Here is an 83,405-nt window from a genome sequence, read left to right as displayed (position 1 = left end):
TCGGCAGTAGGGGTTCAAGGATTTCCCACTCTTCGTCTGTTAGGCTGCTAGAGTACGGCATGACTGCTGGATACGGCTTTTGCGGTAACTGTACTTCAAGATAGTAAAAGATGTCAAATGGATTCTATACGGTTTATCCCTGCAAATCGGCTGGCTTGAGCAAGGGTTAACTTTTCTTTTTGAAAGAGCATCACTGCAATTTCCTGCTTCATTTCGCCTTCAGTCATCCGAGTTGCGGTTAATATTTCATTAGGAATGACGACGTTCATAATTACAATCCTTTCTATCACTACTATTCTAAGCAGCTTGGGCATCGCCAAGTGATAATCAGGTAAATAAACCGAACCGTATCCTTTTTATAAAAATTGTTTATGTCATAATGTAACGCTTTGTTATGGTTTGGGAACCCTAAAAATAATACTTGAGTACTGAATACGGTCTATATGGCAATAAAGGATGTTCTTGCAGATTTCGAGGGAGATGATTTCGTCACTTTCAGAATTATTCGTGCTGCTCGCAGTTTTAATGGTCAAGGTACTTCACTTTATTACTATATTGATGGTAAAGATTCTGATGGGCTTGTTGCTGGTCTAAAACTAGACTTTTTTAAAGAAGTTCGCTTTACTAACTTTAAGAAACATCATCCAACAGAGAAATATAAACCTTATTTTGATAAATTCATTTCTGGATGGTCTTGTAGCCATGATGATGTGTTGCAATGTTTTACATCATCGAATTCAATAACAAAAGTGCAATTAGACAAGATGGCTAAACATTGGGAAATTCCTGTAGAGCGATTTATCAATACCTTGTTGCTTGCATATATGTTGTTGTGGGATGCTGAAGATGATGGCTGGCTTGATGGATCTGATTGGGACGGTGGAGATTTCAGGGGTTCCTTGCCTCCACCAAAGCTATGAAGTATGAATAAAATTAGAATTGACTTGCTGGATGTAGTAGCGCTGACAGTTGATCTATCTGAATATAACCTGTAGCGTGGTCAAGTTGGGACAGTAGTAGAATTATTAGCTGGTGGTGCTGCGTTTGAGGTTGAATTTAGCGATCGCAACGGCTGCACTTACGAATCTGTCGGTTTACGCCCAGAGCAAATTATGGTATTAGATTTTGAGCCAGCATCCCCAGATTCAGTTTCGGAAATGGTGACAGCATGAGTGGTTGTGCCAAAAGCAATGCTTGCATATACAGATATAGAGTAAAGAGCGATCGCCTGTTGTAGTGTAAAGAGCGATGTCTAAGTTAAGTTACTTCTACACATATTACACGCATACCTAAAAGTGCGATCGCATAAAGATTGCTGTCCAAACAGCTACAATATTTATCTCTGATCAGGCTCGGCAAGTGATTAGAGAGTATTCGAGGGTTTGGCAACTAGCTCCTTCTATAAGTTCATAAATCCAAAGGAGTGTTTTCACTTAGTGTTTTCACTTAATGATTAGTTGTGACCCAGAGGTTACTTGTTACCGCGTACTCAAGAGGTATAAACAGCTAGTGCTCTTTCAGGATACCCGGCGCTGCATCTAACCTAAGTTAGAACCCTTGCTAAAAATAAGTCTAAACTAATGGTAATGATAAAATTTTTCAATAAATTTTATATTTTTGTGAATTGCCCTGCTGGCTATACTACGTCTAATGGTTATTTTTAGGACTTTTACAGCTTATTTAGCAAGCTTAGTAGTTACCTTGACTAATTGGTAAGGTTAAGAGAGACTAACTAAAGACTGATGTGCCTGCTTATATAATTAATAAGTTTTGTAAAGATTCTGAGATATATATGTTGAGAGATGGAACATTATTTAACAAATGGCAAGTTTGTATCTAAGTAAAAATGTTCCGATGGCTATATTTGTAGCCTTCTGCTAAAGCAGTAAAATTTAAGCGTACTTATCGTGGTTGGCCAAGAGCATGGAGACATTAGAGTTCATAATCTATCCAGACGGTCGGGTACAAGAGAAAGTCACTGGCATTGTGGGTGCTTCTTGCGCTGAGGTTACAGCAGCAATAGAGGCACAGCTGGGGCAAGTACTTAATCATGAGCCAACCTCAGAATATTTCGCCGCGAAGGTGCAGCAATCTAATGTGGCGAATACACACACCACTTACAGCGATTGGTAAGTTTTCACAGTAGTTTAGTGTAATTAATTCACAACCACCATGTCACACTTTAGCCAAATTAAGACTCAAATCCGTAACCTTGATTCTTTAAAAGATGCTCTGACTGAATTGGGCATAGACTGGAAACCCGGCCCACGCGAAGTACGCGGTTATCGCGGTCAAACCCATCCTGCGGAAGTTAGTATTGAGCAGGAAAATGGCTACGACATCGGCTTTAGATGGAATGGCAAGGAATATGAACTGGTAGCTGATTTGCAATATTGGCAGCAAAACCTGTCTGTAGATGGATTTTTACGTCAGGTAACACAGCGTTATGCTTATCAAACAGTTGTGAAAGAAACCGCTCGTGTTGGCTTTCAAGTGTCTGAACAACAAAAAAATGAAGATGGTTCAATTCGCCTAGTAGTACAGCGCTGGAGTGCGTAATGGCTGATTTTCTGCCGTCGCCGGAAGAACAAGAAGACAATCGTTCCGGTTTGGAACCAGAATTAGGGGGTTTTTTACGGGATGCCCCAGAACGTTCTGGTTTAGAACCGGAATTGGGCGGTATTCTGCGCCAAAATGGTGTTTATGTTGATGAAATCACCTGTATTGGTTGCAAGCACTGCGCTCATGTTGCACGTAACACCTTTTACATTGAACCAGATTACGGGCGATCGCGCGTGGTTCGGCAAGATGGGGACGCGGAAGAAATTATCCAAGAAGCAATTGACACTTGTCCAGTTGATTGCATTCATTGGGTTGATTACACTCAACTGAAAAAGTTAGAAGATGAGCGCAAATATCAGGTAATTCCTGTAGTGGGTTATCCGGTAGAACAGGCAGTTGCTGCTAGTGAACGTCGGCGTAAAAAGCAAAAGTTAAAGACCAAAAAATCCCGTTATTAAGATAAAAACGTTAAATTAATATAATAAAGGACTGGATATACCAGTCCTTTTGTTTTTGGTAATATAGTTAATTTCTAACAGCTTTTTGGTAAAGCGTTTTAATCTTAATCTAAAATTGGTATGACTGCCTTCATTTTAAATTTAGAGGATCGTGTTGTGAAAGCAATTTTTCTACTTTTGCCTCGTCTAATCTAGCAGTTAATCTTCTAGTTTCGTGCAAGTCTCTAGTAGTTTTTGCCAAAGTAAAAGTTGAGCCAACAGAAAAAGCTAAACCCATACCCATAAAGCCTTTTACCCAAGTATTCACAGGCAAATTTACAATACCAAAGGTGGTCATAGAAATAGAAATCACAAAAGCTGCCCAAGTTTGAATAACCCAAGCGGGACTGTCTTTTTGAGTACCAATTGTTTGCATATTTCCTACCTTTTATATGAGTTATTTATACCAATTCATAATTAATAGGCGTAAGATTTAATCTGGGTTGCCAGACTTGTAACAGTAGTTTTATTTTGGAGAATTGGTATTAACAGTAATTGTATTGATTGGTAGGTTTACTGGTATCAATAGTAAGACCAGTTTGGTAACTGGACTCCAAAAGGCAACCTCAAGAGCAATTGGATTAAATAGAAACTGGCACAAGATTTGTACCAGTTTTACAAGTGGCATTAAACGGATTAGTTTACTTATTCATCTGGAAACGTCTGTACCTTGCCATCAGGACTGAGAACAACTCGAATTCTGACATTTTGTCCGCGTGTATTGGCGGAAACAAAAGGTTGACCAACTTCAGGCATCCCAGCGGTATCAACGAATTCTCTTGCTGCCTTATTAAGGGGAAAAATTCGTTCAACTGTGCCGTCAACACTGACTATCAAACTGTACTCTAATGTTTGTCCTAGTCCAGTGGGTGGTTGCCAACGTTTTTTTAGGTATTCTCTAGCTTCTGCTATTTGGGGTGTATCAAATAAAGTGCCAGTAGCCACTTCTGTGGATGTAGGGGTTTTGCGTCCATCCCCTAATTGATCGATGAATGGATTATTATCCGCAGTTCTAGAGGAGGGAAGTTGTGAAGCAGGTTTATCTCCAGGAGAAGGTGGCTGTAGAGAATTAATTCTTTCCTCTAGCTGTTGTGAGTTTAGTGGGGAAGGTTGGGTAGGGATATTGCTAGCACTATTATTGGGTATAGTGCCAATAGATGGAGGGACTGGTGAGATATTAGTTGGTAAGCTGCTTGTGTTAGCAGATAGTCTGGGTGGCAAATTCCGCAGTTGAGGGAGAGTACCAGCTTGGGGACTTGCCCCTGTAGGGTTCTGTCCCAGATTTGGTAGTATGGCTATTTCCTGTCCTGGGGTTTTGCTGGATGGTGCGTTAGCGTTCGCGGAGCGTCTCGTAGAGAAGCTCGCCGTTCGCGTAGCGTCTTGCAGAGAAGGCATCGCTCGATTAGTGGGAAGGGTTGAAGTCGTACCCTGCGGTATTGTCAGTGCATTATTTGGAAATAGAGGTGGCGGTGTAGAGAAACTGGAACTAGGGGCTGTTAGAGGTGCTTGGGGCAAACTGGATGTAGAAAGTGGAGGGGTAGAACCTAGTAAATTATCTGATGGAGTGGTAAGTCCAGGTTCAGGCGTGGGAAAGTTTAGTGAGGGTGAAGGTTCTAAAGCAGTCTTTAGGGCTGCTGGATCTGCTGTTTTAGCTGTCTGCTGTTGCTTTTCCCTAATATTGTTAGCATATTGCCAAGTAACTGGTAAAAAACCTACACCTAATACTAATACTGCGGCAATAGGGGTCCAAGCAGGGAACCTCAAAGTCGAACTCCTGCTATTGAGAGCTGGGAGTGCCATGACATCAGTTGAGTATTCATCTAAAGCACTTGCCAAATCAAATAGTTGCAGCAGACTGAGTTGAATTACGGGGCCAGATGAGTGGTTAGCAAGAGAACCGAGAAATAAATTATGAGTTAAATAGCTGCTTGGTTCTAGGTGGATATTTGCCCCAGAAATCTGGGTATTAAAGGAATTTAATGTTTTTGTTGAGGACTTTAATTCCGGCTCATCCAGTGCTGTGCTTGACTGCTGGGTACCGGAGAAGCTGACCCAAAAGCTTTCTGGAGGCTGTTGAAGGAATTCTTGTACGTAGTTTGTAACTGCATCACATAAGGCTTCTAGTTGGTCGCGATCGCCTCGAATTGGGACTCTGTGTTCTTCTGGTAGTCGGGGATCATCAAAACGTAGCTCAAAGCTCAGGTGCTTGAGGACAGTTTTCCCCATCCAACGGGACAGAGGTGAGCTTTGGGCGAATACTTCTAGCGTGCAAGTAGGCGGTGTGTAGCAACGAATGACAGAATTTGATAGAGGCATGGCAGGAACTGCGAAGAAGACTATTTGGGATTTTGCAAAAAGTTGAGCCAGTTGCTTGCAAAGAAAAGTTGAAACGGCGGATTCCTCCACTCATAGCTTTGTCAGGTTCCTTCCTTTATGCAAGGAGGAAGCAGTACTGATAGCGCATCGCCCAACAGCTAACGACTATCAAAAAGGAATCCTTACCTAGCAAACTTTCCAAAGCGAATTTTGGTTGAGGAATTTCAAATCTAAAATTTTGTAGAACGATCTATAAGTGCTAGCCAGAGACGGCGATGCCCACCAGGAGCACTGTAAAAAAGTAAATCTACAAGCAGTTTTAGTGCCAGGTTGGTAAGTAAATCCGTTGAGATTTTCTCGTCCTCTTCCATCCGCTCTTGGTAGGTGTTGCAAAAAGCATCAATATAGTCTCCAAGTAAAGCAGCCTGGTGAGGTTCCCGGTTATTTTCTGCCATTTGTTCCAACAGACCGACAGCGCGGCGAATCAATTCCTGGTGCTGTTTGGCTAGGTAGCAGATGATCAGAACAAGCGATCGCGCTTCTTCGACATCTAGCTTTTTTCGCCCTCCTTGACCTTTGCGTAGGGGATTTGATTGGCGCAGTCGCCATAAAGCTACGCGGTCTGGCACTCTTGACTCTAAATTCAGATCAGTTGCCGCTGAAAGCATAGCCTCTGAACCAATCCCAGTTAAAGTTTCTAGCGCCAACAGCACCAAGTCTAATTGGGTTTTGATATTGTCCCATTGAACTGTGTTTGGGGCTGGAAGCTTGATTAAATCCTCCCACTGGGAATTTGGAGTGGCTGAGTTGGCGGCCGAGTGCATAACTTTTAGCATAGGTGATCAAGCTGATAGGGGATGTTGCTGTTACCCATTTTGAAACCAGACTCTCTAGCATCTAGCTTGGTTTCCCATAGCTATGAGCCTGAGGCTTCAGCTAGATTTTTTCTATGTGGTAAACAGCAGGGATCTTTGTCCTACTCTAGATGAAAATTTATTTTCAACAAAGTAGAAAATTATCAATTCTAGTTAAGGTTTACTCGACTTTCGCTGCTAGCTCCGTACAAGAGTATAAATAAACAATCTTAAGAATGCTAACCGCTAATTATCGCTAAGTAATTATGTAGAATACCTCCTAATTTATTTGCGGTTTTAAATTTTGAAATTTCTTGATGTTTATTACTTGGTCTTCATGTATACATAATTACTATACAAATTTTTTGCCTGTTGCTAAAGGTTCTTCTTGCTGCTGGACATCATCTCACCTCAGTTTTGCTTGTGTGCAGCCTGTTATTTCAGGACAAGTTGGGCGACATCAGGACGATTGATGCCTCCATGAAACTGATGACAAACTTAAAAATTTAATAAAGTCAGCATTTGAAGATATTGGATAATTGATTTTTATCCAACTTAGTTGGTATTATAGCTCTAACCACAAACCACGCACATGAAAGAAATAACACAACAGGTTTATTATTTAAGTCTACTAAGGGCTTTGTTCCCGTCGGTGCAAGACAAATTTTATGACACTGTGTGTACCTCGCTTCACTTTTTTTCCTTTGCTACACCGAATTATTGAGCCGATACAAAACATCAATATCTTTTGCAGCTTTTATCAAGAAATTTAAGGTGACTAAAGGCTATATTTTTCATGTTCCATAAGTGATAAAATTATTTTTTTTATTTCTACCTTTAGGATAATTTAATCTCTACAAAACAGTTTTAAAAATAAAACCATAGGTATTAAGCATATGTCTTTTTTGTAGATATATGTTTGATACCTGATTAAGTAAGTGAGGTCAACAATTATGTCAAACCAAGTCGTTAAATCTGATTTGCTTGAAGAGCTATCCAAAGATGAACAGCAGGTTGTAGCTGGTGGCTGGGTTCGAGGTGGCTGGGGTCACCGTGGCTGGGGTCACGGTGGCTGGGGTCACCGTGGCTGGGGTCGCCGTGGCTGGGGCGGCTGGCGCTAAGTCGGCAAAACTCATAGATTACGCAGGCTCTTAGTTTAAACTGGAAAATTTGTGGGGAAAGGAGAAAACTTACATAACTCACTCAAGATAAATCAAATTTTGGAGGAACTAAATTAACATAACAGAGATATTAAAGCTAAATGCTATATATAGCATTTAGCTTTCTACTCCTTTCTGACTAAATAAATTGGTAGCATACATGTTTTCAGTTATTTATTAATTACTGAAATTATTTAATCAATTTATTTTTTTGCTCCGATTTATAGGGCTAATTCGTGATTATAAATCCCCGCAACCCAATTCGACCTTAAACCAAAACGTCGGTGACGATTTCGATATCTATAATCCAAAATTTTAAAGGTTTTTAGACGACGATTCACGTGTTCAACAGTGATTCTTAATCGATTGAGTTAATAAAGAAACTCGCAAACAGTAAATCTTGGTTGGTATTCTCTCTAAAGATTCTCAAGATTACCATTTGCAAGTGAACTTTATTTGATGTGAGCAACGGTAACACCACTGCCGCCATCTCCTTGTTCTGCTGGTTCGTAGTTGTTCACTCTGGGATGATGTTGCAGAAAGGCGTGAACTCCTTGTCGCAGCTTACCAGTGCCGTATCCGTGAATAATCCAGACTGGGCCTGTAGCTTCCGAGATGGCTTTATCTAAAATATATTCGGCATCAGCCACCCGTTTACCGCGCAAATCAATGGTGTTTTGCGAGGTGCGAATTTCTGGAACACTTTGCGGTGGTGGTGTTACTGGTGCTGGGGCTGATTTAGGTTTGACGATTGGTTCTGCTTTTTGACCATCTAAAGATTCTACGTCTTGCAACTTCACAGTCATCTTCATTAGCCCAAACCGAACACTTAACTCGCCATCTTCATCAGGGGCGGTGATCACATCCGCTATCTGTCCGAGTTTGGGAATGCGGACGCGATCGCCTATTTTGGGCATAAACCCAGCTTTTGGTTTTGCTGGCGTTGCTGGCTGATATTGCTGGCCAATTTGATTCAAGGCATTAGTTGCTTGCTGCGCCTCTTGGGCTGTAGGCGTACCTTGCTGCAAACGGCGAATCACTTGGGCAATTTCACTTTTCGCCTGAGCGATCGCTTGTTTTACTGCTACTTCCTGTGAAGCCCGCAAACTACTTTCTCTCTCCTCCAAACTTGCGGCTTTTGCTGATACTTCTTTGTATAAACGTTCCGCTTGCTGCAACAAACTTTGGGCTTCGGCCGCTTTGGTTTCCTGGCGGCGGCGTTGCGCTTCTAAGCCAGCAATCACCTGGTTAACTTCATCTGTGGCCTCTCCCACTTGAATTTTCGCTTCTTCTACCACTTCTGGTTTTAATCCCAAGCGTAGGGCAATAGTCAGAGCGTTAGAACGTCCCGGGATGCCCCACAGGAGACGGTAGGTAGGCGAGAGAGTACTTTCGTCAAATTCTACAGAGGCATTTTCAAACCGCTCATTTTCGTATTTCAGGGCTTTTAATTCCCCAAAGTGAGTGGTGGCGATCGTTAGCTGGGCGTGGTTGGCTAGATATTGCAACAAGGCGATCGCTAAAGCACTACCCTCAACTGGATCGGTTCCTGCACCGACTTCATCGAGTAAGACTAGGGATTGGGGATTAGGAATTTCTTTTTCTCCAGTCCCCAGTCCCAAGTTCCCAGTACCCAATGCTTCTAAAATCCGACTAATCCTGCGGATGTGACCAGAAAATGTGGATAAACTTTGCTGCAAAGATTGTTCATCGCCAATATCTGCCAACACCTTATCAAACCAAGGTATTTCCACTGGTTCGCGGGCGGGGACAAACAAACCCACTTTGGCCATCAATGCTGCTAACCCCAAAGTTTTTAAGGTTACAGTTTTACCGCCAGTATTTGGCCCGGTAATGGTCACTACCCGAATCAACGGGTTTATCAGTAAATCTACAGGAACTACTGGTTGCCCTTGTTCATGCTGTTGCTGCCACACTAACAGAGGATGTCGTAAGTTCCGCAAGGTAATGATTTCACTGTCTTCCCGCTTGATAAATCGCGGGGGATTCGCTCCTAACCAGTAACTATAGCGCGATCTAGCGGTTGCCAGATCCAAAGTAGTAGCGATCGCTAACAATCTTTCCAAATCTGGTTTGACTGCGGCTACAAGTTCTGTCAAAGCACGGCGAACCGCTTCTTCTTCGGCTTGCTCTCTTCTGATGATCTGCCGCAGTTGGTTGCCTAGAGGTACTACCGAATTAGGTTCCACGTACAAGGTGGCACCACTGGTAGATGTATCGTGAACAATGCCGGGGATGGCATCTTTTTGGGGTGCTTTTACGGGGATGACAAAGCGATCGCCCCGTTGCGTAATTAGCTGTTCCTGAACTGCTCCAGATTTTGCCTGTAAGATATTTTGCAGCTTTTGGGTAATTTGGCTGCGTACTCGCCGCAAGTCTGTGCGAATTTCTCCCAGTTTTTGACTCGCGCGGTCAGTTACCTGGGCCCGTTCATCAATACAGCGGTGAATTTCCTGTTCTAGTTCTGGATAAGTCCGCAAATCGGCAACCAAATCAGTCAATATCGGCAAATCTTCCTGATTGTCAATGACACGGCGCAAATTTCTGGCACCAGCAAGGGTGGTAGCGATCGCTAACAGTTCATCCCCTGCCAAAATTCCACTGCGTTCTGCCCGTTCTAAGGAATCACCAATATCTTGAATTCCCTCAAATGACAGTCCCGTGGTGAGGCGAGTTTCCAGTTGGTAGACTTCTTTGGTTTGCTCTAACAACTGTTCGCTTTGGGTCTGAGAATCGGGTATTTTCAGATGACGCGCAGCTGTCGCCCCCAGCTTAGTTGCCGCAAAGGTGGCAAGGTGCTGGCAGAGGCGAGGCCATTCTAATAGTTCTAAGGTTTCAGATTGGATCAAGGTTTCAACATCTAATCTGAAATTATGGTAACAATTCTAGCTCCTAGATGGATAAATTTTAAAGGAGAAAATTTTGCTTTAGTCAATAGTGAAGAGGTATATTTTCCCTTTACTTACCTTCACTGATGAGCAATTGATGTATTTTATACTACCTAAAATATTATTCTAGTCTAAAGTTAAACATTTTTTTTGACTTCATATAATTATGCGATGTGACTGTATTTAAAAAAATAGACATTTTTCGGTAATCAAAGAAAATCGACTATTCCTCCGATCCCTTCATTGAGTGGGCGGCTATTCCTCCCATTTCCAAAGTTATTAATCATTGGTACTAATGACTTCGATTTTCCACAGCTTTTGATGAAATGCTGTGGGATGAGTTAAATCGTCTTTTATTTACTTAAGCTTTGGTTAATATTTATTTAACAATTATATTTTATTTTAAATAAAATTTATATTTGTTTTTCAAGCAAATACTCATAAGATAAAAATGTATCTTTTTGTATTGACAGTTGTAGTATTAATAAAAGAAATTCAAATGGATTAGATGCTATAAAACTACCAGCACATATCATTTACAAAATATTATGCTGTTTAGCCCAGCCAACTTGCCCTATTGGATTTTTCTGGGGATTGGAGTCTTGTTGTTCTTTTTTATGATAATTTCCGGCGGGGGAGGGCAAGATGTTGATGCAGATGTTGATGTAGATGCAGACTTAGATGCAGATAGCAGTAACGAATTGAGCTTTGGGCAATTCCTGGGATGGGTAGGTTTTGGTAAAGCACCACTCATATTGTTACTAGCAACAGATTTAAGCCTGTGGGGCGTTTTGGGGTGGATGTTAAATGTTTTTATTAGTGGAACTTCAAATAGTAATATTACTGCTTTTGTTGGAAGTGTTATATTATTTGGTTCGCTGATGATCAGTTTATTAATGGGAGGATTGATAGCACGACCAATTGGCAAGATTTTTGCCGAGTTTGGCGAGGATGCGAGTAGCGATCGCTTGATAGGTTGCGTTGGTATTGTTACCTCTGCTTACATTCCTACCGATAATCAAGGCAGAATTGGACAAGTAGATGTGCTAGATATCAAACGAAATTTTTTAACAATTAGTGCTGTGATACCAGACTGGGCAACTATTGCACCACAACGTGGGGAAAAAGTTTTAATCATTGAACATAAAGCACAAATTTACGTAGTTATTGCCAAAGATAGTCCTGATCAAGAACAATGGTTAACTAACTCATCTCAGAGAAATTAAATTTAGTGAGAGGAAAAATATGCTTTTTTGGTTAACTTTCATCCAGTACTTACCTAGCGTCACAATAGCTGAAGCTCCACAAATTAATTTTCAAACACAAAAAAAGCAAACAACATTAATTTCCCAAACACTTCCAGTCAAAATCCAGCCGACTGTTGCCCAAATTAACGGGGGATTAGTATTTCCTGGAATTATTGCCGCTTTGGTTTTATTACTACTATTTAGCCTGTTTGCTTATACGCGGGTTTATGTAGTTACACCCAACAACGAAGCTTTCGTCAGGACTGGTGGTCTTTTTATTAAAAAGAAATCAGTGATTCTTTATGGTGGTTGTATTGTTCTACCGGGATTTCATCAGCTAACTCGTGTACCTCTGCGAGAAATTTCTATTGATGTGGAACGCACAGGTAAGCTTGCAGTTCGGACTAAAGATTACTTACGAGCAGATATTAGAGTCACTTTTTATGTATGTATTAATGCCTCCGAAGATGATGTTTTAACAGCAGCCGCTAGACTATCTCAAAATGGCATTAAAATTACTCCTGAAGATATTAAAAATGCTTTAGAGAAACGAGCAGATGATGCAATTAGGGCGGCAGCTAAAACTAAGGATTTAGCGGAAATAGATTCTGATAAATTGGGGTTTGCTCAGGAGGTGTTGAACTTAGTTGGCACCGATTTGAAAAAAGTCGGATTAACTCTAAACAACATCGCCATCTCAGAAATATTAGAAAGTGTTACCTACGATCCAGATAACTTCTTTGATGCTCAAGGTGTGCGTTTACGAACAGAAATTATTCAGCGCTCAATTCAACAAAAACGGGAAGTTGAGTTAGCAGCACAAGTGACAATTGAGCAAAAAGAACTGGATGCCCAAAAGCGATCGCTACAAATTGCCCAAGAACAAGAAAGTGCTAAATTAGAGCAAAAATTGCAAGTAGAAGCATTAAAAGCCCAGAAAGAACGCGAAATTCAAGAATCCAAAGATAGAGAAGCTGCAACAGTACGGCGTACCAAAATTTTGCAGGAAAAATCAATTGAAGAAGAAGAAATTCGCAAAAAATTATCGGTGCAGCAAAGCCAAATTGAAGCTGATATTTCCCTAGAAGAACGCAATAAACAGCTAAATGTAGCGCAAACATTGCAAAAACAAGAATCTGAGCTTGCAGAGATTTTACGTCAACAAAGTGTAGAATCTGGAAAGCTACAAGCACAAGTGCAGATAGCTGAGTCAGAAAGATTGGCAAAGCTTGCTCAAGAAGATGTAGCGATCGCTATTGCTAACAAAAAACGCGAAAGCTTTGTTGCACAAGCACAACAAGCCAAAGCCGAGGAATCAGTTAAGACAGCAGGTGAAGTTGAAAAAGCCGAACGCAACAAACGCCTATCGGTGATTGCTGCGGAACGAGAAGCTGAAGAACGGAGTATTGGCGATCGCAACGTTGTGGAAATCGATGCTTTCCGCCGTCGTCGTCAAGCAGAAATCGCCCAACAAGCAGCAGAATTAGAAGCTGAAGCAATTCGCACTCTAGCAGCAGCTAACCGCGATAAAGTTTTAGCAGAAGCAGAAGGTATTCAAGCAAAAATTTCTGCCGAAAATTCCATTAGTAACGCCAACCTCACTGCCAAAATTATTACCTCAATCTGGCCAGAATTAGCCGATAAACTACCAGAAATTGTCACCGCTTTAGCACCACAACCGGGAGTTTTAGGAGATACTCGTATTTACTCATTCCCTGGTGCAAACGGCAGTAGTAGCAGTCAAGATATTAACAAATTACTACTATCCACCAGTGGACTTTCCTTAATCAATACTTTACTTGACGAAGGCAAATTAGGCGAATTAATTGGCCAAATCAGCCAGTTAGTGCGTGGCAATAACCAAGTAATAACTGACACAACAAGCCATATTTCCTTAGAAACTATCACAACACCAACTCTGATGGAAAACGCCACAAAAACTGATTAAGCAGCAACTATTTCTTGCGCCAGAACGTAAGGTTGAACAATGAGAGTATTAAATCGCTTAGTGCGATCGCTATTCCATTCTCCCACCTGTGCTGTCGTGGGTTTGGCAATCAATTGCTTATCAATCCACTGTTCCACCGATGGTATGTTATCACTGGCGATCGCTACTCCAACATCCACCAAGTTTAGCTCAAGTGCCACCAAAATTACTGCATCTCTTTGTACATGAGGAATTAGCCACTCCCACTCTGCCTCATCCAAAATTTCTGTTAATTCTGCTCTTAAATCCGACATCATTCCCCAATGTTTATTTGTAGATGGCTATTTTCCCATTATTAACTAAAAGGTACTTCATGACAAATAACCAATTACTAAACTTCTGATTTCATTTCATCAATTTCAAATAAAGATACAATTACTCCAGCTATAGGAATAGATATAAAAACACCTAATAATCCTGCTACTCTAGCGCCTATTAGCAAAGCAAAAAATACCACTACAGGATTAAGATTCAGCGCACCTTGCATAATTCGAGGCGCAATCAAGTTGTCTTGTATCTGTTGGAGAACAATACAAGCTATCAATACTTTCAATGCTAACCAAACGCCTTGAGACAACACAAATAGAGTAATTGTGCTTACTCCTAATGTTGCTCCTATGCCAGGAATGATATCAAGAATTCCAACTATTATTGACAATATTAAAGCAAAAGGTACTTTTAATATTAAGAAAACTAAAAAAGTAGAACTTGTGAGAAATGCACTTAATAATAACTGACCTCTAAAAAAACCTAAAAAAGAGCGTCTGATTATATTTGTAAATCTGTTACGTCGGTGTTTTGGGACTATTTTTAAAATAAAATTCCACAATTTTTCTCCATCTAGTAGCATGAAAAAAGCCACCACTGCAATCAATATAAAAGTTACGAAATTTGTCATAAACCCTTGTAAAATAGCTAAACTAGTCACAAGGCTTGATACAGCTTGATTCCGCAATTGCTCTTCAATGAAACTTAAATCTATCTGTAAATTACGGCTTTGCAAAAATCCTTCTAGCCGCTCTAATAAAGGTACTAAAGAATTTAAAAATGCCGTGATACTATCAATTAATTGTTGTCCTTGAGATAAAACCGTTAAGCCCACGGTAATTATCAGACCGCCTATAATCACAATACTGAGCAAGAAAATGACACCAACCGCTACACCGTGGGGCAAAAAACGCCGCAGTCCCTGTACAGGATAGCTGAGTAAAAAAGCCAAAATTGCAGCAAATGTAAAAATAACAATGACCGCTTCAAAGTAAGCTAAAAGCTGTACAATTGCCCAGCCAGAAGCAACCAAAAGCAAAAAGCGGACTAACGCCAGATTATTTAATCGCTCCCAAAAATTCTTGGCTTCAAAGCCGCTCATATGCTGTTTAGGGTTAAATTGATGGTAAATTTGCCTAGCAGTTGCATTTAAGCATAAAGTTAGACTTCATTGCTAGAGCACATTGACCTTAAACATACAGAGGCTAAGGTGCGATCGCTACCTCCCTAAAGCATATATTTCTTGCTTGTCTAACTCATCTTCCTAAATCATGCATCTCGTTAATTACCGTGGCACACTTTTGTGTCAACGCTTCCAATTCGTCTTTATTGGTGGAACTGGGAGCATCAATCAAGTTACCAATTCTCACAGTGATGGGAACTGCGCGAGGTAGGGAAGAGCCTTTTTGTAAAATCTCTTCAGTACCCCAGACACTCACGGGTAATATTGGGGCTTTTGCTTTCGCCGCTAGCAGCAGTGCGCCTCTCTTGGGGTCTGTAATTCGACCATCTGGGGTGCGAGTACCTTGCAAGAAAACACCGACAGCCCAACCATTATTGAGATATTCTAGGGCGGAACGGATGGCATTGCGATCGGCATTTCCTCGACTCACCGGGTAAGCACCGTACAATTTAATCGCTTGCGCCAAAATTGGGATCTTAAATAACTCTTCCTTAGCCATGTACGCCACTGGACGACGTACACAGTTGGAGACAATTGGCGGGTCAAAATAACTAGCGTGATTACTTACTACTAACAATGGCCCTGATTGGGGGACATTTTCCGTACCATAAATCTGGCCCCGAAAGTAAGTGTGAAGCATGGGGCTAACGACCGACCATTTAAAGGCGTGGTAAAGTGCCAGACTGATAAACGGTTCGCGGTTTCTGTCCACAGAAGATAATTCAAATCAGACTGAATTTAGCATACGCGATCGCAAGGCCCAGAGCAAACTCCAAAAAGCTGTAGAAACCCAAGGTACTGATTTCGACAATTTTAAGTCAGCTTTTTTGCTACATTCCTTAGCTTTGAAAATATCCTTTTAGGGGCTTCCAATTAAAAAATATCCAGTATTAGGCGAAACTCCGTAACGTATCATATCTACGAATATTGGATAATTTATTGTTTGATATTCTTTTAAATTATGAATTGCTTCACCCATCTGGGAATACTAAATCTGTAAATCGTCAGGATTTAGCAATATGGTTAACACTCTAGTTACTATTCCCGGATATCAAGTTAACGAACAACTTTATAATGGTTCGAGAACCATAGTTTATCGCGGTTATCGAGAAACTGACTCTTTACCTGTGGTAATTAAACTTTTGAAAAATCCTTATCCAAGTTTTAGTGAACTGGTGCAGTTTCGCAATCAATACACCATTGCCAAAAATCTCAATTCTCCTCTAATCATCCAAACTTATAGCCTAGAACCGTATCAAAATAGCTATGCATTGGTGATGGAAGACTTTGGTGGAATTTCTCTTAAAGAATGGGGAACAGGGGAAAACCTACGAAATCTCACGGAGTTTTTACAGATAGCGATCGCACTGTGCAATACCTTAGATACCTTGTATTGCGATCGGATTATTCATAAAGATATTAAACCCGCCAATATTCTAATTAATCCAGAAACCAAACAAGTTAAATTAATTGACTTTAGTATTGCATCCATATTACCGCGGGAAACTCAAACACTGATGAATCCTAATGTATTGGAAGGGACGCTTAGTTATATTTCTCCTGAACAGACAGGAAGAATGAATCGAGGAATTGACTACCGAACTGACTTCTATTCTTTAGGTGTGACTTTTTACGAATTATTGACGGGAGAATTACCGTTCCAATCCAATGATCCGATGGAGTTAGTACATTGCCATTTAGCAAAACTTCCAGCAAATATGAATAAACCTCGATCGCCTTTGGCTCCCTCCCCATGCCAAGGAGAGGGTTGGGGTGAGGTTTCTTTTCCTATTCCCCAAGTTCTCTGTAACATCGTGATGAAATTGATGGCGAAAAATGCTGAAGACCGCTATCAGACTGCATTGGGACTGAAATTTGATTTAGAAAATTGTTTATCTCAAATCCAAGAAACTGGTGAAATTAAAAGTTTCCCAATTGCCCAACGGGATGTGTGCGATCGCTTTATTATCCCTGATAAACTTTATGGACGGGAAACAGAAGTAGAAACCCTACTCCAAGCATTTGAAAGAGTTAGCCTTGGTGCAACAGAAATGATGCTGGTAGCTGGTTTTTCTGGTATTGGTAAAACTGCGGTTGTTAATGAAATTCATAAACCGATTGTTAGACAACGCGGTTATTTTATCAAAGGGAAATTTGACCAATTTCAACGGAAGATTCCCTTAAGTGCATTGGTGCAAGCATTTCGGGATTTCATGAAGCAACTATTAACAGAAAGTGATGGACAAATCCAGCAATGGAAAAGCAAAATATTAGAGGCTGTGGGTGAAAATGGACAAGTAATTATTGAAGTCATCCCAGAATTAGAAAGAATTATTGGTCAACAACCATCGCCTCCAGAATTATCAGAAAATGCAGCACAAATTAGATTTAATTTAATATTCCAAAAGTTTACCCAAGTTTTTACCACTGCCGAACATCCATTAGTGATGTTTTTAGATGATTTACAATGGGCGGATTCAGCATCGCTGAAGTTAATGCAGTTATTAATGGCTGATACAGGACATCTATTATTAATTGGTGCATATCGTGATAATGAAGTCAAAAAAGCACATCCGTTAATGTTGACCTTGGATAAAATTGAAAAAACACAAGCAACTATTAATACAATTACATTGGCACCACTAAGTCAAAGACAAGTGAATCAGTTAATTGCTGACACACTTAAGTGTTCTGAAGATTTAGCGTTGCCTCTTTCCCTACTTGTATCTCAAAAAACTCAAGGTAATCCATTTTTTGCTACACAGTTTATCAAAGCATTACATCAAGATAGGCTGATTAAATTTAACTTTGAATCAGGCTTTTGGGAATGTGACATTGCACAAGTGACGACTCTAGCGGTTACAGATGATGTTGTTGCCTTTATGGCATTTCAACTACAAAGATTGCCACAATCAACTCAAAATATCTTACAGTTAGCTGCTTGTATTGGCAATCAATTTGATTTAGCAACCTTGGCAATTGTTTCGGAATCATCGGAAATTGAAACAGCTGCTGATTTGTGGAAAGCTTTGGAAGAAGGGTTACTTTTAACTACTGGTGATGTTTATAAATTCTTTCAACACAGTGGACAGGATTCTGAATCAAAGCCTTTAAATTCCAATTTCCAAGTCCCAATATATAAATTTTTACACGATCGTGTTCAACAAGCTGCTTATTGTTTAATTCCAGAAGCTCAGAAGCAGACTACTCACTTAAAACTGGGTCAGATCCTATTAAATAATATTTCTAAAAGCGAAAAAGAAGAGAAAATATTTCAAATTGTTAGTCAATTGAACCTGGGGTTAGGATTAATTACTCAACAGATAGAACGAGATCAACTAGCTCAGTTAAATCTGTTAGCTGGACGGAAAGCTATAGCTGCCACTGCCTACATTGCTGCGATTGAGTATCTAACGCTAGGAATGGAACTGCTAACAGCAGATAGCTGGCAAAGTCATTATGATCTCACCCTAGCGCTGTATGAAGATGCAGCAAAAGCAGAATACTTAAATACTAGCTTTGAAGAGGCTATCAAACTGACAGACCTGATCTTACAGCAAACTACGCAGATGTTGGACAGAGTTAAAGCTTATGAACTGAAAGTTCAAATTTATATTGCCCAAGATCAACAAGTTAAAGCCATTGAAACAGGGTTAAAAGCACTAGAGCAGTTAAAAATTTCGTTGAGATCGCCTGATGTAGAACCAGAGAATCGTTTAGCTCAACTACCAACTTTAACAAAGTTAGCTCATATTCCAGAAATGACCAATCTAGAATCTTTGGCTGCACTACGGTTGCTGATTAGTATTACACCTCCTGTTCATCATGTCAAACCGGATATGTTTCCGTCAATAGCACTAACAATGCTGCATCTTTGTCTTGAACAGGGACATTCATCTTTGGCTGCTTTTGCCTATGGAAGTTATGGTGTATTTCTTTGTGCTGTAATCGGAGATGTCGATACCGCTTATTACTCAAGTCAAATAGCTTTAAAGCTACTAGAACAATACCAGAGTAAAGAAATCAGTTCAAAAATTTATATGATTTTTGGTGTTTTTATCTGTGCTTACAAAGAGCATGGTCGAAATACACTCACAGCTTTACGAGAAAGTATCCAGTGTGGGCTAGAAGTTGGAGATATTGAACACGCTAGCTATTCAATCATGGCTGAGTGTACGCATTTATTCTTAATTGGAGAAACTCTAGATGCTGTTGAAGAAAGGCAAACAAAATATATTAATTTACTTTTAAAACTCAAACAAAAACATTGTCTTGATTATGCCCAGGTTTGGAGGCAAGTCACCTTAAATTTACTCGGTCGATCCTCTCACCAATATTATCTGATTGGTGTTGATTTTGATGAGGAAGAAATGCTGCCGCATCTTCACAACACCCACAATCATCAATCACTATTTGCTATCTATCTTGCCAAAACAGCTATTCTTTATACCTTTGACCAGTATGAAGAAGCTGCAAGCAATGCAGAAAAAGCCACCGGGTATATGAATGGAGCCTTTGGTCTACTCTTAGTTGTGGCACATAACTTTTACTACTCTTTGTGCTTACTTGCAAAGTATTCTAGCTGCGATCGCGAACAGAATCAGCAAGAATGTTGGTTAAATCAGGTAATTACCAACCAAAAACTCATGCACTATTGGGCTGGCTATGCTCCTGTTAATTTTCAGCACAAGTACGACTTAGTTGAGGCAGAAACAGCGCGGGTAATGGGAGATAAGCTCAAGGCGATGGAATATTATGATCGCGCCATCTCCCTTGCCAAAGCCAACGCCTACATCCAAGAAGAAGCACTTAGCAACGAATTAGCAGCCAAATTCTACCTCGACTGGGGTAAAGAAAAAGTCGCTCAACCATATATGCAAGAAGCATACTACTGCTACGCTCGTTGGGGCGCAAAAGCCAAAACTAATGACTTAGAAAAACGCTATCCCCAACTGCTTCAACCCATCCTGGAACAACAACGAATTAACCTTAACCCTCTAGAAACTATTAGCTTTCGTGGTACTTCCTCATCTACTCGTAGTTCTAGCACTGACAGCACTTGTATTTCTGATGGTCTGGATTTTACCTCTGTCCTTAAAGCCGCTCAAGCTATATCCAGTTCTCTAGAATTAGATCAACTCATTGCTAGCCTCACCCGCATTATCCTAGAAAACTCTGGCGCGAAAAAATCTGCACTAATTCTTCCCCAAGGAGATACTTGGCAAGTTAGGGCAATTACCTTTATTAATCATGGATCAAATTCCCAGATTGCGATACAAACCATTCTTGACACACAACCACTAGATACTTGTCAAGATATTCCCATAACAATTATCAATTACGTCAAAAATACCCAACAAACAGTTGTGATCGATAACTTGCAAACAGATATTCTTGGTGTAATTGGGGAATATATGCACCGAATAAAACCTCAGAGTGTATTGTGTACCCCGATTATTAATCAAGGGCATTTGCTAGGGATTCTTTACCTAGAAAATCAACTAACTCAAGGGGTATTTACTAGCGATCGCCTCAGCGTTATTAACTTACTTTCTTCCCAAGCAGCAATATCCTTAGAAAATGCCCAATTGTACACTAATTTACAGGATACCGAAGCCCGTTTTCACCGCCTTGCGGAAAATGTTCCGGGAATGATTTATCAATTCCAACTTTTACCAGATGGTATCACCAGGTTAAGCTATGTTAGCACTGGTTGTTATGAAATTTACGAAGTCCCATCAGAGCAGGCAGTGGCTGATGCTAACAGTTTGATATCTCTGACTCACCCAGAGGATATGGTGCGTTATCAAGAGACTATTACCATTTCTGCTCAAACCTTGGAGCCTTGGCTATATCAAGGACGAATTATCACCCTTTCTGGTCAGTTAAAATGGATTCAAGCTGCATCCCGTCCAATTAAACAAGCTGATGGCTCAATTATTTGGGATGGCTTGTTGTTAGATGTCACAGAACGCAAACAAGCCGAAGCCGCCGTCATTCAAAAATCCCAAGAATTGAAAAAAGCTTTAGAAGAATTACAACAAGCACAATTACAAATGGTTCAGAGTGAGAAAATGTCTGCATTGGGTAATTTAGTTGCTGGGGTAGCCCATGAAATGAATAATCCTTTGGGCTTCATTGCTGCTAGTCTCAAACAAACTAAACCTACCATTGCGGATATTGTTGAACACTTAAAACTATATCAAGCAAGTCTTCCCAATCCCGATGATCAAATCAAAGAACATGCTGAAGAAATTGACTTGGATTATAGCTTAGAAGACTTACCCAAGATTATTGATTCAATGACTATGGCGTGCGATCGCCTTCACAACATTAGTACCAGTCTCCGAACTTTCTCCCGTGCTGATAAAGATTACAAAGTGCCATTTAATATCCATGAAGGTATCGACAGTACGATTTTAATTCTCAAACATCGCCTTAAAGCAAACGAAGAACGTCCAACAATTGAAGTGATAACTGATTATGGTAATTTGCCGCAGTTTGAATGTTTCCCTGGGCAACTAAATCAGGTATTTATGAATATTATGGCAAATGCCATTGAGGCGCTAGATGAATCAAATACAGGACGGAGTTTTGAGGAAATTAAGGACAATCCCAACCGAATTATCATTAAAACCTCAGTAGCAAATCAAGGCGTGAAAATTTCTATTGCTGATAATGGTAATGGGATAAATGAAGAAGTAAAACAAAAGATTTTTGACCACTTATTTACTACAAAAGGTGTGGGTAAGGGTACAGGATTAGGATTAGCGATCGCTCGTCAAATTGTCACAGAAAAACATGGAGGAGTGATTGAGGTAAATTCTTCACCAGGCGAAGGTACTGAATTTGTGATCCAGCTACCGCTGTAGCACATACATCCGTCTGCACATTGACACGAATTTTCAGGAAATCTTCAGCCTAAATACTTATCTCTGCTACTCCATGCTTACCCAATTTAGACAAACCCTTCAGCAACAATGGCCTTTTAGGTATATCCGTTTCGTTAAGAATCGCCCTACCTCACTTACCCACAAAACACTTAACCGCTGCTAGTAACCAACTTGCCAACGGTGACTTTGCGATCGATCTCGACACCACACGACAGGATGAACTCGGAGGACTTGCTAGTTCTTTCAACAGCATGGCAAGTCAGTTAAAAACTTCTTTCATCGAACTAGAACAGGTTAACAATGCCTTAGAGCTAAGGGTTGAGAAGCAGACAATAACGTTACAGAAGACACTTGAAGAACTGCGCCGTACCCAATCCCAGATGATCCAGAGTGAAAAAATGTCAGCCTTGGGGCAACTGGTAGCAGGCGTGGCACATGAAACCAATAATCCTGTCAACTTTATTCACGGCAACCTCACCCATATACAGAATTACGCCCAAGATTTGTTGGAATTTATTCAACTGTATCAGTATCACTATCCCAATCCAGTCGCTGAAATTCAAACTGAGGCTAAAGAAGTTGATCTGGAATTTATTCTAGATGATCTGCCCAAGATGCTGTCAAACTAAACAGGTAAATCAGCAGCACTCTGGATGTTTTTTAAAATTAAGTCAGGGCTACTGCGTTTAATCAAGCCAGTTAGGACTTTACCAGGCCCAATTTCCATTACTTGTTGGATACCGTTAGCTGGTAATTGCAGAGAGATTTCTCGCCATCTTACAGAACCAGTCATTTGTTTATTTAGGCGCTGCTTTAAAATCTCGGCATCAATAGATGGAATTGGTTCTACATTAGACAAGACCGGCACAGTAGCTGGCTGAAATTCCACAGATTCTAAAATGTCTTGGAATTCCGTAGCCGCGGGTGCTATTAAATGTGAGTGAAATGCTCCAGAAACTTTTAGGGGAATAGCACGTTTTGCTTTAACTTGAGTCATCACTGCTTGTACAGCCTCAATCGTGCCTGAAATTACCACCTGACCCGAACTATTGTCATTTGCTAGCACCACATCAGGCGTTTGGGCAATGACTTTTTCCAACTGTTCGCGGTCAAAGTTCATCAAAGCCGCCATCATCCCACCAACGGCACTATCCATGAGTTCTGCACGACGCTTTACTAGATATAAACCAGCCGACCACTCAAAGACACCCGCTACATAAAGGGCAGAATATTCTCCCAAACTGTGGCCAGCAACTAAATCTGGCTGGTGTCCACGTTCTCGGAGAAGGTCAGCAAGAATGCTTTCTACCACATAAAGAATTGGCTGAGTGTATAGCGTCTGTGATAACTTTTCTTCTTCGTTTTGACAGATTTCTGTTACAGACCAGCCCAAAATTTCCTCAGCTTGGGCAAATTTGTTTTTAGCGGAGGCTATATCTAATAAATCAATTCCCATTCCCAGTGCTTGAGAACCTTGTCCGGGAAACACCCATGCAGTTTTAGTCATTAGTCATTAGTCATTGGTCATTGGACATTGATCATTGGTCATTAGTTATTGGTCATTAACAAAGGACAAATGACTAATGACAAAGGACAAAGGACAAAATATTCACCTTCCCCATTGAAAAATTGCCGCACCCCAGGTAAGACCGGCACCAAAGCCGGATGCAGCAACAATATCATTAGGTTTAATTTTACCTTGCCGCACTGCTTCATCCAAAGCTAAGGGAATGGAAGCAGCAGAGGTATTGCCGTACTGAGCGAGATTACTTATAACCTTATGTTCTGGGACATTCAAGCGTTGGGCGACGGCATCGATAATCCGCTGATTGGCTTGATGCAACAGCAGCCAATCTATTTGGTCAACACTAAGGTTGGCTTGAAACAAGGCTTTATCAATGATTTCTGGCACTTTCTGGACAGCAAAGCGGTAGACTTCTTTGCCGTTCATAGTAATAGGTTGGTAAGTGCCTTTGGTGATATTTACACCAGTGAGTAGTTCTTGAGAAGCGCCTGCATAGGCAAGGTTGAGGTGATGGTTTTGAGTGCCATCACTTTTCAGTGCAAATCCTAATAAGCGATCGCTTTTAGAAGCCTGCAATACTACTGCCCCTGCACCATCACCGAACAATACACAAGTGCGCCTATCTTGCCAATCTACCCAACGGGAGAGGATATCTGCCCCTATCAACAGTACATTTTTATAGACACCTGTTCTAATGTATTGGGCTGCCGTAACTAGACCAAATACGAAGCCAGAACAGGCTGCTGTCAAGTCAAAAGCTACTGCGTTGGTGGCTCCTAATTGAGCCTGTACTTGACAAGCACTACCAAACAAATCATCAGGGGTGGAAGTCGCTAGCAGAATCAGGTCTAGGTCTTCTGGTTTAATTCCCGAAGCTGCGATCGCCTGACTGCTGGCGGCAGTAGCGAGTACACTCAAGGACTCAGATGGCAATGCTAATCGCCGTTGACGAATTCCAGTTCTTGTAGTTATCCACTCGTCTGATGTTTCAACTAGTTCAGTTAATGTCTGATTATGTAAGGAAGTTGCTGGTACTGCCGAGCCACTTCCGGTAATTGCTATGCCTAAGTTTTCCACTCCTAATCTCCCTAGCTATCAGCTTTTTGTCTTTTGTCCCTTGCCTTTGTCTTTTGTCTTTCGTCCTTGCAAATGACAAATGACAAATGACTCATGACTTATGACTGAATCGCTAACCGCTTTCGCGCTCTAGGATATATTGGGACTGAATTCGTTGTAGCACCTGGTTGTCAACGGCTTCTTTGGCCATACGAATTGCATTAAAAATTGAAGGAGCTTGTGAGCTACCGTGACCGATAAAACAGACTCCTGCCACGCCTAATAGCAAAGCGCCGCCATGTTCTGCGTGATCCATCCGCTGCTTAATCCGCTTCAGGTTTGGTTTTAAGAGTGCTGAACCGATTTGACCGTGCAATCCTTGGGGTAATTCTTCCCGCAGAATTTGCAGAATCACTTCTCCGACTGCTTCGGCAAATTTTAATAAGACATTTCCTACAAAGCCGTCACAGACAATCACATCAAAGCGACCGGAAAGCACATCACGCCCTTCGGCATTGCCAATAAAATTAATTTGGGAATTTTCGCGCAGCAATTGGTGGGCGCGGACGGCTGCATCATTGCCCTTAGAGTCTTCTTCACCAATATTCAACAAACCCACTTTAGGTTCGGTTGTACCCAAGACATATTGACTGTAAGCCGATCCCATGACGGCAAACTGCTCTAAAAACTTCGGACGGCAATCTACATTCGCGCCGACATCAAGTACCAACACTGGCTTACCAGCAATAATTGTCGGAAAAACAGTCCCAATGGCTGGGCGGTCAATTCCCGGCAATCGTCCTAAGCGGAGCAAAGCTGATGCCATAGCTGCCCCGGAGTGACCAGCAGAAAATACGGCATCTGCCTTTTGCTGCTTGACTAAATCCATCGCCACATTGATAGAAGCCTTGCGTTTGCGTCTAACTGCATTTAAAGGCTCCTCATCCATAGCGATCGCTTCCTCAGCAGGAACGATCTCCATCTGCCCTAAATTCGTTTTTGGCGGCAAGGCAGCTTCTATTTGTTGGGGATCACCAACCAGTAATACATCTACACCCAATTCTTCCCTTGCTCGCAATGCGCCAGCAACGATTTCACCGGGTGCATGATCCCCTCCCATTGCGTCAATTGCGATCCGTACGCGAGTCGATCCCATTGCTCAGAGCTTTTAGAAACCTTATAAATTTTACCAGATGGCTTTGCCGAAAAAGCTTAACTTTCTGACTGCCAAATTACTTCTGTTACTATTGCAACAATTTTTGCTGGCAAGCTCAAGATAGCATGAATTGGGAATGGGGAATGGGGAATGGGGAATTGGGAATTGGGGAGAATAACATTACCTCTTTCCCCCTGCTCCCTGCCCCCTGCTCCCTGCCTCTTCTCCCTACTCCGCAATGCCCAGTACCCAGCTAACTAGCGTCCGAACGCCGTAGCCAGTTGCCCCAGAGCCGTTGTAGCCATTTTCTTTATCTGTCCACACTGGGCCAGCAATATCTAGGTGCGCCCAAGGTGTTTCTTTGACGAATTGCTTAAGGAAAAGGGCTGCGGTAATGGAACCACCTGGGCGCGGGCCAGTATTTTTCATGTCGGCAATGCCAGACTTTAGCCCTTCAAAATATTTTTCTTCCATTGGCATCCGCCAAATCTTTTCTCCTGAGATGTGGGCGGCTTTCTCTAACTGGGAAGCTACAGCATCGTCGGGAGTGTACAAACCAGCTATATCTTCACCTAAGGCAATCACGTTAGCACCGGTTAGGGTGGCTAAATCCACGATCGCATCTAATCCTAATTTGTCGGCATACACCAAGGCATCTGCTAGGGTCAAACGTCCTTCAGCGTCGGTGTTGTTCACTTCGATTGTTTTGCCGTTTGATGCTGTAAGTATGTCTCCAGGGTGCATAGCACGACCGCTAATCATGTTTTCAGCCACCGCCGAGATAAAGTGAACCTCAACATCTGGCTTAATTTGAGCAATTGCTTTTGCCGCCCCTAAGGTAGCAGCTGCACCGCCCATATCAATTTTCATGGTTTCGATGCCGCTACCAGCACCTTTAATGTTGAGTCCGCCGGAATCGAAGGTTACACCTTTGCCAATAATTGCTAGTTTCTTTTTGGGTTTACCTTCTGGCTTGTAAGTCAGGTGAATGAATTTAGGTGGCAACTCGGAAGCTTGGGCTACTCCCAAAAAAGCACCCATACCCAGCTTTTCACAGTCTTCTTTTTCCAGAATTTCTACTTGTAAACCGTAGTCTTTAGCGATCGCTTGAGCAGTTTCTGCCAAAGTAATTGGTGTTACCGCGTTGGCTGGCGCTGCCACTAACTGCCGTGCCAAATTTACCCCGGAAACGATTTGATTGGCGCGGGTGATGGCTGCTTCTTGTCCACTAAATCCTAGTAAATCTACGGTTTCTATTTGTGAACCTTTATCTTCTGGTTCTGATTTAAAGCGATTATCTTGGTAAAGCGCCAATTCTACGCCTTCTGCGATCGCTTGGGCGCTTGCGGCTGGATCGTTATTCCACAATGGGAAACTAAATCCCAGAATTTTGCTTTTTTGCTTTTTTGCTACTCTGGCTACAGCAGCAGCAGCGCGTCGCAAAGTGTCGAGTTTTAGTGCATCTGGCTTGCCTAAACCTACCAGAATCAATTTACGCACTGGACTACCAGGATTCACACGAGTGAAGATGGTACTGTTGGCTTTACCTTTAAATTCTTCTTCAGCAATTAGTTCTTTTAAGACCCCGGAAAACTTTTGATCTAAAGTTGCCAATTCTCCAGTTAACTCTACTGCATCTTCAAATAATCCAATTGCCAAACTATCGCCTGCCCACTCTAGCAAAGGCTTATCACTAGGTTGAATTGTCATGTTGGGATTTTGTGTAAATATTCCTTCTTGTACCAGTATTGCTCAAAATTCTTGTTTCAGGCTGAGGGGAGTGGGGGGTGAGGGAGATGAGGAAGATAGAGGAGATAAGGGAGCAGGGGCCAGTAGCTATAATTTAGCGAATTGGTATAAATGGAACTCCATTAATGAGTCTTTGATCCTCATTAATCCACCTCAGAACTTCATTAATGAGTCTTTGAGCATCGTTAACGAGGCTTATCACTTCACTCTTTTACAGAAATTAAAGCAGAAAGCCTATTGGCTAAAAGCCGTGGGAGCGTCAACTACTGCTTCCTACCCCATGACTAATGACTCAATTGCATTTGTATCAATGTCAAATTTGCTGGCGATCGCTGTCATTATATGTTGCTCAACTGGTGTAGTCTTACCGTCAAGCTGGGCAATTTTGTAACATTGAGCCAGCAAGGGTATGGCAAAATCACGATTCAGCTGATTGAGTAATATATCTAAAGACTTAAGTGATTTGATATTTTGGGCAATGGCATCCAATGAGTTATTACTAAGATTTACAGCTTGTAATTCTGGCAAAATTTCTTGCAAAGTCTTCTCTGGATGACTAGCGAGGATCATGTGAACTAAAATTTGATCCATGACTGCTTCTTGAGCGATCGCAGTTTCTAGATACTTTTCACTTTCAGCTTTCAATGTTGCTATTGTCTGTGGCGATGTAAGCGAAGTTGATTCATCTAGCTTGGCTTCGTAAAATCGACAAGCAGCATACCCCAATGAATAAATCATCGTCGCATTTGAACTAGCTGCGATCGCTGCACCTGCAAATGGCACATTTCGCAGCAAGCCTAATCCCGCAGCTTTCAAAAGACGCCCTCCACCCAAAGCCAGACCAAAAATTGCCAAAATTTCGCCTTTCCGGGCAGGATCTTTTAAATCTAGCCCATAGTCAAATGCAATTTGATAAAGCATTTCTGACTGCAATTTTGTTGTCGCTGTTAAATCAATTGCCAACAACGCCACTGCTACTCCTGGCAAAATACTAGTAGCTAGTCCAACTGTGCCTGCTTGAGTCGCTTTTTCCAACATGATTCGGTGAGCAATCTGGCTGGGTGATTCATTTGGATACTGTTGCTTGAGCTTGTTTACCGCAGCTTCTGCTTTTTCCAAATCAACAGCGTCAGTATTACCAATCAGCCAATTTAGATTTAATACTCCAGATAGTTTTCTAATCAGCCAATTTTCGCTGAGGCGATTCACAACCTGACCGCTGGTTTGAGTTGTTTGCTCAATTAGCTTGTGTGTTTGTTTTGCCGTCGCTTCTCCCACCCCTACTGCTGTGTCTAAAACTGCTTTACCAGTCTGAGCAACATTTGTAAGAAAAGACTCTAATATAGACGGTTCATTTTCTACTGATGATTGAGCCTGGATATTTACTTCTGAAGTTTCTCTGGGTGAATTAACAGATTTATTCACCTCTATTTTTTGGGGTTTGTCTGCCATTGCTTGACACCATCTTGTAAAGCCTCTCTATTTAAACTTGTAGCGAAAAATGAGCGGCTTTACATCCCTCTATAAACGTAAATATCAGTTTAAGATTAACTATTTTATTATCCAAACTACTGTCTTAATCGATCATAATAGGAACATATTGCTCAAGGGTGAGTGTTCCCAAATACGCCAAAACTCGATTTATATCTAATCTTTGCGTTTAATCTAGCAAGACAATGAAAGACAGAGGCAAACCACCAGCATCGGCTGAAAAGCGTTGTTATAAACTGAGATTATTGAACACCAAGAATCATTCTGGGTAGTTAAAGGTGCAATAATTAGCATTGGGTACTTTTCCCCAAGGTATACCGACCACTACAGCACGTCGAGTTCCTTGCTGTTCTGTTCTCTAGGAATACTAGTAGACTATCCTCTCACCTCTAGCCCCGTACTCATATCAGCATTACTTTCTAAAAAGTCATTATCTTTAAGAATTTCATAGAGATTAATGTCTTCCTCTAGCAAACAAGCATGTCCGCAATTCGGCAACACTACAATTTTGGTATTTGGTAAGATATTAGCTATCCGCTTCACTTCAGTTACAGAAGGCAAAAGGCGATCGCTACCACCGGCAATCAACAAAGCTGGTTGAGTTAAGCGACCTAATTTCTCGTCATCTACATCAAATTCTCGTAGTAAAGACAACCGCCAAAGAACGGTTTCTGACGGGACAGAACGCATAGTTTTCAGCAGTTCATGGCGATCGCTCCGAGAAATTCGTGGCAAAGATGCTAGAAACGGCAACAACCCCAGTGCGCCAACATCATACAACTCGGATGGCACCAAGTAAGTTAGTTGGGATGCCCAATTCAACCAAGGGCGAAGACGAAAGGCAGAAGCAGGGTTAATTAAAATAATTCGCTTAAATAAATGCGGTGCTTGGATTGCTACTTTCATTGCCAAGCAACCACCAAACGACTCACCACACAGATAAACTGCCCTCTGAGAACTTTTTTCTAATTCGGCGTGGATTAAGTCCAATACACTCTTAGCTAGCACATCCCAAGTATTAAGGTCTTGGCGTGGGATCGCCAAACAACGGACATCAAAGCCAGTTTCTAATCCAGCGGTTTGCGATCGCAATAGTTGACCAGTTCCATCCATTCCTGGCAAATATACCAACAGGGGATACTCTGGCTGTACTCGTTTAGGAGTCAGGAAACAAGGGTTTAGCTCAACTTCTGAGATAGTCATTGGTCATTAGTCATTAGTCATTAGTCAATGGTATAAAACTTTTGGACTGCTGATTGTTGCTTTTACTAGCTTCAGTAATTTTGAGCAAAAACAAAAAAGGTCTCAGAGCAAGCTACTGAAAGCTTTGGAGACAATCCAAAATTCAAAATCGAATGGCTTTAATAGCAACCTTGACGGAGTAAGGTGCTAATTTCACCATGACAGTGTTCTGTCAGTTCAGCCACAACAGTTCTGGCTTGCTTGCCGTGATATTTTTGTTGATGTTGGGGCGTAATCCAATAAGGGCGACCGATTAACACCGCAACCCGACGATAAATTACCAGAGGATGCCAGCCAGCTTGCTTAAATAAAGGTTCTGAAGGGTCAAATAAACTCAAAAACCTTAAGGGGAAACCAGAAGTGTTTACCTCGTCTAAGGAGGCGATCGCGATCGGCAAAATAGCTAGATCCTGCACATTCGCTCGCAATGCCAAATGGGCAAATCCTCGCTGAAACTCACCTACTTGGTTTGGCTGAGTAAATTTCACCATTGGTTCAGTCCCTTCTGGAAATACTCCCACCATCTGCTTGGACTGCAATAGCAACTGTGACTGCGAAAAAAAGCTTTGCTGGCGGTTTTGAGTTTCTTCCAAAGGAAAACACCCCAATTGACCGGTGACAATCTCCCGCATTACTGGCACTTGTCCCATATAGTGATGGCAAGCAAAGCGAATCGGATTCGATAACGCCGCCATTAAAATAAATGCATCCATAAAGCTGCGGTGATTGCTGACTACCAACACGCTGGCATCCTGGGGAATGCGATCCTCATAATAACGAAACATTTGGGTTGAAAGCGCCGCCAGGAAAGCGCGAGAAATCTCCAGGGGGCTATTTCGACTCATACCTAATCAATATATTTTTCCGGTAAATATGATGGTTTATCTTAATTTAATTTTTACATTTCTTTACTACTGCCATGACCGTCTTAAGATAGAAATGTCTAAATCTACAAAAGTAGCTAGATTTTCTGCTTTCTCGGTTTTGTATTTTTGATCACAATAATATCTAATAGAAAGTATTCAAAAAAATTATGATTAGTTGATTTTCATCTTTTAAGCAAAAATGAGTTGAATTGATGCATATTACAAAACAATTCTTGGTCTAAGAAGTTTGCTAATATTAAGGTATTATTGGAAAAAATAGGAATATTATTGTATAATTGCGTGGTTTTGCCAATCAAAGTAAGTGTAAAACGTTTTAATAAGTTAATTTTTATTTTGTATGAATCTAGTGAATAAAACAGAAAAGACATTTGCACTAACGACACCCCTATATTATGTAAACGATGTCCCCCATATAGGCAGTGCTTATACGACGATCGCAGCAGATGTAGTAGCGCGATTTCAGAGGCTGCTGGGGCATCAGGTATTACTAATTACAGGTACAGATGAACATGGGCAAAAAATTCAGCGATCGGCAGAAAGTTTAGGCAAAGCACCACAAGAGTTTTGCGATGAAATTGTCCCTAGTTTCGTTAATTTATGGCAGTTACTAGACATTCAATACGATCGCTTTAGTCGAACTACTGCACCTCGTCATGAAGCGATCGTCAAAGAATTCTTTGAGCGAGTCTGGAAATCTGGTGATATCTACCAGGGACAACAAAAAGGCTGGTACTGCGTATCCTGCGAAGAATTCAAAGAAGAACGGGATCTGCTAGAAGGACATCGTTGCCCGATTCATACTAACAAAGAAGTTGAGTGGCGAGACGAACAAAACTATTTTTTCCGCTTATCCAAATATCAAAATCAGCTGACAGAATTCTATCAATCTAGACCGGATTTTATTCAACCAGAAAGTCGGCGTAATGAAGTCCTCAGCTTTGTCAATCAAGGGCTGCAAGACTTTTCCATTTCACGGGTGAATCTAGATTGGGGTTTTCCCGTACCAGTTGATCCCAAGCACACCCTTTATGTCTGGTTTGATGCGCTGCTGGGTTATGTAACGGCATTACTAGAACCAGATGCAGAACCGACTTTAGCAAATGCTTTAGAAATATGGTGGCCGATTAACTTGCACCTAATTGGTAAAGATATTCTGCGCTTCCATGCAGTTTACTGGCCAGCAATGCTGTTGTCAGCTAGCTTACCCTTGCCAGAGCGAGTATTTGGGCATGGCTTTTTGACCAAAGATGGGCAGAAGATGGGCAAAAGTCTGGGTAATACCCTTGATCCTATAGCCCTAGTTCAACGCTATGGTAGTGATGCCGTTCGTTATTACTTCCTTAAGGAAATCGAATTTGGCAAGGATGGAGATTTTAATGAAGTTAGGTTCATTAATGTTTTGAATGCAGATTTGGCAAATGACTTAGGTAATTTGCTCAATCGCACTTTGAACATGGTGAAGAAATACTGTGCAGAGAATGATGTCCCATCAATCGGCAATGAAGGGATTCCTGACGAAAATCCTTTAAAAACAATTGGTTTACGTCTAGGGAAACAGGTGGAAAAAGCCTATGAGGAGCTAGCTTTCAATCAAGCCTGCGGGGCTATCCTTTCACTGGTGCAAGCCAGTAATAAGTTTATTGATGAACAAGCTCCTTGGTCATTATATAAACAGGGACAGCAGGAGTTGGTGGAAAAAGTTCTCTACGCAGTTCTAGAATCAGTTAGACTAGCAGCTTATCTGCTATCCCCAATTATTCCGAACATCAGTAGCGATATTTATCAGCAGCTAGGCTTCGGAATAAACTTTAACGATCAAATACAAAGTTCAATTACCGCTCCTTTTGCTATCCATGCTACATGGGGGGTACTATCCAGTAAACAACAGTTGGGTATACCCCAACCAATTTTTAAGCGAATAGAACTCCCAAAAAACGATTAGTCCTTATCAAAGTCTGATTTTGTTCAATTTCTTATTTTCTCAAAAAATTTATCGGGGCTGAACTTAAATTAGCCCCGGAACATTATCATAAGCCGCTGTGACTAGCATCTAAAAGTTGGTAATTTGTATCAAAAATAACAGGGATAAAAATTGAGGTATCACAATGATGTTGAATAATTTTGAAACCGATTCAATATTTACGCCAGAACAAGTTTTGGAGAATCGGGGTCGGGTCGCCATATTTATTGATGGCTCAAATTTATTTTACGCTGCACTACAACTAGGGATTGAAATCGATTACACGAAGCTACTGTGTCGATTAACTGGAGGTTCTAGATTACTGCGGTCTTTTTTCTACACTGGGGTAGATCGGACAAACGAGAAGCAACAGGGGTTTCTGCTGTGGATGCGTCGCAATGGCTATCGAGTCATTGCTAAGGATTTAGTCCAGCTACCAGATGGCTCTAAAAAAGCTAACCTGGATGTAGAAATAGCAGTAGACATGATGGCGCTAGTCGATTCTTATGATACCGCAGTTTTAGTCAGCGGTGATGGAGATTTGGCATATGCGGTAAATTCAGTCAGCTATCGCGGCGTGCGGGTAGAAGTAGTAAGCTTGCGATCAATGACCAGCGACAGCTTGATTAATGTAAGCGATCGCTACATTGATTTAGAAGCCATCAAAGAGGATATTCAAAAAACCCCTCGCCAAAGCTATCCATACCGACCTTTATCTGGTATCGGTTTTTTGGAAGACCCCAGAACTAGTGATGGACACCTAGAAATCCAAGAATAATGCCGTATCAATTTGATCAAAAGGGGAGACTAGGAAAGAGAAAAATTCAAAATTTCTCCTCCACTCCCTCTTTTCTTATTTTACCTTTGACCTTGTTCTTGGTGTTTGGTTTATTTAGCTGCGGAGGTAAATCCCCGCCAGCTTCTCAACAAAATACTGTGGATTCATCTGATCAAGATAGTAATTTAACTTTCTTTGATGTCACCCTAGAACAAGCTGATGAAGTCGGAAGACCGATTTGGAAAGTCCGGGCTAAAACCGCAAAATATACCAAAGAAAAACAAATTGGCCAAGCTGAAAGCCCTTATGGTGAACTATACCAAGATGGCAAAGTAGTTTACCAAATCAAGGCAGATGTTGCAGACATTGAACAAGATGGGAAACAGTTGTTTCTTAAAGGTAAGATATTTGCTACAGACCCTAGCAATGGAATTGTGTTGCAGGGAAATGAATTAGAATGGCGTCCCAAAGAAGATTTGTTGATTGTTCGCAACCAGATTAACGGTAGTCATAAACAACTGCAAGCAGTGGCGCAGGAAGCGCGAGTCAAAACCCGCGAACAGCGCATGGAATTTTCTGGAGGGGTAGTAGCAAATTCCGCTGATCCCCAGATGCAAGTAAGAACCGAGCATTTGATTTGGAATATTAAAGAAGAAAAACTGATTGGCGATCGCCCCATAGAAATTGATCGCTACAAAGATAATAAAATTAGCGATCGCGGCAAGGGAAATTCTGCCGAAGTCAACTTAAAAACGAAAATTGCCACTATTAAACAAAATGCTCAATTAGAGTTAATAGACCCACCAGTGCAAATAGCTAGCAACTCTATGACCTGGAACATGAAGGCAGAAACTGTTACTACAAATTCTCCAGTGCGGATGTTCCAGCGTGCCGAAAATCTTACCGTCACCGCCAATCAAGGTGAAATGAAAATACCGCAAAAAACGGTTTATTTAACAGGTAATGTTAACGCCATTGGTCAGCGTCGCCAGTCTTTGAAATCTAATACATTAACTTGGTATTTAGACAATAAGTTAGTTGAAGCTCAGGGAAATGTCGTTTATAGACAAGTTGATCCACAGTTAAATTTTACGGGTGAAACAGCCGTTGGTAATCTGCAAACAGAAAATATTGTTGTCAAAGGCGGTAGTTCTAGCGGTAGGGTAGTAACAGAAATTATTCCCCAAGAAAGAGCCAATCGTCAGTAGTCAAGTTAGGGTGAATGGGCCCCACCTTCACCCAAAAATTTTGGGTTGGTCAAGTACTAGGCTAGGATCTTACTAATACAAGTCTTCTGATAGCCCATGAATGGATCAAACCGATTAGGCAAGGAATCCTTGCTAACATCCCAGCAAGCAGAACATTATCACGATACAGACCATGAGCATATAGATCATACTCATGGGACTGGAGAGCCGGCTCATCCTCACGTCCATAGCGAAGAGTCGTTACGGCGAATTGCCAATAGATTATCGCGGATAGAAGGACATGTTCGGGGTATTAAAACAATGGTGCAGCAAAATAGCCCTTGTCCTGATGTTCTACTGCAAATTGCCGCAGTGCGAGGCGCATTAGATAGGGTAGCGCGAATTGTTTTGGATGAACATTTAACTGAGTGTATTGGTAGAGCTGCACAAGAGGGTAATATTGACGTTGAAATTAAACAGTTAAAAGCTGCTTTAGATCGGTTTTTACCTTAAGAATTAGGAAAATAAAAAATTAACTAGCACGACAAGACATTTTGTAGAGATACGAGATTTAGATTTGATGTATTGGCTCAGGCATAAATTTTTTTATGCCAAACTTAACACAAGTATCTTACAGTCATAACTGATGGTTTAGGCAGTTTTAAAGCAATTGCATGGTGGTAAATATACCATCTAAACTATATTAAACCGGGGATATTTTGTCTTACCTATCGTGCCAAGGATAGAAAATGTGATGCCTATGGCGGTAAGCTATCCATTCTCGTTAAAACCCTGGATGATGAATCTTGTAACCAACCAGACTTTAATATAATATGCAGCCGTGATAGTGATTAGCTAGACTATGCTCCTACTAGAAAAATATCATTTTCACTATTCTTTCATTGACAGATTAAATAAACCACTGATTCTTTTCCTGCACGGTTTTATGGGTAATATCAATGAATTTGATGAAGCCATAAAATTGTTATTTGACGAATTTTCTTATTTAACACTTGATCTTCCTGGACACGGCAAAACTCAAGTTTTGGGTGGAGATGATTACTACACAATGGCAAACACTGCTCATGCTTTAATCAGTTTATTAGATGAGTTAAAAATTTCCAAATGTTTTTTAGTTGGTTATTCAATGGGTGGGAGATTGGCTTTATACCTCACCCTTCATTTTCCAGAACGTTTTCATAAAGTGGTGCTAGAGTCAGTTTCACCTGGTTTGCCAACAGAAGTAGAACGATTAGAACGCATTAAACTTGATACACGAATAGGCAGAAAGTTAACAAGAAGTCTTGAAAAAAGCGATTTGGCAACTTTTTTATCAAATTGGTATAATCAAGCAATTTTTGGTTATATAAAAAATCAGCCAGAATACGATCGCATGATAGAAAATCGCTTGCAGAATAATCCACATGAATTAGATAAATCGTTACGCTTCATGGGTACTGGATGTCAACCTTCTTTGTGGGAAAAACTAAAAGAGAATAAAATTCCTGTGCTCTTACTAGTTGGTGAATATGATGAAAAATTTATATCTATTAATACAGAAATGGCTAAACTATGTGAATTTGCCCAGCTAAAAATAATTAAGAACGCTGGACATAATATTCATTTTGAAAATTCCTTGATATTTGTGGAGAATATCAAAGATTTTTTATCCGCAGCAAGTTAAAAATTAGGATAACATTACTGCTTCTTTAGCAACTTCTTTACTGCATTGCTAGAAGAAGTTGATGATGGTGAAAAATTCGGGGCTGTTGGTTGATTAGCTGGGGTTAATTCCTCTTGCAACATTTTCTGATAAATTTTAGGTAAAGAGCTACTAACAGAATTAGTTTCTATACCATATCCTAGACTTGTCCAGGTGGGAGAAAGTCGCCGCAAAACATCATTTAACTTTCCCTGACGCAACAGTTGAGAAATATCAGTTCCCCAAACTTTAGAATCATTTAACCAACGGTAAACAACTACATCTTGATATTCTGCCTCAAAACTATAAGCAGTCCAAAACACCATCTGCATCGGGTTTGGGTGATAACGGGGCGCTAAACGATACCAAGTAATGTTGATAATTTGATATCTGCCAGCAGCTGTGGAACAATTACCTGTATTGGGGCCTGTGACAATTGTGACGCATATCTCAGGATGTCGGCTAAGGTCGTTGACTTGCTGTCCACCATACAACAACGAATAGGGACGGTTCCCACTGGCCTCACTTGCCGAGATAGTTCGCATTAAAGCGCGGATATATGGGTCGCCCTCTTTCATGACCAAGGGCGGCTGTTTAACTGCAAAGATGGGATCAGAAGGCGATCGCAAGTCTCCAATATACCATTGCAACAAATACACAAAGCCGAGAAGCGCGGCTATTGGACCAATAAGTTTTTCGACACCTTTGAATTCAAAGCCTTTCAGAGTCCGACTCCTTCAAATTTGCTCTCTTTGCTAACAACAATGATTGACGAACTCATTTTGGCAAAGTTCACTTCCATCCAATACAGTCTATTCGTAGGGGCACAGCAATGCTATGCCCAAAGCGCATGTGTATCCAAGTAAGACACGCTATAAGAGTTTTAACCCCTAACTCGTCACTGGTTGGTTAAGCGACGTTAGCAAATAATTCCCCAAAAGTTTTGGAGGTAGCTTCAGGTTTGGCAACAATCTCGACAATTTTATTGCGTGCATCTACTTCAAACAGCGCCTCAACAGCAACTTGGGCGACTTTTTGCCTGGGTATGCTACCGTCGAAAAGTGTATCAGCACTTTGCATCACGATCGCGTCGGAATTATCTTCATTCTTCAACCCACCAGGGCGCACAATGGTATAGGTAAGACCACTTTTCTGGATGTACTCTTCAGCTTGCTTTTTCCACACTAAAATCAGCCAAAACAAGTTCAGTGGATGGAATAACTGCGAAGTACACAAAGAAGACACTAAGACAAAATGCTCAATTCCCTTTGCCTTGGCAGCATCTACTAAATTTTTAGTCCCTTCAAAATCCACTTTATAGGGGCCAGTAGGGTCAAAGCTAGGTTTTGCCCCAGTAGCAACTAACAAAACTGTGCTATCTCCCAACGCAGCATTTAAACTTTCTGGTTGTAACACGTCGCCTACTACTAATTCGGCTTCAGGAGACAGAATACCCCTAGCTTTCTCTATATTCCGCACCAAGGCTCGGACGGGAATATTCCGCGCTATCAACTCTTGCACAATCCGGCGACCTGTTTCACCCGTTGCCCCTGCTACAAATGCTTTCATGAGAAATGCTATCCTGGGAAACTATTGTGTGCTTGTTCAGTTCTTTATTTTAGTAATTCTATGGAGCTGATGGCAGATTAATGAGGTTTCAGTCAAAATAGGATCTTAGTGCGAAATGACCCAGGCATATGGGGAATCATTAATATAGACGAACGCCAAAGTATACATTAATGCATTTATGCTTTCAACAAACGGCGAATATAAATCCTGGGAAATAACAGAAGCAGTTTTACCTGTAGCCTCCAGCCAAGAAGAAGCTGAGGACACATTAATAGAAGCAAATGTAGCGACGCTCACAAAGTTTTCCGGTCGTTATCAAGATTTTATGGAAATGCCTGCCCCAGTAGAAAAGGTTGCTGAGTATCTTAATGCTCACGCCTCATGGTTTTCGCGTTGCGCTGAACCTATGAAGGTGCAACCATTGGGGGAAAATGGCTACGCTTTAGTAATTGGCCGTTTTGGTGCTTTTGGTTATGATGTAGAACCAAAAATTGGTTTGGAATTGTTGCCTCCAGAGGAGAGTATTTACCGCATCCGTACAATCCCCATTCCTGATTACCAACCGCCTGGTTATGACGTAGACTATCGGGCATCTCTACAGTTAATAGAAAACGATGCTTGCACTAGCGTTGGTGAGGTTACCAGGGTTGAATGGGAATTGGATTTAATGGTTTATTTGCACTTTCCCCGGTTTATTCAGCGATTACCCAAGTCTATAATTCAATCTACAGGCGATCGCTTACTTAACCAAATTGTCCGCCAAGTCTCCCGCCGCTTAACTCGCAAAGTTCAGGAAGATTTTCATAAATCTTTAGAAATACCCTTTCCAGGGAATTCCAAGCAAAAGCAGTGATTCAACAGTCATTTGTCATTTGTCAAAATTTCATGACAAATGACAAAGTACCACTTACACTTACTATGCTTTAGTGAGAATTCTTTGGACAATTTGCACGCCGGTGACAGCCTGCCAAGCAAAAAGTCCCAAAAGGGTAAAATTCAACAGAATGTGAGTTGCACGCGCCCAATTTGCTCCTTTCTGCATATAAGGAGACAAAGCAGCAGAAAATGCAATCAGACCCGTCATACCGAGTCCTGCCAGCAGGTGAGGCCCGACAAATAACTTGCCATTATTGATGTAAGTGACACCCATCCCTCCAATTGCACCTACCACCATTAAAGCTAGGAGTATAGACCCGATTTGGTAGTGTCTGACGTTATATCTACCTTTAATCAGTTCTTTCTTTTCTTCCCCCTGAGCATTTCTGGTACGCTGTAGTTGCAGCCCCAAGTAGGCAGCATAAATTGAAAGTATTAATAGCGCCCACATGATCACCGGATGAAAGAAGTTCAGCCAATATTTCACCGACGCAGAAAGTTCCAGACTCATGGTGTTCTCGCCCAATTATTAAATCTTCATAAAAATTAGCATAACTCTATTTCCTGTGCTGCAAGTTGCACAAACTAAAAGAGGCTAAGAAAGAGAAGAGTGAAGCCTCCCTCGTTTTACTTTTCATCAAGCCAATAGCCAGAATGTTTGCCAAGACTGCTTTGATTAAATTTTAATATTTAATTTTGAATTTTGAATTGCATAACCCTCTTGCCAAAGTGGATAAACAATCTCAGACTAAATTTTGAGGGTAGACGAACAAAACCCCCTGTGTGGGATCTCATCCATGATTGAAAACAACGATACTTTGCTGCTAAAAGCTGCTAAAAGTGGCGATATTAAGCATCTGTGTACGCTACTGGCTGCTGGTGCGAGGGTGGACGCGTGCGATCGCCAAGGCACGACGGCGTTAATGTTTGCTGCCAATTTAGGCTACACCGAAATTGTGCGATCGCTGCTAGATGCTGGGGCAAATATCAACTTGCCCAGAAAACTCTATGGTTTGACGGCTTTAATGTTGGCAGCTAGTGCCAAACAGCTTGACATTGTGCAGCTTTTACTATCCAAAGGTGCTGATGTAAATGCCACTAATGAAGATGGCAGCACAGCTTTAATGGCAGCTGTACTCAAAGGTCATATCGATGTAGTGCGAGTTTTATTGGCTGCTGGTGCGAAGGTGAATATCGCAGATAAAGATGATGATACTGCGTTGAAACTAGCAGTTAAGCAGGGACAAATAGAAGTTTTACAAGCACTTCTCCAAACTGGTGTCGATATCAATATCCGAGATGAGGAGGGTGAGACACTCTTAACATTAGCGGCAGATTTGGGACATCTGGGTGTTGTGGAAGCACTGCTAGCGGCAGGGGCTGATGTGAATGTGAAAAACGCTGATGGTGGAACTGCGCTATCGGCAGCAGCGGCGGCTGGACACAGTGCGATCGCAGCAGTTTTACTGGATCGAGGAGCTGAAATTAATCTCCAAGACCAAGATGGTGAAACTGCTTTACACCTTGCCGTTGTGGAAGGCTACATTGATGTCGTACAACTGTTACTTAACAGGGGTGCAGATGTCCAAATTAGGAACCATCTGGGTGATACGCCACTGCTTGTAGCTGCATTGCAGGGACATAACCAAATTGTCGAGACACTACTACGTTCTGGGGCAGATATTACTGAGAAAAATCTTGGTGAAGTACCTTTGACGCTGGCTGTATCACAAGGACACACCCAAACAGTGAAAGTGCTGCTAGAGTATGGTGCTGATGCCAATACTCCGGGCGATGATGGCAAAACTGCTTTGATCAAGGCAACCGAACGCAAGTACATAGAGATAATACATTTGCTGCTAGCAAAGGGAGCAAATGTGAATTTTCAAGACTCGGCGAGGGCAACAGCATTGATGTGGGCTGCCTCAGCAGGTTACGGCGAAATTGTGCAGTTGTTACTGCAAGCTGGGGCAGATATGAATTTGAAAAACCGGGGTGGTTATACTGCTTTGATGATTGCAGAATTTAATGGTTATAAGAATGTGGTGCGGAGTCTGCAAAAAGCTGGGGCACAAGAATAGCTATCTGAATTCTTTAACTAAAATATTTTCAGAAATATGTTGACAAATCATTAAATGAAGGTTATCTACTTAAATACTGAGGAGATTTAAAAAACCAAGTCTAGGCGTAAGAAACAAAGAAAGCAAAACTCCGTCGTAGCTGTTGTGAACTTACTACGGCGGAGAAAGAAAAAATTAAAACGACAAGAGGGAGCAGGCTAAATGCTTGCGTCACAAGGATAGAAAGAAAGCAAAAATGAAGAAGTAAATTTACCTTTTACTTTTTACCTTGTACTTTTACCTTTTACCTAGTCTCCCCCTTGGCGTTTCCTACTGTGCTAGATGTGCAAAATATATAGTTTTTACTTTAAGAGAAAAGTATTCTAACGATCATTTTTTATGTATCCTCCCTAAGGATGAATACAAATGAATCTGAAAAAAGGTTGATGTGCGAACATTTGAGCGATCGCTACGGCAAGCCAAGGAAAAAATAAATAAAAAATTAAATTTAGTATAATTACTATGGTGAATCCCCCAGTCACCATCGGGTTAATCATAACTTGACCAAGCAAAAATCAAGCAAAAATGGTTAATGACTATAAAATTTGCAGAACAACTAGTGTCATATCATCAGTGTTTTGCTTATCAGCACCGATGAATTGCTCAACTTGGTCAAATAGGTAATCCACAATCTCCTCTGGCCCATTGCAGTACTTGCAAGCCGTATTGAAGCCAGCGACAAAGTTATCTTCATCGAAGCGATCGCCACCAGCAGCAGCGGCATCGGTCAAGCCATCTGTATAGTAAATAATTGTATCCCCAGGCTCTAACTGTGCCTGTGCATCTTCATATTGGCTGTTGGCATCCAAACCGATTAACATTCCTAGAGTATCTAAACGGCTGACAGTTTTCGTGGCTGCGTGCCACCACAAGGGAGGATTGTGTGCCGCATTGCTATAAGACAAAATTCTATTATGGGGATTATATTCTGAGTAAAATAGCGTTACAAAGCGGTGGGAATTTTCCAAATCCGCATACATAACTCTATTTAAGTTTTGCAGAATTCCGGCTGGGGAATTGCCATGTAGCACTTCTCCTCGTAGCATTCCTCGCATCATCGTCATAATCAGCCCTGCGGGAACACCCTTGCCCATAACATCTCCTATAACCAAACCCCAGCGACTAGTTTCCGTGCTGCCTTTAGATTTGGACTGAACTTTATTGTGATTGGTAGCAATAAAGTCGTAGTAGTCTCCGCCGACGCGATTGGCAGGTTTACAGCGTGCCGCAAGGACTGCACCAGGGATTGTGGGGCATTGACGTGGTAGAAGTCGCCGTTGAATTTCTGCGCCAATTTCTAGTTCTTGGTCTAGGCGTTCTTTTTTTCTTAGTTCTACGGCTAGTTCATCGTTTTCGATTGCTACCGCTGTTTGGTCTGCTACTAACCTAACTAACTTTTGCCTAGTTTCTGTCCAACTATATTCTGGATCACGGCTCAAGACGTAGAGCCATCCCCGTTCTGTATGCTTCACTAGAATTGCCGTACCAAAGATTTGCACATCAGGCCCCAGATAGCGATGCATCTGGTCATCCAAAATACCCGTGGCATTCGCTAGAGGGGCATTATTGGGTAGAAGCGTGATTTGACTACTAGCTATTTCTAGCGCTTTACGGATATTCTTTCGCTGACCACTATCTTGCCAATGTAACTGCTCTAACCTGACTTGACCATTCGGTTTGTAGAGAAACAGAGCGCTGCCGTCTGCATCTGTGACTCTTGTTGCCATCAGCGGGATCAGTTCCAAAAACTGATTCAAATTATTGAAACTTCTCAGGGCAAAACCTAAAGAACTTAGCAAATCTTGAATTTTGTTCTGTTCCCGGTGCAACCTTGCCACGAGTTCTTTGAGTGCCACGACTGGTGTGACATCTGTCGCGGCACTAGTATTGTTGTCAGTGGGTTGAGAGGGCAGTTGAGACACAGGCACAGGTACTATTGCACTTTATATTGGTAAATTTCAGATTACTTATAAATCTTGTGGCTTTGGCATTGCTAAACCATATTTAGACAAGACTTGTCACTTTAGCAAGAGTATAAAGACGTAACAGGCAAGTTTTATAAGTATTTTATTTGTTTTTTGTCTTTTTGATTGAATCTTAAAAATTTAAATTCATGTATTTTTATTCAAAACACAAACCGTAAAAATTACTAGCTTCGGTGATAGTTCAGAAAGGTTTTCATTTTTTCATAACCTAATTACCAAAGCATATCTCTAAAGTAATAAAAATACTTTATTAAAAGAATAATTCATAACGCTTTCAGAATAACTTTTTTGGCAGAGGCAACTAGAAGACTAGAAGTCTTTTGAGTGAAAAATTTTGTAGACGCTCACATCGTAGCTTAGTTTGGTAAAAAGAAGACTTATACCCATTACCTAACCTAATAATATATAAATAAGTCTTCAAATACTTAATCTATATACCATAATTACGGGAATAATCGCCAAGATTGAGGTTTTCCATTTTTAATTTATCGTTTTGCGAATTTTTAAGTTACTGAATATGCAAAATTTAAACCCCTTGAAACGGGATAAAAGTAAGACAACCTAATCTTTAGAGTCCGTCGCAAGAGATTTAAAGCATTAGCCCGTCATTGATTTTAGGGCAATAAGCTTGGGTTAGGACTTAACTCTTTATCAAAGTCAATTTTTTATAACATAGACACAAAGAGGCTTTCCACAGGCTATAGCCTTTTTTTCTACGGGACGCAAAGAAAAAGAGCGAAGAAATGCTTAACTGAACTGTATTGGATTTTAGGGGGGATTCATTTGGTAGGTGTAAGACTATGAATAGAAGAGATGACATTAAATCTAAAAAAATATCCTCCAATAACTTTAAGTCAAAAGCTAGAAAAAGTGTTGTTGTTTAAATATCAGACTTAAAACCTCTCAATTCACTACAGAAAATATTGTAGATACTTGAGCAACTATGAGATAAGAATATGCCTGGGAGTGTTGAACCAGCTTACTTACACTAATTCATTTTTTGAGTCCACAGTGGACGATTTTCCGAAGTTATGATGATCGGAAGCTGTCCTTTTCCTGATGTCGCTGCCGGTAAAATAGCTGACGCTCGTCCTCCTACTATTAAGTAAAATTACGTGCATATCTCCCAACTGGGTACAAATCGCCATAGTCAACACTAAGAAACTGTGGAGGGAAACTCCTCCCCTAGTGCTGGACTCACCCGCGCTGGCTCCCCAACGCACTATTCACCGCTCAGACTGCTATCCATCCTACAGCTATAGTTATATTTGTGGTGGTAAGTGTCTCGCTTGCCCTTTACATTACTGCAAGATGCAAGCTTCCTGGCTCTTGTGTGTCGTAACTAAATGCCATTTAGAGAGTAAAAAAAGGGCATTAGCTTGAAATTTTAGCAAAAGTCACTTATTTGTTGTGACAAACTCATGATTTTAGGACTTGATCTGTTTCTAGTATTTTGTTTCTAATTAGTTCAAGTGATAATAGCAGACCAGTCATCCCTAAACTTATCAGTAGTCAAGAAAAATTTTTAACCCCAAATTTTTTAATTAGCCACTCAAGAGAGCTTCGACAAATTCATAGCTAGAAAAGGGGCGCAGGTCTTCAATTCCTTCGCCAGCACCAATAAAGCGAATAGGTAAACCTAGCTGTTGCACAACGGCAAGGGCAACACCGCCTTTGGCTGTGCCATCTAGCTTGGTTAAGACAACGCCACTCAGTTGGGCAGCTTGGGAAAAAACTTCGGCTTGCCGCAGTCCATTTTGTCCTAAAGTGGCATCTAGAACCAAAAGAGATTCTACTTTAGCATTTGGGGCTTTTTTGTCGATAATTCGCCGGATTTTGCTGAGTTCATCCATTAAATTTTTCTTGTTTTGCAGTCGTCCAGCTGTATCTACCAGAAGTAATTCTGTTTGCCGCGCTTGGGCGGCTGCGATCGCATCAAACACAACTGCTGCCGGATCTGTATTTTTTCCAGGATTGGCAATTACTTCTACACCACTTCTACTACCCCAAACCTTCACCTGTTCCACGGCGGCAGCGCGGAAGGTGTCTGCTGCCCCAATCAAGCATTTATAACCAGATTTTTGTCCCAGGTGGGCAATTTTGCCGATAGTGGTAGTTTTCCCGGCACCATTTACCCCAGTGATTAACCAAATATTCAAGGTTTCTTTTTCTGGGGTAAAGCTAATTTTGTGGGATGTTTTGCTCGGTGCATCCAGCATATCCCGAAGGATTTTTTTCAGGTAAGCGATCGCTTCTTCTGGTGCGGTGACTTCTTCTCGAAGTTTTGTCTGTAAGGCATTGATAATAAAATCTGTCGCCTCTACACCCACATCAGCTTGCAGGAGCAATGCCTCAATTTCCGTTACAGCAGCTTGGTTAAGCGGCCCTTGACCAACGATCGCCTTCAGTTGGTTGAGAATACTACGGCGAGTTTTGTCTAACCCTTGCCGGAGCTTTTTCAGCCAAGTAATCTCCTCAATAGAAACGTCTTCTGGATTTCTACCTTGGGCTGCTAAAACTTTCGCTGACCAGACAAACCCATCATCAAATACCAGTCCGGGAATTTCCTCTCCTGTCTCTAAGGTTGTAGCTACTGGCTGTACTACCTCCGGTTCTGGGACATCAATAGCAGTGGCTATTAGTTGTTCCAGCTTGGCTTGCCGTTCTGCCGCCGCCCGTTCTAAGAAGGATAAGGTGGCTGGTGCTGTTGGCTGTGTTGCCTCTGGCGTAGCTATTGGTTCGGTGGGCGTTGGTTCAACTTCAATTCCCGTTAGTTCTGGGCTTTTTACATCTGGCTCTTCAGCAATTGCTGCCACTGAGGAATCTTCCGTACTTTCTTCCTCAGTAGCTGCTTGGATAACTTCTTGCTGTGGTGTTTCTACGGTCGTGCTAGCAGGTTCCTCAGTTGTTTCTGGTTCGGTGATTTCCGCAATTGTTGTTTCTGCTGTTTCAGGTTGTGCTGATGGTGCTGAGGTATCTGCTACATCAGGTGGGGTTTCTACTATCTCGGCTTGTTGTTTTTGCTGAATATTTTTGTAAGCAGCTTTAGCAAACGCTAACAAGTCTGCCGTTGTGTCTGGTGCAGTTTCATCTATTGATGTTGGCGTTTCGGCTGGCTCTGCTTGGGGTTCTTGTGCAGGAGGAGTTTCTTTCTGTTTATTATCAGAGGGAGTGTCAGAGGAATCGTTATATTGACGACGGAACCAATTAAAAACCATTGCAGCAGTTTTAGTTGTTATATGAGTTATGAGTTATAAGTTATGAGTTTAATTTAACTTTGCACTTTTTCCTGGAGTGAAAACTTCCGGGTTATCCTCACCTTTTCAACACCAGTTTGAAAAGAATCGGTACAACAGAAGCTTCCCTCCGTTCGCGCAGCGTCTCCCCTTCTCCCAAAGGGAGAGGCTAGCACCAAGGGAGAAATTCCGCTCGGAGAAAGCCGCAGAAGCGGCTACAGACTCTTCTCTACGGCAGTATAGGAATTACGAAGTGGTACTAAGTAAGTTGGCACAATAAAATCAAACTATGTGAAGAAAAATGAACAAGGGTTTTAACCCTTATAACTATTGCCTCTTGCTTTTTGCCTTATCCCAAGGACAATTATTTACGTCGACTTAATTATGCTGTTTTTTTCTGCTCAGTGACTCGGCGCAAAACACCGTTAATAAACCGATGACCGTCGTCTCCACTGTAGCGTTTGGCTAGCTCCACAGCTTCGTTGATGGCGATACTGTCTGGAACTCCTAAAAACTTCATTTCTGCCACAGCGATTTGCAAAATATCGCGGTCAATTTGAGCCAAGCGAGTTACTTGCCAATCTACTAAGGCAGTAGAAATGAGTTCATCTATAATGTGTCGATTTTCGTTAACGGTAATCACAAGCTCTTTAGCGTAATTCCGAACTCCCTTGTCCTGATTAGCTAACTGAATCAATACTGGGAAATCAACTGCGGTACCCAACTGATTGATTGCTGTCTGGGTGCAAGCGATCGCTTCTTGAAGCATTGTTCTGGCAGTATTGAGATCGGAGGCCCGAGTTTGGCTACTTAAGAGGCGATCGTTGCTGCGTTGCAGTTCACCTGCGGCATTATCAAGGGTATCTTGCACTTCTGACGTCAGAGTGCGTACTGCTCCTAGCACCAACTTGGATACTAGTTGATCGTCTTCCAATTTATCTAATTTTTTTGGGTTGACTGGCAATTGGCTAAGGCTTAAAAGCGCCAATTCACGAGCAATTTGCTGGGGTTTACGAGGTTGCATAAAACTGAGGAGTGCTTGTGCGAGAACTGATTAACTAGGCGGGACAAACTTATAATCATATCAATTCTGGCACAGTCAAACAACAACATTACGGATTTGCTTGTGACTTTGCCAGATTGATTTTAACTAAAAACTATCCTCTGACTTTCTTTGCTTCTACAAGAGGATATGGAAGAAACGAACTCTTTTTCTGGTAGGATTATACATCTTGATCTTCAATGCCGTAAGCGAAAACCAAGCTAATAGGTGCAGGTCGCAAGAGAAAGATTTGGGTCTTGGGAACCACTACTTCTGGCAAAAGGAGGAATATAAGACCAATAAAACTACGGAGTTTTATTGCCTATTCCCGATGAATTGCGAGAGCTTACACCATACTTGGATAATTCACGTTTCTTCAACATGAATTATCTGCTGCTTAATTTCGTCGTGTTTTACTTCTAGTGTGGATTCGGGGAAAAGCAAGGGCGTATTGGGGGCGACAATGCCACCTGATACAACTATTTTAAAGGCGTCTTCAATCGATATGGAGAGGTTCACCACCTCGTCTTCAGGAACTATTGCGTACCATCCGGTAGTCGGATTCGGGGTGGTAGGGATAAAAACACTTAGCACGGGGCGAGACATCTGGGCTTGGATATCACTGCTGATTGCACCAGTGACAAAGGCGATCGCCCAAATTCCTCGACGGGGATACTCTACCAAAATTACCCTGCGAAACTTGCCATTAGAATCCTTTAGTATGGTTTCTAAAAGCTGTTTGAGAGTTTTGTATACCTGTCCTGCTAAAGGAATTGCCTGTAATAACCGCTCACCAAAATCTAACAACCACCGCCCAGCAATATTGCGAGCCATCAAGCCCATTAACAAGATACTTAGTAGCGGCACAGCTAATCCTACTAATAAATTCAGCAAATTTACTAGAATTGGGTTTAAGCCATCAAAGGGATTCAGTTGTTTGGGTATTTGGGTGAGGAAGTTGATTACCCAATTAGCAATGGTAATTGTCAGCCAGATAGTGGTTGCTAGGGGAATTACTACCAACAAACCAGCAATTAGGTCGTTTTTTAAGTCCTGTTTTAGGCGATCGATTACCAAGCCCCGATTCTCCTGTTTTAAGCTAGAGGAACTTTTGTTATTGGTATCCATACCAGCAAATTCATCAAATAGGAAAGGCCTTACTTGAAGCAGCTTCTACCGCAAGTAACTTAACTGTCCAAGAAGCTAGCAGCTTGGCTGCTGCCGCAAAAACACGTACTTGTTGCTGGAAATCAGCTATTTTCCTACAAGCATACAAATAGACATCAACCAATCCGATAGCGGCTGGTTATTTCCAGAAGATGTTACTTTTCTTTGTAAGACTTGTAAATGATTGTTGCAAGCCCTTAGGTATTACTAATCTACCGCGCTCAATCAAAAGCTGCTCATGATTGTGAAAGTACCAGCAGGTAAACTAAGGAATTATTTTATCTGTCAGTCACTCACATTGGAGCAAGAGCGGCTTTTATGAAAATGTTCTGTTAAAAATATTAATTTATTATGCTGGTTCTCGTTTAGGTGGAAAACGCGATAAGGACGCATAGCTAGCTGTGCGTCCCTCTGAATTCTGATTTTGCGATCGCGTACCAGTCAGCAGTTACCGATCGCTGCTTCTAATCTCCAGTCGCCTTTACGCGATATCAACCTGTGTAGTTTCAGAATCCGCACACTGCAACTGTTGTGTACTCTCTTGCGCCAGAATTGCTGTTGCGTCTAAATTGGGTTTTGGTAGATACTTCATTTCCCAAACTTTGAGCAAAATCAGATATTCATAGAATGCCTGTAATGTACACCAAGCAAGTCCAGCGTGTCCATCTAAACAGCCGCCTAAGATAAAATACATATATACAAACCGTAGCAACGGTCTGGCGGGTAAACGCAAAGACAAATCTTTTAGGGCGCGGCGTTTTTCGACTTCCGATTTGCCAAAAAATAAATCTCGCCAGTTTACGTTTCCCTGTTCTAGTTGATACAGCGTTTCTTGAGCTTCATCTGTAGAATAACGGTTATGCTTGTCAATCCAGCGGCTCAAGCCTTTGCTACAAGTGTAGTGTGGGTATGTTTCTTTTATAAAGCTAGTTGCACCCTCACAAACTTCCCGTTCAGTATGACCGTAGTCTGTAAACCAAACTTTACCGTGGCGGAAGAGGCGCATTTGGTAACGGGGATACTGTGTGCTGTAACGAATCCAGCGATTCATAAACATGACACGTTCAGCCACATAGTAACCGATGTAGTCTGAATTCTGACTGGCCTTTTCGCATTCCGCGAACAGTTCTGGTGTCATGCGCTCGTCAGCTTCGAGAATGTAAACCCATTCATGCTTCCGGGGAATAGACTCTAACATCCAGGTGCGTTGGCGTCCGTGGCTTTCAAAAGCGTGTTGGACGACGCGAATGGGATAGCGACTGGCGATTTCTACAGTGCGATCGCTACTGCATGAATCCACAACAATGATGTCATCCGATAGCATCGCCGATTCGATACAAGCAGCAATATCTAACTCTTCGTTATATGTCAGTATGTAAATTGAGAACATTACCCAAGTTTTATAGCGATTTTAGTCAGTGATAATTGCCTTTTTATTGTTATTAGCTATTAGGCGTATGGCAGTATAAGCCGTCAATAATTATTGGATACGTCCTACTGCCATACTGATAGTGCATTAGCGTGCGGTAGCTCTAGGTTTACCACCTTGTATAGCACCCCTACCTTTTAAGCCTGTCCAGCCGATGATAATGTAACCAATAGACAACAGCAAACTGCTAATCCCAATCCGCAGTCCAGATTTCCAAGCAGTATCTTTAGCTTGTTTCTCTGCTTCGTCTCTGCGCTGGCGAACTTGGCTCAATTGTTGAGTTCGCAGCGTTTGAATATCTGTTTGTTGTTGGATAGCTTTGTCAAGTACTTGAGGATCTGTTTTAGCCTTCTTCAGTAACTCTTTTATATTTGCTGGAATTTGAGAGCTTTCAAGTGCTTGCTTATATCTCTGATCATCTTTGAGTATTTCACTAAACTGAGCTTTGGTTTGGTTTCGCAGTTGCTCTAATTGAGCTTTTCCTTGCTCAGTATTTAGTTGTGCTTGCAATTGCGATAACCGAGTATTCAGTTGAGTTTCTGCCTGATCTGCTTCTTGGGTAATTCGGTTGAGTGTTTGAGTCTTAGCTTGATTGACGTTATTGAGGTGCAGGGGAAAAATCAGCAAGAACATCAACCCTAAAATACTTGAGAGGATCACGGCGGGAAATCTTAAATCGATACCTTGGGGGCGATCGCTTCCTGCATCAGTACTATCAATCCAATAGGCAGCAAACAGCAGCCCCAAACCAACTAAAGGAACGATTCCTCGATCAACTAGCGCTGTTGCCAAGTTGATTTGCCATACCCGATCAGTCGGTTGAAAGGGTAACAATAGAATCAAAAAGTCAACAAGAAACGACAAAATGCAGATTATTCCAACTACCTTAAGTGTGAGGGCAGTACTTACGGAAGCAAAACGGTTGACCATAGTTTTTCAAACTGGCGGTGAATACGAGTGATTTTCATATTTCAAGCTACTTAAATATTGTGCCCATGACCGTAACTGTTGTGTACAAATATAAAGCAGATTCAATATTGGTAAAGGCTATCTGCCTCTAGGTTTTCAACTAGGCCACAGTAGCATTTGTTATGTACAGTGTCTTCAGGAAATTCCTAGTGTTTTAAAATACTGACCTAGTGCGGGGCTGTAGAAAAAGGCTTATTAAGTATCTCCAAATAAAAATACTCAACTACTTCTTGTGCGGTGGGCATCTTGCCATTCGTGTCAAATTAACCTAGACGTTAAGTTTAGCAAGCGTTCTACTGGAGTTTAGACTACATTTCGCTGATTATTCCATCTCCCCTGCAAAGGCTTGTTCCCAAATCGGCAGATCCTCCGGTCGGTCAACATCAGCTAGAGGCGACAAGTTCACATGTGATAAATTTAGTTTTTGGGAAATGTCCACGGTTTTTTGGAATACTTGAGCAGTTCCCCACTCGATGTTAACGAATAACTCCGGGATGGGTTGACGCAAACCAATTAAGTAATATCCACCATCGATCGCAGGGCCAAGTACGAGGTCAAAGGCGTGTAACCTCTCAAACGCTGTCGCTAGAATCTGGGCATTCACTCCAGGACAATCTGTACCGATGAGAATTACTTTTTCTGCTCCAGATTCGAAAGCATCGAAAAGCGATCGCGTCATCCGCGAACCTAGATCCCCTTCACCTTGAGACTGGTAAACTAAATCCAACCCCAGCCAGTCTTGCATAAGTTGCAAATCGCCACCTGCAAACCGCACTTCCACAGATATGGCAATGGTTTTTTGCAATTCTTGAACCTGAAATATTGTATATTCAGTCATCTGGCGTTGAAGATTGGCAGCACCAACAGTTCCCAAAGCAGGTATCAATCGGGTTTTTGTCTTACCTGGTTCTGGATAGCGGGTGAAAATAATCAAGTGCTGTTTTGGGTTTGCTGGTAAGTTCAGCACGCAATACCTTGTTTAATTAAATAAAAAATATTTTAATAGCAATACTTGCCGTCATTGATTGTAGTATGCTCCTTTGCTGTTCGCATTGCTCCTAAAAGCGTTGAAACAATAACGCAACGCTTGGCTTTACCAGCATACTTGCTAGATAGTGTTATTCGTCCTATTTGAGCATTACCTCTGTAATCAAATTGAACTTTGCGTATGTCATTTGACAGTTGCAAGGTTGTTTCAGAATCTAAGCGCACATTAGAATCTAGATTATTCCAGTTAGCGTTAGATGGGTTTACTGTAGCAGGATGAACTGCCCATTGAAGGATGCCATTTTGCTCACGAAAACTAGTTTGCCAAGTCAATTTTTCCTTAGTGGCTTGCCTTTGGGCTTGGCGCATTGCATAGTAAACCTCGTTTTGTGCAGTGTTGAGGCGGCGAGTCTCCACAAAAGTGAGCCAGTTGGGTATTCCCAACGTGGCTAATATACCAATTAAGAGAACAACTATTAACAACTCTGGTAGAGAAAAACCACTGCTAGAGGGCTTATTCAAAAGATTTTTTGCATTAACTAGAGACTGTAAATGCACCCGGATATTCATTTTTGTCTTCTGGTGATTTTTCAGCTATCTAGCTGGTGAGCAATGTTTCAGTTTCTTGACTTCTGACTTTGCGCTCGTTAGTAATGCTATCAAGCAACGCAGGCATTAGCAGAATTATGATAATTTTCAATAATAGTTTGAAAGTGAAAGTTATACGGTTCAATCTTAAAGAGTCATGAAGGATATAATTCCACAAAAATTTAGCCGCAGCTAAACCCTTTTGTCTGTTAAATGGCTTTTGTAGGGATTTACATGTCAGGTATTTATATAAATTTGTTAGACTTAAATTCCAAGTATGCTTTGCTAATGGTCTTTCTTTATATGCTCTCTCAAGTACCTGCAAGCAAGCTTTTTCTTGTCTGACAAGATTGGAAGAAACTGAATTAGCACTTATACGGTATAAGATTTGTGCAGATGGTACACATATAAAATCAAATTTAGAGGCTAATCGTAGCCACATATCCCAATCTTGAGCAGCACTTAGACATTCATCAAATCCGCTTAATTCGATTAAAGCCTCTCTACGAATCAACGGATTGGAGCCATTCTCTAAAAAGTTTGTTACCAATAACTTTTCATAAACGTCTCCATTGGCAGTAAAGTGTGTACCAGAAAGGACAAATTCACTTTTTTCATCAATATAATTAGTCCAACTATAAGCAACTTTTGCAGTAACGTTTTCTTCCAGAGCCTTTAACTGAGACTGAAGCTTATCAGGTGTCCAAAGATCATCCGCATCTAAAAAACTAACAAATTCTCCAACAGCAAGGTTTAGCCCTCGGTTACGACTAATATTTCCGCCAGCATTAGGGTAAGAAAATACTTTTATTCGTGAGTCTTGAATTTCTGCAATAACATCTAAAGTGGAATCTTGTGAACCATCATTTATTATAATTAACTCCAAATTAGTAAAAGTTTGATTTAAAACAGATTGAATTGTTTCTTTAATGGTTTTTTCGCTATTATAAGCTGGGATGATTACAGAAATTATTACTGTATTGAAATTTGAATTAATCATTTTGCATAGTTGTATTTTCAAAAATTTTGTCTAGCTTCCATTTTAAAGAATAAAAAGGACTCATCATACTAGCCCAGTAAAAATTAATTTCAAAAAGTGCAATTAAATTACTTTTTAATTGCCCTCGATACTTAATAATATGTTGTAATAGGCGATGTAAATTACCCAAGATAGTCTTAACCAAAACTATTGGTTTTTGCCAATTTTTAGCATTTATCAAGCGTAGCTGAAAAATACATAGACCACAACCACGTGCTAGTACTAGTAAGTAGTCTTTTTCTAGCCGCCAATGTGGAATTTGATGATCGATATGCATTGCAGGATTGTACCAAATTTCCCAACCTGCTTTGTGTAAGTATAAGAGAGCTTCTGTATCATCTCCGCTAACCATCAATTTACTAAGTCTTCCCTTAAAAACCAATTCTTCTGGAACACTTTCACACCAAGCTTGCTTACGGACTACTAGCGCAGCACCCGGAGGAAGTCTTAAATTATCTGCATCAAATAAATATGGTTCTATTCCGTGTTCTCTAATAGCTAGAAATGCTTGAATTCTTGTAAAATCCTCTGGGGGGCTTACTTCAAAATCACCATGAATTTGACCGCTCCAAGCACCAGCTTGAGGATGCTCTTTGCCGAAAGTATAAGACTGTAAAACCCAGTCATTTGCTGGTAGGTTATCATCATCTACAAATGCAATAAACTCGCCTCTAGATTCGTTTATTGCCCGCATTCTTGCAAAGGCAATTCCCTGCTGTTTTTCCAGGAAATATCTTAACAAGAAGTTTTTATTAACAGTTTTTTGGTAAGTTTGGATTACCTCATATGTATTATCATTACTATTATTATCAATAATAACTATTTCCCAATTTATGTTTTTTAGCCCCGTCTGATTAAAAAGCAATTCTAAAACTTTAGGCAGCCGTTTTGCACCATTGTATGTAGGAATAGCTACAGTAAAATCTATATTTTTAAATAGTTCATTCATATATTATTTTTTAATTAAATTTTTTAGTTAGATAGCCATTTTTCCAAAGATAAAAAGGACTAATCAGACTACTTACAAACAGTTGCATTTCACAAGCAGCGACTAAATCAGTTTTCAACATAGTCCGATATTTAAGCCAGTGTAAAGCAATTTTACGCAAGTCATTTATCATATAAGCTACAAGAGTAACTGGTCTATACACATGTTTGACATTTACCATTCTAGTTACATAACGGCTAAGTCCAATACCTCTAAAAAATGGAATTAAATAGTCTTTTTGTAAGCGGGAACTGGGTATTTTGTGATAAATTTCCATTTCTGGGTTATACCAAATTTTCCATCCTGCCTTTTGGATATAAGACAACATTTCTAAGTCCTCACTGGTGAGCATATTACCTTTAACTCTACCAGTTAAAATACACTGTTCTGGTACACTTTCTAACCAAGCCTGCCTACGGATAACAAGTCCAGCAGAAGGGGGCAGTATTTTTTTAGCTGCTTCATATAACAGCGGTAAATTACCCCGTTCTGTAATGGCTAAAAATGGAGCAATTCGCTGAAAGTTTTCTGGTGGTTCTACTTCCCAATCAGGATGAATTTGGCTGCCATAAGCTCCTGCTTGAGGATATTTTTCACCAAAAGCATAAGCTGCGGATACCCAATTTGATAATGGGTAGTTGTCATCATCTAGAAAACCTATGAATCTACCTTTAGCTTCTGCAACTGCCCTTTTTCGAGCATAAGCTGCACCTTGTTTTGATTCAAAGCAATATTTTAAAGGGTAAGGATATTGCCAATTTTTCTGATAGGTTTGAATAACTTTAGCTGTGTTGTCAGTGCTGTTATTGTCTACAACTATAATTTCCCAAGATAAGTTTTCGGTGTGAAGTTGGTTTTGTAGTCGATCTAGTAGTTCAGGCAAACGACTTTCACCGTTGTAAGTTGGTATAGCTACAGTAAAGTCAAGGTTTTCAGTCATTTGTCAAAAGGTATATTTTGATTAGGATGCTTTTTATATATTAAGCCAATTGCTAATTTTTACTGGCATTAAAGAAATCTATCAAAACCATAAAACTGTGCCTGATGCTTCAATTTTGCTATCAATGTGCAGTTTTATGTTCAGTATTATTTCGTATTTTTATAAATTTACGCTATTAAAATTGCTTAATCACACTGGGAGTCTTTCGCTGTGATAGTTGAGCCTAAAAGAGTTTTCACAATGACGCATCGCTTTACGCTACTAGCCAATGTAGAATTTGCAGATATTGGTACAGCTACCACTATTTTTAAGCCAGGTGGCTCTGTCGATGGAGCTATAACTGTTCCAAAGTTTGCATTTGGTAAAGTCCCCATATAGTCAAAAGTAATTTTTGCTGATGCATTTAAAGGGTAGGATACAGGAGAATCAGTAGTAGTATTGCCAATACTACTACTAAGATTCCCGCCCAGCAGTAATTTATCAGAATTAACTCCGACATCCGCTCCTAAAGGTTTCCATATGCTGATTCCAACATCGGTACGATAAATAGCAACCTCTACATTTTGGGTTGTGGTATTTTTTTGAAAACTGACGCTGTAACTAAGTTTTTTGTTTTTAGCTTCGCGCTGTGCTTCTTGCAGTGCCGCGAAAACAGCGTCATTAGCCTTATTTAGCTGCTGTCGATTCACAAATGCAAGCCAACCAGGAGCTGCGATCGCTGCTAAAATTGCTACCAATAACAGTACTACTGTTAATTCTATCAGGCTAAAACCAGCATCATGTCGATTGTATCTATAGTGTCGATTTACTAAATATTGCTGCTTTTGTTTTGTTTTTTTGCTGTGTAACTGGAAATAATCGAATACTTTTAAACTAAGAATATTCTGCATACTATCCTGCTTTTATTAATCTTTATCAAAGATAGAACCTATTTGCTAAATATAAAGCTGCTTCCTTGAACCTTAATGTTTGCACTCGGAAAATAACTAGATTTACTTTCGGCGTAACGTACTTTAGTTTCATCTTCTAATAAGCGAGCTTGTGCGTTACCTCTTAAATAAACTTCAGCAGCACTTCTATTATTTGCGCTAACTGAATTTACACAAGCATAGAATCCTGTTCTGACACTAGTTGCTGCTACTGGAATTTGACTAAAGTTAGTAGAGCAGGTTGATGCTGGCGCTCCCTGTGCTATTGTTGTTTGATCTATAAAATCAACCAAAACTACGGGGTTTTGATTGTAACTCCCCCCTCCTGTCCAAGTATTCATTTTTGCTTGTAATGTTATGCCTTTTTGTGACACGTCAAATGGTTTAAAACCTTTATCTGGACATGGGAGATATTTTTCGGTTGCAAGAAATCCATCGCAAGCAACTGTAGCAGCAGCATTTGGAACCCCATCTTTAATTTCCCATCTGGCGATGCGGGCAGCGTTAGACCAAGTAGTACTAGGACTAGCGTCTTTAATTAAATAGTAGGCAACTAATGAGTAAACAAAAGTATCGTCTTTTTCAGTGCCTGTAATTGTAATTGCTTGATTAACTAATTCTCGTTTCCAAAAGACAAGCACAGGAACTCTATCTGTTGCACTAGGTAGTTGATTCCCAGTTGTACCTGCATTTGGACAAGTACTAGGAGTACTAGTATCAACAGTACCCCTTAGACAAGCAATTCCAGTAGCATCATATATATATAGTGCTTGTTGGAGATCACGAGCAATATAGTCAAGCGCTGCTTTAATTTCTTGCTCAGAGGTGGCTTTAGCTTGTTCCTGGCGGTCAGTGTTTAAAACGCTGATCATAAAGCCTAGCAACGGCGTAATTACCAGGAATGCAATAATCATAGCTACTAGTAATTCAATCAGCGTGAAGCCACTATTTTTGTTTTGCTTGTGAGAGAGTTTTAGCTGAGTACTTAACAGCCACCTCAATATATTCATTTTGCTACAATTTCTCCTTACTAACAGATACTTAGAGATGAAATAATCATTTATGTTTGCTAGATAAATTATGGTTGACAACCACCAAGTCTTCCACACAAAGCGCTATAGGAGCTTTGACCCCTAACAATTTCAGTTGTCATTTCTACTAGTGGTGCTTTGCGATCGCCTAATCCCCCAGTGAACGTTGCTGTTGTTTTTTGGTTGCCATTGTCATCAGAAGTTTTCTTGAGAGAGCCAAACTCTGCATCTGAACGATACACCCGAATTCCCAAACTATAGCCTTGACCTCTATCGATTTGAGCGGTACTTGTACTGATAGTTACATCTGATTTACCAAAAGCCTGAATGTAAAACTGCACTGGGCTGGTGTTTGTTTTGTAGGTTGTACACTCAGTTGGGGGAGTGATTTTTCCATCTTTGTGAAAGCAATACAAATTAGTTGTGACTGTAGGGGCATTTTCGCTAGCAAGTAAAGAAGTTACATTTGATACTTGAGTTTCTAAGATTGTTTTAGACTTAATAGCATCAATGAAGGCTTTAGCCGCTCCTGTTGCCAATTCTATGCGTCTAGCTTGCACACGAGTTGCTGTTGACATGACTAGAACAGGTGCGATCGCTACCAGCAAAACGCTAACCACGAGGATTGCCACCAGCGACTCAATGATCGTAAAACCAGATTGGCTCGACTGGGCAGATGATTGCTGTAGTTGGTGTGTGTTCATAGTTAGTTTTTCGATAGGGCTATGTTTTACAGCGATTGGTGATTAAGTGTAATACACTCGTAAGCTCTGTCCAAACCTCCCCCCTTTGTAAAAGAGAGGCTTGGAATTTCCTCCTTCCCTACTAGGAAAGAGGGCTAGAAATTAAGTCTCTTAACGTGGTTTATTCAATTAATAAGTGCTGTAAAAAAAATTTCATTCAACACTTCAGGATGGTTGGAGTTTGCAGTCACTAGGACGTTCACTTGCAGGTAGTGCAAATTTGAAACCACTACCAAAGAAAGTGATGTCGTCCGCAGAAGACATATCAAACCCATCTGCTGTTTGAGTTTGGACAGCACACAACAGAGTTTGCACCCAAAGGTCATCCCGACCTACTTCTCTGAAGTATTCATTTGGAGGATCTATAGCTGGAATTACAAAACGCTGGGCAAACAAGTCGGGATTTTGCGCCAGTAACGCCACATCAAAACCCCAGTTACGGTTAGGAGGCATATAATAAGGCGCTTCACCAGCAGGCTCACTACCTATAGAAGTACTATCTGATGTGTAACCAGGTCTATTGGAATTCAGAATTCTAATAAAGATACTGTTATTGGCAGTGGCAGTAAGAGCATTAGGGTTAGAAGAGGTTGCAGGAGCAGTTGTTGGTCCTGGTCTGACAAGAACTTGGAACGGTGCAGTAGCATAGATACTGCGTTTAAATTGGATGAATGAACCGCTGATATTGGCATTAACCCCATCCCAATTTTCTAAGAAACGCACAAAGTTATGCAAACCCCCATTGATTTCGTAGCTAGTTGCACCCACACGAGCAGGAGTATCACCAGCTGCAATTACTAGATTAAAAGTTGTTTCACTTGCCTTAGACAACCATCTAGTATTTTTAACGACAGTGGATAATCCTCCTGCTAAACTGGCGTAATCTTGATCTTGAGGTCCTGTAGTGGTTGTTACCTGTAATTGCAATACAGGTTCTAATAGCGGCTGGTACAACGCATTTCTGATGGGTGTAGTCGTGAATGGGGATGTGGCTCCGGGGAAATCCCTAAGCGAACCAGAAGCTGGTAGTTGCGGATACCTGTAAAATAGACGTTTAGTGTTGTTGTATTTTATCTCACCAGTGTTGAACCCTGGAGGGCTAGTAGAAGTACTTGTTGTGGTTGCAAACCATAGGGCATTAGTTGCTATGTCAGGTATGCTATTCGGGTCTAGCGTACCACCTGGGGTAAATGGCGGAAGTTCTTTTACTGCGCCTGATTTGATACCTAGTGGAATAGGAGTAGCGGCACTAAAAGTTATGGGACTATTAGCAATATTAACCAGCTTGGCAAAATCAGCACCAGCATCGTATGTCCGTTTGAACGCAACCCTACGAGCAAATCCTTCAAAACCAGCCCTTGGCGATCGCGCAGTTGTACCAGCTAAGAGTTTGTCAGGATCTGCATCTATTACCTCACTAGACCTTTTTAAGATTTCTGTTGTTAGGTCTAAAGCATTGCCTACATCATTATTTGCATCTAAACCTACATACCAGTCACCTGGTTCACATTGTGAAACTGGTATCTTGAAGCACATTTCCATTACATACTCTGGGAAATTTCCTCGGCGCTGAATGGGCGTGACGAAGTTGTTCAAATAAGAACTGTTATTGTCAGTACCACTGGGAGTACCCTTGTAGTAGGCATCACCACCTGAGTCAGTGAAGAATTTAGATGAAGTGACGAAGTTGTTATTCCAGAAACCCACCCTCAGTCGGCTGAGTACGATGTTAGGGTCACTTCCTTGGTTATTTCGCAAGTCGTAATCACCCTCATTGCGAAAACCTTCGCGGAAGTTACCAGAAAGCAAGGTAACAGCATCAGCAATTACTGATGCTGATCGCCAGGTTTCTCCAGTTGTGCAATTGGGAAGTCTAGAGTCTGCCGGCCGACAAGCAAAGTCAGGATCGCGATTTGCCGCAGCACGAGTGTAAAATTTAGTATCGTAGCTAGCATTACTAGGAGCAGGTAAAAGATCCGTACCTTTAAATTCTTGCTTGGTATGCAGATTAAAATCGCCTTTAACATAGGCTGGCAGGTCAGTTGCTAAAACTAAGCCTTTTTCTTCTGCTCTGTAATCGTTCTCACGACTTAAGTCACTGCCATTAATCAACATAATGGCGTTGGGTCGCCGCTCTGGATCGAGCCTGTAGTCACTAGCGCTAACATTTTCACTGGTTGAGTTACTGACATCTTTTTGAGCATCATCACGAGAGGCATAGATAATGCCACTATTGGGTAACAGATATTCGTTAGACCAAGTACCAGCGATTGAAGTTGTGCGAAGCTTATCTAAATCGATGACAGTGGCACGAATTTCTAAAGGTTGGCGCTGTTCAACTTCTAAATTGTAGTTTCCGGTTAATGTGCCACCTTTATCTATAGCTTTAATTTGTCTAGCATCAAGAAATGTAGTTTCCTTAATTGCATCATTAGGAACGTAAGTTTCACTCGTTGAGAGAGTTCCATCGGCAATTTCTATTGCACAAATTGTCGAATCAATTGCTGCTTGCTCAGATAATGTCAGGTCTTTATCTGTTGCTTTGAGTAATGCTTGTCGCAGTAGCGGATTTACAAAACGACCGTTGGGAAATGTCAAGTTGGCTTGATACTTTAAGCGATCTAGCAAAGTTACAGCAGGGTTTGTTACATCATCAGCATCCGCCGCAGTTGTAAACAACCCACTGGTTAACGTCTGTCCTCTAGTTATTTCATCAGATGTAGTATCGGAAATTTCGTAAACGACCCCATTATTAGAAGCTGCTGCTGTTGTTGAAACGAGAGGATCGTAGGTGTTTGTGGTTGCTGTTGTTTGATTAGTGGGATTGTAATAACTGCTGACACAGGCTATGGGTTCTTGATAATGATCTGGTGTAGTCGCATTAGGATCATACGAATTACGGTTGTAGTGATAAACTGCTGTGGCACGCATCACCAAATGCCCACGTGTTGGAGTACCGTCGATAGGATTAGCAGGATCAGGCACTAGCATGGGCATAGTGTCAGGCCAGACTACTAATGATGAAGTAGTAGGTAGTCCAGAACCTGTACTTCTATAAACTCCTGCACCTGTAACTACTCGTAATCCACCAACTACATCAAGAGCATCAGCGCGGGGTGAAGCGGCTGCTATTTCCCAGAATCCGTCACGTCCAGTCACCCCTAAATCTGCCAATTGTTTGACGCTAGTAGTACGAGTACGATCTTTAGTAGTGCTACCTGTCCATTTCACACCAGTAATGGTTTCAGGTTCTTCCTCTCCGACAAAAATTTCTTTTGTGCTGTCCCATCTGAGTTCAGGTAAATTGTTACCTACTACAATGCGATCGCCTAACCGTGATTCTATGACAGGAGAAGTTTCTAAGGTTGCTGGGTCTGTAGCAGGTAGCTCTGATGTGGTTAGCGTTAGTGTTGTATTGGTATTCGTGGGATATATCCAGCTATCTGCTGGACGTAGGGCATTACTTCTTGCTGAATCGTCATATCCTTCGAGAACATTTGCTGTAGTAAAACTACCAACGCCATCAGTACCATAAGGTACTTCATTAAATGGTACGCGTCTGGTACGTTTTTTGAAGTAGATTTCCAGTTCTTCTCGACGTACCTTGTTAGAATCTAAACTTGGGTCGGCTGCAATCCGCTTGCTTTTATTATCTTCGACCTCTTGGGGGTCAGTAGTTGTAGCGTGAGCGAATTGTGCATTTACTAACAAGTCGATCCGTTGAGCATAAGCCTGACTGTTATAAGCAATTTGATTTGGGTTATTCGAGGTAGATTTATTTGTGCTTGCAAGTGATGTTTGTGTAGGGACATCATTTTCTCTAAATAAATCTACTTGAACTGCCCCAATATCTGAAGCACTTATCGACCCATTACCTGCAACATTACCACCAACAACTATTCTGCCATTTTCTCGCTCGTAATAACAAGAATATCTACTGCTGACCTGGAATAGCGTAATATTTTGATTACTTCTACCCATCAATAGATTACTGTTGGTAAAAATGCGCCCATTCAAACGAAATCTAGGACCAGGTGTAATATCTAAGTCATCTTCATAAACAACAGCATTATTAGTAATTGGAACTTGACTACGGTCTTGTTGCATTTCTAAAGCCGAGAAGCCCTTATTGCCTCGATATGCTTCATATTTGCTTGTATCAAGATCATCATTTAAGCTACTAATAGGAACCGTTGCTGCATATACGAAAAAGCTTTTTTTCAATTCACCAGTTGGTAACTTATACCAACCAGAAGCACCTACCAAGCTGGCACTAGTTTCACCGGCTACATCACAAGCTCCACCTGCCTTAGCTGGTAGCATAGGAGGCGTTCTAGCATCCAGTGGACTTCTCTTTCTCTCTTGAGTTGTACCAGTTTGGGGGGGAGTGCGGAAGTAGATACCGTAGAGAATAAAGCTATCAAATTTACCGTTATTATCTGTATCGGCAGGAAATTTCCAGGCTGTTTGTAAGTTTTCTTTATTCTCTAAAATGACACTACTATCTGCTTCAATCGTATCGTCTCCATCAAGGTCATAAGGCAGGCTTATGGGAGTTTCATCACCAAACGTATAGACAGGAAGTTTATTAGTTAAGGTACTGTATAGTGTTACGTTTGATGGAACAGAACGTGGCAGAGTCGGGTCGGCAAATAGTGCAGTTATTTTTGCTTTAGCTCTCTCCAAAGCAGGGGTGGCGGCTTGTATTGTCGCTTCATTCACCCGGACATTACTAGCATTTTTGGAGCGCTCAAAAGACCGAAATAAAATTGCAGTTGTTAACAGCACGACTACCAAAGTTACCATCGCCACTGTTGGTAACACAAAGCCAGCATTCACCGAGCCACGTCTTCTTCGAGTCCCAAAAATAGCCCGTAGGAACCAAATAATTTGCTTGTTAATTGCAGATAAAAACTGCTTGCTAATTTGTCCGAAGGTTTTTTGAATTGCCTTGACTAGCTGACGTTTTCGAGACATAGCTGCTTCCCTGTCAAGTGATTTGTACCGGATTTTCTATTTTTTTATACACCTTAAATCATGACTGCCAAGTATTTTAACAGGCAAAATATAAGATTATAGTTATCTAACTACTGCATCTGGTTTGACTAATTTCCAGATAAAGTAGCTACAACAAAAGACAATTTATTTAAAGTTATATCATTCATGAATGGTTCATTTTATCCGGTAAATACTGATTTTTTCAGAATTATTTAATTCAAGCCTGATAAATAATAAGAGCATAACTTCACAGTAAAATTGCGGAAATGTATTTTATTTGAAGGCAAGTTTATGAAGATGTTATTAGCAAAGTAAACTTATAATACCCACCGTTAAAGGAAAGATATCAGTTGGGTGCAAAATAATCAGATATAGCGGTTCTCACTTCGGTACAATATTGTCGGAATCTCACCCTATAGTGATTTTAATCCCTCTCCTTAGTAAGGAGAGGGACGGGTTTTGCGTAGTATAACCAGGGTGAGGTTTTCTTGAGCTATTCGATAAACCGTAAATTGCGTCGAGAGAGACTTGTGCGTACACGATATATCTTTAATAAGCAGAGGGGCTGGAGGTGAGGTTAAATTACTATCCCCTTAAACTTGGTATATATATTCTGAGCAATACTGTCCAGCACGCCAGACAAATTAGCATACCCATAATTATTCGTAAATCTAATAAACTTAATTCCTGCTGATTCAATAAATTCTTGTCTTGCCTTATCATATTCAGCAGCACTTTCTTCAAAATGGCTTTCGCCATCAATTTATACTTTATCTAGCCTTGATTCAATTGCTCACAATATAAGAACCTCAACCCGCCCTTCGGGCACCCCTCTCCTTATTAAGGAGAGGGGATATTGATTAAGCGCTAAAGTATTTTGCTACTGGGTGATAGGTAATAATCGCAGTGGTAGACTGTTCTGGATAAAGTTGTTCGCTTTCATCCATATACAAGTTAATTCTGTCAGTCTGCAATAACTCTAGTTGCTTGTACTGGTCTTGGATATTTGGGCAAGCAGGATAACCAAAACTATACCGTGAGCCTCGATAGCGTTGTGCCAATATATCCCGAATATTATCGGGTTCTTCAGCAGTAAAACCTAACTCTCGGCGAATTCTGGCGTGTGTCCACTCCGCCACAGCCTCTGCAACCTGCACCGCCATACCGTGGAAATACAGGTAATCTGTGTATTGATTATCTGCAAACAGCTTTTGGGCGAACTCTGTTGCAATCTCCCCTACAGTCACCGCCTGCATCGGGAACACATCAATAATTCCTGACTCCTTCGGTGCAAAAAAATCTGCTATGCACAGCCGTCTTAAAGACTTTTGTCTGGGAAACTCGAAAGTTACAACCTGTTGTGATTGACTTTCTGAGTCATATATATGTACAGAATTTCCCTCAGACTGACAAGGGAAATACCCATAAATCACCTGGGGATGCAACAGATTCTCCTCAAGAATCCGCTGTTTCCAACTTTCTAAAATTGGGTAGACTTTCTCAGCCAAGAAAGCTTGATATTCTTCCTTAGATTGTTCCTTTGGTTTACGGAATTGCCATTGTCCAGCAACCAAAGCTTGTAAATCCAAGTGCCAGAATATTTCCTCGATGGGAATATCACTAGGCTGCAATAACTTCGTTCCCCAAAAAGGCGGTGTTGGACGTTCAATATCTACAGCCACAGCTTCAGAACGTCTTGTATCTACTACTTTTGGTTCAGCAGATGTTTCTTCAGCAGTTGTCGCTTTTGGTTCTTTGTTACCATTTGTCGAAACTTCAGCCGTTTCGATTTCGTTCAAAAATCCCTGCAAATCTTCCCAGTTACCAGTAGCTTTTGCTGGCATTAATTTATCCATGAAGTGCAAGTCAGAAAAGGCATCTTTGCCATAAACAACTTTACCTTTATAGGTATTTTGGCAATCTTCATAGACAAACTTGGGAGTCAACGCTGCACCACCTAAAATCACGGGGACACTAATTCCCTTTTCGTTGAATACCTCCAAGTTCTCTTTCATGAAGGCGGTGGATTTTACTAGCAAACCACTCATGGCAATACAGTCAGCTTTATGCTGTTCGTAAGCGTTGATGATGTTTTCCACCGGCTGCTTAATTCCCAGATTAATCACCTTGTAGCCGTTGTTGGATAAGATGATATCCACCAAGTTTTTACCAATGTCGTGGACATCGCCTTTGACTGTGGCAATGATAAAGGTTCCCTTGGCATTGTTGCCTGATTCTGATTTTTCCATGAATGGTTCGAGAAACGCTACCGCCGCTTTCATGGTTTCGGCAGATTGCAAGACGAAGGGTAACTGCATTTGTCCAGAACCGAATAATTCCCCGACAACTTTCATGCCATCTAGCAGGAAGGTGTTGATAATCTCCAACGGGGGATGTTCTTCTAAGGCTTTTTTCAGATGTTCTTCTAAGCCAATGCGTTCGCCGTCGATGATGTGGCGTTTGAGACGTTCTGGGATGGGAAGACTTTCATCTAAGGAGCGATCGCGCTTAGTTGTCACCCCAGCAAACGCTGTGGTAAGCTCTCCCAAGGGATCGTAAACGCAAACATCACCCTCAAACTTCCGCTGATCATAAATCAACTGGCGACAAATTTCTTGATGGCGTGCCTCAATCTTCGAGAGCGGTAAAATTTTGTTAGCACTGACAATGGCTGCATCCATTCCCGCCGTTGTCGCCTCGTGCAAAAACACCGAGTTCAGCACCATCCGCGAGGCTGGATTCAAACCAAAAGAAATATTGGAAACACCTAAAATTACATGACATCCAGGCAATTCTTCACGAATGCGCCGGATAGATTCAATTGTGGCTTTACCGTTTTCCCGGTCTTCTTCAATCCCAGTGGAAATAGGTAACGCTAGGGTATCAAAGAATATTTCTGTGGGTGGTATGCCGTATTCTACAGCTTGGCGGTATGCGCGTTGGGCGATCGCAAACTTTTTGTCTGCTGTCCGCGCCATTCCATCTTCATCGATAGTACCAATGACTACACCAGCACCGTATTTTTTCGCTAAATCCAGCACCTTTAAAAAGCGCGGTTCCCCATCTTCGTAGTTGGTGGAGTTCAGCAAACACTTACCACCGGCAACCTTTAAACCCGCCTCCATCTTTTCCCATTCGGTGGAGTCAAGCATTAAAGGCAGTGTCACATTATTAACAATGCGCGAAACTAATTCGTGCATATCCCGCACACCGTCGCGTCCCACATAATCGACGTTGATATCGAGAATATGTGCGCCTTCTTTAACTTGCGCCCTCGCCATTGAAACGAGTCCATCCCAATCTTCCGCATTGAGCAAATCGCGGCACTTTTTGGAACCACTGGCGTTGAGACGTTCACCAACAATCAAGAAGGAATTATCTTGGTCGTAGGGCTGAGTGGTGTAAATTGATGCTGCTGCTGGTTCTAAGCTAGGTTGTCTAACTTTTGGCTTCAGGTCTTTAGCAAGTTCTGCCAATTGTTGAATGTGTTCTGGACGCGTCCCACAGCAACCCCCGATCACTTGGACACCCAAATCTTCAACAAAATGCATCAGCGACAACCGTAATTCCAACGGTGTCAGGCGGTAGTGCGCTTGACCGCCGACGTTCTCAGGTAAACCCGCGTTGGGAATACAGGAAACGATGAAAGGTGAATGTTCTGCCAGATACTTGATATGTGGTTTCATCAAGTCTGGGCCTGTGGCGCAGTTTAGACCGAGAATGTCAATTGGGTAAGGTTCCAAAATTGTCAGCACAGCACTGATTTCTGAACCAACCAACATTGTGCCCATGCTTTCCATTGTCACAGACACCATTAACGGTCTGCGATCGCCTTTTTTGGCAAACACTTCTTCAATAGCATTCAGCGCCGCCTTAATTTGCAGCACATCTTGGCAAGTTTCCACCAAAAATAAATCGACACCACCATCCCACAGCGCCTCTGCTTGTTCAGCAAAAGTAGCTTTCATGGTGTCAAAGTCAATATGTCCCAAGGTAGGAAGTTTCGTTGTGGGGCCAATAGAACCTGCCACAAACCGGGGTTTTTCTGGCGTGGAAAATTCCGCCGCGACACGCTTCGCCAATTCTGCGGCTGTCTTGCTGAGGTAATAAGCTTGGTCTGCCAAGTCATATTCTGCCAGCACCAAGGACGTACTGCCAAAGGTATCCGTTTCAATTACGTCTGCACCAGCGGCGAGAAAGTCACGGTGAACCTTAGCGACAGCTTCAGGTTTAGTGTGAACTAAGTATTCGTTACAACCTTCATACTGTGGGCCGCCGAAGTCTTCAGCCGTAAGGTTTTGGGTTTGGAGGTTGGTTCCCATCGCCCCGTCGAAGACGAGGACTGGTCTATCTGGACTACGCAGGCGTTCAAGGAAAGAATGAGTCATATTTTCCTAGAAGAAATGAGGAAATCAAGTGAGTCTTGTGATACTCGACTTACTTTATTATTTTCCAAAATTTTGGGAGTTTCGGCAGTATGTAATGGAAAAATTCTTATATACTGAAGTATTTGATGTGCTTATATTACCAATATGCATAGTGGACTAGTTTATACAGAGGTCGTTCTATGGAAAGAAGGAAAATTTTGATTGCGACTAAAACATACCCTTCAATTAGCACCAAATATCAAGAAACAGTCTGTCTCTACCAAATTCTTGAGATTGTCATCAATCAATCGATTTAGCTGAAGAGGCGAGAAACATCAACGAAACCTCCATGAAGACTTACAATATTTGAAACTTCGGAATACATACTTCCAACTTTACCCGATTGATGGGTAAATAAATTATGACAACCCACAATTATTAGTAGTTCCTGAGCGCGAGAAAATGCAACGTTAACCCGTTCTGGCTTCTTGGCAAATCCCACATCTCCTTTGCTATTGTTGCGAACCATACTAACAATTACAATAGGTCTTTCCATCCCTTGAAATCTGTCTACCGTACCAGTACGAATTTCTAGTGAAGGAAAAAGTTCAGATTGCAGACGTTCATCAATTTTTCTTAATTGAGCGCCATAAAACGTAATTACAGCAATTTCTTTTTTGGGTTCACCATTAGCAACTCTAGAAGCCCAAGTAGTCTCGAACTGGTGACACAAACTTTCAATCGCATCAATTTCTTGAGTATTAAAGTAAGAAGTTCCGTTCCGTTGCTCTAAAAACTGATTCTCTATGGGCGTTTTTACCCAAAGAAGATGATGAGATTCTTGGACAATTTCACCTGCTAAATTATGTGCACGTTTTGTATCTGGCTCCAAAATCCCAGATTCTAGTTTACCATCATAAAACTGATTGATTGCTCCCATAATAAATGGATGCATTCGATATTGTGTAGTTAGCATTTGTTTGATGCTTTCATCAGCAGACTCAAACTGACTTTTAAATAGAGATTCTTCTAAGAATTGTAGTTCGTCTCGTGTATTACCCATTGTTTGAGCAACTTCTTCTACAGTGCTAGTATCAAGCATGGGTGGTAATTGCCGATGATCGCCTACCATTACTAACTTTTTGCCTTTCAAAGCTGGGATTAGTAACTCTGGTGGAGTACACTTACTAACCTCATCAATAATAACAACATCGAAAGATTTGAATTCTTCAGAAAAACCTCTATTTGCAGCTTGAACACAAGTGATACCAACGACGTTGGCATTATCTAAATATATGCGCCTTAAATCATCGCGATCGCCTTCAGTTGGCTGTCTTAATTTTCCTATCCAATCTTGTACAAAATTCTGATATTTATTGAGATAAGTTTCATCTTTTTGTAGTTGCTGTTGCCAAGATTCAAAGCTAATATTTATACTACGTAATAAATCTATATTAAACAAGTCAGCAGCAAACTTTTCTGGCTTAAACTTATCCGGTATTTTTTGCCATTCTGTCAACCACCAATTCCTTTCTTCTATTAAATTATCTGATGGCTGTGGTTGCGATTTCTGTTCTATTTCGCGTAAATTGATTTGTAATTTTTGAAGCTGTTGTAGAGAAATTCCAGTTTCTTCTTGTAGCTTTGATAAATGTTCATGTAGAGAATTTTTAATTATCTCCAGCACAGCAAAAGGTTCTAATAATGAAATTAAGTTTTCAAGTTGACTGATACAATTTACCCAAGAACTCACTTGATTTGAGAATTCTTGTGGCTGCTCCCAAATATTTGATTGTGTTGTAAGGTATTTTTCAATTAAAATGCGTAATTGAACAGGTATATTTGGCTGTTGATTAAGTTCTTGTAAGATATTAATCACTCGTCCAAGTTGCAGATTAGCGTCTTGTTGTGCCTTTTCTGCCTCAGCTTGAGTAATGGATATTTGCTGTTGGCTAACTTCATTTTTCTGGAGTTCATTTAATTGTCGTTGCAAATGCTGAAGCTGTTGCTCAGTTTCAGTTTTGACTTTTAAAACGCATTGACGCGCATTTGCAAGAATAATATCTAACAATTCTTGTGTAATGCGGGTGAGAGTAGAGTCAATGTTATTCCATTCCCATGATCCACCATAAGTCCGTTGCATTCTAATTAAAAAAACCTGGGTATTCTCAACCAGTAATTTTCGCTGTTTTGGGTTGAGTAGCTGATAATTGTTAAACTGTTGATAGGTTTCTTGCCATTGGGTGCGATCGCTCTTTGATAGCACTATTGGAATCTGACTAAAATTTTGTTGTAAAAAATAGCTAAAATTATGCTGTTTACCCCGCCTATCAGTAAAACCTCCGTCTATTTCATAAGCGATAGCCTTTGTCAATAGCTCCCATTCTGGTAGATTTATTTTATATATTTTTGGAACTATGGGTAATTTTAATGTGTTAGCAAACATCAACAAACCTAGCGGCAAGTCCACTAAATTTTCTGTTAGTGGTAAACCTGATTGCTGACAATCTTTCAAAGTTTGATAAAGATGAGAAGGTGCTGTCGCTTTCCATTCTTTAACTGCTGAGATAATGTAATCGATTTCACGTTTACGGTTTTCCCATATCTGGATTGTTTGCTGTATATTTTGCAGTTTGGCAAGATATTTCTGATAATCTGGTTGTAGCTGATTTAACGAGACAAAATTTTGTTTGACAACCTCCACTGATCCTGCAACTTTTAAAATGGCTTTACTTGCATCTTGAGCATAAGTTAAAGCAGTTTTAAATTTATAAATTTCTATTGTTACAGTTTCACGTAACCAAACCGCTAAACCAAAAGCACCAAATGCCGGACGCACACAGCCAAGTTCATCAGTATATTTTATCGTTTTACGAACATTTGCTAAAAATTCTTCTACTAAACTGTTACCTTCTGTGTATGGCTTAAGAAGCGGCAAAAAATCTGTAACTTCTGGAGCTTCCCAGTTGATATTTGGTGCAATATTTAGTATATTCTTAAGTCCTGCAATGAGTGATTCAACTTCATTCTGTTTTTCTATAGTTTCGTTATAAGATTTTTCTTGATTTTTAAAGTTTGCCTCTAGCTTTACCTTATTTTTAGTGAATTTAGTTTGTTGTTGATTAAATTCTTCCTCTGCTTCAAAGTAGGCTGTAAATCTTCGTGATGATGCCAGTAATTGGCTAAATATTTGGATATTTTCGAGCCTTTGGGTAAGATTATTTTCGCAGTCATTTGCTGTATTTTCCAGCCATCTACCAATCACTTGGTCTTCTAAAAATGGCTGTCCTTCTTCCCCAACTTTCTCGGCTCTCCCTTTGCGTACAGCCCGAATCACTGGGTTGTGGACTAATCGACTCAGGGCATTATCTACTGCTAAATTGGCTTGAGAAGCGATTAAGGTACGTCCACCACGAAGGGCTATTTGATAGCAAATCTCGGCAATTACAGTAGTTTTACCAGTACCTGGCGGACCTTGGATAAGAACAAGATCCTTCGCAGCAAGTACCTTTTCTACTGCTGCTTTCTGACCAGGATTAGCAGAAGATAATAATAAATCTTGTGGTTGAAGTTCAACAGTTGTTTTGATTTGTCTAGCCTGGAAAGCATCGAATAAAAAGTTACCTAAGTAAGGATTTTGAGTGTAACCATTATTCAAATCATCTAAAGCTTTTTTCTTGCGCTGAATCTGCTGAATATCACCAACTGCCTCAAAACACAAAAATCCTGTATCTGGCAACTTATAACGCTCTGCTGACATGAATTCAGCTAAGTCGCGTTCTAATCTGAGGCTGATAATACAACGGTTGGGGTCAACTTCCTCAACAGTCCCTAATTGACGGCCACTAATCCAATTTTTGCCGACGGGAGCAGTTTCAAAAAGTTTTAAATCTTCGCCTTTTGTGCGTCTTGCTCGTTCCCAGAAGTTTTCCATGTCGAGGGAATTTTGATAAAAGCCGTCAAGAGTGGCTGAAGCTACATCAATTTCAAAACTGATTCGCCTTTTGAAGTTATAGTTGTGACTTACATAACGCACACAAAACTGACGTGCTTTAGCGATTTTTTCCTCAATTTGCAAAAACGCTTTCCAAGCTTTAAGCTGATCTTCTGTAGGCACATGCTCACCACACATTGGCGCGGCTGCGATGCGTTTCAATGTTGCAGGTGGAATGTCGAGATGATGCTGATGATTAGCTAGCAAACGTAAGCGACAAGCTATAGCATAGCTATCGGCGTGTCCCCGTGAGAGTTGTAACAACTGAGCCGAAAGTATTTTTATACCATCGCGTCCATCTTTTGGTACAGCCGCTCTAAATCCTAATGTTTTTCTAAGCTTCTCAAGTCTTGCGGGTAATGGAAAATCGTCGGAGTCTGTTGCTATTGTCAAATCCCAAATTTCTTCCCTTGCTTCTTTCCCCGCACCTTTGCGACGCACATAAAATAGAGAAGGCTTTTTCCCGACACATTCCAACATTAACTGATTGGCGCGATCGCGCCTGTCCCTAAAATCAGGATATGATTTAAGGGCGGTTTCACCTTCAAGATGGCGGATAAAACTATCAATTGCTGAAGCTATAAACATATAGCCCCAATCTTCAGAGCTTGTTTTATTTTTCGAGGTTTTTGCTGTTAGTTTATTTACCGCTAGACGAATGCGTTCTGCGTCAGATTCTGAGATGGTACTCGTATGGCTTTTGACGACAATTTTGAGCTTTTCACAAATTATTAATAGCTTCTTGCTATCCAAATTTAATTCTTTTGCTAGTTCGTAAATTCTGAGTTTGCCGTTATTCATCCACTATTACCTTTGCCCGTATTAGCCCAATCTTCTTGAACGTTTTACAGATTTTAAAATACTTTTTGTAATCGTAAAAAGCATGATTACTCTGACAACGTAAAACAAGGCATCTAATAAAAATGCCCCAAGATTTATATTCTGAAAATCTTCAGCCCCACTTCTCCCCCAGCCATGTACAGGTGAGCCAGCATTATCATCATGCACTATTGGGAATGGAAATCCAGCCCTTAAGGAATTACCACCCATACACGCATTTGGAAGACATGCTTCACTGAAGCCTAATCGTTCACAACCAGGAGGATTCTGATACCACAGCGATAATATAACGAACGGAATTCCTAAGAATGAACTCAATATTATTGCTGCTATTGCTTCTCTAAATTTGCTCATCTAAGGAACTTCAAAAGAATAAATTAATCAAAAAAACTCAAGCGGCTGCATCAAAGTTTATACTGTCGGTAAACTTCACTAGCGGCACGATGCAGTAGCGAATGCCGCCAGACTAAAGATTTCATATCATCGCCATAACCGCCGCCAATAACGCAGGCGACAGGATAACCGCTACTCATGCAGGTACTTAAAACCTGCATTTCTCGGCGAAAAATCCCAGCATCAGTTAGGGCTAATTTTCCCAAGCGATCGCCTATATGAGGGTCAACACCAGCATCATAAAATACTAAGTCTGGCTTGACTTTAGATAATAAATCTGCTAGATAACTCGCCAAGGTTTGTAAATAAGCGTCATCCTCCATTCCCACCGGTAAAGGAACATCCAAATCGCTATTTTGTTTAGTACCGGGAAAATTGACTTCGCAGTGCATGGAGAAAGTAAAAACGCTGTCGTCGTCTTGGAAGATAAAAGCTGTGCCGTCTCCTTGATGGACATCCAAATCGACAATCAGGATTTTTCGGACGAGTCCGAGTTTTTGTAAAACGCGACAGGCGATCGCTAAATCGTTGAAAATACAAAAACCAGACCCATAACTAGGAAAGGCATGATGAGTTCCACCAGCCGTATTACAAGCTAAACCCTGTCTTAGCGCCAGTTTTGCAGTGAGTATCGTACCACCTACAGCTACACAGGTACGATTCGCTAATGCTGGACTCCAAGGCAAACCAATGCGTCGCTGTGCTTTGGGGTCTAGGGTTCCCTCACAGTAAGCTTGAACGTAGCTTGTGGTGTGGACTAACTCTATCAACTCTGGTGGTGGACGTTCGGGGGTGTAAAACTGTTCTTGATTAGCTACACCATCAGTTAACAGTAACTCGTAGAGTTGTCGGAACTTAGACATCGGGAAGCGATGTCCTTCAGGTAGGGGAGCAATGTAATCTGGGTGGTAAACAATTGGCAAGTCCATAATCCAGAAAATCTCAAACAGCTAATCCGACAACTAACAAGGTAAAATTTAGCCATAATCGCAGCAACTATGCTGTTATCCTAAATCTAAAATTACAAATTTAAAATTGATATGATGGAATGGATTACACCGATAGCATTTATTCTAGCTGGCTTACTGGCTGGATTAATTGGTGAAAAAGTTATCTTCAAAAAACTGGAAACATTCGTTAATAATAAACGAATTGCCGGGGGTAATATTATATTTCACTCTCTGCACCGCATGACTTTTATCTGGTTTGCCATTGGCGGTTTTTTTTGGGCAATTCTGAGTTCTCCCCTCAAGCCAGATATTGCGATCGTACTGCAAAAAGTTCTGACGATCGCACTGCTGTATTCAGTAACCCTTTTCTTAGCCAGATTGACTGCTGGTTTTGTTAATTTATTTATTCGCAGAACAGAAGGAGTTCCCACATCACTAATTTCTAACCTTGCTAAGATTACTGTTTTAGTTTTGGGAACATTAATTATCTTGCAAACAGTAGGTGTTCAAATTACACCGATAATTACAACTTTAGGGATTGGTGGTCTAGCAGTTGGTTTAGCACTTCAAGATACCTTAGCAAATTTGTTTTCTGGCTTTTATTTAATTATTTCTAAGCAAGTTAGAACTGGAGATTATGTAAAATTAGATGCTGGGCAAGAAGGATACGTCATAGATATTTCTTGGCGCAATACGACAATTAAAGAAATCTCAAATAATGTAGTAATTGTTCCGAATTCTAAATTGTCTTCTGCGATTTTCACAAACTATCATTTACCCGCAAAGGAAATTACTTTAACAATGGATGTGGGTGTCAGTTATGATAGCGATTTGGAACAAGTTGAAAAAGTAACTGTAGAAGTTGCCAAAGAAGTCATGCAAGAAATTGCACCTGAATTAAAAGAAAGTGAACCATATATCAGATTTCATACTTTTAATGATTTTAGTATAGATTTTACGCTTTATATGCGCGTAAGTGAATACTTTGATCAGCGTATTGGTAAACATTTATTTGTTAAAAAATTACACAAGCGCTATCAGCAAGCAGGAATTCAAATTCCTTTTCCGATTAGAGAAGTGTATAATATGCAAGATAATTCAGCTATGGAACAAAATTAGCCCTGGCGACTAGAAGTCGCGGCTACACAGGCAAAAGCCACCGACGCGGGTTGAAAACCTTGATTCTAATCGCTAGAGCTAGATGCAAGATGTGAGCTAACTTAGATTGCTAATGCTCCTTTTTCTAATGGTAATTCAAAGCGATCGCCTGGTTTTGGCTCAAGTACCCGCGTTGAAAGATTGTTTTTCTCTAGTAACGAGCGAAATTCTTCAGCATTTCCTTTAGTCTGAATTAATTTCATCAGCAATCCTTCAAACGCCACATCCCCACCAGCGGCAGTAGGTATTATTACTTGAGGCTGTAATGACTTTACTACTGCTAAAGCACTATTTTTCCCTTTAATAATCGGCCCAAGCAAAGGTAGGCTCACGTCAATAAATGGTGTAATCACTACATCGATAGGTGCAGCTTGCTGAAGTTGTGGAGAATGATACCCATGAGGTTCGTAGTATACGGTTAAACCACTCGCCAATTCTTTCAGAAGATAACTATTTTCTACTAGAGTGGGGCCAATGGGAGAGCCTGGAAAAGCCTTGATTTCAATTTGATTATTTAAAGTGAAAGTTTCACCATGAGCCAATACTGTTACTTGGGTGTAACCTAACTGCTGCACAACTTTGGCAGCATTCGGAGAAGCTACAACCTTGATGCTGTGGTCGAGTAGCTTCAGCGTTGGTGGATGAGCGTGGTCTTCTAAACCTTGAGATAGCAGGATCAGATCAATGTTATCTGGTATTGGACGCTCTTGCGATCGCGAACCTTTAAATAACCATTCCAAATTACTAAAAATTAACGAACCAACCAGCCAAGGGTCAATTAGTATTCGTTTCCCGCCGATTTCCAGCAGCCAAGAGTTACTGTCTAACCAAGTTAAAAACATAAATTTTGTGAAGATAACGCCTACCTTCATTATCAATGGTGTCACCTTTCTTAGTAAGCACTAAGGCCAATACTTACATTTGTCCAGTCAAGTCTACACACGGAGTTTTTTTAATGTCTGATCTTGGTTTGACTCACATTGCACTTGCAGTCAGTGATGTTGATGCAAGTATCTCATTTTATGCAAAGTATGCTCAGATGACAGTTGTGCATCATCGCATTGATCAAGCGACTCAATCAGATGTTGCTTGGATTAGTGACCTGACTAGACCTTTTGTGATTGTCTTAATTAAAGTAGCTAAAGTAGAAGGCGCACTTTTACCACAATCCCATCTTGGAGTAGCTTATTCGAATCGCGAGGAAATCGATCGCCTGTGCAATGAGGCACGCACTGAGGGAATACTGCTGGCTGGGCCAAATGACTGGGGTCATCCGGTCGGTTACTGGGCTTTTATTCGAGACCCAGATGGTCATACACTAGAAATTTCCTATGGTCAGGAAATTAGTTTTACAGTCGAGCAAGCTAGAGACGCGATTAATCGCGCCTCTTAAAAAAATAGTATTATCTGTTACCAGGAGTGCGTCCACCTTCATCGTTACTGCCACCGTGAGGACGAGAATTACCTGGGTCACAGCCCTCAGCACCATTACCAATTCCTTGGTTGCAATTGCGACGCGGTTTAACGCCCTCGGTCGAAGTTTCAGTCTGCTCCTCAACTGCAACTTGTTGTTGTCCAACTACGTACTGTGAGGAAATTTTTGCTACCTGCCCAGTGCTAGACAGGGCTTGGTATAGCAAAGCAGATACTTCAGACCTGGTTGCTACCCGTTCAACATTTAGCAAGTTCACATTGGGATAGTTGACGACTATACCGCGTTGTGTCAAAGCAGCAATCAGACTGCGATATTCACTACGAATAGTAGTTGCATCGCTGTAAACAGATAAGATTGTGTCTGTAGAACCACTGGTTTGATAATTTAATCCCCGCGCTAATGCTACAAAAATGTCAAGGCGAGAAAGGCTTTGGCTGGGATTGAAACCTTTGCCAATGACAGCGTTTAAAAAGCCCATTTGATAAACTTCGCTGATGGCATTGTAAGCCCAATATTGAGTTGAGACATCTTTAAATGCGATCGCTCGACGAATTTTCCCCTTGGTAAACGCTTTTTGCAGCATTGCCGCAAATTGAGCACGAGTTACTGGTGCATCAGGGCGGAAAGTCCCATCAGGAAAACCTTCGAGAATTTCCATTGAGGCCAATTCGGCAATAAAATCTTTAGCCCAATAGTCTGTGGAAACATCAGAAAACCCAACTTGGAGAGCGCGAGACATCCCAACTTGGCGATAATTCATCAGCATTTGGCTGACATCGTAGCTAGAGTTATCGCTGACTTCAATCACCTGCACCAAGCTGCCAGGAGTAGCTTGTAAAGCCTCTGCCAAGTCAGAACTAAAGACGCTCACGAACGACTGACGCACTACAGCATACTCACCCTGAGTGAAAGAGACCGGATAAACGCTGGTTCCTGGAATTTTTGACAAACTTTCTACTTGGAACTGACTACCTTGGAAGGTTTGGGAACTGCTGAGGAAACTAACACGTTGGTCGCTGACTTGGGTGAAGTAGTCGTAGGTGGTGGTACCTGCGTCAATAGTGCCGTTTTGGTCAGCATCAACACCATAAACAGTGCGAACGACTTGGTATTCTGTAGGCTTGGCTGACAAAACCAGGTTAACTGTGGTATTTGCAGACAAACATTCAAATTCGCTATAGCCAATAAAGCGGTTTTGAACATCATACAATCGCACGACGATGCGATCGCTAGCTTTTAAACCCTTAGCAAATTTGGCTTTTTGCTTAATCTTGTACTTGTAATCACCCAAAAACCGCTCTTTTAAATAGCCCTTGCCACCTTTACTCTTTACAGAAATGCGAGCAATCACTTCTGACAAATTACCCGATGGTTCCCAAATGGCAAGGCTAAAACCTGTTTTTTTGCCTTTTGCAGAAACACTACTACTGCGGCTTTCTGTGGTGATGGTTTGCCGCTCAATAGTAGTACGACTCCTTGTTTCTACTTTCTTATCAGCTAAAAGTTGTTGATTTGTGGAATGATCAGATATTTGGGCGACGGTGGTAGAGAATCCTAAAGTTGCGTAGGCAGAAGCTATTGGTGAAAATATTGCCACAGAGGTTGCAGCCAGAACAAACTTGCTCATTTGAGCAAAGTAATTTTGATTCATGTATTTCATCTCACACTACCATTCGTCTAAATAGTCACAGGGGTATTTGGTATCCCTTGACTTATTAATCCCTTGGGGTGGATGGAACTAACATCTAATCAGTGCTGAGTGAGGAGTGCTGAGTTAGGAGTTAGGAGTTAGGAGTTCAGGAGTGTGATTATTGCTTTTTTACTTAGCACTCGTTACTCAGAACTATTTCGGTCAGAGAACATTAATATATTTGAAGATACACTTTATGAATCTTATTAATGACTGTAACGACACAACAGCTTGCAACCCAAGACGCTTTTGAAAAATTCATTTGGACTTGGCAGGGTTACAAAATCCAGTACACCGTTATGGGTACAGGACGCCCTTTGGTACTGGTTCACGGCTTTGGTGCTTCTATTGGGCACTGGCGGAAAAATGTCCCAGTTTTAGCTGATGCTGGCTACCAGGTGTTTGCCATAGACCTTTTAGGTTTTGGCGGTTCCGATAAAGCGCCCATTGATTACAGCGTGGAAGTTTGGGTGGAACTGCTGAAAGATTTCTGCACAGCACATATAAAAGAACCTGCTGTATTTATTGGCAACTCCATTGGCGCACTTTTGAGCTTAATAGTACTGGTGGAACATCCAGAAATTTCTGCTGGTGGTATTTTAATTAACTCTGCGGGTGGGTTGAGTCATCGTCCCCACGAATTGAATCCGCCACTACGGATTGTCATGGCAGCTTTTAATCGGTTTGTGCGATCGCCAATTACAGGTAAATTTGTCTATAACCGCATCCGTCAAAAAGCCCAAATTCGCCGCACCCTCTACCAAGTTTACCGGAACCGTGAAGCCGTCACCGATGAATTAGTTGATTTACTTTATACTCCCTCTTGCGACCCAGGAGCGCAACAAGTCTTCGCTTCCATTCTCACAGCCCCTCCTGGCCCAAGCCCAGAGGAACTTTTGCCCAAAGTAGAACGTCCTCTATTAGTAATTTGGGGTGCTGATGATCCCTGGACACCAATTACCGGGGCCAAGATTTACGAAGAGGCGCGTGAGAATGGCAAAGACATCAAAATTGTTCCCATTCCCAATGCCGGTCATTGTCCTCACGATGAGGTTCCAGATGTAGTTAATGCTCAGATTGTCGATTGGCTAGCACAAAGTTAACAATTTTGCGCCAAGACGCAAATGCAAAGGAACTTTCTGCCGATGCGCCTTGGCCCATGCAGGGTAGAAATGGGGCTAACAATCTGGGTGAGTGGATCTTAATCTTTATAATTGCACCTTGACAGAATCAAACTCATGTGGTGTGTAATGGAGCTTGATGTGCGTAATGGACATAAAGGGGCAATTCCCTTAAATCACCATCCAGATTTTTCCAAACAAGGCTATCAAATTATCAGCGAACTAGGACGCAACCGAGAAGGGGGACGCATTACTTACTTAGCTAATGTCCTCAACTCTAAGCAACAGGTGGTGATTAAAGAGTTTTGTTTTGCTCGTGCGGATGCTGATTTGTCAGGTGTAAAAGCATATCAGCGCGAAATCGAAATTTTGCAGCAACTAAATCATTCTCGCATCCCCCGCTATATAGATTCTTTTGAAATGCCAGGGGCTTTTTATCTGGTGCAGGAATACAAAAATGCCCCATCTTTAGGCTTAACGAGCAGCTTTAACCCAGAAGAAATAAAGCAAATTGCTTTGTCAATTTTAGAGATTTTGGTTTATCTACAAAAGCAAATTCCGCCAATTATTCATCGGGATATTAAACCAGAGAATATTTTGGTTGATGAGCAACTAAATGCTTATCTGGTTGATTTTGGTTTGGCTAGAATACAGGGTGCAAAAGTAGCTCTGAGCAGTTTTGTAGCAGGAACCCCAGGTTTTATGCCACCAGAGGAACAGTTTGGTCATTCCCTGACTGAGGCATCAGATTTATATAGTTTAGGAGCAACATTGATTTGCTTACTTACTAATACCCGTTCTGTTGAGATTGGGAAATTAATTGATGATAACTATCGCTTTAATTTCCAGCAATTAGTTCCTCAAATCAGTCCGCGTTTCCGGCAGTGGTTGATGAAAATGGTGGAACGCAACCGAAAACGTCGCTATGCTAATGCGGCTATTGCTTTAAAAGTACTTGGGCCAATTGAAGTTGTTGGTAGTGCCACTGGGATAGATAATTTAATCAGGACACTCAAACCTAGAAAACGAGCTACTTTGTTGGGACTAGCTACTGTTGTTACACTGGCTACAATGGGGGCAACTTTGATGAGTTGTCACCCCGGTAATACGGTTAGGCAATTACTGGAAGCTACAGAATGTCAAAGTTTTGATTTAAACGCAAGTTGCCAAGAAAAAACCGGACATTAAGATTAATTAGGTTGCATCTGGCTAAGGATTACAGCGGTTTTCAATTGAATAGGCTACACCTGTAGGGGCACAATATATTGTGCCCCTACAATTATGTGTATTCCACACTTATGAAAATTGCTGTCATTTTCATGAGTATCAAAGACTCGTTAACGAGTATTAAAGACTCATTCACGAGTATTAAAGACTCATTCACGAGTATCAAAGACTCATTTAAGAGTATTAAAGACTCATTCACGAGTATCAAAGACTCATTTAAGAGTATCAAAGACTCATTTACGAGTATCAAAGGCTCTTTAACGGTAATGCACTATCAGTAATTATGTAGTTATCTGCTGTAGTAAACTACATCTAAGCCAGAAGCCTGCATTCAATAGTTGATAGCGCTGTGAAAAAAATCCTGATTGTGTCAGCTAATCCCACGACGACAGATAAACTTCGCTTGGACGAGGAAGTAAGGGAAATTCAGGAAGGGTTGCAACGCTCTCGCAGCCGAGATAAGTTTGAACTTATTACTAAATGGGCAGTGCGTCCTGACGATTTGCGGCGTGCGCTTTTAGATCATAATCCTCATATTATCCATTTTTCTGGACATGGTGGTGGAAATCAAGGTTTAGCCTTGGAAAATAATACAGGGGAAATGCAGCTGGTGAGTACGGAGTCGCTGGCAAGGCTATTTAAGTTATTTAAAGACAAAATTGAGTGTGTATTATTAAATGCCTGTTATAGCGAGGTGCAAGCTGAGTCCATTCACCAACACATTAACTGCGTGGTTGGGATGAATCGGGCAATTGGCGATCGCGCCGCAATTAAATTTGCGGTAGGCTTTTATGATGCACTGGGTGCTGATAGGTCTTATGAAGATGCTTATGAGTTTGGCTGTAGCGCTATTGATTTAGAAAGTATTCCAGAGTCTTCGACACCAGTGCTGAAAAGTCGGAACAATCCCCAAGGTGCTATCTCTGCTAACGAAACTATTCCAGATAGCGAGATAAAACCAGCAGTCTCCTTAGAAAATCCAGAAGGGCAGGTATCTCTCAACTCTGCTTTCTATGTGGAGCGATCGCCTATTGAGGTAGACTGTTATGAAGCAATTCTTCAACCAGGGGCCTTAATTCGCATCAAAGCTCCCCGGCAGATGGGCAAAACTTCGCTGATGTCGCGGGTTCTCAATCATGCTAGTCAACATGACTATCAGATAGCACCCGTAAATTTCCAGTCAGCTGATGCAGAATTTCTCGCCAATTTAGATCAGTTTTTGCAGTGGTTCTGCGCTAGCATTACCTACGAGCTGAATCTACCAGAGAAGCTAGACGAGTATTGGAAGGGTGTTTTAGGTAGCAAGAATAAATGTACAAATTACTTTCAACGGTATTTATTACCCGCTATTAATAGCCCCGTAGCTTTGGGTTTGGATGAAGTCGATGAAGTCTTTAAGCATCCTATAATTGCGGCTGATTTTTTTGGATTGCTACGAGCTTGGCATGAACGGTCAAAGAATGAGACAGTTTGGAAAAATCTCCGATTGGTAATTGTGCATTCTAAGGAAGTTTATATTCCGCTAAATATAAATCAGTCGCCTTTTAATGTTGGCTTACCCATTGAGTTGCCAGACTTAAATCAAATACAAGTACAAAACTTGGTACAGCGTCACGGACTCAATTAGTGTGACTCACAAATTGAAGAATTAATGACACTGGTGGGTGGTCATCCTTATTTAGTGCGGGTAGCGCTTTATGAAATTGCCCGTGGTAGGATGACGCTGGAAAATCTGCAAAAAATCGCAGCAACTCAGGAAGGGCCTTACAGTGACCATCTCCGCCGCCATTGGTTGAATTTGCAAGAGGATGCAGAATTGCTAGCTGCGGTCAAACAAGTTATGACAGCAAATCGCCCCGTAGATGTAGGCACAACTGAAGCGTTTAAACTCCGCAGTATGGGGTTAGTTAAATTTCAAGGCAATGAAGTGATGCCACTGTGTAAATTGTATCGTCAATATTTTTGCGATCGCTTGGGAATTAAAAATTAAAAAAGTACATTAGGAAGACCTGCAATACTTTCATCTGCAATTACCATTTAACAAAAAGGTTTAACAAATGGTTCAAGTTATTCAAGGAAAAGATATCACCCTAGCCCAACTCATCGATGAATTTGGTCTACACCTTGCAGACGACGAACAGTTTTTTTCAGAATGGCAGCAAGATTTACCTGATTTGAGTGATTTAGAAAAGCAATCTCTCAACGAAGTCAAGGCAGAATATTTGCATTTATCCCGCTACCAAATTTTATAACCTGTAGTCAAAATGGTGGTGCTATCTCCACTATTGCGTCTAGCAGGTTTTTATCAACCGCCTTTCTACATCGCGTCGGAAGAAGAGGTCAGAATTTCTTCTGAAGACGAAGGCACAATTATTAGAGGACGTATTGATATCTTGGTGTTTCATCCTCCATTTTGGGTTCTCGTAATTGAGGCGAAACGAGCAGATTACTCCTTAGTGCCAGCAATTTCACAAGCATTAGCTTATATGTTGGCAGATGCAACTTCGGCAAAACCTGTTTTTGGGTTTGTCACCAATGGTAGTGAATTTCAATTTATTAAGTTGACGAAACAGAGCACACCGAGATATGCCTTATCTTATACACTGTCGCTTAATCGTGGAGATGACTTGTATACTGTTGTAAAAGTTTTAAAAAATCTAGCTGGTTTAATTAGTAATTCGTAATTATGACCTCTCCCTGGTTTTACTACGTAAAACCCTCCCTCTCCGATTCGGAGAGGGAAAGACTTTAACTAAATAAAGTTCAAACCCAGTTTTAGTCTTTCTCTGCTTGTATGGAACCACCCTGCTTCCCTACTAATGTTGGGGAGCAAGAATCAAAGCCTCTCTCCGTTTCGGGGCTACGGTGTACACACAAGTAGAAGTAAACTACTAGGGGAAGAGATTTGAGGGGGCAGAGAGAGTGGAAAATCCAATAAGAATTCATGCTCAACTGTGGTGCAAAAAAGCATTTGGCGACCCAAGGT

Annotated in this window: 63 protein-coding genes and 3 pseudogenes; 24 read left to right on the top strand and 42 right to left on the bottom strand. The window is 41.2% G+C overall.

Going from position 1 to position 83,405, the window contains the following annotated elements; all coding sequences use genetic code 11:
- Window positions 1-113: 113 nt before the first annotated feature.
- On the bottom strand, window positions 114-269 hold the full coding sequence (locus H6G92_RS25055) for a UPF0175 family protein (RefSeq protein WP_190896859.1): 156 nt from the start codon (window positions 267-269) through the stop codon (window positions 114-116).
- Window positions 270-443: 174 nt separating this feature from the next.
- Here H6G92_RS25055 and H6G92_RS25050 point away from each other — a divergent pair, with 174 nt between their 5' ends.
- The 5 genes and pseudogenes from H6G92_RS25050 to H6G92_RS25030 all read left to right on the top strand — a co-directional run bounded on the left by H6G92_RS25050 (window position 444) and on the right by H6G92_RS25030 (window position 3,020).
- The gene (locus H6G92_RS25050; RefSeq protein ID WP_190896857.1) at window positions 444-920 is read left to right on the top strand and encodes a hypothetical protein; all 477 of its coding nucleotides are present in this window, start codon (window positions 444-446) and stop codon (window positions 918-920) included.
- A gap of 3 nt (window positions 921-923) precedes the next feature.
- Window positions 924-1,172, top strand: a pseudogene (locus H6G92_RS25045) (DUF4926 domain-containing protein).
- Between the two features lie 751 nt (window positions 1,173-1,923).
- A complete protein-coding gene (locus tag H6G92_RS25040) occupies window positions 1,924-2,133 on the top strand; it encodes a DUF2997 domain-containing protein (RefSeq protein WP_012406943.1) in 210 nt (69 codons plus the stop codon).
- A 39-nt stretch (window positions 2,134-2,172) separates the two neighbouring features.
- Window positions 2,173-2,559, top strand: a complete 387-nt coding sequence (locus tag H6G92_RS25035) for a DUF1257 domain-containing protein (RefSeq protein ID WP_190727888.1) — start codon at window positions 2,173-2,175, stop codon at window positions 2,557-2,559.
- Window positions 2,559-3,020, top strand: coding sequence for a ferredoxin (locus H6G92_RS25030; RefSeq protein WP_190896854.1), 462 nt, complete (start codon window positions 2,559-2,561; stop codon window positions 3,018-3,020). Before H6G92_RS25035 ends, H6G92_RS25030 begins: the two co-directional genes overlap by 1 nt.
- Window positions 3,021-3,150: 130 nt before the next feature.
- On the opposite strand, the gene H6G92_RS25025 is transcribed toward H6G92_RS25030, so the two are convergent.
- From H6G92_RS25025 to H6G92_RS25015, 3 genes are all read right to left on the bottom strand, one after another.
- Window positions 3,151-3,435, bottom strand: coding sequence for a YiaA/YiaB family inner membrane protein (locus H6G92_RS25025; protein WP_190896852.1), 285 nt, complete (start codon window positions 3,433-3,435; stop codon window positions 3,151-3,153).
- Window positions 3,436-3,704: 269 nt separating this feature from the next.
- Window positions 3,705-5,375: a DUF4335 domain-containing protein gene (locus H6G92_RS25020; protein WP_190896850.1), complete on the bottom strand. Its 1,671-nt coding sequence runs from the start codon at window positions 5,373-5,375 to the stop codon at window positions 3,705-3,707.
- A gap of 230 nt (window positions 5,376-5,605) precedes the next feature.
- Complete coding sequence (locus H6G92_RS25015; RefSeq protein WP_012406938.1) at window positions 5,606-6,211, bottom strand: DUF3038 domain-containing protein; 606 nt, start codon at window positions 6,209-6,211, stop codon at window positions 5,606-5,608.
- Window positions 6,212-7,182: 971 nt separating this feature from the next.
- Between H6G92_RS25015 and H6G92_RS25010 the strand changes: the two genes are divergently transcribed.
- Window positions 7,183-7,350, top strand: coding sequence for a hypothetical protein (locus H6G92_RS25010; RefSeq protein WP_190896848.1), 168 nt, complete (start codon window positions 7,183-7,185; stop codon window positions 7,348-7,350).
- Window positions 7,351-7,610: 260 nt separating this feature from the next.
- Here the strand turns inward: H6G92_RS25010 and H6G92_RS25005 are convergent.
- A pseudogene (locus tag H6G92_RS25005) lies at window positions 7,611-7,760 on the bottom strand (IS5/IS1182 family transposase); the annotation flags it as partial.
- A gap of 81 nt (window positions 7,761-7,841) precedes the next feature.
- The gene (locus H6G92_RS25000; RefSeq protein WP_190896845.1) at window positions 7,842-10,259 is read right to left on the bottom strand and encodes an endonuclease MutS2; all 2,418 of its coding nucleotides are present in this window, start codon (window positions 10,257-10,259) and stop codon (window positions 7,842-7,844) included.
- A 587-nt stretch (window positions 10,260-10,846) separates the two neighbouring features.
- Between H6G92_RS25000 and H6G92_RS24995 the strand changes: the two genes are divergently transcribed.
- Window positions 10,847-11,524 (top strand): OB-fold-containig protein, encoded by a 678-nt coding sequence (locus tag H6G92_RS24995; protein ID WP_190896844.1) that lies wholly within the window; start codon window positions 10,847-10,849, stop codon window positions 11,522-11,524.
- Window positions 11,525-11,543: 19 nt separating this feature from the next.
- The gene (locus tag H6G92_RS24990; RefSeq protein ID WP_190896842.1) at window positions 11,544-13,493 is read left to right on the top strand and encodes an SPFH domain-containing protein; all 1,950 of its coding nucleotides are present in this window, start codon (window positions 11,544-11,546) and stop codon (window positions 13,491-13,493) included.
- Here H6G92_RS24990 and H6G92_RS24985 read toward each other — a convergent pair.
- The 3 genes from H6G92_RS24985 to H6G92_RS24975 form a co-directional block, all read right to left on the bottom strand.
- Window positions 13,490-13,786 (bottom strand): DUF2288 domain-containing protein, encoded by a 297-nt coding sequence (locus H6G92_RS24985; RefSeq protein ID WP_190896871.1) that lies wholly within the window; start codon window positions 13,784-13,786, stop codon window positions 13,490-13,492. The genes H6G92_RS24990 and H6G92_RS24985 overlap by 4 nt on opposite strands.
- A 77-nt stretch (window positions 13,787-13,863) precedes the next feature.
- On the bottom strand, window positions 13,864-14,901 hold the full coding sequence (locus tag H6G92_RS24980; RefSeq protein WP_190896840.1) for an AI-2E family transporter: 1,038 nt from the start codon (window positions 14,899-14,901) through the stop codon (window positions 13,864-13,866).
- A 154-nt stretch (window positions 14,902-15,055) separates the two neighbouring features.
- A complete protein-coding gene (locus H6G92_RS24975; protein ID WP_190896838.1) occupies window positions 15,056-15,694 on the bottom strand; it encodes a lysophospholipid acyltransferase family protein in 639 nt (212 codons plus the stop codon).
- A 307-nt stretch (window positions 15,695-16,001) separates the two neighbouring features.
- Here H6G92_RS24975 and H6G92_RS24970 point away from each other — a divergent pair, with 307 nt between their 5' ends.
- Together H6G92_RS24970 and H6G92_RS40905 are read left to right on the top strand one after the other, a co-directional pair.
- Window positions 16,002-21,854, top strand: a complete 5,853-nt coding sequence (locus H6G92_RS24970; RefSeq protein ID WP_190896836.1) for a trifunctional serine/threonine-protein kinase/ATP-binding protein/sensor histidine kinase — start codon at window positions 16,002-16,004, stop codon at window positions 21,852-21,854.
- Window positions 21,855-21,907: 53 nt separating this feature from the next.
- Window positions 21,908-22,504: a HAMP domain-containing protein gene (locus H6G92_RS40905; protein WP_190896869.1), complete on the top strand. Its 597-nt coding sequence runs from the start codon at window positions 21,908-21,910 to the stop codon at window positions 22,502-22,504.
- Here H6G92_RS40905 and fabD read toward each other — a convergent pair.
- The 7 genes from fabD to H6G92_RS24930 form a co-directional block, all read right to left on the bottom strand.
- Entirely contained in the window at window positions 22,501-23,382 is an 882-nt protein-coding gene (gene fabD, locus H6G92_RS24960; protein WP_190896833.1) for an ACP S-malonyltransferase, read from the bottom strand. The genes H6G92_RS40905 and fabD overlap by 4 nt on opposite strands.
- Before the next feature lie 102 nt (window positions 23,383-23,484).
- Window positions 23,485-24,477: a beta-ketoacyl-ACP synthase 3 gene (locus H6G92_RS24955; protein WP_190896831.1), complete on the bottom strand. Its 993-nt coding sequence runs from the start codon at window positions 24,475-24,477 to the stop codon at window positions 23,485-23,487.
- A 112-nt stretch (window positions 24,478-24,589) separates the two neighbouring features.
- On the bottom strand, window positions 24,590-25,612 hold the full coding sequence (plsX, locus tag H6G92_RS24950) for a phosphate acyltransferase PlsX (protein ID WP_190896829.1): 1,023 nt from the start codon (window positions 25,610-25,612) through the stop codon (window positions 24,590-24,592).
- Between the two features lie 228 nt (window positions 25,613-25,840).
- On the bottom strand, window positions 25,841-27,322 hold the full coding sequence (locus tag H6G92_RS24945; RefSeq protein ID WP_190896827.1) for a leucyl aminopeptidase: 1,482 nt from the start codon (window positions 27,320-27,322) through the stop codon (window positions 25,841-25,843).
- A gap of 312 nt (window positions 27,323-27,634) precedes the next feature.
- A complete protein-coding gene (locus H6G92_RS24940; RefSeq protein WP_190896825.1) occupies window positions 27,635-28,813 on the bottom strand; it encodes an EcsC family protein in 1,179 nt (392 codons plus the stop codon).
- A gap of 414 nt (window positions 28,814-29,227) precedes the next feature.
- A complete protein-coding gene (locus H6G92_RS24935; protein ID WP_190896823.1) occupies window positions 29,228-30,055 on the bottom strand; it encodes an alpha/beta fold hydrolase in 828 nt (275 codons plus the stop codon).
- 158 nt (window positions 30,056-30,213) lie between these two features.
- Window positions 30,214-30,939, bottom strand: coding sequence for a lysophospholipid acyltransferase family protein (locus H6G92_RS24930; protein ID WP_190896821.1), 726 nt, complete (start codon window positions 30,937-30,939; stop codon window positions 30,214-30,216).
- Window positions 30,940-31,318: 379 nt separating this feature from the next.
- On the opposite strand from H6G92_RS24930, the gene metG reads away from it, so the two are divergent.
- The 5 genes from metG (at window position 31,319) to menH (ending at window position 36,590) form a co-directional block, all read left to right on the top strand.
- A complete protein-coding gene (gene metG / locus H6G92_RS24925) occupies window positions 31,319-32,923 on the top strand; it encodes a methionine--tRNA ligase (protein WP_190896819.1) in 1,605 nt (534 codons plus the stop codon).
- A 166-nt stretch (window positions 32,924-33,089) separates the two neighbouring features.
- The gene (locus H6G92_RS24920; RefSeq protein WP_041565095.1) at window positions 33,090-33,719 is read left to right on the top strand and encodes a LabA-like NYN domain-containing protein; all 630 of its coding nucleotides are present in this window, start codon (window positions 33,090-33,092) and stop codon (window positions 33,717-33,719) included.
- Window positions 33,719-34,927 (top strand): LPS export ABC transporter periplasmic protein LptC, encoded by a 1,209-nt coding sequence (lptC, locus tag H6G92_RS24915; protein WP_242059300.1) that lies wholly within the window; start codon window positions 33,719-33,721, stop codon window positions 34,925-34,927. The genes H6G92_RS24920 and lptC overlap by 1 nt, the downstream gene beginning before the upstream one ends.
- Before the next feature lie 96 nt (window positions 34,928-35,023).
- Window positions 35,024-35,419 (top strand): metal-sensing transcriptional repressor, encoded by a 396-nt coding sequence (locus H6G92_RS24910; protein ID WP_190896817.1) that lies wholly within the window; start codon window positions 35,024-35,026, stop codon window positions 35,417-35,419.
- Between the two features lie 349 nt (window positions 35,420-35,768).
- The gene (gene menH / locus H6G92_RS24905) at window positions 35,769-36,590 is read left to right on the top strand and encodes a 2-succinyl-6-hydroxy-2,4-cyclohexadiene-1-carboxylate synthase (protein WP_190896815.1); all 822 of its coding nucleotides are present in this window, start codon (window positions 35,769-35,771) and stop codon (window positions 36,588-36,590) included.
- A 14-nt stretch (window positions 36,591-36,604) separates the two neighbouring features.
- Here the strand turns inward: menH and H6G92_RS24900 are convergent, their stop codons facing one another.
- Window positions 36,605-37,267: a glycoside hydrolase family 24 protein gene (locus H6G92_RS24900; protein WP_313889993.1), complete on the bottom strand. Its 663-nt coding sequence runs from the start codon at window positions 37,265-37,267 to the stop codon at window positions 36,605-36,607.
- A gap of 250 nt (window positions 37,268-37,517) precedes the next feature.
- A complete protein-coding gene (locus tag H6G92_RS24895; protein ID WP_190896812.1) occupies window positions 37,518-38,177 on the bottom strand; it encodes an NAD(P)H-binding protein in 660 nt (219 codons plus the stop codon).
- 178 nt (window positions 38,178-38,355) lie between these two features.
- On the opposite strand from H6G92_RS24895, the gene H6G92_RS24890 reads away from it, so the two are divergent.
- Entirely contained in the window at window positions 38,356-39,030 is a 675-nt protein-coding gene (locus H6G92_RS24890) for a DUF1997 domain-containing protein (protein ID WP_190896810.1), read from the top strand.
- A 63-nt stretch (window positions 39,031-39,093) separates the two neighbouring features.
- Here the strand turns inward: H6G92_RS24890 and H6G92_RS24885 are convergent, their stop codons facing one another.
- Window positions 39,094-39,564, bottom strand: a complete 471-nt coding sequence (locus tag H6G92_RS24885) for a DUF4079 domain-containing protein (protein WP_190896808.1) — start codon at window positions 39,562-39,564, stop codon at window positions 39,094-39,096.
- Between the two features lie 286 nt (window positions 39,565-39,850).
- On the opposite strand from H6G92_RS24885, the gene H6G92_RS24880 reads away from it, so the two are divergent.
- Entirely contained in the window at window positions 39,851-41,134 is a 1,284-nt protein-coding gene (locus H6G92_RS24880) for an ankyrin repeat domain-containing protein (RefSeq protein ID WP_190896806.1), read from the top strand.
- Window positions 41,135-41,709: 575 nt separating this feature from the next.
- Here H6G92_RS24880 and H6G92_RS24875 read toward each other — a convergent pair.
- The 20 genes from H6G92_RS24875 to H6G92_RS24780 all read right to left on the bottom strand — a co-directional run bounded on the left by H6G92_RS24875 (window position 41,710) and on the right by H6G92_RS24780 (window position 73,767).
- Window positions 41,710-43,101, bottom strand: coding sequence for a PP2C family protein-serine/threonine phosphatase (locus H6G92_RS24875; RefSeq protein WP_190896804.1), 1,392 nt, complete (start codon window positions 43,099-43,101; stop codon window positions 41,710-41,712).
- Window positions 43,102-44,702: 1,601 nt separating this feature from the next.
- Window positions 44,703-46,376, bottom strand: a complete 1,674-nt coding sequence (gene ftsY, locus H6G92_RS24870; RefSeq protein WP_190896802.1) for a signal recognition particle-docking protein FtsY — start codon at window positions 46,374-46,376, stop codon at window positions 44,703-44,705.
- 400 nt (window positions 46,377-46,776) lie between these two features.
- Entirely contained in the window at window positions 46,777-47,418 is a 642-nt protein-coding gene (gene nusB, locus H6G92_RS24865) for a transcription antitermination factor NusB (protein WP_190896800.1), read from the bottom strand.
- Window positions 47,419-47,802: 384 nt separating this feature from the next.
- Window positions 47,803-48,564 (bottom strand): DUF502 domain-containing protein, encoded by a 762-nt coding sequence (locus H6G92_RS24860; protein ID WP_190896798.1) that lies wholly within the window; start codon window positions 48,562-48,564, stop codon window positions 47,803-47,805.
- A gap of 520 nt (window positions 48,565-49,084) precedes the next feature.
- Window positions 49,085-49,993 (bottom strand): glycosyltransferase family 2 protein, encoded by a 909-nt coding sequence (locus tag H6G92_RS24855; RefSeq protein ID WP_190896795.1) that lies wholly within the window; start codon window positions 49,991-49,993, stop codon window positions 49,085-49,087.
- Window positions 49,994-50,119: 126 nt separating this feature from the next.
- Complete coding sequence (gene hpsJ-B, locus H6G92_RS24850) at window positions 50,120-50,962, bottom strand: hormogonium polysaccharide biosynthesis protein HpsJ (RefSeq protein WP_190896793.1); 843 nt, start codon at window positions 50,960-50,962, stop codon at window positions 50,120-50,122.
- A 361-nt stretch (window positions 50,963-51,323) separates the two neighbouring features.
- Window positions 51,324-51,968: a TIGR04282 family arsenosugar biosynthesis glycosyltransferase gene (locus tag H6G92_RS24845; protein ID WP_190896791.1), complete on the bottom strand. Its 645-nt coding sequence runs from the start codon at window positions 51,966-51,968 to the stop codon at window positions 51,324-51,326.
- Between the two features lie 32 nt (window positions 51,969-52,000).
- Window positions 52,001-52,558, bottom strand: a complete 558-nt coding sequence (locus H6G92_RS24840) for a pilus assembly FimT family protein (protein WP_190896789.1) — start codon at window positions 52,556-52,558, stop codon at window positions 52,001-52,003.
- 28 nt (window positions 52,559-52,586) lie between these two features.
- A complete protein-coding gene (locus H6G92_RS24835) occupies window positions 52,587-53,576 on the bottom strand; it encodes a glycosyltransferase (RefSeq protein ID WP_190896787.1) in 990 nt (329 codons plus the stop codon).
- The gene (gene hpsE / locus H6G92_RS24830; protein ID WP_190896785.1) at window positions 53,569-54,564 is read right to left on the bottom strand and encodes a hormogonium polysaccharide biosynthesis glycosyltransferase HpsE; all 996 of its coding nucleotides are present in this window, start codon (window positions 54,562-54,564) and stop codon (window positions 53,569-53,571) included. Before hpsE (H6G92_RS24830) ends, H6G92_RS24835 begins: the two co-directional genes overlap by 8 nt.
- Before the next feature lie 10 nt (window positions 54,565-54,574).
- Window positions 54,575-55,543, bottom strand: a complete 969-nt coding sequence (gene hpsE, locus H6G92_RS24825) for a hormogonium polysaccharide biosynthesis glycosyltransferase HpsE (RefSeq protein WP_190896783.1) — start codon at window positions 55,541-55,543, stop codon at window positions 54,575-54,577.
- A 185-nt stretch (window positions 55,544-55,728) separates the two neighbouring features.
- Window positions 55,729-56,433, bottom strand: coding sequence for a prepilin-type N-terminal cleavage/methylation domain-containing protein (locus H6G92_RS24820; protein ID WP_190896781.1), 705 nt, complete (start codon window positions 56,431-56,433; stop codon window positions 55,729-55,731).
- Between the two features lie 38 nt (window positions 56,434-56,471).
- Window positions 56,472-57,482 (bottom strand): hormogonium polysaccharide secretion pseudopilin HpsC, encoded by a 1,011-nt coding sequence (hpsC, locus tag H6G92_RS24815; protein ID WP_190896779.1) that lies wholly within the window; start codon window positions 57,480-57,482, stop codon window positions 56,472-56,474.
- Window positions 57,483-57,550: 68 nt separating this feature from the next.
- Window positions 57,551-58,207 carry a prepilin-type N-terminal cleavage/methylation domain-containing protein gene (locus tag H6G92_RS24810; RefSeq protein ID WP_190896777.1) on the bottom strand — a complete coding sequence of 219 codons (657 nt, stop codon included), beginning with the start codon at window positions 58,205-58,207 and terminating at the stop codon, window positions 57,551-57,553.
- Between the two features lie 204 nt (window positions 58,208-58,411).
- Window positions 58,412-63,223, bottom strand: a complete 4,812-nt coding sequence (gene hpsA, locus H6G92_RS24805; protein ID WP_190896775.1) for a hormogonium polysaccharide biosynthesis protein HpsA — start codon at window positions 63,221-63,223, stop codon at window positions 58,412-58,414.
- Window positions 63,224-63,821: 598 nt separating this feature from the next.
- Window positions 63,822-64,007 (bottom strand): endonuclease domain-containing protein, encoded by a 186-nt coding sequence (locus tag H6G92_RS39690; protein ID WP_190896863.1) that lies wholly within the window; start codon window positions 64,005-64,007, stop codon window positions 63,822-63,824.
- Between the two features lie 97 nt (window positions 64,008-64,104).
- Window positions 64,105-67,632, bottom strand: a complete 3,528-nt coding sequence (gene metH / locus H6G92_RS24795; RefSeq protein WP_190896773.1) for a methionine synthase — start codon at window positions 67,630-67,632, stop codon at window positions 64,105-64,107.
- 292 nt (window positions 67,633-67,924) lie between these two features.
- Complete coding sequence (locus tag H6G92_RS24790; RefSeq protein WP_190896770.1) at window positions 67,925-72,406, bottom strand: translation initiation factor IF-2 N-terminal domain-containing protein; 4,482 nt, start codon at window positions 72,404-72,406, stop codon at window positions 67,925-67,927.
- Window positions 72,407-72,427: 21 nt separating this feature from the next.
- Window positions 72,428-72,799: a hypothetical protein gene (locus tag H6G92_RS24785; protein WP_190896768.1), complete on the bottom strand. Its 372-nt coding sequence runs from the start codon at window positions 72,797-72,799 to the stop codon at window positions 72,428-72,430.
- Window positions 72,800-72,849: 50 nt separating this feature from the next.
- On the bottom strand, window positions 72,850-73,767 hold the full coding sequence (locus H6G92_RS24780) for a histone deacetylase family protein (RefSeq protein WP_190896766.1): 918 nt from the start codon (window positions 73,765-73,767) through the stop codon (window positions 72,850-72,852).
- Window positions 73,768-73,878: 111 nt separating this feature from the next.
- Here H6G92_RS24780 and H6G92_RS24775 point away from each other — a divergent pair, with 111 nt between their 5' ends.
- Entirely contained in the window at window positions 73,879-74,907 is a 1,029-nt protein-coding gene (locus tag H6G92_RS24775) for a mechanosensitive ion channel family protein (protein WP_190896763.1), read from the top strand.
- Between the two features lie 101 nt (window positions 74,908-75,008).
- Here H6G92_RS24775 and H6G92_RS24770 read toward each other — a convergent pair whose 3' ends face one another.
- Window positions 75,009-75,788: an MBL fold metallo-hydrolase gene (locus H6G92_RS24770; RefSeq protein ID WP_190896761.1), complete on the bottom strand. Its 780-nt coding sequence runs from the start codon at window positions 75,786-75,788 to the stop codon at window positions 75,009-75,011.
- A gap of 113 nt (window positions 75,789-75,901) precedes the next feature.
- Here H6G92_RS24770 and H6G92_RS24765 point away from each other — a divergent pair, with 113 nt between their 5' ends.
- Entirely contained in the window at window positions 75,902-76,339 is a 438-nt protein-coding gene (locus H6G92_RS24765) for a VOC family protein (protein WP_190896759.1), read from the top strand.
- A 10-nt stretch (window positions 76,340-76,349) separates the two neighbouring features.
- Here the strand turns inward: H6G92_RS24765 and H6G92_RS24760 are convergent, their stop codons facing one another.
- Window positions 76,350-78,032, bottom strand: coding sequence for an S-layer homology domain-containing protein (locus H6G92_RS24760; RefSeq protein ID WP_190896757.1), 1,683 nt, complete (start codon window positions 78,030-78,032; stop codon window positions 76,350-76,352).
- A 248-nt stretch (window positions 78,033-78,280) separates the two neighbouring features.
- On the opposite strand from H6G92_RS24760, the gene H6G92_RS24755 reads away from it, so the two are divergent.
- The 5 genes and pseudogenes from H6G92_RS24755 (at window position 78,281) to H6G92_RS24740 (ending at window position 83,103) form a co-directional block, all read left to right on the top strand.
- Window positions 78,281-79,174 carry an alpha/beta fold hydrolase gene (locus H6G92_RS24755; RefSeq protein WP_190896755.1) on the top strand — a complete coding sequence of 298 codons (894 nt, stop codon included), beginning with the start codon at window positions 78,281-78,283 and terminating at the stop codon, window positions 79,172-79,174.
- Window positions 79,175-79,321: 147 nt separating this feature from the next.
- Window positions 79,322-80,380: a serine/threonine protein kinase gene (locus tag H6G92_RS24750; RefSeq protein WP_190896861.1), complete on the top strand. Its 1,059-nt coding sequence runs from the start codon at window positions 79,322-79,324 to the stop codon at window positions 80,378-80,380.
- A gap of 388 nt (window positions 80,381-80,768) precedes the next feature.
- Window positions 80,769-82,409 (top strand): annotated as a pseudogene (locus tag H6G92_RS24745) (AAA-like domain-containing protein).
- 67 nt (window positions 82,410-82,476) lie between these two features.
- Entirely contained in the window at window positions 82,477-82,671 is a 195-nt protein-coding gene (locus H6G92_RS41370) for a hypothetical protein (RefSeq protein ID WP_449289984.1), read from the top strand.
- A gap of 12 nt (window positions 82,672-82,683) precedes the next feature.
- Window positions 82,684-83,103, top strand: a complete 420-nt coding sequence (locus H6G92_RS24740; RefSeq protein ID WP_449289983.1) for a type I restriction endonuclease — start codon at window positions 82,684-82,686, stop codon at window positions 83,101-83,103.
- A 91-nt stretch (window positions 83,104-83,194) separates the two neighbouring features.
- On the opposite strand, the gene H6G92_RS39105 is transcribed toward H6G92_RS24740, so the two are convergent.
- Window positions 83,195-83,405 (bottom strand): hypothetical protein (locus tag H6G92_RS39105; protein WP_206758384.1); only part of this gene is annotated, 211 nt, incomplete at its 5' end.

This window comes from Nostoc foliaceum FACHB-393 (assembly GCF_014698505.1).
Lineage (GTDB): Bacteria > Cyanobacteriota > Cyanobacteriia > Cyanobacteriales > Nostocaceae > Nostoc > Nostoc foliaceum_A.
This window is presented reverse-complemented; position numbering and strand designations above follow the sequence as displayed.

Excerpts from the sequence above, each read along its gene's own strand:
- fabD (WP_190896833.1), bottom strand. The coding sequence starts at position 23,382 with ATGACTAAAACTGCATGGGTGTTTCCCGGACAAGGTTCTCAAGCACTG.
- H6G92_RS25025 (WP_190896852.1), bottom strand. The coding sequence starts at position 3,435 with ATGCAAACAATTGGTACTCAAAAAGACAGTCCCGCTTGGGTTATTCAA.
- H6G92_RS41370 (WP_449289984.1), top strand. The coding sequence starts at position 82,477 with ATGGTTCAAGTTATTCAAGGAAAAGATATCACCCTAGCCCAACTCATC.
- H6G92_RS24775 (WP_190896763.1), top strand. The coding sequence starts at position 73,879 with ATGATGGAATGGATTACACCGATAGCATTTATTCTAGCTGGCTTACTG.
- hpsJ-B (WP_190896793.1), bottom strand. The coding sequence starts at position 50,962 with ATGGTCAACCGTTTTGCTTCCGTAAGTACTGCCCTCACACTTAAGGTA.
- H6G92_RS24885 (WP_190896808.1), bottom strand. The coding sequence starts at position 39,564 with ATGAGTCTGGAACTTTCTGCGTCGGTGAAATATTGGCTGAACTTCTTT.
- metH (WP_190896773.1), bottom strand. The coding sequence starts at position 67,632 with ATGACTCATTCTTTCCTTGAACGCCTGCGTAGTCCAGATAGACCAGTC.
- H6G92_RS24760 (WP_190896757.1), bottom strand. The coding sequence starts at position 78,032 with ATGAATCAAAATTACTTTGCTCAAATGAGCAAGTTTGTTCTGGCTGCA.
- H6G92_RS24810 (WP_190896777.1), bottom strand. The coding sequence starts at position 58,207 with ATGAACACACACCAACTACAGCAATCATCTGCCCAGTCGAGCCAATCT.
- H6G92_RS24780 (WP_190896766.1), bottom strand. The coding sequence starts at position 73,767 with ATGGACTTGCCAATTGTTTACCACCCAGATTACATTGCTCCCCTACCT.
- ftsY (WP_190896802.1), bottom strand. The coding sequence starts at position 46,376 with ATGGTTTTTAATTGGTTCCGTCGTCAATATAACGATTCCTCTGACACT.
- H6G92_RS24750 (WP_190896861.1), top strand. The coding sequence starts at position 79,322 with ATGGAGCTTGATGTGCGTAATGGACATAAAGGGGCAATTCCCTTAAAT.
- H6G92_RS24835 (WP_190896787.1), bottom strand. The coding sequence starts at position 53,576 with ATGATTAATTCAAATTTCAATACAGTAATAATTTCTGTAATCATCCCA.
- nusB (WP_190896800.1), bottom strand. The coding sequence starts at position 47,418 with ATGCAACCTCGTAAACCCCAGCAAATTGCTCGTGAATTGGCGCTTTTA.
- H6G92_RS25020 (WP_190896850.1), bottom strand. The coding sequence starts at position 5,375 with ATGCCTCTATCAAATTCTGTCATTCGTTGCTACACACCGCCTACTTGC.
- H6G92_RS24790 (WP_190896770.1), bottom strand. The coding sequence starts at position 72,406 with ATGAATAACGGCAAACTCAGAATTTACGAACTAGCAAAAGAATTAAAT.
- H6G92_RS24785 (WP_190896768.1), bottom strand. The coding sequence starts at position 72,799 with ATGAGCAAATTTAGAGAAGCAATAGCAGCAATAATATTGAGTTCATTC.
- H6G92_RS24980 (WP_190896840.1), bottom strand. The coding sequence starts at position 14,901 with ATGAGCGGCTTTGAAGCCAAGAATTTTTGGGAGCGATTAAATAATCTG.
- H6G92_RS24820 (WP_190896781.1), bottom strand. The coding sequence starts at position 56,433 with ATGCAGAATATTCTTAGTTTAAAAGTATTCGATTATTTCCAGTTACAC.
- H6G92_RS24995 (WP_190896844.1), top strand. The coding sequence starts at position 10,847 with ATGCTGTTTAGCCCAGCCAACTTGCCCTATTGGATTTTTCTGGGGATT.
- H6G92_RS24930 (WP_190896821.1), bottom strand. The coding sequence starts at position 30,939 with ATGAGTCGAAATAGCCCCCTGGAGATTTCTCGCGCTTTCCTGGCGGCG.
- H6G92_RS25050 (WP_190896857.1), top strand. The coding sequence starts at position 444 with ATGGCAATAAAGGATGTTCTTGCAGATTTCGAGGGAGATGATTTCGTC.
- lptC (WP_242059300.1), top strand. The coding sequence starts at position 33,719 with ATGCCGTATCAATTTGATCAAAAGGGGAGACTAGGAAAGAGAAAAATT.
- H6G92_RS24890 (WP_190896810.1), top strand. The coding sequence starts at position 38,356 with ATGCTTTCAACAAACGGCGAATATAAATCCTGGGAAATAACAGAAGCA.
- H6G92_RS24740 (WP_449289983.1), top strand. The coding sequence starts at position 82,684 with ATGGTGGTGCTATCTCCACTATTGCGTCTAGCAGGTTTTTATCAACCG.
- H6G92_RS24940 (WP_190896825.1), bottom strand. The coding sequence starts at position 28,813 with ATGGCAGACAAACCCCAAAAAATAGAGGTGAATAAATCTGTTAATTCA.
- H6G92_RS24770 (WP_190896761.1), bottom strand. The coding sequence starts at position 75,788 with ATGTTTTTAACTTGGTTAGACAGTAACTCTTGGCTGCTGGAAATCGGC.
- H6G92_RS24945 (WP_190896827.1), bottom strand. The coding sequence starts at position 27,322 with ATGACAATTCAACCTAGTGATAAGCCTTTGCTAGAGTGGGCAGGCGAT.
- H6G92_RS24765 (WP_190896759.1), top strand. The coding sequence starts at position 75,902 with ATGTCTGATCTTGGTTTGACTCACATTGCACTTGCAGTCAGTGATGTT.
- H6G92_RS25010 (WP_190896848.1), top strand. The coding sequence starts at position 7,183 with ATGTCAAACCAAGTCGTTAAATCTGATTTGCTTGAAGAGCTATCCAAA.
- metG (WP_190896819.1), top strand. The coding sequence starts at position 31,319 with ATGAATCTAGTGAATAAAACAGAAAAGACATTTGCACTAACGACACCC.
- H6G92_RS24920 (WP_041565095.1), top strand. The coding sequence starts at position 33,090 with ATGTTGAATAATTTTGAAACCGATTCAATATTTACGCCAGAACAAGTT.
- hpsA (WP_190896775.1), bottom strand. The coding sequence starts at position 63,223 with ATGTCTCGAAAACGTCAGCTAGTCAAGGCAATTCAAAAAACCTTCGGA.
- hpsE (WP_190896785.1), bottom strand. The coding sequence starts at position 54,564 with ATGAATGAACTATTTAAAAATATAGATTTTACTGTAGCTATTCCTACA.
- H6G92_RS25055 (WP_190896859.1), bottom strand. The coding sequence starts at position 269 with ATGAACGTCGTCATTCCTAATGAAATATTAACCGCAACTCGGATGACT.
- plsX (WP_190896829.1), bottom strand. The coding sequence starts at position 25,612 with ATGGGATCGACTCGCGTACGGATCGCAATTGACGCAATGGGAGGGGAT.
- H6G92_RS25030 (WP_190896854.1), top strand. The coding sequence starts at position 2,559 with ATGGCTGATTTTCTGCCGTCGCCGGAAGAACAAGAAGACAATCGTTCC.
- H6G92_RS25040 (WP_012406943.1), top strand. The coding sequence starts at position 1,924 with ATGGAGACATTAGAGTTCATAATCTATCCAGACGGTCGGGTACAAGAG.
- hpsE (WP_190896783.1), bottom strand. The coding sequence starts at position 55,543 with ATGACTGAAAACCTTGACTTTACTGTAGCTATACCAACTTACAACGGT.
- hpsC (WP_190896779.1), bottom strand. The coding sequence starts at position 57,482 with ATGAATATATTGAGGTGGCTGTTAAGTACTCAGCTAAAACTCTCTCAC.
- H6G92_RS24755 (WP_190896755.1), top strand. The coding sequence starts at position 78,281 with ATGACTGTAACGACACAACAGCTTGCAACCCAAGACGCTTTTGAAAAA.
- H6G92_RS24990 (WP_190896842.1), top strand. The coding sequence starts at position 11,544 with ATGCTTTTTTGGTTAACTTTCATCCAGTACTTACCTAGCGTCACAATA.
- H6G92_RS24880 (WP_190896806.1), top strand. The coding sequence starts at position 39,851 with ATGATTGAAAACAACGATACTTTGCTGCTAAAAGCTGCTAAAAGTGGC.
- H6G92_RS24970 (WP_190896836.1), top strand. The coding sequence starts at position 16,002 with ATGGTTAACACTCTAGTTACTATTCCCGGATATCAAGTTAACGAACAA.
- H6G92_RS25015 (WP_012406938.1), bottom strand. The coding sequence starts at position 6,211 with ATGCTAAAAGTTATGCACTCGGCCGCCAACTCAGCCACTCCAAATTCC.
- H6G92_RS24895 (WP_190896812.1), bottom strand. The coding sequence starts at position 38,177 with ATGAAAGCATTTGTAGCAGGGGCAACGGGTGAAACAGGTCGCCGGATT.
- H6G92_RS25035 (WP_190727888.1), top strand. The coding sequence starts at position 2,173 with ATGTCACACTTTAGCCAAATTAAGACTCAAATCCGTAACCTTGATTCT.
- H6G92_RS24840 (WP_190896789.1), bottom strand. The coding sequence starts at position 52,558 with ATGAATATCCGGGTGCATTTACAGTCTCTAGTTAATGCAAAAAATCTT.
- H6G92_RS24860 (WP_190896798.1), bottom strand. The coding sequence starts at position 48,564 with ATGGATACCAATAACAAAAGTTCCTCTAGCTTAAAACAGGAGAATCGG.
- H6G92_RS24935 (WP_190896823.1), bottom strand. The coding sequence starts at position 30,055 with ATGACTATCTCAGAAGTTGAGCTAAACCCTTGTTTCCTGACTCCTAAA.
- menH (WP_190896815.1), top strand. The coding sequence starts at position 35,769 with ATGCTCCTACTAGAAAAATATCATTTTCACTATTCTTTCATTGACAGA.
- H6G92_RS24910 (WP_190896817.1), top strand. The coding sequence starts at position 35,024 with ATGAATGGATCAAACCGATTAGGCAAGGAATCCTTGCTAACATCCCAG.
- H6G92_RS24985 (WP_190896871.1), bottom strand. The coding sequence starts at position 13,786 with ATGTCGGATTTAAGAGCAGAATTAACAGAAATTTTGGATGAGGCAGAG.
- H6G92_RS24855 (WP_190896795.1), bottom strand. The coding sequence starts at position 49,993 with ATGTTCTCAATTTACATACTGACATATAACGAAGAGTTAGATATTGCT.